The 113299-nt window shown below is 69.0% G+C and carries 104 protein-coding genes, 1 tRNA gene and 1 pseudogene (2 of these 106 cut by a window edge); 58 read left to right on the forward strand and 48 right to left on the reverse strand.

The annotated features are described in order from the left end of the window. Window positions 1–278, forward strand: partial view of an aldo/keto reductase gene (locus ACPYN9_RS04325; protein WP_424464221.1) — the 3' portion only. It extends 652 nt beyond the left edge of the window; only the last 278 of its 930 coding nucleotides appear in the window; its start codon lies off the left edge, out of view; its stop codon occupies window positions 276–278. Window positions 279–516: 238 nt separating this feature from the next. Here the strand turns inward: ACPYN9_RS04325 and ACPYN9_RS04330 are convergent, their stop codons facing one another. Both ACPYN9_RS04330 and ACPYN9_RS04335 read right to left on the reverse strand, forming a co-directional pair. Next, a complete protein-coding gene (locus tag ACPYN9_RS04330) occupies window positions 517–1971 on the reverse strand; it encodes an FtsX-like permease family protein (protein ID WP_424464223.1) in 1455 nt (484 codons plus the stop codon). Beyond that, a complete protein-coding gene (locus tag ACPYN9_RS04335) occupies window positions 1968–2717 on the reverse strand; it encodes an ABC transporter ATP-binding protein (protein ID WP_424464532.1) in 750 nt (249 codons plus the stop codon). Before ACPYN9_RS04335 ends, ACPYN9_RS04330 begins: the two co-directional genes overlap by 4 nt. Before the next feature lie 130 nt (window positions 2718–2847). Between ACPYN9_RS04335 and ACPYN9_RS04340 the strand changes: the two genes are divergently transcribed. The 15 genes from ACPYN9_RS04340 (at window position 2848) to ACPYN9_RS04410 (ending at window position 15627) form a co-directional block, all read left to right on the forward strand. Further along, a complete protein-coding gene (locus ACPYN9_RS04340; protein ID WP_424464225.1) occupies window positions 2848–4209 on the forward strand; it encodes a cryptochrome/photolyase family protein in 1362 nt (453 codons plus the stop codon). Between the two features lie 130 nt (window positions 4210–4339). Further along, the gene (locus tag ACPYN9_RS04345) at window positions 4340–4756 is read left to right on the forward strand and encodes a VOC family protein (protein ID WP_424464534.1); all 417 of its coding nucleotides are present in this window, start codon (window positions 4340–4342) and stop codon (window positions 4754–4756) included. An 87-nt stretch (window positions 4757–4843) separates the two neighbouring features. After that, on the forward strand, window positions 4844–5236 hold the full coding sequence (locus ACPYN9_RS04350) for a DUF4342 domain-containing protein (protein ID WP_424464227.1): 393 nt from the start codon (window positions 4844–4846) through the stop codon (window positions 5234–5236). A 132-nt stretch (window positions 5237–5368) separates the two neighbouring features. Next, entirely contained in the window at window positions 5369–6196 is an 828-nt protein-coding gene (locus ACPYN9_RS04355) for an NAD-dependent epimerase/dehydratase family protein (protein ID WP_424464229.1), read from the forward strand. 58 nt (window positions 6197–6254) lie between these two features. Further along, window positions 6255–7046 (forward strand): helix-turn-helix domain-containing protein, encoded by a 792-nt coding sequence (locus tag ACPYN9_RS04360; protein ID WP_424464230.1) that lies wholly within the window; start codon window positions 6255–6257, stop codon window positions 7044–7046. 220 nt (window positions 7047–7266) lie between these two features. Continuing rightward, entirely contained in the window at window positions 7267–8304 is a 1038-nt protein-coding gene (locus ACPYN9_RS04365) for an iron-siderophore ABC transporter substrate-binding protein (RefSeq protein ID WP_424464232.1), read from the forward strand. Beyond that, complete coding sequence (locus ACPYN9_RS04370) at window positions 8301–9347, forward strand: FecCD family ABC transporter permease (RefSeq protein ID WP_424464233.1); 1047 nt, start codon at window positions 8301–8303, stop codon at window positions 9345–9347. Before ACPYN9_RS04365 ends, ACPYN9_RS04370 begins: the two co-directional genes overlap by 4 nt. A 128-nt stretch (window positions 9348–9475) precedes the next feature. Further along, window positions 9476–10507 carry a FecCD family ABC transporter permease gene (locus tag ACPYN9_RS04375; protein ID WP_424464536.1) on the forward strand — a complete coding sequence of 344 codons (1032 nt, stop codon included), beginning with the start codon at window positions 9476–9478 and terminating at the stop codon, window positions 10505–10507. Beyond that, complete coding sequence (locus ACPYN9_RS04380) at window positions 10504–11364, forward strand: ABC transporter ATP-binding protein (RefSeq protein ID WP_424464235.1); 861 nt, start codon at window positions 10504–10506, stop codon at window positions 11362–11364. Before ACPYN9_RS04375 ends, ACPYN9_RS04380 begins: the two co-directional genes overlap by 4 nt. Window positions 11365–11420: 56 nt before the next feature. Further along, window positions 11421–11906, forward strand: coding sequence for a LexA family protein (locus ACPYN9_RS04385; protein WP_424464236.1), 486 nt, complete (start codon window positions 11421–11423; stop codon window positions 11904–11906). Then, complete coding sequence (locus tag ACPYN9_RS04390) at window positions 11899–13203, forward strand: Y-family DNA polymerase (protein WP_424464238.1); 1305 nt, start codon at window positions 11899–11901, stop codon at window positions 13201–13203. The genes ACPYN9_RS04385 and ACPYN9_RS04390 overlap by 8 nt, the downstream gene beginning before the upstream one ends. Window positions 13204–13304: 101 nt before the next feature. After that, the gene (locus ACPYN9_RS04395) at window positions 13305–13997 is read left to right on the forward strand and encodes a DsbA family oxidoreductase (RefSeq protein WP_424464538.1); all 693 of its coding nucleotides are present in this window, start codon (window positions 13305–13307) and stop codon (window positions 13995–13997) included. After that, entirely contained in the window at window positions 13994–14197 is a 204-nt protein-coding gene (locus ACPYN9_RS04400) for a hypothetical protein (RefSeq protein WP_424464239.1), read from the forward strand. Before ACPYN9_RS04395 ends, ACPYN9_RS04400 begins: the two co-directional genes overlap by 4 nt. A 57-nt stretch (window positions 14198–14254) precedes the next feature. Continuing rightward, window positions 14255–15004 (forward strand): SGNH/GDSL hydrolase family protein, encoded by a 750-nt coding sequence (locus tag ACPYN9_RS04405; protein ID WP_424464240.1) that lies wholly within the window; start codon window positions 14255–14257, stop codon window positions 15002–15004. A 260-nt stretch (window positions 15005–15264) separates the two neighbouring features. Then, a complete protein-coding gene (locus ACPYN9_RS04410; RefSeq protein WP_424464242.1) occupies window positions 15265–15627 on the forward strand; it encodes a hypothetical protein in 363 nt (120 codons plus the stop codon). Between the two features lie 249 nt (window positions 15628–15876). Here ACPYN9_RS04410 and ACPYN9_RS04415 read toward each other — a convergent pair whose 3' ends face one another. Both ACPYN9_RS04415 and ACPYN9_RS04420 read right to left on the reverse strand, forming a co-directional pair. After that, complete coding sequence (locus tag ACPYN9_RS04415; RefSeq protein WP_424464244.1) at window positions 15877–16302, reverse strand: hypothetical protein; 426 nt, start codon at window positions 16300–16302, stop codon at window positions 15877–15879. Then, window positions 16302–17594 (reverse strand): alpha/beta fold hydrolase, encoded by a 1293-nt coding sequence (locus ACPYN9_RS04420; RefSeq protein ID WP_424464246.1) that lies wholly within the window; start codon window positions 17592–17594, stop codon window positions 16302–16304. Before ACPYN9_RS04420 ends, ACPYN9_RS04415 begins: the two co-directional genes overlap by 1 nt. A gap of 177 nt (window positions 17595–17771) precedes the next feature. Here ACPYN9_RS04420 and ACPYN9_RS04425 point away from each other — a divergent pair, with 177 nt between their 5' ends. The 6 genes from ACPYN9_RS04425 (at window position 17772) to ACPYN9_RS04450 (ending at window position 22469) form a co-directional block, all read left to right on the forward strand. Beyond that, the gene (locus ACPYN9_RS04425) at window positions 17772–19421 is read left to right on the forward strand and encodes an ABC-F family ATP-binding cassette domain-containing protein (RefSeq protein ID WP_424464248.1); all 1650 of its coding nucleotides are present in this window, start codon (window positions 17772–17774) and stop codon (window positions 19419–19421) included. 42 nt (window positions 19422–19463) lie between these two features. Beyond that, on the forward strand, window positions 19464–20201 hold the full coding sequence (locus tag ACPYN9_RS04430) for an MSMEG_4193 family putative phosphomutase (protein ID WP_424464250.1): 738 nt from the start codon (window positions 19464–19466) through the stop codon (window positions 20199–20201). A gap of 16 nt (window positions 20202–20217) precedes the next feature. Next, entirely contained in the window at window positions 20218–20826 is a 609-nt protein-coding gene (locus tag ACPYN9_RS04435; RefSeq protein ID WP_424464252.1) for a DUF3090 domain-containing protein, read from the forward strand. Window positions 20827–20843: 17 nt separating this feature from the next. Further along, complete coding sequence (locus ACPYN9_RS04440; RefSeq protein ID WP_424464540.1) at window positions 20844–21668, forward strand: SCO1664 family protein; 825 nt, start codon at window positions 20844–20846, stop codon at window positions 21666–21668. 100 nt (window positions 21669–21768) lie between these two features. Then, window positions 21769–22254: a DUF2975 domain-containing protein gene (locus tag ACPYN9_RS04445; RefSeq protein WP_424464254.1), complete on the forward strand. Its 486-nt coding sequence runs from the start codon at window positions 21769–21771 to the stop codon at window positions 22252–22254. Further along, window positions 22254–22469, forward strand: a complete 216-nt coding sequence (locus tag ACPYN9_RS04450) for a helix-turn-helix domain-containing protein (RefSeq protein ID WP_424464256.1) — start codon at window positions 22254–22256, stop codon at window positions 22467–22469. The genes ACPYN9_RS04445 and ACPYN9_RS04450 overlap by 1 nt, the downstream gene beginning before the upstream one ends. A gap of 42 nt (window positions 22470–22511) precedes the next feature. On the opposite strand, the gene ACPYN9_RS04455 is transcribed toward ACPYN9_RS04450, so the two are convergent. Continuing rightward, entirely contained in the window at window positions 22512–23714 is a 1203-nt protein-coding gene (locus ACPYN9_RS04455; RefSeq protein WP_424464258.1) for an alcohol dehydrogenase catalytic domain-containing protein, read from the reverse strand. Window positions 23715–23877: 163 nt separating this feature from the next. On the opposite strand from ACPYN9_RS04455, the gene ACPYN9_RS04460 reads away from it, so the two are divergent. The 3 genes from ACPYN9_RS04460 (at window position 23878) to ACPYN9_RS04470 (ending at window position 26316) form a co-directional block, all read left to right on the forward strand. After that, window positions 23878–24495 carry a maleylpyruvate isomerase family mycothiol-dependent enzyme gene (locus ACPYN9_RS04460; RefSeq protein ID WP_424464260.1) on the forward strand — a complete coding sequence of 206 codons (618 nt, stop codon included), beginning with the start codon at window positions 23878–23880 and terminating at the stop codon, window positions 24493–24495. Beyond that, window positions 24492–25463: a carbohydrate kinase family protein gene (locus ACPYN9_RS04465; RefSeq protein WP_424464262.1), complete on the forward strand. Its 972-nt coding sequence runs from the start codon at window positions 24492–24494 to the stop codon at window positions 25461–25463. The genes ACPYN9_RS04460 and ACPYN9_RS04465 overlap by 4 nt, the downstream gene beginning before the upstream one ends. 100 nt (window positions 25464–25563) lie before the next feature. Next, a complete protein-coding gene (locus ACPYN9_RS04470) occupies window positions 25564–26316 on the forward strand; it encodes a sulfite exporter TauE/SafE family protein (RefSeq protein ID WP_424464264.1) in 753 nt (250 codons plus the stop codon). A gap of 72 nt (window positions 26317–26388) precedes the next feature. On the opposite strand, the gene ACPYN9_RS04475 is transcribed toward ACPYN9_RS04470, so the two are convergent. The 8 genes from ACPYN9_RS04475 to ACPYN9_RS04510 form a co-directional block, all read right to left on the reverse strand. Then, entirely contained in the window at window positions 26389–27420 is a 1032-nt protein-coding gene (locus ACPYN9_RS04475) for a heme-dependent oxidative N-demethylase family protein (RefSeq protein ID WP_424464266.1), read from the reverse strand. Beyond that, a complete protein-coding gene (locus ACPYN9_RS04480) occupies window positions 27417–28403 on the reverse strand; it encodes a PDR/VanB family oxidoreductase (RefSeq protein ID WP_424464268.1) in 987 nt (328 codons plus the stop codon). The genes ACPYN9_RS04475 and ACPYN9_RS04480 overlap by 4 nt, the downstream gene beginning before the upstream one ends. After that, window positions 28400–29020 carry a dimethylamine monooxygenase subunit DmmA family protein gene (locus ACPYN9_RS04485; protein ID WP_424464270.1) on the reverse strand — a complete coding sequence of 207 codons (621 nt, stop codon included), beginning with the start codon at window positions 29018–29020 and terminating at the stop codon, window positions 28400–28402. Before ACPYN9_RS04485 ends, ACPYN9_RS04480 begins: the two co-directional genes overlap by 4 nt. A 17-nt stretch (window positions 29021–29037) precedes the next feature. Then, window positions 29038–29229 (reverse strand): hypothetical protein, encoded by a 192-nt coding sequence (locus ACPYN9_RS04490; protein WP_424464272.1) that lies wholly within the window; start codon window positions 29227–29229, stop codon window positions 29038–29040. 101 nt (window positions 29230–29330) lie between these two features. After that, window positions 29331–29684, reverse strand: a complete 354-nt coding sequence (locus ACPYN9_RS04495; RefSeq protein WP_424464274.1) for a biopolymer transporter Tol — start codon at window positions 29682–29684, stop codon at window positions 29331–29333. A gap of 11 nt (window positions 29685–29695) precedes the next feature. Continuing rightward, window positions 29696–31498 carry a dipeptide ABC transporter ATP-binding protein gene (locus ACPYN9_RS04500; RefSeq protein WP_424464276.1) on the reverse strand — a complete coding sequence of 601 codons (1803 nt, stop codon included), beginning with the start codon at window positions 31496–31498 and terminating at the stop codon, window positions 29696–29698. Between the two features lie 69 nt (window positions 31499–31567). Continuing rightward, window positions 31568–32896 carry an enolase C-terminal domain-like protein gene (locus tag ACPYN9_RS04505; RefSeq protein ID WP_424464278.1) on the reverse strand — a complete coding sequence of 443 codons (1329 nt, stop codon included), beginning with the start codon at window positions 32894–32896 and terminating at the stop codon, window positions 31568–31570. Window positions 32897–33018: 122 nt separating this feature from the next. Then, window positions 33019–33918, reverse strand: a complete 900-nt coding sequence (locus ACPYN9_RS04510; protein ID WP_424464280.1) for a LysR family transcriptional regulator — start codon at window positions 33916–33918, stop codon at window positions 33019–33021. A gap of 147 nt (window positions 33919–34065) precedes the next feature. Here ACPYN9_RS04510 and ACPYN9_RS04515 point away from each other — a divergent pair, with 147 nt between their 5' ends. The 3 genes from ACPYN9_RS04515 to ACPYN9_RS04525 all read left to right on the forward strand — a co-directional run bounded on the left by ACPYN9_RS04515 (window position 34066) and on the right by ACPYN9_RS04525 (window position 37489). Further along, window positions 34066–35025 carry a 5-dehydro-4-deoxyglucarate dehydratase gene (locus ACPYN9_RS04515; protein ID WP_424464282.1) on the forward strand — a complete coding sequence of 320 codons (960 nt, stop codon included), beginning with the start codon at window positions 34066–34068 and terminating at the stop codon, window positions 35023–35025. 95 nt (window positions 35026–35120) lie between these two features. Further along, entirely contained in the window at window positions 35121–36461 is a 1341-nt protein-coding gene (locus tag ACPYN9_RS04520; protein WP_424464284.1) for an enolase C-terminal domain-like protein, read from the forward strand. Between the two features lie 53 nt (window positions 36462–36514). Next, window positions 36515–37489 (forward strand): 2-hydroxyacid dehydrogenase, encoded by a 975-nt coding sequence (locus tag ACPYN9_RS04525; protein WP_424464286.1) that lies wholly within the window; start codon window positions 36515–36517, stop codon window positions 37487–37489. Window positions 37490–37846: 357 nt separating this feature from the next. On the opposite strand, the gene ACPYN9_RS04530 is transcribed toward ACPYN9_RS04525, so the two are convergent. From ACPYN9_RS04530 to ACPYN9_RS04545, 4 genes are all read right to left on the reverse strand, one after another. Next, window positions 37847–38575 carry a TSUP family transporter gene (locus ACPYN9_RS04530; RefSeq protein WP_424464287.1) on the reverse strand — a complete coding sequence of 243 codons (729 nt, stop codon included), beginning with the start codon at window positions 38573–38575 and terminating at the stop codon, window positions 37847–37849. A gap of 70 nt (window positions 38576–38645) precedes the next feature. After that, window positions 38646–39683, reverse strand: a complete 1038-nt coding sequence (locus ACPYN9_RS04535; RefSeq protein ID WP_424464289.1) for an ABC transporter permease — start codon at window positions 39681–39683, stop codon at window positions 38646–38648. After that, window positions 39676–40719 carry an ABC transporter permease gene (locus ACPYN9_RS04540; RefSeq protein WP_424464291.1) on the reverse strand — a complete coding sequence of 348 codons (1044 nt, stop codon included), beginning with the start codon at window positions 40717–40719 and terminating at the stop codon, window positions 39676–39678. Before ACPYN9_RS04540 ends, ACPYN9_RS04535 begins: the two co-directional genes overlap by 8 nt. A 34-nt stretch (window positions 40720–40753) precedes the next feature. Continuing rightward, window positions 40754–42373, reverse strand: coding sequence for an ABC transporter substrate-binding protein (locus tag ACPYN9_RS04545; protein WP_424464293.1), 1620 nt, complete (start codon window positions 42371–42373; stop codon window positions 40754–40756). Between the two features lie 275 nt (window positions 42374–42648). Here ACPYN9_RS04545 and ACPYN9_RS04550 point away from each other — a divergent pair, with 275 nt between their 5' ends. Further along, window positions 42649–43674: a 2-hydroxyacid dehydrogenase gene (locus tag ACPYN9_RS04550; RefSeq protein ID WP_424464295.1), complete on the forward strand. Its 1026-nt coding sequence runs from the start codon at window positions 42649–42651 to the stop codon at window positions 43672–43674. A gap of 232 nt (window positions 43675–43906) precedes the next feature. On the opposite strand, the gene ACPYN9_RS04555 is transcribed toward ACPYN9_RS04550, so the two are convergent. Beyond that, window positions 43907–45487 (reverse strand): aldehyde dehydrogenase (NADP(+)), encoded by a 1581-nt coding sequence (locus tag ACPYN9_RS04555; protein WP_424464297.1) that lies wholly within the window; start codon window positions 45485–45487, stop codon window positions 43907–43909. A 373-nt stretch (window positions 45488–45860) separates the two neighbouring features. Here ACPYN9_RS04555 and aqpZ point away from each other — a divergent pair, with 373 nt between their 5' ends. Then, window positions 45861–46625, forward strand: a complete 765-nt coding sequence (gene aqpZ, locus ACPYN9_RS04560; RefSeq protein WP_424464299.1) for an aquaporin Z — start codon at window positions 45861–45863, stop codon at window positions 46623–46625. 134 nt (window positions 46626–46759) lie between these two features. On the opposite strand, the gene ACPYN9_RS04565 is transcribed toward aqpZ, so the two are convergent. The 3 genes from ACPYN9_RS04565 to ACPYN9_RS04575 form a co-directional block, all read right to left on the reverse strand. Then, window positions 46760–48091: a glucose-6-phosphate dehydrogenase gene (locus ACPYN9_RS04565; protein ID WP_424464301.1), complete on the reverse strand. Its 1332-nt coding sequence runs from the start codon at window positions 48089–48091 to the stop codon at window positions 46760–46762. A 109-nt stretch (window positions 48092–48200) separates the two neighbouring features. Beyond that, entirely contained in the window at window positions 48201–48989 is a 789-nt protein-coding gene (locus ACPYN9_RS04570; RefSeq protein WP_424464303.1) for a DUF4166 domain-containing protein, read from the reverse strand. Then, the gene (locus ACPYN9_RS04575; protein WP_424464305.1) at window positions 48989–49759 is read right to left on the reverse strand and encodes a TetR/AcrR family transcriptional regulator; all 771 of its coding nucleotides are present in this window, start codon (window positions 49757–49759) and stop codon (window positions 48989–48991) included. Before ACPYN9_RS04575 ends, ACPYN9_RS04570 begins: the two co-directional genes overlap by 1 nt. A 45-nt stretch (window positions 49760–49804) precedes the next feature. On the opposite strand from ACPYN9_RS04575, the gene ACPYN9_RS04580 reads away from it, so the two are divergent. Genes ACPYN9_RS04580 through ACPYN9_RS04595 form a run of 4 tightly spaced genes read left to right on the forward strand, consistent with a single transcriptional unit; the run spans window position 49805 to window position 54198 of the window. Beyond that, complete coding sequence (locus ACPYN9_RS04580; RefSeq protein WP_424464541.1) at window positions 49805–50839, forward strand: epimerase; 1035 nt, start codon at window positions 49805–49807, stop codon at window positions 50837–50839. Window positions 50840–50888: 49 nt separating this feature from the next. After that, window positions 50889–51806 (forward strand): WcbI family polysaccharide biosynthesis putative acetyltransferase, encoded by a 918-nt coding sequence (locus ACPYN9_RS04585; protein ID WP_424464307.1) that lies wholly within the window; start codon window positions 50889–50891, stop codon window positions 51804–51806. Next, the gene (locus tag ACPYN9_RS04590; RefSeq protein ID WP_424464309.1) at window positions 51803–52780 is read left to right on the forward strand and encodes a hypothetical protein; all 978 of its coding nucleotides are present in this window, start codon (window positions 51803–51805) and stop codon (window positions 52778–52780) included. Before ACPYN9_RS04585 ends, ACPYN9_RS04590 begins: the two co-directional genes overlap by 4 nt. A 38-nt stretch (window positions 52781–52818) precedes the next feature. Further along, on the forward strand, window positions 52819–54198 hold the full coding sequence (locus tag ACPYN9_RS04595; protein ID WP_424464311.1) for a glycosyltransferase family 2 protein: 1380 nt from the start codon (window positions 52819–52821) through the stop codon (window positions 54196–54198). A gap of 15 nt (window positions 54199–54213) precedes the next feature. Here ACPYN9_RS04595 and ACPYN9_RS04600 read toward each other — a convergent pair whose 3' ends face one another. Continuing rightward, window positions 54214–54531 (reverse strand): hypothetical protein, encoded by a 318-nt coding sequence (locus ACPYN9_RS04600; protein ID WP_424464313.1) that lies wholly within the window; start codon window positions 54529–54531, stop codon window positions 54214–54216. A 182-nt stretch (window positions 54532–54713) separates the two neighbouring features. Here ACPYN9_RS04600 and ACPYN9_RS04605 point away from each other — a divergent pair, with 182 nt between their 5' ends. The 6 genes from ACPYN9_RS04605 to ACPYN9_RS04630 all read left to right on the forward strand — a co-directional run bounded on the left by ACPYN9_RS04605 (window position 54714) and on the right by ACPYN9_RS04630 (window position 62937). After that, window positions 54714–56444 (forward strand): ABC transporter transmembrane domain-containing protein, encoded by a 1731-nt coding sequence (locus ACPYN9_RS04605; protein WP_424464315.1) that lies wholly within the window; start codon window positions 54714–54716, stop codon window positions 56442–56444. Continuing rightward, window positions 56441–58432 carry an ABC transporter ATP-binding protein gene (locus tag ACPYN9_RS04610; RefSeq protein ID WP_424464317.1) on the forward strand — a complete coding sequence of 664 codons (1992 nt, stop codon included), beginning with the start codon at window positions 56441–56443 and terminating at the stop codon, window positions 58430–58432. The genes ACPYN9_RS04605 and ACPYN9_RS04610 overlap by 4 nt, the downstream gene beginning before the upstream one ends. A 173-nt stretch (window positions 58433–58605) precedes the next feature. Next, on the forward strand, window positions 58606–59241 hold the full coding sequence (locus tag ACPYN9_RS04615) for a pentapeptide repeat-containing protein (protein ID WP_424464319.1): 636 nt from the start codon (window positions 58606–58608) through the stop codon (window positions 59239–59241). 266 nt (window positions 59242–59507) lie between these two features. Next, window positions 59508–59969 carry a DoxX family protein gene (locus ACPYN9_RS04620; RefSeq protein WP_424464321.1) on the forward strand — a complete coding sequence of 154 codons (462 nt, stop codon included), beginning with the start codon at window positions 59508–59510 and terminating at the stop codon, window positions 59967–59969. A 141-nt stretch (window positions 59970–60110) separates the two neighbouring features. Beyond that, window positions 60111–61976: an AMP-dependent synthetase/ligase gene (locus ACPYN9_RS04625; RefSeq protein WP_424464323.1), complete on the forward strand. Its 1866-nt coding sequence runs from the start codon at window positions 60111–60113 to the stop codon at window positions 61974–61976. A 43-nt stretch (window positions 61977–62019) separates the two neighbouring features. Then, a complete protein-coding gene (locus ACPYN9_RS04630) occupies window positions 62020–62937 on the forward strand; it encodes a DUF1295 domain-containing protein (RefSeq protein WP_424464324.1) in 918 nt (305 codons plus the stop codon). On the opposite strand, the gene ACPYN9_RS04635 is transcribed toward ACPYN9_RS04630, so the two are convergent. Then, window positions 62889–63731 (reverse strand): SRPBCC domain-containing protein, encoded by an 843-nt coding sequence (locus ACPYN9_RS04635; protein ID WP_424464326.1) that lies wholly within the window; start codon window positions 63729–63731, stop codon window positions 62889–62891. The genes ACPYN9_RS04630 and ACPYN9_RS04635 overlap by 49 nt on opposite strands. Window positions 63732–63855: 124 nt before the next feature. Then, on the reverse strand, window positions 63856–65595 hold the full coding sequence (locus tag ACPYN9_RS04640; RefSeq protein ID WP_424464328.1) for an FAD-binding protein: 1740 nt from the start codon (window positions 65593–65595) through the stop codon (window positions 63856–63858). A gap of 77 nt (window positions 65596–65672) precedes the next feature. Here ACPYN9_RS04640 and ACPYN9_RS04645 point away from each other — a divergent pair, with 77 nt between their 5' ends. After that, the gene (locus tag ACPYN9_RS04645) at window positions 65673–66602 is read left to right on the forward strand and encodes a LysR family transcriptional regulator (protein WP_424464330.1); all 930 of its coding nucleotides are present in this window, start codon (window positions 65673–65675) and stop codon (window positions 66600–66602) included. Between the two features lie 63 nt (window positions 66603–66665). Here the strand turns inward: ACPYN9_RS04645 and ACPYN9_RS04650 are convergent, their stop codons facing one another. The 6 genes from ACPYN9_RS04650 to ACPYN9_RS04675 form a co-directional block, all read right to left on the reverse strand. Continuing rightward, window positions 66666–68834 carry a cell wall-binding repeat-containing protein gene (locus ACPYN9_RS04650; RefSeq protein WP_424464332.1) on the reverse strand — a complete coding sequence of 723 codons (2169 nt, stop codon included), beginning with the start codon at window positions 68832–68834 and terminating at the stop codon, window positions 66666–66668. A 90-nt stretch (window positions 68835–68924) separates the two neighbouring features. After that, a complete protein-coding gene (locus ACPYN9_RS04655) occupies window positions 68925–70589 on the reverse strand; it encodes an ABC-F family ATP-binding cassette domain-containing protein (RefSeq protein WP_424464334.1) in 1665 nt (554 codons plus the stop codon). Window positions 70590–70785: 196 nt separating this feature from the next. After that, a complete protein-coding gene (locus tag ACPYN9_RS04660; protein ID WP_424464336.1) occupies window positions 70786–71223 on the reverse strand; it encodes a DUF2809 domain-containing protein in 438 nt (145 codons plus the stop codon). Continuing rightward, complete coding sequence (locus tag ACPYN9_RS04665; protein WP_424464338.1) at window positions 71220–72464, reverse strand: flavin monoamine oxidase family protein; 1245 nt, start codon at window positions 72462–72464, stop codon at window positions 71220–71222. The genes ACPYN9_RS04660 and ACPYN9_RS04665 overlap by 4 nt, the downstream gene beginning before the upstream one ends. A 113-nt stretch (window positions 72465–72577) precedes the next feature. Beyond that, window positions 72578–73264, reverse strand: a complete 687-nt coding sequence (locus ACPYN9_RS04670) for an ABC transporter ATP-binding protein (RefSeq protein ID WP_424464340.1) — start codon at window positions 73262–73264, stop codon at window positions 72578–72580. After that, window positions 73261–74328 carry an FtsX-like permease family protein gene (locus tag ACPYN9_RS04675; protein ID WP_424464342.1) on the reverse strand — a complete coding sequence of 356 codons (1068 nt, stop codon included), beginning with the start codon at window positions 74326–74328 and terminating at the stop codon, window positions 73261–73263. Before ACPYN9_RS04675 ends, ACPYN9_RS04670 begins: the two co-directional genes overlap by 4 nt. A gap of 165 nt (window positions 74329–74493) precedes the next feature. On the opposite strand from ACPYN9_RS04675, the gene ACPYN9_RS04680 reads away from it, so the two are divergent. From ACPYN9_RS04680 to ACPYN9_RS04690, 3 genes are read left to right on the forward strand one after another with little or no spacing between them, the layout of a single operon-like run. Then, a complete protein-coding gene (locus ACPYN9_RS04680) occupies window positions 74494–75684 on the forward strand; it encodes a sensor histidine kinase (protein WP_424464344.1) in 1191 nt (396 codons plus the stop codon). Continuing rightward, window positions 75681–76307 carry a response regulator gene (locus ACPYN9_RS04685; RefSeq protein WP_424464346.1) on the forward strand — a complete coding sequence of 209 codons (627 nt, stop codon included), beginning with the start codon at window positions 75681–75683 and terminating at the stop codon, window positions 76305–76307. The genes ACPYN9_RS04680 and ACPYN9_RS04685 overlap by 4 nt, the downstream gene beginning before the upstream one ends. A gap of 53 nt (window positions 76308–76360) precedes the next feature. Continuing rightward, window positions 76361–76957, forward strand: coding sequence for a hypothetical protein (locus tag ACPYN9_RS04690; RefSeq protein WP_424464348.1), 597 nt, complete (start codon window positions 76361–76363; stop codon window positions 76955–76957). Window positions 76958–77183: 226 nt separating this feature from the next. Here the strand turns inward: ACPYN9_RS04690 and ACPYN9_RS04695 are convergent, their stop codons facing one another. The 3 genes from ACPYN9_RS04695 to ACPYN9_RS04705 form a co-directional block, all read right to left on the reverse strand. Further along, complete coding sequence (locus ACPYN9_RS04695) at window positions 77184–78722, reverse strand: HNH endonuclease signature motif containing protein (protein WP_424464350.1); 1539 nt, start codon at window positions 78720–78722, stop codon at window positions 77184–77186. A 228-nt stretch (window positions 78723–78950) separates the two neighbouring features. Continuing rightward, a complete protein-coding gene (locus ACPYN9_RS04700) occupies window positions 78951–80420 on the reverse strand; it encodes an amino acid permease (RefSeq protein WP_424464352.1) in 1470 nt (489 codons plus the stop codon). Window positions 80421–80511: 91 nt separating this feature from the next. Beyond that, window positions 80512–81552, reverse strand: a complete 1041-nt coding sequence (locus tag ACPYN9_RS04705; protein WP_424464354.1) for a S41 family peptidase — start codon at window positions 81550–81552, stop codon at window positions 80512–80514. Between the two features lie 86 nt (window positions 81553–81638). Between ACPYN9_RS04705 and ACPYN9_RS04710 the strand changes: the two genes are divergently transcribed. Next, entirely contained in the window at window positions 81639–82061 is a 423-nt protein-coding gene (locus ACPYN9_RS04710; protein ID WP_424464356.1) for a hypothetical protein, read from the forward strand. A 157-nt stretch (window positions 82062–82218) separates the two neighbouring features. Further along, the gene (locus tag ACPYN9_RS04715) at window positions 82219–82710 is read left to right on the forward strand and encodes a VanZ family protein (protein WP_424464358.1); all 492 of its coding nucleotides are present in this window, start codon (window positions 82219–82221) and stop codon (window positions 82708–82710) included. 60 nt (window positions 82711–82770) lie between these two features. Here the strand turns inward: ACPYN9_RS04715 and ACPYN9_RS04720 are convergent, their stop codons facing one another. Continuing rightward, entirely contained in the window at window positions 82771–83865 is a 1095-nt protein-coding gene (locus tag ACPYN9_RS04720; RefSeq protein WP_424464360.1) for a sensor histidine kinase, read from the reverse strand. A gap of 203 nt (window positions 83866–84068) precedes the next feature. Beyond that, window positions 84069–84722 (reverse strand): annotated as a pseudogene (locus ACPYN9_RS04725) (response regulator transcription factor); the annotation flags it as partial. An 86-nt stretch (window positions 84723–84808) separates the two neighbouring features. Between ACPYN9_RS04725 and ACPYN9_RS04730 the strand changes: the two are divergent. Further along, the gene (locus tag ACPYN9_RS04730) at window positions 84809–85570 is read left to right on the forward strand and encodes a M15 family metallopeptidase (RefSeq protein WP_424464362.1); all 762 of its coding nucleotides are present in this window, start codon (window positions 84809–84811) and stop codon (window positions 85568–85570) included. Here the strand turns inward: ACPYN9_RS04730 and ACPYN9_RS04735 are convergent. From ACPYN9_RS04735 to arfB, 3 genes are all read right to left on the reverse strand, one after another. After that, window positions 85567–86988, reverse strand: a complete 1422-nt coding sequence (locus tag ACPYN9_RS04735) for a purine-cytosine permease family protein (RefSeq protein WP_424464364.1) — start codon at window positions 86986–86988, stop codon at window positions 85567–85569. The two genes, ACPYN9_RS04730 and ACPYN9_RS04735, sit on opposite strands and share 4 nt — an antisense overlap. Then, on the reverse strand, window positions 86985–87413 hold the full coding sequence (locus tag ACPYN9_RS04740; protein ID WP_424464366.1) for a YybH family protein: 429 nt from the start codon (window positions 87411–87413) through the stop codon (window positions 86985–86987). Before ACPYN9_RS04740 ends, ACPYN9_RS04735 begins: the two co-directional genes overlap by 4 nt. Window positions 87414–87622: 209 nt before the next feature. Then, window positions 87623–88045, reverse strand: coding sequence for an alternative ribosome rescue aminoacyl-tRNA hydrolase ArfB (gene arfB / locus ACPYN9_RS04745; RefSeq protein ID WP_424464368.1), 423 nt, complete (start codon window positions 88043–88045; stop codon window positions 87623–87625). A gap of 217 nt (window positions 88046–88262) precedes the next feature. Here arfB and ACPYN9_RS04750 point away from each other — a divergent pair, with 217 nt between their 5' ends. Then, window positions 88263–88940 (forward strand): cyclase family protein, encoded by a 678-nt coding sequence (locus ACPYN9_RS04750; protein ID WP_424464370.1) that lies wholly within the window; start codon window positions 88263–88265, stop codon window positions 88938–88940. A gap of 293 nt (window positions 88941–89233) precedes the next feature. Next, window positions 89234–89596 carry a DUF1801 domain-containing protein gene (locus ACPYN9_RS04755; protein WP_424464372.1) on the forward strand — a complete coding sequence of 121 codons (363 nt, stop codon included), beginning with the start codon at window positions 89234–89236 and terminating at the stop codon, window positions 89594–89596. Between the two features lie 64 nt (window positions 89597–89660). Here the strand turns inward: ACPYN9_RS04755 and ACPYN9_RS04760 are convergent, their stop codons facing one another. The 3 genes from ACPYN9_RS04760 to ACPYN9_RS04770 all read right to left on the reverse strand — a co-directional run bounded on the left by ACPYN9_RS04760 (window position 89661) and on the right by ACPYN9_RS04770 (window position 92204). Beyond that, window positions 89661–90263 carry a cysteine hydrolase gene (locus ACPYN9_RS04760; RefSeq protein WP_424464374.1) on the reverse strand — a complete coding sequence of 201 codons (603 nt, stop codon included), beginning with the start codon at window positions 90261–90263 and terminating at the stop codon, window positions 89661–89663. 9 nt (window positions 90264–90272) lie between these two features. Then, the gene (locus tag ACPYN9_RS04765) at window positions 90273–91289 is read right to left on the reverse strand and encodes a zinc-dependent alcohol dehydrogenase (protein WP_424464376.1); all 1017 of its coding nucleotides are present in this window, start codon (window positions 91287–91289) and stop codon (window positions 90273–90275) included. An 81-nt stretch (window positions 91290–91370) separates the two neighbouring features. Continuing rightward, on the reverse strand, window positions 91371–92204 hold the full coding sequence (locus tag ACPYN9_RS04770) for an SDR family oxidoreductase (protein WP_424464378.1): 834 nt from the start codon (window positions 92202–92204) through the stop codon (window positions 91371–91373). A 68-nt stretch (window positions 92205–92272) separates the two neighbouring features. On the opposite strand from ACPYN9_RS04770, the gene ACPYN9_RS04775 reads away from it, so the two are divergent. The 4 genes from ACPYN9_RS04775 to ACPYN9_RS04790 all read left to right on the forward strand — a co-directional run bounded on the left by ACPYN9_RS04775 (window position 92273) and on the right by ACPYN9_RS04790 (window position 99170). Continuing rightward, window positions 92273–92869 (forward strand): TetR/AcrR family transcriptional regulator, encoded by a 597-nt coding sequence (locus tag ACPYN9_RS04775; protein ID WP_424464380.1) that lies wholly within the window; start codon window positions 92273–92275, stop codon window positions 92867–92869. Window positions 92870–93007: 138 nt separating this feature from the next. Continuing rightward, the gene (locus tag ACPYN9_RS04780) at window positions 93008–94909 is read left to right on the forward strand and encodes an ABC transporter ATP-binding protein (protein WP_424464382.1); all 1902 of its coding nucleotides are present in this window, start codon (window positions 93008–93010) and stop codon (window positions 94907–94909) included. 62 nt (window positions 94910–94971) lie between these two features. After that, window positions 94972–95523, forward strand: a complete 552-nt coding sequence (locus tag ACPYN9_RS04785) for a HEAT repeat domain-containing protein (RefSeq protein ID WP_424464384.1) — start codon at window positions 94972–94974, stop codon at window positions 95521–95523. A 233-nt stretch (window positions 95524–95756) separates the two neighbouring features. Beyond that, window positions 95757–99170: a hypothetical protein gene (locus tag ACPYN9_RS04790; protein ID WP_424464385.1), complete on the forward strand. Its 3414-nt coding sequence runs from the start codon at window positions 95757–95759 to the stop codon at window positions 99168–99170. A 742-nt stretch (window positions 99171–99912) separates the two neighbouring features. Here ACPYN9_RS04790 and ACPYN9_RS04795 read toward each other — a convergent pair. Beyond that, window positions 99913–103644: a hypothetical protein gene (locus ACPYN9_RS04795; RefSeq protein ID WP_424464387.1), complete on the reverse strand. Its 3732-nt coding sequence runs from the start codon at window positions 103642–103644 to the stop codon at window positions 99913–99915. A 141-nt stretch (window positions 103645–103785) separates the two neighbouring features. Between ACPYN9_RS04795 and ACPYN9_RS04800 the strand changes: the two genes are divergently transcribed. Further along, on the forward strand, window positions 103786–103935 hold the full coding sequence (locus ACPYN9_RS04800) for a hypothetical protein (RefSeq protein ID WP_424464547.1): 150 nt from the start codon (window positions 103786–103788) through the stop codon (window positions 103933–103935). 800 nt (window positions 103936–104735) lie between these two features. Here ACPYN9_RS04800 and ACPYN9_RS04805 read toward each other — a convergent pair. Both ACPYN9_RS04805 and ACPYN9_RS04810 read right to left on the reverse strand, forming a co-directional pair. Continuing rightward, window positions 104736–105278 (reverse strand): hypothetical protein, encoded by a 543-nt coding sequence (locus ACPYN9_RS04805; protein WP_424464389.1) that lies wholly within the window; start codon window positions 105276–105278, stop codon window positions 104736–104738. 226 nt (window positions 105279–105504) lie between these two features. Beyond that, entirely contained in the window at window positions 105505–106200 is a 696-nt protein-coding gene (locus ACPYN9_RS04810) for a hypothetical protein (RefSeq protein ID WP_424464391.1), read from the reverse strand. 490 nt (window positions 106201–106690) lie between these two features. Here ACPYN9_RS04810 and ACPYN9_RS04815 point away from each other — a divergent pair, with 490 nt between their 5' ends. Together ACPYN9_RS04815 and ACPYN9_RS04820 are read left to right on the forward strand one after the other, a co-directional pair. Next, a complete protein-coding gene (locus ACPYN9_RS04815) occupies window positions 106691–106864 on the forward strand; it encodes a DNA cytosine methyltransferase (RefSeq protein WP_424464543.1) in 174 nt (57 codons plus the stop codon). Between the two features lie 329 nt (window positions 106865–107193). Beyond that, window positions 107194–107547, forward strand: coding sequence for a hypothetical protein (locus ACPYN9_RS04820; RefSeq protein ID WP_424464393.1), 354 nt, complete (start codon window positions 107194–107196; stop codon window positions 107545–107547). A 55-nt stretch (window positions 107548–107602) separates the two neighbouring features. On the opposite strand, the gene ACPYN9_RS04825 is transcribed toward ACPYN9_RS04820, so the two are convergent. Further along, window positions 107603–107676, reverse strand: a tRNA-Pro gene (locus ACPYN9_RS04825). Window positions 107677–108010: 334 nt separating this feature from the next. Between ACPYN9_RS04825 and ACPYN9_RS04830 the strand changes: the two genes are divergently transcribed. Further along, window positions 108011–109273 carry an MFS transporter gene (locus tag ACPYN9_RS04830; protein ID WP_424464395.1) on the forward strand — a complete coding sequence of 421 codons (1263 nt, stop codon included), beginning with the start codon at window positions 108011–108013 and terminating at the stop codon, window positions 109271–109273. A 161-nt stretch (window positions 109274–109434) separates the two neighbouring features. Continuing rightward, window positions 109435–109920 (forward strand): hypothetical protein, encoded by a 486-nt coding sequence (locus ACPYN9_RS04835; protein WP_424464396.1) that lies wholly within the window; start codon window positions 109435–109437, stop codon window positions 109918–109920. A 44-nt stretch (window positions 109921–109964) separates the two neighbouring features. Here ACPYN9_RS04835 and glsA (ACPYN9_RS04840) read toward each other — a convergent pair whose 3' ends face one another. The 3 genes in view from glsA (ACPYN9_RS04840) to ACPYN9_RS04850 are tightly spaced (at most 10 nt apart) and all read right to left on the reverse strand, a layout consistent with a single transcriptional unit that may run on beyond the window. Continuing rightward, complete coding sequence (gene glsA, locus ACPYN9_RS04840; RefSeq protein ID WP_424464398.1) at window positions 109965–111011, reverse strand: glutaminase A; 1047 nt, start codon at window positions 111009–111011, stop codon at window positions 109965–109967. Between the two features lie 10 nt (window positions 111012–111021). Next, window positions 111022–112065 (reverse strand): glutaminase A, encoded by a 1044-nt coding sequence (gene glsA, locus ACPYN9_RS04845; RefSeq protein WP_424464399.1) that lies wholly within the window; start codon window positions 112063–112065, stop codon window positions 111022–111024. A gap of 9 nt (window positions 112066–112074) precedes the next feature. After that, window positions 112075–113299: the 3' portion of a flavin monoamine oxidase family protein gene (locus tag ACPYN9_RS04850; protein WP_424464401.1), read on the reverse strand. Its footprint extends 488 nt past the window's final position; the window shows 1225 of its 1713 coding nt (coding positions 489–1713); the start codon falls outside the window, past its right edge; its stop codon occupies window positions 112075–112077.

Here is a 113299-nt window from a genome sequence, read left to right on the forward strand (position 1 = left end):
CGCCGTTCCAGAAGGCGTTCTTCGACGGCGTCTTCCTCGGCGACCGCGAGAACTTCGCCGAGCTGAACGACGTCCTCGACGAGCTCGCCGACGCGTACGGCGTCACCCCGACGGGCATCGCAACAGCTTGGATCACGCGCCACCCCGCGAACATCCAGGTCGTGCTCGGCACGACCACCCCGTCACGTGTCGCCGAGTCGGCGGCCGGCTCCGACGTGCACCTCACCCGCGAGGAGTACTACCGCATCTTCACGGCGGCCGGCCACACCCTGCCGTAAGCGCCGCCTCCGCCTCGCGCCCCGTCGCAGGCTCCTCCTCGCGAGCCGTGGCGCACCATCGTGGCGCCGCATCGCAGCACAGAAACGTGGCGCAAAGGTGTGGCGAAGTGCTGCTCCCGAGCTCGGGAGCGACACTTCGCCACAACTCTGATGAATGCGTGATAGCTGGGGATGCGCGTGAGTCCGATGCGCCGCGCGCCCCGGCCCTGCCCCGAGGACCGGCGCGCCCCGGCGCTGCTCAGTCGACCGCGAGTGCGGCGACGGGTGAGACGCGCGTCGCGCGTCGGGCGGGCAGCAGCGAGGCTGCGACGGTGATGAGCAGCGTCACGAGCAGCACAGCGGCGACGGTGACCCACGGGATGCTCGGCAGCACGAGGCGCCCGACCAGCGAACCGAAGGTGGCCTGCGCGCCGACCCAGCCGTAGAAGACGCCGAGGAGGAGCCCGAACAGGGCCGAGGAGGCGATCATGGCGACGGCCTCGGTGACGATCATCCGACGCACCTGGCCGACGGTGAAGCCCAGCGCCCTGAGCAGTCCGAGCTCGCGTCGGCGCTGCATGACGCTCAGCGAGAGCGTGTTGACCATCCCGACGGCGGCGAGGAGCACCGAGAAGCCGAGGAGCACGCTCATGATGGCGGTCGTGATGTCGATGACCTGCTCGAAGGCCGCGTACATCTCCGGTTCCATCTGCCCGAAGTCGAGCGTGATGGCGCGGAACGTCTCGGCGGCGACCGCGAACATGGTGACCAGCGTGATGCCGATGACGAGGCCGATGACAGCGCGGCTGCTGCGGGCGGGGTTGCGGACCGCGTTGGCGGCGGCGAGGCGGGTCACGGGCCCGCGGCCGAGGGCCCGCCCGCTGAGGCTCATGAGCGGAGGCAGGATGACCGGGGAGCCGACCACGACGCCCACGAAGGAGAGCATGCCGCCGCCGACGCTGACGAGCACACCGGTCGGGCTGGACAGGCCGACGTAGACGCCTCCGAGGAGCATGGCGACCCCGAGGGCAATGAGGACCACCGCGGTCACGCTGCGGCCTCGCCCGGCGCGCAGCTCCTGCATCGTGGGCTCGGCGGTCGAGGAGGTCGCGGCGATCGGCGACACGGTGAGCACACGGCGCGAGCCGACCCACGCGGCGACGATGGTGGCGGCGGTCACCGCGAGGATCGGCGCGATGACTGCGGGATGCACGATGGGGAACGGGAACGGGTCGAGCGCGCCGTTGGAGATGGCGAGCTGCGCGCCGAGCGCCGTGAGCCCGACGCCGAGCGAAGCGCCCGCCACGGCTCCGGATGCGCCCTGCACGAGCCCCTCGCGCACGGTGCGTGCTCGAAGCGAGCGACCGGATGCTCCGATGAGGCGGAGCAGCGCGATCTCTTTCGTCCGCCCGGCGATGACGGTGGCGACCGAGTTCGAGGTGACGACGGCGCCCACGAAGAGCGCGATCGTGAAGAAGAGTGCTGCGACCGTGCCGAGCACCGTCGCCAGCTGGCCGATCTCGCTGAGGCCCGACGCTTCGAAGTAGGCGGCAAGGTCTGCCACGATCATGATGAGGACCGTGCCGAAGGCGGCGGAGAGCGCGGAGACGAGCACGACCGCGGCGCCGCCGCTGCTCTGCTGCGATTCGGGCGCCCGAAGCGAGCTGCTCGCGCGGCGGGGCGCCGCGGCGGTCTTGGTCTGGGCTGCGCTCACGCTGCCGTCTCCATCGAGAGCATGAGGTTCGCGATCTCGGCCGCTGAGGTGCGGGGGCGGTCGGCGACGACCTTGCCGTCGGCGAGGAAGACAACGCGGTCTGCGTGGCTCGCGGCGATCGGGTCGTGCGTCACCATGGCGATGGACTGCCCGTACTGGCTGCTCGCGGTCGACAGCAGCGAGAGGACCTCGCGCCCGGTCCGGGAGTCGAGGTTTCCGGTCGGTTCGTCCGCGAAGATGAGCTGCGGCCGGGTGGCGAGCGCCCGGGCGATGGCCACTCGCTGCTGTTGGCCACCCGAGAGCTCGTAGGGCCGGTGCGCGAGGCGCTGCGAGAGCCCGAGGGTCTGGATGAGGTGCGAGATCCAGGCGTCCTCGTCGCGGGTCGCGGTGCGGCCGTCGAGGTCGAAGGGGAGCATGATGTTGCCGCGGACGTCGAGGGTCGGAACGAGGTTGAAGGCTTGGAAGATGAACCCGACGGCACGGCGACGAAGCACGGTCAGCTCGCTGTCGCTCATGCCCGTGATCTCGGTGTCGCCGAGAAACACGCGCCCGGAGGTAGCGCTGTCGAGCCCGGCCATGACGTGCATGAGCGTCGACTTGCCTGAGCCGCTTGGGCCCATGATGGCTGTGAACTCACCGCTTCTGATACCGAGGCTGACGCCGTCGAGGGCGGCGACGCTGCCGTGGGAGCCGTAGATCTTCCGAACGTCGACGACGCTCGCGACAAGTGGGGGTGTGGTGTTCATGTCCTCGACGCTACGGAGGCGCAGGCGGCCGCCGCGTCCGCCCGGAGTCGTGGCCGCGTGGTCCTCTGGGATGACACCGGCGGGTGCCGCGTCCAGCCAGCGACCGAGGTTCTGGCCATAGCCTTGCGGCATGGTCTCCCCTTCGCTCGTCTGGTTCCGCGACGACCTGCGGCTCCACGATCATCCAGCCCTGCACGTCGCCGTCGAACGCGGCGGTCCCGTCATCGCCCTGTTCGTGCTCGACGAGGAGTCGCCGGGCGTGCGACCGCTCGGCGGTGCCGCGAAGTGGTGGCTGCATCACAGCCTGCAGGCGCTCGCGGCGAGCCTCGACGAGATCGGCGGCGCGCTGGTGCTCCGGCGCGGGCGGGCGGAGGACATCGTGCCTCGCGTCGCCGAGGAGGCGGGCGCCGAGCTCGTCGTGTGGAACCGCCGCTACGGCGGGGCAGAGCGTGAGATCGACGCCCGCATCAAGCAGGGGCTTCTCGACGCCGGCCTCGAGGCCCACAGCCTGCCGGGCTCGCTGCTCACGGAGCCGTGGCAGATCCAGACTGGACAGGGCGAGGCGTACCGCGTCTACACGCCGTTCGCCAACGCCTGCCAGAGCCGCTTCCAGCAGGAGCCGCCCCGGGACCCGCTGCCTGCACCGGATGCGCTCGCTCGCGGCTCAAAGGCGAGCTCGCTCGAGCGCGACTCGCTCGCCTCCTGGGAGCTGCTGCCGACACGACCGGACTGGGCCGAGGGACTTCGCGAGGAGTGGACGCCGGGTGAAGAGGGTGCGCACGACCGGCTGGAGGCGTTCCTTGACGGGGTTGTCACCGACTACAAGGCGGACCGCGACCGCCCGGACCTGGTCGGCACGAGCAGGCTCAGCCCGCATCTCCGCTGGGGCGAGCTCTCCTCGGCGCAGGCGTGGCACGCCCTCGACGGCCGCACCGGTGAAGGCGCTGCGACGTTCCGACGGGAGTTGCTCTGGCGCGAGTTCGCCTGGCACACGCTCTACAGTTTCCCCGAGCTGCACACCCGTCCCTGGCGGGAGGCCTACGAGCAGTTCCCCTGGCCGGAGCTCGACCGGGACGCCCTCGAGGCGTGGCAGCGCGGCAACACGGGCATCCCGATCGTGGACGCGGGGATGCGGGAGCTCTGGCGCACAGGCAGCATGCACAACCGCATCCGCATGGTCACCGCGTCGTTCCTCACGAAGCACCTCCTCACCGACTGGCGGCGAGGCGAAGAGTGGTTCTGGGACACGTTGGTCGACGCCGACCAGGCGTCGAACCCGTTCAACTGGCAATGGGTCGCGGGTTCCGGGGTCGACGCGGCGCCGTACTTCCGCATCTTCAATCCCGAGCGCCAGGCGGAGCGGTTCGACCCGCACGGGGCGTACGTGCAGCGGTGGGTTCCCGAGGCGGGAAGCGACGACTACCCGGGCCCGATCGTCGGGCTCAAGGAGGGCAGGGAGGCCGCCCTGGCAGCCTGGCGCGAAGTCCGCTGAGCCGAACGCGTGCCGGCGCGCTCGCTCAGGCGAAAATGTCGGCGCCCGGTGCTAGATTGCCCGCACGTTCGAGTCGCAGGGGGGGGGGCACGAACGCGTTGCACTCAGGAACAGCAAGGGGAACATCATGGTGGACTACCGCATCGAACTCGTCGGCCTCCCGGTCGCCGATGTCGACCGCTCGCGGGCCTTCTACGGCGACACGCTCGGGTGGCCGGTCGACATGGACCAGGTGGTGAGCGATGAGATCCGATTCATTCAAGTCACGCCGCCCGGCTCGGCCTGCTCGATCGCGTTCGGACTCGGTATCAGCGACATGGAGGCGGGGTCACTGCGCGCCCTCCAGTGCGTCGTGACGTCGATCGAGGAGGCGCACGCCGACCTGCACGGCCGGGGCGTGGAGGTCAGCGACATCGACGACCAGCCGTGGGGCCGGTTCGTGTACTTCGCCGACCCAGACGGCAACACCTGGGCCATCCAAGAGCTGCCCGACTACTCGAAGATGGGCGACTGGCAAGCGGAACAGGGCGCCGAGTCAGGGGCCTGAGCACGCCAGCGAGCAGGAACTGAGCACGTCACACCGCACCACCCCAACGAAGCGAACCACCCCAACGAAGCGAAAGGGATGCACAACATGGCAGAGAAGAAGAACGGCTACGAGGAGTTCAAGGTCTCAGGAGAGAACCTGCTCGGCAAGGTCAAGGAACTCATCCATGAGGGCAATGTCCGGCGGGTGTTCATCAAGAACGACGACGGCACGACGCTCCTCGAGATCCCGCTCACGGCGGGCCTCGCGGTGACCGTCGTCGCCGCGGCGCTCGCGCCGGTGCTGGTCGCGGTCGGCGCGATCGCGGCGCTCGTGACGCAGGTCACGGTGGGCGTTGACCGCCGCGGTCCCGACTCGAGCGACGACGCCCCAGCTGCGGATGCCGCTGGTGCGGGCGACGGTGTGCCCAAGAGCGATGCTGTGGCGCCGGCCCCGACCGCGGAGAGCACAGACCCGGACCTCGGCCCGACGACCTCTTAGCCTCGGCGCACCTGGCTGACGGCAGCGGCCCGGAATGCGTCACGCATCCGGGTCGTTGCACGTCTCAGCAACTCCCAGGACGCGCGACCGCACTTCACGGGGCGCGCGTGCACCGACAGGAACGAGGCCCACATGAAGGTGTTTCTCACCGGAGCAACCGGCTACATCGGCTCAGCCGTGCTGCGCGCGCTCCTCGCCAACGGCCACGCCGTGACGGCGGCCGTCCGCAACGAGGAGAAGGCGGCGATCGTCCGAGAGACGGGCGCGAAGGCCGTCGTCGTCGACCTCACCGACCGCGCCGCGCTTGCGCCGCTGCTCCGCCAGTCTGAGGGCGTCATCCACACGGCCTCGGCTGCTGAGATCGACCCGAGCTTCGTCCCGGCGGCCCTCAATGAGCTCGTCCACTCCACAACGCAGTTCGTGCACACGAGCGGCATCTGGCTGTTCGGCGACAATCCGAACATCACCGAGGTGTCAGAGCCTATGCCGCCCGAGGTCGTCGCCTGGCGCGTGCCGATCGATCGACAGGTCATCAACAGCAACGTGAACACCGCGATCATCGCCCCCGCCGTCGTGTACGGCGGGCAGGGCGGGCTTACGCAGCTCCTTGCCGGCGACGGGTCGGCGCCGGTCTCGCTCGTGGGTGACGGCACCCAGCGCTGGACGCTCGTGCACGTCGACGACCTCGCCGACCTCTACGTGCGCGTGCTCGAGAAGGGTGCCGCGGTCGGGTACGTCGTCGCGGCCAGCGGCGAAAACCCGACGGTCCGCGAGATCGCCAAGTCTGCGGGAACCGACCTCCAGCTGCTCGAGGAGACGCCGGATGCGAGCCGCGAGCGACTCGGCACCGCGTTCGCCGACGCGCTGCTGCAGGACCAGGCGGCGACGGGCGAGTACGCCAAGCAGGCCTACGGCTGGGCGCCCTCGCGGGGTGGCTGGCTCGCGGTCGAGCAGGGCTGACCCCGCGTGGGACGGCCGACGCCGTCCGCGGCGGCGATCGACTCCGTAGGCTAAGCGGATGAGCGTGCTCGACTCGCCGGATGTCGACCGGCGCAGCCTCCCGGTCTACGAGGCGGGCTCCGTCGAGGTGCCCTACGTCATCGACGGCATGGACGAAGCGATCGAGCGCAACACGTTCTGGGAGGAGCACTCTCACCCGACACACGAGCTCATCTGGAACACGCGGGGCGCCTCCTCGCTGACCGTCGGATCGCGCACCTGGACGATCACGCCCGCCGTGGGCCTGTGGATCCCGGCCGGCGTCCGCCATACCGCGTGGACGCCGGCCGGTACTTGGTACCGGACGGCGATGTTCAGCGTGACGACGACCCGTCCGATCGCTGAGGAGCCCGTCGCCGTCGACGTGACGGACCTGCTGCGGCTCCTCTTGGAGCGGCTGGCGGAGCCGGAGCTCGACGCGTCGTCCCGGTCGAGGACGGAGGCGATGGTGCTGGACGTGCTGGCTCCGTCGTCGCACGAGCTGCTGCTCCGTGTCCCCCGATCGGACCTGCTGGCCCCGATCGTCGAGGCGCTCGCCAACGACGTGCGGGATCCCCGCACCCTCGAGGGGTGGTCGTCAGAGCTGGGCGTGAGCTCCCGAACCATCACGCGCCAGTTTCAGGCAGAGACGGGCCTCGGCTTCAGCCGGTGGGTCGCAGCCGCTCGCATCCAGCGCTCGATCGTGCTGCTCTCTGCCGAGGAGAGCATCGACGAGGTCGCGGCTGCGGTCGGCTTCCGTTCGGCCAGCGCCTTCGGGACGGCGTTCCGGCGCGTGACGGGGACCAGCCCGGGCCGGTTTCGGGCGCAATAGCCCGCTGAGCGCAGACCCCGGTGTCCGTTTCGCGCAGAAAAATGTCGTTTCGGCTCGATTGCAAACCGATCCCGCGTCGCCTAGCTTTGGTAAGGCACGCCTAACAGGGAACGATCCTGAACCCCGTTGGCGCCGTTGACTTCAGCCCCCGCGCTGCCCGTTCGCCGTACCCTCACGGCGATCTTCGGCGCGCCACGCTGCATCGCCTCGAAAGGACACCATGCCCCGCGCCCCCAAGCTTGTCGCCCTCGCCGCGACCGCGCTCCTCACGGTCGGCCTCGCCGCCTGCCAGGCCACGCCCGCTGCCGACACCGGCGCAGAGCCCGGCTCTGCGAGCGGCGACTTCACGCCGATCACGATCGAGCACGCACTCGGCACGACCGAGATCACCGAAAAGCCTGAGCGCGTCGCCACGGTCAACTGGGCGAACCAAGAAGTGCCCCTCGCCCTCGGCGTCGTGCCCGTCGGCATGGCCCGGGCAGACTTCGGTGACGACGATGGCGACGGCATCCTTCCCTGGGTGAGCGAGAAGCTCGAGGAACTCGGCGGCGAGACCCCCGTGCTCTTCGACGAGACTGATGGCGTCGACTTCGAGGCCGTCGCCGACACGAACCCCGATGTCATCCTGGCCGCCTACTCCGGGCTCACGCAGGACGACTACGACACCCTCTCCGAGATCGCGCCGGTCGTCGCCTACCCAGAGACCGCCTGGGCGACCTCGTGGCGCGACATGATCCGTCTCAACAGCCAGGGCATGGGCCTCGAGGCTGAGGGCGACGCGCTCATCACCGAACTCGAGGGTGAGATCGAGGCCACGGCGGCCAAGTACCCGTCGATCCAGGGCAAGAAGACGATGTTCCTCACCCACGTCGACGAGACCGACCTCAGCCAGGTCAGCTTCTACACGACGCACGACACCCGCAGCGCCTTCTTCGAAGACCTCGGCATGGCGTTCCCGAAGAGCCTCGTCGACGCCTCGGCAAGTACCGACCAGTTCTCGCAGACGATCAGCGCCGAGCAGACCGACACGCTCGCCGACGTCGAGATCATCGTCACCTACGGTGGCGAGGAGCTCGTGCAGACACTGCAGGGCGACCCGGTGCTCTCGCAGATTCCGGCCGTCGCGAACGGCTCCATCGTGAACCTGCCTGGCACCGAACCGCTCGGCACCGCCGCGAACCCCACACCGCTGTCCATCTCGTGGATCCTCGACGACTACGTCGCGCTGCTCTCGCAGGCAGCAGACAAGGTCCAGTGATCCAGACCGCTCCTCCCGAAGCCGCTGCGGGTGTCGCCATCGTGCGACGCCCCCGGCGGCTGCGGGCGTTGTGGTTCCTTCTGGCGGTTGCGACGCTCGGGGCGCTGATCGTCGTCTCGGTCATGATCGGCTCGCGGGACGTGAGCTGGGCGGATGCGGTGGCCGCGCTTGGCGGGTCGACGAACGGTTTCGACGAGGCCGCGGTCGCGAAGCGCATCCCCCGCACCTTCCTCGCCATCGCCGTCGGGGCCGCGCTCGGCGTCTCGGGCGCCGTCATGCAGGGGGTGACCCGCAACCCGCTGGCCGACCCCGGCATCCTCGGGGTCAACATGGGCGCATCCCTGGCCGTCGTCACGGGTATCGCCTACTTCGGTCTCACCTCGGCGTCGAGCTTTATCTGGGTCGCCATCTCCGGCGCCGCCGTCGCCGCGGTGTTCGTCTACGGGGTCGGCTCGCTCGGTCGAGGCGGGGCGACTCCGCTCAAGCTCGCGCTCGCTGGAGCCGCGACCTCTGCCGCCCTCGCGTCGTTTGTCACCGCGATCATCCTGCCCCGCGGTGACATCAGCCAGAGCGCGCGCTCGTGGCAGATCGGCGGCGTTGGCGGCGGCACGTGGGAGAGCATCTCGCACGTCCTGCCGTTCCTCATCGTGGGGTTCCTGATCAGTCTGGCCTCGGCGAAGGGCCTCAACTCGCTCGCCCTCGGCGACGACCTCGCGGCGGGTCTCGGCGAGCGCGTCGCCCTCACGCGCGGCACGGCGGCCCTCGGCGCGGTCGTGCTGTGCGGTGCCGCGACCGCCGTCACGGGCCCCATCGCCTTCGTCGGGCTGGTGGTCCCCCACAAGTGCCGGCTGATGTTCGGCGTCGACCACCGCTGGGTGCTGCCGTTCTCGGCCGTCGTCGGCGCGTCGCTGCTCACCGGGGCCGACGTGCTCGGGCGCATCCTGACGCGACCCTCCGAGATCGACGTTGGCATCATCACCGCCATCATCGGCGCCCCCATCTTCATCTGGATCGTGCGACGCTCGAAGGTGCGTGCGCTGTGACCGCGACCCGCCCGGCCAGTCCGGCCTCGAACCAGCCGGCCTCGAAGCAGCCCGCCTCGAGCCACGCCCCCTCGGCAGCGCCCGCCTCGTCGCCGAACTCGCTCGCGCCGTCCACGTCCAACTCTGCGATTGAGGCGACCGCGCGCGCCGTCGCCCGTAGCCGCAACCGCCGGGCCGCGCGGCGCCGCCTCACCATGCTCGTGCTCGTGTCGCTCATCGCCGCCGTCTTCGTGTTCTCGCTCATGTACGGGCAGACGTTCTACGGCCTCGACCAGGTGATTGCCGTGGTGCTCGGCCAGGACGTGCAGGGCGCGACGTTCACCATCGGCCGGCTGCGACTCCCCCGCGCCGTGCTGGCGATCCTCGCCGGCCTCGCGTTTGGCCTCGCCGGAGTCACCTTCCAGACGATGCTGCGCAACCCGCTCGCCAGCCCAGACATCATCGGCATCTCCTCGGGCGCGAGCGCGGCCGCCGCCTTCGGCATCGTCACGCTCTCGCTCGGCGCGAGCGAGGTCTCGTTCTTCGCCATCTTCGTCGGACTCGGCGTCGCGCTCCTCATCTACGTGCTGTCGTTCAAGGGCGGCGTCACCGGGACCCGGCTGATCCTGATCGGCATCGGCATCGCCGCGATGCTCGACAGCATCACCAACTACGTGCTGTCGCAGGCGGCGCAGTGGGACCTCCAGGAGGCGCTGCGCTGGCTCAACGGCAGTCTCAACGGCGCGTCCTGGAACGCGATCGCTCCCGTCGCGATTGCGATCGCCGTGCTGGTGCCGATCCTCCTCGCGCAGAGCCGGAACCTCGCCGCGACCCAGCTCGGCGACGACACAGCCGCGGCTCTCGGCGTGCGTGTGAACCGAACGAGGCTCGTCGTGATCGTCGCCGCCGTCGGGGTGCTGTCCTTCGCGACCGCCGCCGCCGGCCCCATCGCGTTCGTCGCGTTCCTCGCGGGCCCCATCGCCGCGCGGCTCTTCGGGGGCGGCGGATCGCTCCTCATCCCCGCGGGCCTCGTCGGCGCCCTGCTCGTGCTCGTCGCCGACCTCGTCGGACAGTTCCTGCTCGGCACCCGCTACCCCGTCGGCGTTGTCACCGGCGTGCTCGGCGCCCCGTTCCTCATCTTCCTGATCATCCGCACCAACCGCTCGGGAGGCTCGCTATGACCGCCGACCACACCCTCCTCGTCGAGCAGCTCACGCTCGGCTACGGCGACCGAGTCGTCATCGACGGGCTCGACCTCGGGATCCCGCCCGGCAAGGTCACGGCGATCGTCGGCGCCAACGCTTGCGGCAAGTCGACGCTGCTGCGTTCCATGTCGAGGCTCCTCACGCCGCGCGGCGGGCACGTGCTCCTCGACGGCAAGCAGGTCCACAAGACGCCGGCGAAGCAGCTGGCGCGGAGTCTCGGCCTGCTCCCCCAGTCGCCCATCGCCCCGGAGGGCATCACCGTCGCCGACCTCGTCGGCCGCGGCCGCCACCCTCACCAGAGCATCATGTCGAGGTGGAGCCACGACGACGATCTCGCGGTCGCCGCAGCCCTCGAGGCGACCGCGACGTCCGCCCTCGCGGACCGACACGTCGACGAGCTCTCCGGAGGGCAACGGCAGCGCGTGTGGATCGCGATGGCCCTGGCCCAGCAGACCGACCTGTTGCTCCTCGACGAGCCGACGACGTTCCTCGACGTCAGCCACCAAGTCGAGGTGCTCGACCTGCTCACCGACCTCAACCGGTCACGCGGCACGACGATCGTCATGGTGCTCCACGACCTCAACCTCGCCGCCCGCTACGCCGACCACCTCATCGCGCTGGCCGACGGGGCGTTGCACGCCTCCGGACACCCGAACAGCGTGCTCACGACCGACACCGTGCGCGCGGTCTTCGGGCTCGAGAGCCTCGTCGTCCAGGACCCGGTCTCCGGCCGCCCCCTCATGGTGCCCATCGGCCGCCACCACTCCGACGGCACTGCCGTCACGCGCCCCGAAGGTTCATCCGCGACAATTGGGGCTCGCACACCCGTGTGATGCGCGCGAGCCGGCACCCAGGCCCGCCACGGCAGCAGAGGACCAGGAGGCCACGCATGAGCGATGCGAGCGTCGAGGTTCTCGCGGGCTCGACGGGAGACGGCGGAGCTGCTGGCACCGGCGGAGCCGCTGGCGACGACCGCGCCCGCGCCCCCGAGGTCCGCGCCCAACGCGCCGACGAGTCCGTGCCCGCAGGGTTCCCGTCTCCGGCCCAGGGCTACTACTCGGGCCCGGTTGACCTCAACCGACACCTCATCAACGACCCGGCCGCGACCTTCATCGTCCGGGTCAGCGGCGACAGCATGATCGGCGCAGGCATCTTCGACGGCGACGAGATCATCGTCGACCGCTCCCTCGAACCGCACGATGGCAACGTCGTCATCGCGGTCGTCGACGGCGAGCTGACCGTCAAGCGGCTCCGCTTCGAGCACGGGCGCGTGCGTCTCTCGCCCGAGAACCCGGACTACGCCGACATCGTGCTGGAGGAACTCAGCGAGCTGACCGTCTGGGGCGTCGTCACGAGGTGCCTCCACCGTGTCTGAACCGACAGGCGGCACGCGCGCGTCGACGCCGGCGATCGCCATCGTCGACGCGAACAACTTCTACGCCTCCTGCGAGCGCATCTTCGACCCGAGCCTCGAAGGCAAGCCCATCGTGGTGCTCTCCAACAACGACGGATGCGTCATCGCGCGCTCCGAGGAGGCGAAGGCGGCGGGCATCCCCATGGGCGCGCCATGGCAGGCCATCGCACCGGAAGCCGCCATGAAGGGCGTCGTCGCGCGCTCCAGCAACTACGAGCTCTACGGCGACATCAACGCGAGGACCATCGAGCTCCTCGGCAGGTACACCCCGACCCAGGAGGTGTACTCGATCGACGAGAGCTTCATCCGCCTCCCGAGCGACCGCAGCGAGGCCATCGCCGTCGCACGCGAGATCAGGGTCGCCATGCGCAAGTTCATCGGCATCCCGGTGAGCATCGGCATTGCCCCGAGCAAGACCCTCGCCAAGCTCGCGAACCGCGGCTCAAAATCGGAGCCGTCGCTGGGCGGCGTCTGCCATCTCGGAGCGTACGGACGAGAGCAGCTGAGCGGCATCCTCGGCACCATCGACATCGGTGACGTCTGGGGTGTCGGCCGCAAGATGGCCGCCAAGTACGTGGGGCTCGGCATCCGTACCGCGCTCGACCTGCGGGAGTCGTCCCCGACCGCCATCCGTCGGCGCTACGGGGTCGTCCAGGAACGGGTGGTGCAGGAGCTGCGAGGTATCGACTGCCTCCCCGTCGACGACGTGCCGACGGAGCGCGAGCAGATCCAGTTCTCCAGGTCCTTCGCCGTGCCGATCTCGACCGTGCAGGAGCTCGAAGAAGTGCTCTCCGTGTACACGCAGCGGGCCTCGGCGCGGCTGCGGGCGCAGGGCTCGCTCACGCGGGCGATGAGCTGCTATGCCGCCACCTCACCCTTCCGGGAGGGCCACGAGACACACGCGGTGTCTGTCGCGTTCCCGGAGCCGACCGACGACCCCGTCGTCTTGTTCCGTGCCGCGGCGACGGCGCTGGGGCCGCAGCTGCGCAGCGACCTGAAGTACGTGCGTGTCGGCGTCTCGCTCTTCGAGTTCGTGGCCCGCGACTCCTACGCAGCGCTCGACGTCTTCGGCGAGCGGACCGAGGACCGGCGCGTCGGCGAGGCGCTGGACGCCGTCGCCGCGAAGTTCGGGCAGGAGTCGCTCGGGCTCGGCATCGCGGGCCTGCGCGGCGGGCGCACCTGGACGATGCGACGCGAGATGATCTCGCCGCGCGCCACCACGCACTGGGACGAACTCGCGGTCGTGAAGGCCGAGTAGAGCCCACACCAGACGGGAATAGCTCGGGAAGCGGCTCGGTTGCAGTGCGTGTGACGACAGCAGCACAGAACGCACCCCAGAACGCTCCGCAGGCCAGCCAGATCGCTCCGCAAGGCAGCTCGGGCCGGGCGCCGATCCGCATCGACATCTGGTCAGACATCGCCTGCCCCTGGTGCTACATCGGCAAGCGCAAGCTCGAGCGCGGCATCGAGCAGTTCTCCGCGAACCCCGAGGCACCGGCAGTCGAGATCGAGTACCACAGCTACGAACTCTCCCCCGATACGCCCATCGACTTCCACGGTTCAACGACCGAATACCTGGCCCAGCGCAAGGGGCTGCCGCTGGTGCAGGTCGAGCAGATGCTCGACCGCGTCACGGGCATCGCGAAAGAGGTCGGCCTCGACTACAACTTCGACGCCGTGCAGCACGTCAACACCGTGCGCGCCCACGAGCTCATCCACTTCGCGAAGGCCGCCGGTCGCCAGCTCGAGGCGAAGGAGCGCCTCCTGAAGGCGTACTTCGTCGAAGGGCGCGACCTCAGCGACATCGAAGTGCTCGCCGACCTCGCCGCAGAGCTCGGCCTCGACCGGGACGCCGCCGTGCACGCCCTCGAAGAGCGCGTGCACCACGACGACGTCCTCGCCGATCAGCAGCAGGCGCAGGCCTACGGCATCCAGGGAGTTCCCTTCTTCGTCATCGATGGCAAGTACGGCGTTTCCGGTGCTCAGGAAGCAGCGACCTTCGCCGACGTGCTCGCCAAGGTCACGAGCGACCGCGACGGGGCCACGGCATGAACACGCCGGCCGAGGGGCCCGCGAGCCTCGCAGGCGCGGTGGATGAGCACGCCGGCCCGGTGAGCAGGGTCGCGGCGGGCACAGACGCAGCGGGCAGCAACGCCGTGAGCACCAACGAGCCGGGCACAGCCGCGGCTGGTGGCTTCACGATGCTCGGCGAGGCCGGTACCGCGTGCGAGGGCGACGCCTGCCTGATCTGAACGGAGCGGACGCTGATCTGAGTGGGGCCCACGCCGGGATGTGATGAACTCTTGCCCATGGGATTCACGAGTTTCGCCGCCGTCGGGGACAGCTTCACCGAGGGTGTCGGCGACGAGTTGCCAGACGGGCGCGTGCGCGGCTGGGCCGACCTCGTCGCGCAGGGCCTCGCCGTCTCGTCGCCCGAACCCGTCACGTACGCGAACCTCGCTATCCGCGGCCGCCTCCTCGACGCGATCCTCGAGGAACAGCTCCCCGCCGCCATCGCCCTCAAACCACAGCTCCTGAGCCTCAACGGCGGTGGCAACGACATCCTGCGCCCCCGAGTGTCCATCGACGCGGTGGCGCAGCGGCTCGTCGACGGCGCCAAGCAGGCGCTCGACGCGGGCATCCACGTCATCCTGCTCTCGGGTGCCAACCCCTCGGACCACCTGCCCATGGGCCGGCGCATCGCCGCCCGCGGCGATGCCCTCGCCGCCGCGGTCCACGCGAAGATCCCGCCGCAGCCGGGGCTCACGTTCGTCGACAACTGGGCCGATCCCGAGCTGCGCCACCTCGACTACTGGTCGCGCGACCGCCTCCACATGGGCGTCAGCGGCCACCGCCGAGTCGCCGCGAACGTGCTCACCGCGCTCGACGTTCCGGCGCCCGACTTCGGGCCAGAGGCCCCGAGCATCCAGCGCCCGCGCAACTCCGAGTACTGGCGGGAGTATGTGCTCCCCTGGATCGGTCGTCGCCTCACCGGCAGGTCGTCCGGCGACAGCCGAACCCCGAAGTATCCGACGCTCGACGTGGTCGTCACAGATTGAGCGATCGAGCCTCCGCAGCGGGCAATTCCGCACGGAAGCTCCGCGTTCAGGCAATCTGACGTAGAGTGGTGCAGTCGACGCATGGTCACCCCGCTTCTCGCGGACATTCCAGATCATGCCTGTCGCCATCCGCGCCACCGGATCCGTGGCCACCAGGACCCAAGTCCGAGACGCCCCGCCGGCTCGCGAGCATCCGCTGCTCTCGAACACGAACGGGCTGACCAGCACGCGCCCACCCAAGCGCGCACATGCTTGAACGAATGCGCCCCGCCAACGCAGGCGGGCTGCGCCGCAACGAAACGAAGAATCGCATCACACTCGCAATCCCATTCACCCTGCCCGCACCACGTGTCTCCTGGCGACAAGCCGACGACGACGTGTACGCGGCGACCATCAGCGACGAGTTCGCTGGCTTCATCACGATCGCAGACACCGGTCTGCACACGCTCCAGGGCCCTCAGGGCCAGAGCATCGGCGACTACGGCACGCTCGACGAGGCCCAGGAGGCGCTCGCCGAGGCCCTCTTCCCCGTCGAGCACGACGAGTCCGACGTCGCCGCGGCACGTCCTCGCCGCCGCCGTGCGGGCCGACGCGGAGCCGTCAACGCCCTCATGCCGAGCTAGGGCTCCGGCCGCGGATTCCGGCCGTGGATTCCGGACCGCGGACTGCGGACTGCGGCGGACGCTGCACCTGAGCATCGTTGTGGCAAAGTGCTGCTCCCGAGCTCGGCAGCGGCACTTTGCCACAACGCTGACGTCGCGCACGCAGGCGTAGAGCACGCTGACGTCGCGCACGCAGACCCAAGCGCGCTGCTCTCGGATCGCTGGCGGTGAACAGGGGGTGAGCAGGCGGCGGCCCCTCGCAACCAGCGGCTACCCGTCGTACGGCTCGATCGCGATGACCTTCGCCGACCACGGGCAGTAGTCGTCACTCGTGAGGGTGCCATCCTCGACGTACTCCGGCAGGCCGTCGCACACCTCGATCGTGAAGTCTGCGAACTCGAGTGTCGCCGGGTCGATGTGCCAGGTCCAGGGCTCGTTCACTGAGGGGTCGTCGCGCACGATCGCGCCGACGGGAATCGCGGCCACGTCCTCGCCGTCGAGGAGCTGCTGCGCGTGAGCCACCAGCTCTGGCGTTGCGAGCTCGACATTGTAGGTCTGGTCGCTGACCTGGAACGTGGCCACCGCCCGCGAGAGGGGTGCGTCGGTCTGGGGCGCGCAGCCGCTCAACGCGGCGACAGCGCCTGCCGCAAGCAGGAGCGCGAGCGCCGGGGACGTGACGCGACGGGTCTTGGACATCAGGAACCTCCGTTGACGGGGACGTGCTGCTCGAGCCAGCGCTCGAGCTCGGGAAGGGACTCGTAAGCGATCGTGCCGTGGCTCGCACCCTGCACGGTTACGGCGTGCACGTCGACGCCGATCGACTCCTCGTGGTCGACGAACGCCGCCGTGTCGGTCGGCACCACCAGCTCGTCGGCGCTCCCCTGCGCGATGAAGAGCGGCGCCTCGAACGCCTTCGCGCCCGCGGAGTTCTGCTCGAGGAGCGTCGCCCACGGCTCGACCGTGGTCGGGTCGTGCAACGTGAAGGCGCCGACCAGCGGCTGCCCGATGTCGTGCAGCTCGGTGAGGCTGCTCATGAGGCACAGCGAGTTCATCTCGGGCGCCTTCTCGACGGCCGCGGGCGTCAGAATGCTCGATAGCTCCGAGCCGGGCACGCTCGAGTAGACCTCGGCGAAGGCGGGGAAGGCGTAGGAGCCGATCGTCACGCCGGAGATGTCGTCGAGGTGCGAGCCCATGAGCTTCGTCAGGTCGGCGGCAGGCGCGGCGGCGGCCACGGCTGCGATCTCCAGCTCGGGCGCGTAGCTCGGCGCCTCTTGCGCCGCGAAGAGCACAGCCTGCCCGCCCTGCGAATGCCCCCACAGGACGACGTTGTTCCCGGCCTGCGCGGCCTCGAGCTGCTGTGCCGCGCGGACCGCGTCGAGCACGCTTCTGGCGGTCGTGTCGCCCACCAGGTAGGAGTTCTGCTCGGCCTGCTTCCCGTCGGCGGTTTCGATGCCCATGCCGAGGTAGTCGGTGGCGACGACCGTGTAGCCGCGGTCGAGCATGAGCCGCAGCCCCTCGATGCCGATGAACGGGTCGAAGGCGCGCGACGGCGCGCACGACGGGTCGGTGCCGGTCGTCGGATGCCCCCAGGCGAGCACGGTGCGCCCGCCGGCCGGCGCCTCCCCGTCCGGGACCACGACCACCCCGGTTACCAGCACCGGCGTGCCGTTCAGGTCCGTCGACGAGTACATGATGCGCCATGCCTGCGACCCGATCGGGGTGCCGAGGAGCTGCTCGCTCCGCACGAGCGTGCCGGGTTCGGCTGGGACATCTCCCGCAGGCTCTTCGTAGAACGCGGCGAGGTCGCCCTGCTCGATCGTGTCGCCGCTCACGCGCAGCACCTCGGCGCCCAGGAAGATCGCGACGACCGCGAGCGCTCCGGTCAGCGCGAACGCGGTAATCCGCTTCCGGGACGAGGCGCGGTCGCGACGGGCGTTGGGATTGCTGCGCGGGGAGCCCTCGGGCGGGGGCTCTGACGACTCGTGCACGTGCGGTCCTGTTCTGAACTGCCAGAGCAGCGGATGCGTCCGGGCTCGAGCGGTGACGCAGCCAGCGGGGGTTCGAGGGCTGCGAGTTCAGTGTCGGCCCGCCGACGAGCCTGGTCAAGCGGGGCACACCGTGGCTGCGTGTCCCCCACCTCCGCGAGAGTACGCGACCATAGTGCAATGACCGCAACCCTCGTCGCCAAGGACCTCGCCGGTGGCCACGACCACCGCACCCTCTTCTCGTCGCTCAACCTGGTGGTCGCACCTGGCGACGTGGTCGGGGTCGTCGGGGCGAACGGCGCGGGGAAGTCGACCTTGCTGCGTCTGCTCGCCGGTATCGACGAGCCTCTGGAAGGCAGTGTCTCGCTTGCACCGTCCGATGCCTTCATCGGCTGGCTCCCTCAGGAGCACGAGCGGGTTGTGGGCGAGACCGTGGCCCAGTACGTGGGCCGCCGAACGGGCACCGCCGAGGCGACGAGGGAGATGGATGCGGCCGCCGAGGCGCTCGCGAGCGAGGCGGCGCCCGGAGCGCCAGACCCCGGCGAGGTCTACGCGGTCGCGCTCGAGCGCTGGCTCGCGAGCGGCGCGGCCGACCTCGAAGAGCGCCTCCCCGCCGTGCTCGCCGAACTCGGCCTCGAGCTCAGCGCCGACGCGCTCATGACCTCGCTCTCCGGCGGACAGGCCGCGCGCGTGGGCCTCGCCGCCCTCCTGCTCTCGCGCTTCGACATCGTGCTGCTCGACGAGCCCACGAACGACCTCGACCTCGACGGGCTCGAACGACTCGAGGCCTTCATCCAGGGGCTCCGTGGCGGCGTCGTGCTGGTCAGCCACGACCGCGAGTTCCTCGCACGAAGCGTCACGCGCGTGCTCGAACTCGACCTCGCCCAGCACAGTAACCGCGTCTACGGCGGCGGCTACGACTCGTTCCTCGAAGAGCGCGCCACGGCGAAGCGGCACGCGCGCGAGGAGTACGAAGAGTTCGCCGAGAAGAAGGCCGACCTCGTGGGCCGCGCACGCACGCAGCGCGAGTGGTCGAGTCAGGGCGTCCGCAACGCCATGCGCAAGGCACCGGACAACGACAAGATCCGCCGCAAGGCCTCCACCGAGTCCAGCGAGAAGCAGGCGCAGAAGGTGCGGCAGATGGAGAGCAGGATCGCCCGCCTCGAGGAGGTCGAGGAGCCCAGGAAGGAGTGGCAGCTGCAGTTCACGATCGGGGCGGCCCCGCGCTCCAGCTCGGTGGTCTCCACGCTGTCGCGCGCCGAGCTGCACCTGGGCGACTTCACGTTCGGTCCGGTCTCGGTACAGGTCGACGCCGGCGACCGTATCGGCATCACCGGGCCGAATGGCGCAGGCAAGTCGACGCTGCTCCGCCTGCTGCTCGGGCGCATCCGGCCGGATGCGGGCACCGCGAGCCTCGGCTCGAGCGTCGCGATCGGTGAGATCGACCAGGCCCGCGCCGCCCTCTCAGGTGACGCGCCCCTCGCCGAGCAGTTCGAGGCGCAGGTGCCCGACTGGCCGACCGCCGAGGTGCGGACCCTGCTCGCCAAGTTCGGCCTCAAGGCCGACCACGTCGGGCGACGGACCGATGAGCTCTCTCCCGGAGAGCGCACCCGGGCGGGGCTCGCGCTCCTCCAGGCCCGCGGCGTGAACTTGCTCGTGCTGGACGAGCCCACGAACCACCTCGACCTCGTCGCGATCGAGCAGCTCGAGCAGGCGCTCGAGAGCTACGAGGGCACGCTGCTGCTGGTCACGCACGACCGGCGGATGCTCGAGACCGTGCAGCTGAACCGCGCCTGGCACGTCGAGGGTGGGCAGCTGAGCGAGCGCTGACGCGCAGGGATCTCCCGTGCGGCACGAATTAGGGTGACTCGCATGGCCACCGTCATCCTCGTCCGTCACGGACGCACCACCGCCAACGCGAGCGGACTGCTCGCCGGCCGCACGCCAGGGGTTCTCCTCGACGAAACCGGCAGATCTCAGGCCTCGGCCGCGGGATCGCGGCTCGCCGCCGTGCCCCTGGCGCGGCTCGTGACGAGCCCGCTGGAGCGCTGCGTCGAGACGGCTGCCGCGATCCGCGCCCAACAGCCCGCCGGGCCCTACGGCGAGACCGGCCTCGACCCTGCCCTCGAGGTGGTCGACGACGCGCTCACCGAGTGCGGCTACGGGGCCTGGCAGAACCGGAAGCTCGCCGACCTCGCAACGGAGGACCTCTGGGCGACCGTCCAGACGCAGCCGTCCGCCGTCACCTTCCCCGACGGCGAGTCGATGGCCGCCATGCAGTCGCGGGCCGTCGCAGCCATCCGCCGTCACGACGCTGAGGTCGAGCGCGAGTTCGGGCCCGGAGCCGTCTGGGTCGCCGTGAGCCACGGAGACATCATCAAGTCGATCCTCGCCGACGCGCTCGGGATGCACCTCGACCTGTTCCAGCGTCTCGCCGTCGGCCCCGCATCCACCTCTATCGTCAGCTACGGCAAGGCACGCCCGAGTGTCCCCGTCATCAACGCCGACGCCGGAGACCTGTCGTGGCTCGCCCCGACCCACCCTTCCGCGGCAGGCGAGCCCCGCACCGGCGACGCGACGGTCGGCGGCGGCGCGGGCCGAGCCGCCTAAGCATAGGCTTGAGCACATGACGACCCTCGTGCACGAATTCGACTGGCCGGACCGATTTGTCGTCGGCACGCTCGGCAAGCCCGGCGAGCGCACCTTCTACCTGCAAGCCCGCGACGGTGCTCGTGTCGTGAGCGTCATCCTCGAGAAGGAGCAGTCGGCGCTGCTCGCCGAGAAGGTCGACGAGATCCTCGACCAGCTCATGCTCGAAGACGGGAACCGCTACAGCGTGCCGAGCTCGACGCCCGTCGAGCTCATCGACGAGGAGCCGCTGGACACCCCCGTCGATGGCCGCTTCCGGGTCGGTACCATCGGCCTCGGCTGGGAACCCGCGACCGCGCAGGTCGTGCTCGAGGTCATTCCGGTGGTAGAGGTCGAGATCGAGGTCGACGCCGACACCGACACCGACGCGCTCGAGGCTGAGCTCGCCCGCATGGCCGGCCTCGAAGAGCTCGTCGAGGCTGCGGAGCCCGCTGAGTTGCTCCGCGTCCGCATTCCCGTCGGCTCCGCGCGAGCCTTCGCGAAGCGCACCCTCGAGATCGTCGGCGCCGGCCGTTCGCTCTGCCCGCGCTGCGGCCTGCCAATGGATCCGGAAGGCCACGACTGCCCGGCTGACGACGGCCTGTGACCCAGGCCGACCCGCCCGTGCCTGGCCGTGACTTATCCTCGCACGCAGCCGACGGCGAGGCGCATCCCGAACCGACCCTCGAGCTCACCGCGAGACTCATGAGCGCGTCGAACGCGACGTTCGTTGGCACCTATTCGGCGCCGGGAGCCGACCCCGTCGAGGTCGTGTACAAACCCAGCCGCGGCGAGAAGCCGCTCTGGGACTTCCCGAACAACGACCTCGCCAGCCGCGAGTTCGCCGCCTACCTTGTCTCCGAGGCTCTCGGGTGGAACATCGTGCCGCGCACCTGGCTCGGCGAAGGCCAGTTCGGTTCCGGGATGCTCCAGCTGTGGCAGGACGTCGACGACAGCCAGGACCCGGTTGACCTCGTCGCCGCGTCTGAGGTTCCCGAAGCTGGGTGGCGCTCCGTGCTCACGGGCGAGGACGAGACGGGTCGCGAGGTCGTCCTCGTGCACGAAGACTCCCCCGCGCTGCGCCGGATGGCCATCTTCGACGCCATCGTCAACAACGCCGACCGCAAGGGCGGCCACGTGCTCGCGATGCCCGACGGGCACCGGTACGGCGTCGACCACGGGCTGTCGTTCCATGTCGAGCCCAAGCTGCGCACGGTGCTCTGGGGGTGGCTGGGCGAGCCGTTCACCGACGAGGAGCGTGCAGGTCTCCGGATGCTCGCGGATGCGCTGGATGACGCCAACGCGGACGCGCTCGGGGCCCAGCTCGGGCGCCTCCTCGAGCGAGCCGAGGTCGAGCGGCTCCGCGAGCGCATTCAGCACCTCCTCGACGAGGGCGAGTTCCCGGCCCCGCAGGGCGATATGCCAGCCGCGCCCTGGCCGCTCTTCTGAGCCCCGCTGCCGGAGAACCCGACCGGCTAGTGCGGACCGGCGTGCAATAATCTATCGACAATCGATAGATTTACATCGTTGCACAGCAGGGAGTTCCGCCGTGGGTACCGTCACCATCACCATCCTCAAGACCGTCATTGCGGTCTCGCTTGCGGGGTCGGTTCTCGTGCAAGGCGTGCTGCTGCCCCTTCTCTGGGTCGATCTCGAGGCCGCACCCCCGGGGTCTCGGTCCGCGCTGGTCGCGCTCGTCGCCATCTTTGTGCTCACCCTGCAGGTCAGCGCCGTGTGCATCTGGCGCCTGCTCACGATGGTGCGGCGGGGCTCCGTGTTCTCGAACGGTGCGTTCCGCTACGTCAACACGATCATCGGGGCCATCGCTGTCGCCGCGCTCACGATCCTGCTGTTCGCCGTCCTGCTCGTCCCTGGCGACGCCGCCCCCGGACTCGTTGGCCTCCTCTGCGGCGCTTCGCTCGTGACCGCGGGCGGAGCACTCCTCATGGTGGTCATGCGTACCCTGTTGCGTCTCGCCACCCAGCGCGAGGCCGAGGCCGCGACGCTTCGCGGCGAGCTCGACGAGGTGATCTGATGCCGATCGTCATCGACATCGACGTCATGCTCGCGCGCCGGAAGATGTCGGTCGGGGAGCTCGCCGAGCGGATCGGCATCACGCCGGCGAACCTGGCCGTCCTGAAGAACGGCAGAGCGAAGGCGGTGCGCTTCACCACCCTCGAGGCCCTCTGCGCAGCGCTCGACTGCCAACCCGGCGAGCTGCTCCGTTGGGAGCCCGCCCCGCGGGAGTGACGCGTTTGCGCTTGGAGTTGGAGCGCGCCCTCGCCCCTTCGGCTAGCCTCGCGGCTTCAGCACCACCTTGATGCAGCCGTCCGCCTTCTTCTGGAAGACGTCGTACATGCGCGGCGCATCCTCGAGCGACACGCGATGCGTCACGAGGTCCTCGGTACCGAGGGGGTCGGCGAGGTCTTCGACGAGCGGCAGCAGTTCGGGAATCCACCGCTGGACGTTGCACTGACCCATGCGCAAGGTCAGCTGCTTGTCGAACATCGTCATGAGCGGCATAGGGTCGGCTGTGCCGGCGTACACGCCGCTCAACGACACAGTTCCGCCCCGGCGAACGACGTCGATCGCAAGCATGACCGCCGACAGGCGGTCGACGCCGACGGTCTCGATGACCTTCTTCGCGAGCGTGTCCGGCAGCAGGCCGGCCCCCTTCTGCGCCAGCCCGGCGAACCCCGCAAGCCCTGCCCCGTCCCCGACGCCATGCGCCTCGAGACCCACCGCATCCACGACCGAATCCGGCCCACGGCCGCCGGTCGCCTCGCGCAACACCTCGGCCGTCGTCTCGTCGTAGTCAAAGACCTCGACCCCGAAGCGCTCGGCGAGGGCGCGACGCTCGGCGACCGGGTCGACCCCGAGCACGCGGTAGCCGAGATGCCTCCCTATGCGCGCAGCGAACTGGCCGACGGGCCCAAGCCCAAGCACGGCGAGAGTGCCTCCCTCCGGCACGTTGGCGTACTGCACGCCCTGCCACGCCGTCGGGAGGATGTCGCTGAGGAACAGGTACCGCTCGTCGGAGAGGCCGTGCCCGACCTTGACGGCGTTGTTGTCGGCGCGATGCACCCGCAGGAATTCGGCCTGGCCGCCAGGCACGGAGCCGTAGAGCTCGGTGTAGCCGTACAGCGAGGCACCCGTGCCCTGCTCACGATTCTGTGTCACGTCGCACTGCGTCGACAGGCCCGAATGGCACATCTCGCACTCGCCGCAGGCGATCACGAACGGCACGACGACTCGATCGCCCACGGCGAGCTTGGTGACGCCGGAACCAACCTCTTCGACGATGCCCATGGTCTCGTGGCCGAGGATGTCGCCCCTCTGGAGGAACGGCCCGAACACGGTGTACAGGTGCAGGTCCGAGCCGCAGATCGCCGCCGAGGTGACCCTGATGATCGCGTCGCCCACATCTTCGATGAGCGGCTTCGGTACCGTCACGACCTCGACCTTGCCGTTGGACTGCCACGTGAGTGCGCGCACGAGTGCTCCTCTTGTCGGGGACTGCTTGTCGGGGGATGATCCTTCGACGCTACGGAACCGGCCGTCCTGTGCTCGCGGGGTTGACTTCTCAGCACGAGCGGCACGATCGACGAACCCGGGCGGATGCTCGCCACCACGCCCGCGAGGCGGTAGCGTCGGTCGGGTGAGCCGAGACACAGCACTCTGGAGCGTCGTGCATGCGGAGCGGCAAGCCCTCATTGTCGACCTCGAACCGCTGGGTGACGCAGACTGGGCCACTCCCTCGCTCTGCACGGGATGGTCCGTGCACGACGTGCTCGCCCATCTCGTGGACGACGCGGCGACGACCCGGCTCGGCTTCGTCACGCAGCTGGCGGCCGCACGGTTCGACTTCGACGCCTTGAACCAGCGCGGCGTGGAGCGCGAGCGTCGCTCGCATCCGCGCGACACGCTCGCACGTTTCCGCGAGGTGGCCGGCCGGACCACGAGCGCTCCAACGCCGGCCGCGACGCGCTTCGTGGAGGCGTTCGTGCACGGCGAGGACATCCGCCGCCCGCTCGGCATCACCCGCACCTACCCCGTCGACGCGGTCCTCACCGCCATCGCGCACCAACGCCGAACGCCCGTCGCCATGGGTGGCGGACGCGAGCTCGCCGCGGGCCGCAAGCTCGTCGCGACCGACGCGGGGCCGGGTGGGAAGAGCTCCTTCTCTTTGGGGCAGGGGCCCGCCGTGCGGGGAACGGCCATCGACCTGCTGCTCTGGCTGAGCGGTCGCGACATCGCACCGGAGGCGATCACATGAAGGAACACGAAGCATCCACCGACGCGGTCGCACGGCCGACCACGCCGGCCACGCCGGCCACGGCCCTCGTGCTTGGCGAGGCGCTCGTCGACCTGCTCCCCGGCGACGACGCGTCGCCGGGAGGCCGCGCCCTGCCCGGCGGCTCGCCCATGAACGTCGCCGTAGGGCTCGCGCGTCTCGGCCACCGATCGCTGCTGGCGGCTCGCCTCGCCGACGACGAGCTCGGCCGCCTCGTGCTCGCGCACCTCGACGAGTCCGGGGTCTCGCTCGTTGAGGGCGCATTGGACGGGCAGCGCACCTCGACCGCGAAGGCCACCCTCGACGAGCACGGCAGCGCGAGCTACGAGTTCGACCTCGACTTCTCTCTCCCGACGCCGAGCCTCGACGGCGTCGACGTGGTGCACACTGGGTCGATCGGCGCGGTCGTCGAGCCGGGCGCTGCGGTCGTGCGAGCCGCGTTCGCCGAGGCGCGGGATCGCGGCGGGGTGCTGACGAGCTACGACCCGAACGTGCGGGCGGCGATCATGGGTGAGCGCGATGTCGTGCGCGGCCGCGTCGAAGAGCTTGTGGCGCTCAGCGATGTCGTGAAGCTCAGCGACGAGGACGCGGAGTGGCTCTACCCGAACACGACGCCCTCGGAGGTGCTGTCGCGTTTCGTCGATCTCGGGGCGCGCCTCGCGGTCATGACCCGCGGCGGGCACGGCGCCATGGCGCGGACGGCGACCCGCGAGGTGAGCGTGCAGGCCCCGGCCGTGCGGGTCGTCGACACGGTCGGCGCTGGTGACGCCTTCATGTCCGGGCTGCTGCACGCCGTGTCGTCGCCGAGCACCCGAGCGACGATCCTCTCGGGCGAGGCCGACGACCGCTGGGTGGATGCGGCGCTCGCGACCGCGGCTCGCAGTGCGGCCGTGACCGTGGCGCGCGCGGGGGCGAACCCACCGTGGCCCGGGGAGCTCGCCGGCGAGTGAGTCGGGGGATGGTGGCCGTGGCGGTGTGCGTCCGGCCCTGCGGTCGGAGGTAGCTTTGTCGAAACGACAGGACAAACTCGGGCCGCACTAGACTTCTGTGGTGCTCGAGCTGCTCCCCCAACTCCCCACCTACGCCTGGGTACTGCTCGCGGCAGCCGCCTTCGCGGTCGGTATCTCGAAGACCGCGCTGCCGGGGGTCACGACACTCTCGGTCGCGACCTTCGCCGCCGTGCTCCCCGCGAAGCAGTCGACCGGCGCGCTCCTCGTGCTGCTCATCGTCGGCGACATGTTCGCGCTCTGGACGTACCGACGGCATGCGGATTGGCCCACGCTCGTCAAGCTCATCCCTGCCGTGGCCGTGGGGCTGCTGGCCGGCGCGGCGTTCTTGGCCTTCGCCGACGACGGGTGGGTGCGCCGCGTCATCGGCGTCATCCTGCTGATCCTCGTCATCATCACCGTCTGGCGCCGCTACCGCACGCCGGAGACGCCGAGCGACCGAGCGGCGAAGGTCGCCCGCGCGAGCTACGGCACCCTCGGCGGGTTCACGACCATGGTCGCCAACGCCGGCGGACCCGTCATGTCGATGTACTTCCTCGCGGCCAAGTTCCCCGTCAAGGCCTTCCTCGGCACCGCGGCGTGGTTCCTCACGATCGTCAACCTCGCGAAGGTGCCGTTCTCGGTCGGGCTGGGGCTCATCACGCCCGGCACGCTGGTGCTCGACCTCGTCTTGGTGCCGCTGCTCATCGGTGGCGCCTTCCTCGGGCGCTGGCTCGCGCCGCGCCTCAGCCAGCAGCTGTTCGACCGCATCGTGCTGGTCCTCACGATCGCCGGCGCCGTCTACCTCCTGGTCTAGCTCCACCTAGTCGTGAGCCCCGGCCGGCCGCGGCAGGCACGGGCGCATCCGGCCGGCGCGGCACGGCGCAGCTCAGGCGGCACCCGCCGCGCCACCCTCGCAGGCGCCGCCGAACTCGCGCAGCCAGCGAACCCCGACCTCGCGGGTCCGGAGCACGCCCTTGTACTCGGCCATGTCATCCGGCAGCTCCTCGAGCACATCGGCCGTGCGCGATGCCCACTCCGGCACCGTCGCGAGGGCGGCGAACGGCAGCAGGTAGCTGCGGATGAGGAACATGATCGCGTTCGACTCGGGCAGGCGGATGAGGTGCTGCACCTCGGTTCGGAGGTGCAGGCGTTCCCCGACCTGGGCGAGCGGGCCCTCGACGAGCGAGGTGCGGTCGGGACCCCACTGCGGGTAGGTCTCGGTCGAGGTGTCCAGCTTGCCGTCGACCGTGAGCGTCCAGTTCGTGCGCCGGTAGCTCTGCCCTGGCTCGAGCCGCATGAGGAAGGCCTGCGCCCGCGGGATCACCCCCTCGTCGTGCACCCGTGGGACTGGGCCGTGGATCTCGAGAAACGACATGCCGACGTCGAAGCCGAACGACCAGTCGGCGGCGAAGGTCACGAGGCCCGCATCGGCCCACAGCTGGCCGTCGCGCTGGTCGAGGAGCACGATGTCTTCTTGCAGCTGCTGGCCGATGAAGCCGAGCGGGCCTTCCGGCATCGATGACGCCTCGCCGATCGCGAAGCCGCGGTCGATGCCGAGGAGGCGGTTACGCCACCGCCAGCCGCCGCCTTCGCGGGTGAGGCTCATGTGCTCCGGGTACGAGTCGGCGAGCAACTCCATGAGCACAAACATCGCGTCCCATGCGGCCGGGACCATGTGCGGCAAACACTGCAGCCGCGTAGGGTCCGAGCTGAGGATGCGGGCCCGTTCGGCGAGCTCGTCCTGGTAGGCGTGGTCGATGTCGACGGGATGCTCGCCCCACGACCCCGCCGTCGTGGTGCGTGGGGTGGACGCGGGCTCCACATTGGTGCTGTAGCGGTACGTCTCTTTCGGGAAGGGGAATGGGAAGTTGGCGACGGCGACCGAGCGGTCGACGCGGCTGGTGGTGGATGCGGTCACAGTTCGAGCTCCAGGATCTCGCCTCTCGGGCGTGAGACGCACGGCATGAGGCAGGTGCCGCTGTCTTTCTCCTCGTCGGTGAGGAACGTGTCACGATGCTCGATGCCCTCGAAGGTGGCGCCATCACCCGAAGGCACTCGGACGCTGACGCGGCACTCGCCGCACACGCCCTGTCTGCACAGGTTTGGCACCGGAACGTTCTCGGCGAGCAGGGCGTCCAGGAGGGTCGTGCCCGACTCGACGCGGATCGTGCGGTCGAGCCCGAGCAGTCGAGCCTCGAATGGTTCGCCGGGGTCGAGGGCGGGGGCCGCGAAGGCCTCGGCGTGGATGCGCGACTCGGGCCAACCCGCAGATCGCGCCGCGAGCGTCACGGCCTCGATCATGGCGACCGGGCCGCACACGTAGAGGTGAGCGCCGAGCGGCTGCGTGAGCAGGGCTTCCTCGAGGTGCTCGCGCAGCGCGGTGCGGTCTCCGCACGTCGTGAGTCGCCCTCCGCTGAGCCGCTCGAGCTCATCGCGATGGGCTCCCCCACCCGCGCCGTAGGCGTAGACCACCTCGAAAGAGCGGCCCCACTCTGCCGCGGCCCTCGCGTGGGAGAGGATGGGGGTGACGCCGATGCCGCCCGCGACGAGCAGGTGGTGGCGTGCGGAGAGCACGGGCGGGAACGCGCTTGACGGCACGCTGACGGTGACCGAGTCGCCCGGCTGCAGGCCATGCATCCACCGCGAGCCCCCTCGCCCCGCCTCCTCGAGGCGCACCGAAATCGAGTAGGACTCGGGGCGCCGCCCCGGGCCCGTGAGCGAGTAGGAGTTGCGGGCTGGCGCCACGCCGGTGCCCTGGCTCCCGATCTGCACGGCGATGCTGCTGCCTGGCGCGAACGATGGCAGTGTGCGCCCGCTCGGGTCGCGCAGCTCCAGGCTGCGGATGCTCCCGCCAAGGTCGGACACGCCGGCCACGACGAGCGCGAGCGTCTCCGCGCTCATGCCGGGCCCAGCTCAGCGTCGGCGAAGTACCCGAGGTACGCGCCCTGGCGACGCGAGTGGTGGTAAGCGACGGTGAGCACGCGCCCGCATCCCGAGCAGACGACAGTCCCGGCTCCGGCGCCCGCCCTCGCTCCCACGCCGGGGCCGAGCGTCTTCGCTTGGCAGTGCCCGCAGAAGACCGGCACGCGCGCGGCGGCCGCAGTCGGTTCCGCGAGCACCAGCGTGATTTCCTCGTCGAGCACGCCGGCATCATGCAGTTGCGCGCGCAGCGCGCCGAGTGCCGACTCGTCGCCGATGACCCGGAAGCGCCACCCCGTGCGTGCCACTGCCAGCGCTGCCTGGACTCGCTCCAGCGAGGCCGGCGCGTGCACACCGGCCAGCTCGACTATGAGGCCGTCGGTGCGGTCGGCGGCCGGCCCAGAATTGAGGTTCGCTGTCACGCCGTCTGCTCCCGGCGACGCCTCGGGGCCGACGATGAAGGTGGTCGTCCTCGCGCCGGATTTCAGCTGTCGCTCGACAGCACGGGCGTCGCGCGAGCTCGGTTCCAGCATCCGTTGCCAGCGCGCCGAGCTGGTCGCCGCGGCGCTCACGCCGGGGGCGACGCCTGTGTCCACCATGCTCGATCCCACGGCGATCAGGGGGCGACGAAACGGTGGCCGACGTAGAAGGCGAGCGCCGAGTCCTCCGTGCTGAAGAGGATGAGGGAGCCCTTCGGGAAGAAGCTCGCGTCCCTGGGACCCGCGAACGAACCCTGGTCGGTAGCTGCCTTCTCGAGGCGAAAGGTGCCCGAGCTCGGGATCTCGGTGCTCATGAATTCGGCGCTCATGCACCCAGTATCGAGTGAACACCGTTTCCCTCCTGTAAACGGTGTTGGTCGATCTGGTTCCCGTTCACGCACAACGGCGAGCCCGGATGCGCGCAGAGAGCTCAGCCGTCGCGGGACGCCGAGCGCTCGGGGGCGTCGAGCTCATCGAGCTCAGCCAGCGCCGCCTGGGCACGCGCGAGGCGCGCGTCGAGGGGCTCCTCCCACCAGCGAGGCCCCCGCTCCCCCAGCCCGTGCTTGGCGAGGCCAACCCGGGTGCGCGCCGCCGCGACCGCCGCATCGTCGCCGCGGCGCTTCGCCGCGCCAACTCCGGAGCGTCCACGCCCGAGGTGCGACGTGAGCCGCTCGACCAGGTCGGCCGGCAGCGACGGGTCGGTGCGACGCCAGCGCCGCCCCTTCACGACGAGCCAGCGCTCGTCGTCGGGGACCTCACCGCCAGCGCCCTCGTCTCCGCCCATGGGCGCTGAGCCTACGCGGCGTGCGAGCTCCCGTGCCCGGGGATGGCGTCGATGAGCTTGCGGGTGTAGGGCTCCTGCGGCCTCATGAGAATGTCGCCCGTCTTGCCCAGCTCGACCAGCACGCCGTTCTTCATCACGGCGACCCGGTCGGAGATCTGCGCGACGACGGCGAGGTCGTGGGTGATGAACAGATAGGTGAGGTCGTTCTCCTGCTGCAGCTCTGTGAGCAGGTCGAGGATCTGCGCCTGCACCGACACGTCGAGCGCCGAGACGGCCTCGTCGAGCACGATGAATTCAGGCTCGAGCGCAAGCGCCCTGGCGATCGCGACGCGCTGGCGCTGGCCGCCGGAGAGCTCGTCTGGGCCACGATTCAGGAAGAGTTGCGGCAGCGCGACCTGGTCGAGCAGCTCACGAACGCGCTTGGCGCGGGACTTCGCGTCGCCGAGTTTGAACGAGACGAGGGGTTCAGCGATGAGCTGCTCGATGGAGAACCGCGGGTTGAGCGACGCGTACGGGCTCTGGTAAACCATCTGGAACCTGCGACGCATCGCCCGCAGCTGCTCACCCTCGAGGTTGGTGATGTCCTGGTCATCGAAGACGATGCGGCCAGAGGTGGGCTTCTCGAGGCGGAGCACGAGCCGCGCAGTGGTGCTCTTACCCGACCCCGACTCGCCCACGACGGCCAGCGTCTCGCCTCGGTGGAGGTCGAAGCTCATGTCGTCGACCGCGGTGAGCGTCTTCTTGCCGCCGCGACCTCCCGGCAGCGCGAACTCCTTCGTGAGGTGCTCGACCCGCAGTAGCGGCGAGGTGATATCGGGCGCCCCGGCGCGCGCATCCGCCGGCCGTTCCCCAACACTCACCGATGACGCCCCGCGGGCGGCCTTATCGGTCACGAGCACCGTGCGAGCCTCGTGGCTGTGCAGGCTGGGGGCGGCGCGGAGCAGCTTCTTTGTGTAGTCGTGCTGGGGTCGGAGCATGACATCGTCAGCGGTGCCCGTCTCGACGATCTCGCCCTTGCGCATGACGATGATGCGGTCTGCCCGGTCGGCGGCGACCCCGAGGTCGTGCGTGATCATGAGCACCGCGGTGCCGAGCTCCTGCACGAGACCGTCGATGTGGTCGAGGATCTGCTTCTGCACGGTCACATCGAGTGCGCTCGTGGGTTCGTCGGCGATGACCATCTCGGGCTGCCCCGCGAGGGCCGTCGCAATCAGCGCGCGCTGCTTCATGCCGCCGGAGAACTCGTGGGGGAACTGCTGCGCACGCGCAGCAGGCTCGGTGAGTCCGGCCATGTCGAGCAGCCGCACGGCCTCAGCGTGCGCATCCTTGCGGCTCGCGAGGCCGTGGATGAGCAGCGGCTCGGCCACCTGGGCCCCGACCTTTGTGGTCGGGTTGAGCGACAGCGCCGGGTCCTGAGGCACCAGACCGATGCGGCGTCCGCGGATGCCTCGCCACTGCGCGTCGCTGAAGCCCTGGATCGGCTCCCCGTCGAACTTGATCTCACCCGAGGTGACGGTCGCATTCGGCGCGAGGAGGTTGATGAGCGCGTGGGCGACGGTGCTCTTGCCCGAGCCGGACTCGCCGACGACGGCGAGCACCTCCCCGGCGTACAGCTCGAACGAGACGTTGCGGACCGCGTCCACGGCTCGACCGCCGATGCCGTAGGAGATGCAGAGGTCACGGACCGAGAGGAGCATCGACCGACCCGCCTCTCGCTCTGTCCTGGCCGCCTGTGCCTGTGCTTCTGCCTGCGTCTGCTCTGCTCGCTCGGCCGTGGCGGCCAGATCGTCGGCCTGGAGCTGCTGCTGTGTCATGCGCTGGTCCATTCTCACACCTCGTCGTGTTGGATTGGTTGCTCGGGAATGCTGGTCGGGGTCGCTTCGCTAGGCGCGAATGAGCGCCGGCCGCTTCGGGTGGAACGCCCATTCGGGCATGAACGTCTTCATCGCGAACGCGTCGTCGCGTGCCGAGTTCTCGAGGCTCAGGTACAGCTCGTGGGCGCGGCGCACCGCGTCGTCGTCGAGCTCGACGCCGAGCCCCGGCGCCGTCGGAACCTGAATGACGCCGCCCTCGATCTTGGGCGCGGCCGTCGTGAGTTCTTCGCCGTCCTGCCAGATCCAATGCGTGTCGATCGCGGTCGGGGTGCCCGGGGCGGCAGCCGCGACGTGGGTGAACATCGCGAGGCTCACGTCGAAGTGGTTGTTGGAATGCGAACCCCACGTGAGGCCGAGCTCGTCGCACAGCTGAGCGACGCGCACGGAGCCGCTCATGGTCCAGAAGTGCGGGTCGGCGAGCGGAATGTCGACGGCCTGGGAGCGGATGGCGTGGCCGAGTTCTCGCCAGTCGGTCGCGATCATGTTTGTGGCCGTCCGCAGGCCAGTCGCCCGGCGGAACTCCGCCATGACCTCGCGCCCCGAGTAGCCGTTCTCCGCGCCGACCGGGTCCTCGGCGTACGCGAGCACCCGCTTCAGGTCCGGCCCGAGGCGAAGCGCCTCCTCGAGCGGCCAGGACCCGTTGGGGTCGAGCGTGATGCGCGCATCCGGGAACTCGGCCGCGAGGTCGGTGACGACCGCAGCCTCGACCGCGGGCTCGAGCACGCCCCCCTTCAGCTTGAAGTCGCGGAAGCCGTAGCGTTCCTGGGCCGCTTTCGCGAGCCGTACGACACCCTCGCTGTCGAGGGCGCGCTCGCGGCGCACGCCGCCCCACGCGTCGGAGTCGTCGTCGCCGCGCAGGTAGTCGAGGCCGGTCGCGTCGGGGTCGCCGACGAAGAAGAGATAGCCGAGCACGTCAACAGCCTCGCGCTGCCTGCCGTCACCGAGGAGCGACGAGATCGGGAGGCCCAGCTGCTGGCCGAGGAGGTCGAGCAGCGCGCACTCCCAGGCGGTGATCACGTGCACGGTGGTGCGGAGGTCGAAGGTCTGCGCCCCGCGGCCGGCGCTGTCCTGCCACGCGAACTCGTCGTTGATGCTGCGGAGTATGGCGCGGTAGTCAGCGACAGGTCGGCCCACGATGAGCTCGGCGGAGGCGACGAGCGTCGAGCGGATGCTCTCGCCCCCTGGCACCTCACCGATGCCAACCCGACCCTCGCTGTCGGTGAGCTTGACCAGGTTGCGCGTGAACAGCGGTGCGTGCGCGCCACTGAGGTTGAGCAACATGCTGTCGTGGCCCGCCACTGGGATCACGTCCCACGTCTCGACCGTCACCTGATTCATACGCTTTCGCCTCCATCGCCGATGAGCTGTACCGCCACTCTAAGGAGCCGCATCCATTCGATCGAGAGCATATTCGGCATGACCGGATGCGCGTTCAGCATCGATCTTGACGGCGGCGCGCGTCAGGCGTTCCGCTGCATCAGGTCGACGACAGCCTTGACCAGCGGGTTCTCCGAGTCCTCCCGCCATGCGATGTCCAGGTGGACCCGGTTGTAGGGCTCCGATCGGTCGCCGTCAGCGACCGGCCGACAGACGACCCCGTCTGGCGCGAGCTGCGTCGCCGACTCAGGGATGAGGGCGACGCCGATCCCGGCATTCACAAGCGCCAGGAGGGCTGGCACTTGCCCCGCGTACTGCACGATGCGCGGATGGCTCGAGGAGGCAACGAACATGCTCAGCAGCAGGTCGTGGAAGTAGCGGGCGCCGCCGGGCGAGTACATGAGCAGCGGTTCGTCATTGAGGTCGCTCAGGAAGATGGGCCCGGTGAACTCGGCGAGGCGTGACCCCCTGGGTAGCGCAAGCACGAGTCGCTCCGTAAGGACGGTGGTCGACAGCACTCCGGGACGGTCCCGCATCGGCCGCAGCAGGCCGATGTCGACGGTGCCGCGCTCGAGCTCATCCATCTGGTCGACGGTGACCGACTCCTGCAGGATGAGTTGCAGGCCCGGCAGCTCCTCGGCGGCGGCACGCAGGAGTTTGGGCAGCACACTGTGTGCGGCGACCGCCGTGTACCCGACCGTCAGCGTGCCGGTGGCCCCCTCGCCAACCGCGCGGACGTCAGCCGCAGCCTTCGCCGAGAGGTCAATGAGCTTGCGCGCGCTCGGGAGCAGCGTGCGGCCAGCCTCAGTGAGCGCCACGCGGCGACTCGTCCGCACGAACAGCTGGGTATCGAGCTCGCGCTCGAGCTGCTGGATCTGCCGACTGATAGGCGGCTGCGTCATGCGCAGTCGCTCCGCGGCAGCGCCGAAGTGGAGCTCCTCGGCGACGGCGACGAAGCACTCGAGCTGGACGAGGGTAAACATCAATTCACTCCCAACATTGATTCATCCACACTTTAGTTTGTTTGCGCATCCATAAGACCATAGCGTCGCTGGTACCCGGGCAAACACACTCGGAACCCCGCACCGTGCAACGAGGCACCGCGGAGACACGCAACTAAGGAGATCGACGTGCTCGACAGAATCCTCTTCTTCCCGGTCACCCCCTTCACGGCCGATGATGCCGTCGATGTCGCAGCCCTCGCGCAGCACCTCGAGCAGGGACTCGCCCACCAGCCCGGCGGCATCTTCATCGCCTGCGGCACCGGAGAGTTCCACGCCCTGAGCCTCGACGAGTACACCACCGTCGTCGACACTGCGGTGCAAACCACGAAGAAGGCCACCCCGGTCTTCGCCGGAGCAGGTGGCACCCTCGCCGACGCCAAGGCGCAGGTGCGCAGCGCAGAGGCAGTCGGCGCCGACGGTATCCTCCTCCTCCCGCCGTACCTCGTCGCGGGACCGAGCGAGGGACTCGTCGCCTACGTCGAACAGGTCGCCGCGGCCACGACGCTCCCCGTGATCGTGTACCACCGCAGCACGGCCCGCTTTGACGAGCACACCGCCGTCACCGTCTCGCGCATCCCGAACGTCATCGGCCTCAAGGACGGCGTGGGCGACATCGACCTCATGTCACGCATCGTTCGCTCGGTCACCGACGACACCCAGTCGCGCGGCGAGGACTTCCTCTTCTTCAACGGCCTCCCGACGGCCGAGATCGCGCAGGAGGCCTACAAGGCGATCGGCGTGCCCCTGTACTCGTCGGCCTCGTTTGCGTTCGCGCCCGACATCGCCCTCGCGTTCTTCGACGCCGTCGAGTCGGGCGACAAGGAGCGCCTCGCCGAGCTCAACCGCAGTTTCTACCACCCGCTCGTGCGCCTCCGGAACTCCGTGCCCGGCTACGCCGTCTCGCTCGTGAAGGAGGCCACGAAGCTCGCCGGCATCAACGCCGGCCACGTGCGCGCACCGCTCATCGACGCCAAGCCGGAGCACGTCGCCGAGCTCACGAAGCTCATCGACGACACGAGGGACCTGCTCGCGAAGCGCGCCGACGCCGCCCTCGAGCAGGACCGCATCGCGGCCCCCGTCGCCTGAACCCGACCGCCCCCGATCGCGCCGACCGGCCCGATCGGGGGCCTCGAGCCCACACGTCCAGCCGACACGTTCAACGACGAACCCAGGGAGACGACATGACCGCGCCGAGCACCACCGCCGCATCCACTTCAACCGAACACCCGGCCGCGGTCGAGCCCTTCGACCGCGAACCGCAGCACGAGATCGCCGCCGTGACGATCACTCCGGTCGCGTTCAAAGACCCGCCGCTGCTCAACACGGTCGGTGTCCACGAGCCGTACGCGCTGCGCGCCATCGTGCAGGTCACGACCCGCTCGGGGCGCACCGGCCTCGGTGAGACGTACGGGGATGCGCCACATCTGCACCGCCTGTCCCTCGCCGCCGACGCCGTCGTTGGCATCAACGTGTTCGACACCAACCGGCTGCGCTTCGCGGTCGCCTCAGCGCTCGTCACCGACACCTCCACCGGCGGACACGGAATGAGTGGCATGGTCACCGGCTCAAGCACCGCCGACCGGGTGCTGTCACCCTTCGACGTTGCGGCACTCGACCTGCAGGGCAAGATCCTCGGCGTCCCCGTCAGCACGCTTCTCGGCGGCGCGATCCGCCCCGAGGTCGTCTTCAGCGGCTACCTCTTCTACAAGTGGGCAGGGCACCCCGGCGCTGGCGAGGACGAGTTCGGCGAGGCCCTCACCCCAGAAGGCATCGTGGCGCAGGCACGGCAGCTGATCGACGGCTACGGGTTCTCCGCGCTGAAGCTCAAGGGCGGCGTCTTCGAACCCGACCAGGAGATCGCCGCGATCCTCGCCCTCGCCGAGGCGTTCCCCGAACTCGGCCTCCGCCTCGACCCGAACGCGGCCTGGAGCGTCGAGACCTCGCTGCGCGTGGCGAAGGCGCTGGAGTCGTCCCTCGAGTACCTCGAGGACCCAACCCCCGGGCTCGCCGGCATGGCCGAGGTGCGACGCGGCACGAGCCTGCCCCTCGCGACCAACATGTGCGTCGTGAGCTTCGCGGACGTGAAGCCCGCCGTCGAGCAAGGCTCCATCGACATCGTGCTCTCCGACCACCACTTCTGGGGCGGCCTTACCCGTTCGCGGACGCTCGGCGGCCTCGCCGAGTCGCTCGAATGGGGGCTGTCCATGCACTCCAACTCGCACCTCGGCATCAGTCTCGCCGCTATGGTGCACCTCGCTTCCGCGACGCCGTCGCTCAGCTACGCGTGCGACACCCACTGGCCATGGAAGCAAGCGGACGAGGATGTCGTGACGCACGACCTCCGCTTCGAGCGCGGGGCCGTCCGTGTGCCCACCGGCCCTGGCCTCGGCGTCGAGCTCGACGAGGACGGCCTCGCGAAGCTCCACGAGCAGTTCCTCGCGAGCGGCATCACCCAGCGAGACGACACCGGCTACATGCAGCGCTTCCAGCCCGACTACACGGCCGTCAGCCCCCGCTGGTAGCGACCGCAAGCACCCGACCGACCCGCGACCACCCGCAGAGAGTCAGACCCGGCATGCGCATCCTCGTCACCGACCCCATCATCGCCCGCTTCGCGGAGCACCTCGCGCAGACCGAGTCCGCGCACGACTGGAGCTTCGCCGCTGAACTCGGCCCCGCGGAGCTGGAGGATGCGCTCCGCGGGGCCGACATCGTCATCGCCTCCGTGCTCTCTCCCGAGCAGGCGGCGTCGCTCCGCCCGGACGCGCTCCTGCACGTCACCGGTGCGGGCGCAGACCGGGTTAGCGCCGACTCCCTTCCCTCCGGGGTCACGATCTGCAACACGGGCCACCACGGGGCCGCGATCGCCGAGCACGTCGTCATGACCGCGCTCATGCTGCGCAGGCGAGCGCTCGACGCGGATGCGCAGATGCGGGCCGGGACGTGGCGCACGATCGGCAACGACCCGAGCATCCCCTTCCACCCCATGCTGCGCGGAACGACCATGGGCCTCCTCGGCCTCGGAGAGATCGGCACGGAAGTCGGGCGGCTCGCGCAGGCGCTCGGCATGCGCCTCACGGCGCTGCGGCAACGACCGGATGCACAGAACCCGGCCGGCCTCGACGTCGCGCAGGTGTACGGTCCAGACCGAATGCTCGACTTCGTCGCGGGCGCCGACGTGCTCGTCGTCTCCATCCCCCTCTCCGAGCGCACGCGCGGCACGATCGGCGCCGCGGAGCTCGCGGCCGCGAAGCCGGACCTGGTGCTCATCAACGTGGCCCGCGGCGGCGTCGTCGATGAGGACGCACTCTTCGACGCCCTCTCGGAGGGGCGCATCGGCGGCGCCGGCATCGACGTGTGGTGGGGCGCCGCAGACGCCGAGGGCAACGCCCCCGCCTCGGTAGCCCGCTTCGCCCCGCTCGCAAACACGGTGCTCACGCCCCACTACTCCGGACACGCGCGCCAGGTCTTCGAGCTGCGTGCCGCCGACATCGCGCGCAACATCGACCTGCGCGCGGCCGGCCTCCCCCTGGAGCGCGTGCTCCGCTAGCGTCGACCTCGCCGCGGTGGCGTACCGAGCGCCATCCACACGGGATATGCAGGCTCGTTCGCTAACGAGCCTGCATATCTCGTGTGTCTGCGCCCGTCAGGCGAGCGCCGCATCGAGCGAACAGCTGCATCGAAGGCAGCGCATCGAGCGAACAGCTGCATGAGCCGCGTCCGAGCGAGTTCGTCGTACTCCTCCGCCTTCGCAGTGATGCCATCCACGCGAGGAATGCAGGTTCGTTTCGAAACAAACCTGTGTTCCCCGTGTGCCTGCGCCGCGGGCTCGGTGAAGCCGGGGCCGGGGCGGGGGTCGCTACGAGTGCGCGAGTGCGGAGTGCGAGCGGGGGCTGAGTGCGAGTACTCAGCCGAGCAGCTGCACGAGCTGCGTCACGACGAGCAGCCCGCAGCCGACGAGGGATGCACCCAGGGCGATCCGCTTGGTGCGCGCCTTGTCGAGGTGCGGGGTGATGAGGCGGCTCACCGCGAAGCCCAGCAACGCGACCGGGGTCATCCAGAGCACAACAACCCACGTGCGTGGCTCGACGGCGCCGAAGGCGAGCAGCAGCCCCAGCGAGATGATCGACCCCACCAGGAGGAACGCGGAAAGCGTGCCGCGCAGCCGTGCCGAGTCGGAACCCTGCCAGAGGATCGCCATGGGGGCACCCCCGATGGAGGTCGTGGTGCCCATGATGCCGGACGCGGCGCCGGCCAAGATCTGCGACCAGCGTGTGACCTTCGGCGCCCACCCGCGCAGCGAGAACACGACGCCGGCGACCACGGTCGCGACGACAACCCAGGAGAGCACTGCGGGCGCCATGACCGTCACCAGAAGGGCCCCGGCGACACTGCCCGGCACTCGGCCGAGCAACGCCCAGCCAGCCCCGCGGAGGTCGAGCGAGTCGCGCTCGGCGAGCGTCACGACGGAAGTGAGGAGGATCGACATGCTGATTACCGAGGCCGGCAAGAGGCCAGGGTCGATGAGTGCGATGAATGGCGCGGCGAGCATGCCCATGCCGAAGCCGACGCCCGCCTGCAGGCACGAGGCGAAAAAGAAGATGGCGGCGAGCGCAGCCCAATCGGCCGGGGTCATCTCGTGACCCCGGCCGATCGGGTTGCCCCGGACGTCTCGCTCGGAAGGCGGTACTCGTGGTGGATGGCGATCACACCTCGCCGGCGGGCTCGCGCGTCGGCAGTGCCGGGCGAAGCTTCACCTTGGACGACTTCTGCATGAGACGCCACTTCTGGTTCGGGTCGGTCGCGATGCGCAGCCAGGAGGCGAGCACGTTCGCGGCGACGGCCGTGATGACGATGGCGAGGCCGGGGAGCACCGACAGCCACCACGCCTGCTGCAGGTACTGGCGCCCCTGGGCGACCATGAGGCCCCAGCTGACGTCGGGCGACTGCACGCCGATGCCGAGGAAGCTCAGCGACGACTCGGCGAGCATGACGTAGCAGAACTCGAGCGTGGCGAGTGTGACCAGGGTGGGCACGACGTTCGGAACGATGTGGCGGAAGATGATGCTTCGGGGCTTGGTGCCGAAGTTTGTCGCCGCGTCCACGAACATCCGCGATCGCAGCTCGGCGGCCTCGGCCCGAGCCGTACGCAGGTAGATCGGGATGCGGGTGAGGGCAAGCACCGCGACGATGTTCGCGAGGCTCGGGTTGAAGACGTACAGGATGACGACCGCGAGCAGCAGCGACGGGAAGCTCATGATGATGTCGGCGATGCGCATGGAGACCGACTCGCGCCAGCCGCGGAAGTAGCCGGCCCACACGCCCCAGATGGACCCGACGATGAGGGCGATCAGCACGGCCGGAACGGCGACCCCGAGGGTCGTGCCGGTCGCGATCACGAGGCGGGCGAGCATGCTCCGACCGAGGGAGTCACTGCCGAGGATGAACGCCCAGCCGTTGTCGAGGCTGAACGGCGGCAGGTTGATCGCGGAGAGGTCCTGCTTCGAGGCGTACTCCCCGACGAGGAGCGGCCCGAACACGGCCACGAGGGCGACGATGGCGAGCACACCGGCGGCGACGGTCGCCACCTTGTCCTTGAGCAGCAGCGTGAACATCGAGGGGCGCTCGGCCTCGTGACGTTGGCGCTTCTCCTTCTGCAGCAGCACGTTCGTCGTGGCTGGCGGCTGCTGCACCGGGGAGGTCGCGGAGCCTCGTGGGTCTTGCGGGTTCTGCGGGTCAGACATGGGCCTTGCCCTTCTCTGCGTCGGCGCTCGCGGCGCCCTTCTCGGACTTCTTGGCGGCCGCGCCGGCGGCCTCGCGCTTCGCGTCCTTGGTGGTGGGGCGGATGCGCGACTGCTTCGCCGCGGGGCGCACCCGCGGGTCGAGCAGGGCGTAGCCGAGGTCGATGAGGATGTTGAGGATGAAGATCGACAGTGCGGTGATGAGCACTGCGGCCTGCAGCACCGCGAAGTCTCGCTGCAGGATCGAGTCGATCATGAGCTTCCCGATGCCTGGCCACCCGAAGATGGTCTCGACGACGACGGCGCCGTTGATGAGGCCGACCGTCAGGTCACCCGCGACCGTGAGGGCGGGGGCTGCCGCGTTGCGCAGCGCGTGCTTGAAGACGACCCGGAGCTGGCCGGCGCCCTTGCTGCGCGCCACCTTGATGAACGGCTGGCCGAGCACGCTGACCATCGATCCGCGCACAATCTGGGTGAGCACGCCGACCGGCCTCAGCATGAGGGTCGCGATGGGGAGGATCCAGGAGAGCCCGCCGCTGTCGACGCCGGAGGTCGGCAGCCAGCCGAGCGTGATCGCGAAGATCCAGATGCCCATGATGGCGAGCCAGAAGTCCGGGACGCTGGCGGCCGCCATCGAGAAGAAGCTCGCGATGCGGTCGGCGACGCCGTTCGGTTTGAGGGCGGCCCAGCTGCCGATGATGATCGCGAGGACCACCGTGAGCAGCATGGTGACGCCGGCGAGCTGCAGCGTGGCCGGGAAGGCCCGCAGCACCATGGTGGCTGCGGACTCCCCCGTGCGGAGCGACTCGCCGAAGTCGAAGCGGAGCACCCCGGAGAAGTAGTTGACGATCTGCATCCACAGGGGCTGGTCGAGCCCGTTGCGGACTGCGAAGTCCTCCTTCATCTGCTCCGTCGCGTTGAGCGGCAGGTATAGGCTCGCCGGGTTTCCGGTGAGGCGGGCCAGGACGAACACGCCGAGCACGACGGCTACTAGCGGCAGCAGGCTGGAGACGATTCTTGTTCTGAGATAGGTCCACATGAGCGGCTGCTTTCTCCGGGGTTGCTCGCGGCCGTCAGGCCGCTGGCTTCACTTCGGCGATGCGCAGCTCGTCGCCGCTCGCCGAGTTCGGTTCGTAGGAAATGTCTGACGCGATACCCATGAGGCCGGTCTGGTGGGCGATGTGCGCGAACTGCACGATCTCCTCGTTCTGGTCAGCGAAGATTTGCTCGTACGCCGCCTGACGCTCGTCGCCGGACGTCTTGGCCGCGTCGGCCAGCTTCTGGTCGAACTCGGGGGTGCCGAAGGTTGACTGGGCGCCGGTGGAGCTCATGTACTGGTCGACCGTGAACTGCGCGTCACCGGCCTGGTTGCCGTGCTGGACGATCAGCGCGATGGGGCCTTCGTTGGTGACGAATGGGCGGATCTGGTACTGCAGGTGCTGGGTCGTGTCGACCAAGCGGAGCTCGACGTTGAGGCCGGCCTGGCTCAGCTGCTCCTGCAGGATCTGCGAGAGCTCGTTAAGCTTCGGGAACTGGGCGGTGCGACCCACGAGCGTGATCTTGGTGTCGACGGGTACGCCGTCGGCCTTGGCTTCGGCGACGAGCGCCTTCGCCTTCTCGAGGTCGAACTCCCACGGCTCGAGGGAGGCGTTGTGTCCGACGACGCCCTCGGGTACGAGCTGCGAGGCAACGCCGTCGCCGTTCGGGTAGAGGGAGTCGATGATGCCCTGCTTGTCGATCGCGTAGTTGATGGCCTGGCGGACGCGGATGTCGTCGAGCGGCGCGATGTCTCCGGAGAAGCGGAGCGCGACGGTCTCGTTGTTCGGGTAGCTGACGCCGAGGTCGCCGATACCGTCGTCGGGGCTGAGGCCGGTCGCGATGTCTGCTTCGCCGCCGGTGACCATGGCCGCGCGGACGGTGCCCTCACCGCGCCACTGGTACTCGACCGACGGGTAGGAGGGCGCTTCGCCCCAGTAGCCGTCGTAGACGCCGAGGGTCAGCTTGGTTCCCACGTCCCACTGGTCGACCTGGTATGGGCCGGTGCCGATGGGCTCGCGCACCTTTTCGGTGCTGCTTGTCGAGGTGGGGACGACCTCGATGAACGAGAGCTTGAGTGGGAGGATGGGGTCGGGTTCCGGGGTGGTGACCGTGAGGGTTGTGGCGTCGACGGCGTTGACCTCGAGGTCGGAGTCACCGAAGACGTAGCCTTCGACATTGCAGCCGAGGTCGCTGTTGACGGCTCGGTCGATGGAGTAGGCCGCGGCTTCGGCGTCGAACGGCGTGCCGTCCTGGAAGGTGACGTCGTCGCGGAGCGTGAAAGTCCACTCGTTGTCGCTCGTCTGCTCCCACTCGGTGGCGAGCAGCGGCTCGAGGTCGCCGGTCGTGGGGTTGCGCTCGATGAGCGGCTCCGTGATGTTCGAACGCACGACGACGCCGACCGCCGTCAGGTTTGCCTCGCATGGCTCGAGCGTCGGCGGCTCCTGCTGGAGCACGACGCGGAGGGCGCCGGCGGCGCCTCCGCCCTCGCCGCCCGCGGCACTGTCGGAGTTCGCGACGGAGCAGCTGGTGAGCAGCAGAGCCGCGGCGCCGACGGCGACGGCCTTCGTGATGGATGCGAGTGGACGGCGTGCGGGGGTCGGCCGGTCGGACTGGGATCGACCGTGCGTCACGGACGGTTCGTGTGAAGAAGACATCGTTGTTCCTCCGGTGTTCGGACTCGTGGGCTCTGCCCTGAGTCTGTGGTTCTCCTCGTTGAGACGCCTTCAGCTTGTGTCCGCCGATTCGGCGGCGTCAACAGCGCTGAGCGAGGGAGCCGTGGGGGACGGTGGGCTGCGCGGGGGCGGACCCAAGACTAGCGACCCGAGTGCCCTTGCGATTACTGGGGAAACCCGCATCCATGCTGCGGGTGAATCAATCTATGCAAAGTGCATCTTGGACCAGCATCGGTCGCGCGCCCTACCATCCAGACATGGAAACCCCTCTCGCAACGACGCCAGACTCCACCGATTCCAGCCCCTCCGCCGCCGCCGCGGCCGCTTCTCCCCCCGCGGGCGCGGCCACCGTGGTTCGGGTCGGGCCACTCATGCCGCAGCTCGAGCGCGGACTCATCGACGAGTTCGACGCCCCGGTCATCTCCGCGGATGCGAGCGAGCTCACCGAGGCGACCCAGCGCGAACTCGCGCAGGTGCGCGTCGCCGTGACGAGCGGTCGCTACGGCGTCTCCGAGGCCCTCATGGAGAAGCTGCCCGCACTCGAGGCGATCGTGCACTTCGGCGTCGGCTACGACACGACCGACACCGCCGCGGCCCGAGCACGCGGCATCGCCGTGAGCAACACGCCCGATGTCCTCAACGACTGCGTGGCGGATACCGCGGTCGCACTCCTCCTCGACACGTACCGCCGGTTCAGCGCATCGGACCGCTTCGTGCGCGCCGGCGAGTGGCCCTCCGGCAACTACCCGCTGACGACGCGCTTCACGGGCACGAGGGTCGGGGTCGTCGGCCTCGGCCGGATCGGCTCGGCGATCGCGAAGCGCCTCACCGGCTTCGACTGCCCCATCAGCTACCACAACCGCCGCGAGGTGCCAGGCTCCCCGTTCCGCCACGTCGACTCGCTCCTCGAACTCGCACGGAGCAGCGATGCTCTGGTCGTTGCGGCGGCCGGAGGTCCCGACTCGCAGCAGCTCATCTCGGCGGAGGTGCTGGAGGCGCTGGGCCCCGATGGCGTGCTGGTGAATATCTCGCGCGGCTCGGTCGTGGATGAGGCGGCGCTCATCGCGGCGCTCGACGGCGGCGTGATTAAGGCCGCCGGTCTCGATGTGTTCGCCGACGAGCCGAACGTGCCGGAGGCGCTCATCGCACTCGACAACGTCGTGCTGTTCCCGCATCTCGCCAGTGGTACGCGAGAGACCCGCGACGATATGCGGCAGCTCGTCGTCGACAACGTGCGTTCGTGGCTGGCCGATGGCGCCCTCGTGACGCCCGTGCGCTTCTGACCCGCGCGCACAAGCCAACGCCGGAACCAAGAGCTGCCCCGGGGTCTGCACCGGGGCTAGATGAAAAGCCAGCGCCGAAAACCGCGAGAAATGCAGGTTCCCCCGATGGGAACCTGCATTTCTCGCGTGCTCTTTGCGCGGTCTGGTCGTCCTGTGACCTGGGTGGGGTGAACCGAAGCTCAGGCGGTCGGAGAACCGGCGGTCGGGTGATCCGGCGGCAGCGGCGTGCCGGTCAGTACCCTGCTGGCAGCTGGATGCGGCCCTCGACGAGTCGAGGCACGCCCCACTCGTTGGCGTCGCGCAGCGCCTCCGGCAGCAGCTCGTCCGGAACGTCCTGGTACGCGACCGGGCGAAGGAAGCGCTCGATGGCGAGGGCACCGACCGAGGTGGAGCGTGCGTCGGAGGTCGCCGGGTACGGGCCGCCGTGCACCATCGAGTAGCCGACTTCGACTCCCGTCGGCCATCCGTTGAAGAGGATGCGTCCGACCTTGCGCTCGAGCACCGGGAGCAGCGCGCGTGCGTCGTCGGCGTCGTCGGCGGTCGCGAGGACGGTCGCGGTGAGCTGCCCCTCGAGCTGTTCAGCGAACTCGCGCAGCTGCTCCGTGCCGTCGTAGCGCAGCACGAGGCCGGCCGAGCCGAAGATCTCGGTCTCGAGGGCCTCGCCGAACGCCTCGACGGCTTCGCTGAAGACGATGGGGGCTGGCGCGTTCGCGGCCGCGTTCTCCTGGCCTCGCGCAACGACGGTCGCACCGGTCGCCTCGCGCTCCGCGACGCCTTCCCGGTAGGCGTCGCCGATGCCAGCGGTCAGCATCGTCTGCCCGTTGGCCTCGGCGATCCGAGCACCCACCTCGCGGAGGAACTCATCGCCCACCTCGCCGCTCGGGATTAGCACGATGCCCGGGTTGGTGCAGAACTGTCCGGAGCCGAGCGTGAGCGACCCCACGTAGTCGGCCGCGACCTTGCTCGGGTCCGCGGCGATCGCCGCCGGGAGCACGAAGACCGGGTTGACGCTGCTCATCTCCGCGTACACGGGGATGGGCTCCGCGCGCTGCTGGGCGATGCGCACGAGGGCGAGCCCACCGGAGCGCGAGCCCGTGAAGCCGACGGCCTTGATGCGCGGGTCGGCCACAAGCCCTTGTCCGATGACGCGGCCCGAACCGAACAGTTGCGAGAAGACGCCGCGGGGCAGACCCGATGCCTCCACCGCTCGCGCGATCGCGTGGCCAACCAGTGATGCGGTGCCCAGGTGGCCGCTGTGCGCTTTGACGATGACGGGGCTCCCGGATGCGAGGGCTGAGGCGGTGTCTCCCCCTGCGGTCGAGAAGGCCAGTGGGAAGTTGCTCGCGCCGAACACGGCGACCGGCCCGAGTGGGATCTTGCGCTGGCGGATGTCGGCCCGCGGCAGCGGCGTGCGCTCCGGCAAACCCTGATCGATGCGCGCACCTTGCCAGCCGCCCTCGACGACGACCTTGGCGAACAGACGGAGCTGCCCGGTCGTTCGAGCCACCTCCCCGGTGAGGCGCGCGACCGGCAGCCCGGTCTCTTCGTGTGCGCGCGCGATGATCTCGGCGCTGTCCGCCTCGATCTCGGCGGCGATGCGCTCGAGGAACGCGGCTCGTTGCGCGGGCGATGTGGCTCGGTAGGTGTCGAAGGCGTCGTGTGCGGCCTGCACCGCGATCTCGAGCTCCTCCGACGTGTTGCTGCGGAAGCTTGGGGCCAGCACGGAACCGTCGGCCGCGCGGCGTGCCACGAGTTCGTCACCACCTCCGAGCTCGCTGGTTCCTGCGATGAGCGAATGTGGTGCCAGCGTCATTGCGTGCCTTTCGTCGTGCATCGGCGGCGCCTCGCATGGAGGCTCCGCCGCCTGCAGTGCGGAGTCGTTCTTCGAGGCTATGGCCGACCGCCGACAGCGGCGCTTCAGAATCAGCATGGCGCGATGCAGATTCGACATACAGCCCGACGAGACCCGGGGCGGCGTGACGCTCCACAAGTGATTCGCGCGACACACGGTTCGAATACCCACCGATAACAACCAACTGGTCGGTCTTGTCGTACACTGCAATGTCGATTCAGGGGGAACCATCCCCCAGACGATCCCTGAGTCGTGGGACGAGCACCCTCGTTCCCGAAGCCCTTGCGCGATGAGAACTCCGATTCCTCATCCGCCTGCACTCTGAGGAGCACCCATGACCACCGATGTTGCCATCGCCGACGTCGCCATCGAACGCGACCCGTCGACGACCAGCCGCCTCGCCGCCGAGTTCTTCGGCACCTTCCTGCTCGTCTTCGGCGTGATCAGCGCCGCCATCTTCGCCGCCGCGAACGGCGTCGCCGAGACCGGCATCGGCTGGGTCGGCGTTTCGCTCGCGGTCGGCATCACCGTGATCGCCGGCGCCTACGCCGTCGGCCACCTCTCCGGGGGCCACTTCAACCCCGCAGTCACGATCGGCGCAGCCGCGGCTGGACGCTTTGCGTGGAAGGACGTGCCGATGTACGTCATCGCGCAGATCCTCGGCGGCATCCTCGCCACGACGTTCGTCTTCCTCATCGCCTCGAACGGCCCCGACGGGTTCCTCGCGGCAGCCCAGGACGGCGGCTTCGCCTCGAACGGGTACGGCGAGGCATCGCCGGGCGGCTTCGGCCTCGTCGCCGTCATCGTGACCGAGATCGTCGCGACCGCGCTCTTCCTCTACGTCATCCTCGGCGTCACCGACCGCCGCGCGCCGAGCGGCTTCGCACCGCTGGCAATCGGCCTCGCCCTCACCCTGTTCCACCTCATGACGATTCCCGTGTCGAACGCGTCGCTCAACCCGGCCCGCTCGATCGCGACGGCTGTCTTCGGCGGCGCGGTGCCGCTCTCGCAGGTGTGGGTCTTTATCCTCGCCCCGATCGTGGGCGCGCTCATCGCGGGCTTCACCTACAAGCCGCTCTTCGAGGGCCTGCGCAAGTAGCCCCAGCCAGCACAGCGACCTCATCCGCGCGGGCGGCGACAGCAGCAGCTGTCGCCGCCCGTTTGTTCCCGTGGCCCCGCGAGTTCCCGCCGTCCCGCCAGTTCGCTCCGCCCCGACGCCGCTCGACTGACGCCCTAAGCGCGGTTGGCCTCCGCGGATGAGCGAGTTCCCGTGGCCGCTTCCTCGCCCGTCGACCCCGCCGTGTACTCGCCGAGCCCCCCCGTACCTTGCTGCCAGGCGTCCAGCACGGGCGTCACGATGCGCCAGAGTTCTTCGGCCACGTCGCCGCGCACCGAGAGCAGCGTGTTGCCGGTGAGCATGCTGGCGATGACCCGCGCGTAGGGGTCGGCGCTGTTGTCACCTTCGGGGGCGCGCAACGGGATGCTCGTGGGCGCGGCCTTGGCGTCGCCCGGGGTCAGGACGATCTCCTGCCGAGCCTCGCCAAGCGCCTTCCCCGAGCGCAGCACGAAGGGCACGTCGCGCCACGGTGGCGTGTCGATGCGCAGGGTGACCTCGGCGAGGGTCTCGGTGCCCCGCTCGGGGTCCACGTCCTCCTCGTCGACGTAGGCGGGCAGCCGCTTCCCGTCGAACTCGCCCGCCGTGTACCTCGCCTTGCGGGCCGAGACGGGATGCTCGCTCTCGAGGCGAACGGCGCGGAGCACTTCGGCGATTTCGTCGTCGACCGCGTCGTCTCCCTCGCCTGGCTGCTCCATCGCCGTGAGCGCGAGCATCAGCATGAGGTGGCTCTGCAGCATGTCCCGGAGCGCACCCGTCTGGTCGTAGAAGGCCCCGCGCCCCTCGATGCCGATCTTCTCGTCGAAGACGATCTCGACGCGGCCCGTCCCCGACTCACCACCGTCGCGATTGCGCACACCGCTCTGCTCGATCTGCGCTCTCGACCGGATGAGCTCGACGGCGGCTGGCGTGCCCAGAAAGTGGTCGATGCGCCAGAGACGACTTTCCGGCACGACCTTGGCGAGGGCCTGATTGAGTTCCCGCGCATCCGCTTCGCTCTCGCCGAACGGCTTCTCGATGGCGATCCTGAGATCGTCTGGAAGCTCGAGCTCGGCGAGCGCGTCAGCAACCTTCTTGCCCATGGCAGGCGGGAGCGCGATGTAGAGCAGCGGTGCGCTCGGGCAGGCGTCGAGCAGCTGCCGAAGCTCATCCGCCGAGGAGGCGTCGGTCGGCACGAACTCGGACCTCGACACGAGCCCGTCGATCGTCGACTGGGACACGCCGGCGCCCTCGAGGCTCGCCCTGACGACCCCCTGCCACTCCTCGCGCGTCTGCGGGGTCCTCGCTGCGCCGATGAGGTGCAGCTGCACGCCGGGGCTCGCGTCGGCCACCTTCGCGATGCCCGGCAGCAGGAGGCGCTCCGTCAGATCACCACCGGCGCCGAGGATGGCGATCGTGCGCGCGACGCTGCCCTCGATGGCGACCTCTGGGATGTTCGTGCTCGACCGCATGGATGCTCCAGGTTCTGGTTCGGTGGTGCCTGTTCCGGCGCGAGACTACGCGCCCGAGCCCGGGAAACCGCTCCATCGCGGGCCGGCGATCAGTTCCAGAGACCTGGCCTCAGCCCGCGTCGTCGGCACCCCCAACGGGCACCAGCGCGTAGCGGAACTCGCCGACGTACCGGAAGACGTCGCCGAGGAGCGGTGCCCGCAAGCGCACGTCCACGCATTGGCGGCCGTCGCCGTGCGGATGCGCGCGCTCGTCGAGCGTCATCGTCACGAGTCGCGGCAGCGGCACCCGCACGACGCGCAACGGAGCAGCAACGCGCACCGGAGCAACGCGCGCCGGAGCAAGGCGCACCGGAGCAACGCGCACCGGAGCAGCAACGCGGGCGCGCGGCGCTGGCAGGCGCATCCGCAGCCACAGCCGAGTGGACCGCATCCGCAAGCCGCCGTCGTGCACCCGGAGCGCGAGCTCGACCTCGAGTCCGCGCCGCCGGCCGAGACGGTCGACGAGGCGCATCGTTCCGTCCGAGTCGGGCTCGGCACTCATGGTGTCGACCACGACGCGGGTCACCCGCGGGAACGCGAACTCGCGCCGCCCGGCGAGCCCGCCGCCGCCGGCTGGCGTGTTGAGCACCGTGAACGGCACCTCGCGCCCGCGTTCCGGGAAGAGCACCTGCCGCCAGGCGAGCCAGGCGAATGCAGGCCACAGTGCGCGGTGGCGGGGCCCGGCCCAGGCGTAGACACCTTCGCCTCGCCCCACGAACCCGGCCGGGATGCGCCCGAAGTAGCGACGCAGTTGCGGGTGCAGGCTCGCGACCTCTGCGCCGAGCACCTGCTCGTACACCGACCTCGCCGAGTCGGCGCCGCGCTCGGACACCGGCGACACGCTGCCCGGCCCGCCCATCAGGCGCGCACCTCGCCGGCGAGGGCGAGGAGCTCTCGAAGCGGCGCGCGAACCCCGGGGATGCGCGTGAGCGGCAGCGTCATGCGCAGCAGGTTGAGGGCTCGGTCCAGGATGCGCCGCGTCCGCGCGCGGTCGGGCGACGAGTCGTAGACCCAGAGCAGCGCGAGCAACAGATGGCTCAGTACGAGGGCCTGCGGCAGGCCAGCCTTGAACTCGTCGGGCAGCGACGACTTGGCCCCATCGACGGCCCGCTCGAAGAGTGAGCGGATGACGGCGAGTGCCGGCGCCGACTCCTCGGACAGCGGGTTGATGGGCGAGCGCGGCGACACCGATGCGGCCAAGAACTCGGGGGCGTACGGGTGGTAGGGCTCGAGCTGGTCGAGGCCGGCACGGTAGACGATCGCGAGGCGATCAACGAGGTCTCGCTCTCCCTCGAGCTGCGGGATGGCGGCGGCTGCATGCGCCTCCTGCACGTCCAGGTACAGCTCCTGCACGAGATGGTTCTTCGTCGCGAAGTGGTAGTTCGTGGTGCCAACCGAGACGCCCGCCTCTTCGGCGATGCGCCGAACCGTCGTCGCGTCGTAACCGCGCTCGCGGAAGGAGCGGAGGGCGACCTCGCGGAGGAGTGCGCGCGTGCGCTCGCGCTTCGAGAGCTGGGCGGGTCGCTCGGCGACGGCCGCACCTGACTCATCCTGAACCGCCGAGTTGGCCGCAGCCGTGTTGTCCCCAGCCGAGTTGTCCTCGGTGGCGGCATCCCCAAAACTGAACATGTTCAGAAACGTACTACACTCGGCCTCATGGACCAGCACAGCCATATGGACCAGCACAGCCACACGGAGCAGCAGACGAACGCCGAGCAATCCGACCGGCACGGTACGGCGCGGCGGGTGGTCATCGCCGGGGCGAGCGGCTTCGTGGGTCGCGCCCTCGCCGCAGACTTCGAGCGCGACGGTTGGGACGTCGTGCGGATCGGCAGGCGCGAGGCCGTTCGCTGGGGCGAACGGGCAGACATCGAGCGCGCCGTCGACGGCGCGGAGGTGCTCATCAACCTGGCGGGCAAGTCCGTGAACTGCCGCTACACCGACGCGAACAGGAACGAGATCCTGCGCTCGCGTGTCGAGACCACCACCGCGCTCAGGGAGGCCGTGTCGGCGGCCGCCGCCCCACCGCGGGTCTGGTTCAACGCATCCACGGCCACCATCTACCGGCACGCCACCGACCGGCCGAACACCGAGGCTGACGGCGAGCTCGGACAGGGATTCTCGGTCGACGTGGCCCGCAACTGGGAGCGCGCCTTCTTCGAGGGCGAGCTGCCTGGCACCCGCCGCGTCGCCCTGCGTATGGCGATCGTGCTGGGTGACGGGCCGGCCGCGGGCAAGCTCTTCACGCTGGCCAGGATCGGGCTGGGTGGGCCAAACATCGACGGTTGGGCGCCGAACCACCGCCGCTACCGGGGCATCGGCCCCGACCCGAGTGGGGATGGTCGGGCCCCGCAGTACCGCACGCGGGGACGGCAGAAGTTCAGCTGGGTGCACCTCGACGACGTGGTCGGTGCCGTGCGCTTCCTGCTCGAGCGTGACGACCTCGACGGGGTGGTGAACGTCAGCAGCCCGAACCCGAGCGACAACCGCACGCTCATGGCGGGCATCCGTCGGGCTGTGCGCGCCCCGTTCGGCGTCCCGTCGTGGCGGTGGATGCTCGAGCCCGCCATGGCGTTGCTGCGCACCGAGCCGGAGCTGATCTTGAAGAGCAGGTGGGTGACGCCGGGTCGCCTCACCGAGGCCGGTTACCACTTCGGGCACCCCGAACTCAACCCCGCACTGCGGCAGGTCAGAAGGGAGCTAGGCTGAGCCGCCCCCACCCCACCCGATTCGGCAGGTTCGGAGACCACTTCCCTCGATGACGCACGCCACCGCACGCCTCGCGCACTTCGCAGAATTCTTCGCGCCCGGCGGCGACCGCACCGCCGAGGGCGACGATCGCCCCATCGGCCTCGCCATCGGCAATTGCCAGGCCGAATCCCTCCGCCTCGCGCTCGGCGACGACGTCCGCTTCGTGCGCACGCCGCCAGTGCATGAGTTGGAACCGGGCGACCTCCCGTCCCTTGAGGCCTGGCTCGATCGCGCGAGCGTGCTCGTCGCGCAGCCCGTGCGCGACGACTACCGGGGGCTCCCGGTTGGCACGCGGCAGCTCACCGCGCGGCTGCGCGCGGGTGCCCGCACCGCCTTGTTCCCGGTGATCCGCTTCGCTGGCCTGTACCCCTTCCAGGCGATCATCCGCCCGCCCTCCGACACCTCGCTGGTGCCACCGCTCGTGCCGTACCACGACCTCCGCACGCTCGCCGAGGCCGCGGGGGTGGATGCGCTGCCGGGCGGCGCCTCCCCCGCCGCGATCTCGGCGGTGGCCGCCGAGTCGATCCGTCAGCTGCGGGTCCGCGAGGAGCGACACGGCACCGTGCCCGTCGCTGAGCTTTTCGAACGGCCGTCGTTCGCGCAGGCGCGCACCATCAACCACCCGGGGAACCCCGTCTGGCTCGAGACCGCGCGCCGGGTGCGCGAGCGGCTCGGCCTCCCCGAGATCGAGCTGCGCCTCGACCGCGAGATCCTGAACTCGATCCACGCGCCGCGTGAGCCGGAGGTCATCGAGGCGTGGGGGCTCGACGCCGACCCGACCGACTCCTGGACGGTGGACGGCGCGCAGGTCGAGACCGAGCGCATCCGCGAGGCGCACCTGGGCTGGTACCGCGCGCATCCGGACGCGGTCGCCGAGGGGCTCTCTCGGCACGGCGCAACCATGGAAGCGCTGAGGGCCGCGTGACCGCGCCGCCCCTGCTGCTCCACCGTGATGACGAGACGCACGGCGTCGACCAGTACGCTCGCGCCGTCGCGACCGCCGTGGCGAAGCTCGACGCGGCCGTCACCTACCGCAGTGCCCACGGGCTCGACTCCGGGGAGCTCGCGCACGTGCACTTCACCGACCGCCTCTGGGGCAGCACGCCGGAGCGAGCGGCGGAACGCTTCGAGCGTCTGGCCGCGCGCGGGCCTGTCACGGTCACCCTGCACGACGTGCCGCAGGCCTCGGACGGCGCCCGTGGCTTCCCGCGGCGCACCGACTGCTACCGGCGCGTGGTCGAGGCAGCGGCAGGGACCGTCTGCAACAGCGCGCACGAGCAGCGCCTCCTCGAGCTCGCGCTCGGGCGGCGCGTGCAGGTGCATGTCGTGCCGCTGCCCGCGCAGCCCCCGAAGCCGCGGCCCGCGAGCTGGCGACCGACCGAGGAGGTGGCCGTGCTCGGTTTCTACTATCCAGGCAAGGGGCACCTCGAGGTTGTCGAGGCCGTCGCGACACTGCCGGCGTCGCACCGGCCGCGCGTCGTCGCGCTCGGATGTGCGTCTGCCGGCCACGAAGGCGAGCTCGAGGCCCTCGGTCGGCACGCGTCGACCCTCGGCGTCGAGTTCACGAGCACCGGCTTCCTCTCGACGGAGGACCGGCTCGCCCGCAGCCGCGAGGTGGCCGTGCCGATCATCGCGCACCAGCACGTCTCCGCCTCCGGCTCCCTCACCGATTGGCTCTCGGCCGGACGCAGGCCGCTCACCGTCGACTCCGCGTACTTCCGTGAGATGGATGCCATTCGGCCGCGCACCATGCAGCTCGTGCACCGCGGACAGCTCGCGGACGCGCTGGTGACGGCGCTCGCGCATCCGGAATCAACCTGGCTCGACGAGACGATCTCGACCTCCCCGAGCATCGAGGAGATCGCCCGCGCCTACCTCAGCTGGTGGGCTGCCCTGTGATGGGCAGCGACGGGCGGCGACCGCCATTTGGGCGCGCCGTGCCGGGCAACCGCTGGGACCTCGTCGAGGCGCGTGAGGCGGCGGAGGCGGCAGCCGCCACGAGGGTCTCGGTGATCGTCGCGCACTTCGAGCAGCAGGCGGAGCTGGACCGCACGCTCGCCGCCCTCGCCAGGCAGACGCATCCGACGCATCTGCTCGAGGTCATCGTTGTCGACGACGGGTCGCGCGAGCCTCCTCTGGTCCCCGGAGGGGTCCGTCTGCTGACGCAGGACAACCTGGGCTTCCGTGCGGGCGCGGCACGCAACCTCGGCGCGCGTGCCGCCCAGGGCGAGATCCTCTGCTTCCTCGACGCCGACACGGCTCCCGAGCCCGACTACGTGGCGCGGATGGCGGCGCTGCCCTCCGTGCTGCCCGAGGCGGTCGTCGCGGGCCGTCGCAGGCACGCCGACTTCACCGGGGTGGGGGCGGATGCTCCCGTCGAGCGGGCGGGGCCGGCGCGGGAGCTGCCGGAACCGGCCTGGCTGATCGACGCCTACCGTGCCTCGCGGAACCTGCTCGAGGCCGACGACCGCTCGTATCGGTTCGTGATCGGCGCGGTGTTCTCGTGCACGCGCTGGTTCTTCGACGAGATGGGCGGCTTCGACGAGGACTTCCGCGGCTACGGCGGCGAGGACTGGGAGTGGGCTCACCGCGCCTGGCTGGCGGGTGCGGTGTTCGCGCACGACCCCGAAGCGGTGGCCTGGCACGACGGCCCCGACTGGGCGGGCCGGAGCGCGGACGACGCGCGGCGCCAGGAGCACAAGAATCGGGAAACGCTGCTGCTCGCACAGAAGATCGGCGTCGAAGGCTCCCGGCCGCACGCCCTCGCGACGGCGGCGCCTGACGTCGTCGCCGTGCTCCGGGCGGCGCCGAGCGAGGCTGCCGCGTTCGTCTGCGTCGACAGCCTGCTGCAGCAGCTCCCCCAGGCACGGGTCGTCGTGCCCGCCGAGCTGCATCCGCTGTTCTCCGCCGACCCCCGAGTGGTCGCCTCACCCGGTGGCGCCGACCGCGGGCGGGTCCGCATCGAGCTGGCCACGGCCGTACACTTCGCCGGGCCTGAGCGCGAGGTGCCCGAGGTGCTTGAAAGGCCCGAAAGGCCCGGAGAGCCCGGGAGCCCCGCAGCGCCCGGAGCCCCCCAGAAACTGCAGGCACTGCAGAGACTTCAGGGTGCGGTCGCCCGCGTCGGCATCGGTACGCTCGGGGCTGTCCGGATCGGGCCGCACGTTGTGGTCCGTTCCGAGCGAGCGCTGCGCCGCGAGGAGCGCTGGGGCGACGCGGCGGGCTGGCGGACCGAAGAAGTCGACGGCGGCACCGTGCGGGCCGTTCCCGGCGACGTGAGCGTCGCGGCTCACCTCGGCGGCTGGCTTACGCTCGATTGACCGCGGGCTCCCGCCTCAGCCGGTCGGCGTTCCGCCAGGGAGGCCGGTGCGCCACGTCGGGTCGAAGTCGGGATGCGCCTCCCAGGTCGCGGCGAGCGTCGCGACGAGCTGGCGGGCGAGCCGTTCGCCCTCGCTGGCGGGATCCGCGCCGAACAGGTACTCGAGGGCCTTCTCCTCCTCGTCGGCGCCAAGCAGCCAATCGATGACATCGTCGTCGTCACCATCGGAGAGGGCATCTTCCGCGATGGCGAGGATGCGTCGGTAGGTGTGCTCGACCGGCGGCGCGAGCCCACCCTCGGCGAGCCGGGCCGTGACGAACTCGATGGGGTTCATGCGCCCATTCTGGCCGCGATGGGGCGCGCCGAACCCCTTCGGCGGGCGAAATTCTCGATTGTGAGGAAAAATGGGAAGGTCGCCCTCACTTCCCGGGGCAGCATCATCGAGCTCCCGCGTGTGCCGAGCATCCGAACGCCCGTGCACCGAGCCCCACAACGCACTCCCCAGGAGGCCACCGCGTGACAGCAGCCCAGACGACCGGGCCGCGGCGCCTCATCGTGCAGACGGCGATGGGGGTCAAGCGCTGGCTGGCACCGGCGACCGCCCTCTTCGTCTCGCACCAGCTCTGCGAGGTCGCGGTTCCCGTGGTCGTCGGCATCGTCATCGACCGGGGCATCGTCGACCGAGACGTGCCGCAGCTCGCCGCCTGGCTCGCCGCGCTCGTGGCTGTGTTCGTGCTGCTCGCCTGGTCGTATCGGACGGGCGTGTACTTCCTGGTCAACGGCATCCAGCGCGCCCACCACGAGCTGCGGATGCGCGTGAGCGAACGCACCCTCGACCCGCGCGGGTTCGGGGACCGACAGCGGCCAACCGGTGAGCTCCTCGGCATCGGCGGCTCCGACGTGCAGCGCGTCGCGTTCGGCGGACTGCTCTTCGTGCATCCGGTCGCCGAGCTCGCGGCCGTCGTCGCTGCAGGGGCGGTGCTGATCAGCATCGCCTGGCCGCTCGGGCTCGCCGTCATCCTCGGCGGGCCGATCTTCCTGCTCCTGCTCGACCGCTTCGGCAGGCACCTGCGCACACGGGCCGAGCACCAGCAGCGCCTCACGGCCGACTCGGCGTCGCTCGCTGCGAACGCCATCGCCGGGTTCCGTACCCTCACCGCCCTCGGCGCGACGGGGCGCGCCTCGCGCAGCTACGCGCAGTCCAGCGAGCGGGCCCGCGTCGCCGCGATCGCCACGCGCCGCGCCGAGGCCTGGTTCGTCGCTGTCTCGAGCACGGCGACGGGCATCTTCGTGGTCGCGATCGGCGTCATCGCGGCCGCACTCGCATTCCAGGGCACCATCACCGTTGGCCAACTCATCACCGTCGTCGGGGTCGTGCAGGTCGTCATGGGCCCCATGGAGGCGTTGGCGGTCAACGTCGGCGCCGTGTGGGCCCGGGCGGGCGCCTCAGCGACGCGCGTGCTATCGCTGCTGCAGGCGCCCTACGCCCGCGAGCCTCGGTCACCCGAGGGCGGTGCAGGGCCCAACGCCGACGCCGACGCCGACCGCACCCCGAACGCGACGCGCACCCTCGAGGTGAGCGGGCTCGGCGGCGCGCACCTCACCGACCTCAGCTTCAGCGCCGACCGAGGCGAGATCGTCGGCGTGGTCGCCGAGGCGCACGAGGCCGCCGAGCTGGTCGAACTGCTCGGAGGGCGCATCCACCCGCCCAAGGGCACGGTCACGATCGATGGCCTGCCGCTGGCCGAGGTCGACGCAGCTCGCCTCCACGAGCTCGTCACCGCAGCCCCGCACGCGGCCCACACCGTGCCCGGAACGGTTGCGACGAACGTCCTCGGCGTCGCTGCCACAGCGGCCGCCCCCGACGACGCGCTGACCGCGGCCGCGTTCGACGACGTGCTCGAGCAGCTCCCGCAGGGCATCCGCACCCCGCTCGGCGGCGCCGGGCGCACCCTCTCCGGCGGGCAGCGGCAGCGGCTCGCGCTCGCGAGGGCCCTCGCCGCCCCCGCCCCCGTCCTCGTGCTCCACGAACCGACCGGAGCCATCGACGCCGTCACCGAGCAGCACATCGGCGAGCGGATGCGTGCGGCGACCGCTCGCCGAGCCGTCGTCGTGGTCTGCTCCAACCCGCAGCTGCTCGTGCGCGCCGACCGGGTCCTCGTGCTGCGCGACGGCACGATCGCCGCCTCCGGCACGCACGACGAGCTGCTCGCCACCAGCCCCGAATACGCGGAGACCGTCTCATGAGCGCCGACTCCACCGCGCCGAGCACACCCAGCGCCCCGACGACGCCGGGCCTGCGGGGCGCGCAGAGCCTGCCGAGCACGCCGGGCGCGCAGACCGCGCCCGGGACGCCGGGCGCCCCGCTCACGCCGACCTCGCCGACCACCCCGACCCTGCAGGGCCTGCCCATCGCGAGCGGCCGACGCGCCGCGCGTCTGGCCTGGCACCTCCTCACCCTTCGCCCCTGGATGCTCGTGCTCGCGATCGTGCTGCTGGGCGCGGCCGCCGCGGCGGCGCTGCTCGTGCCCGCGGGTCTCGGGCGCCTGGTCGACGCGGTGACGGGGGTCGACCACGGCCTGCTGGAGGTGGCGCTGTTGCTGCTGGGCGGAGTGGCCGGGAGCGCCGGCCTTGGCGCGCTCGGCTCGATGGCGCTCGCCGCCGTGCTCGAGACGGCCCTGGCCCGCCTGCGTGAGGACTTCGTCTCGGCCACCCTCGCCCTGCCCCCGGTCCTGGTTGACGAGATCGCCGATGGCGAGCTCGTCTCCAGAGCGACCGACGATGTCGACACCGTCGGTCAGGTCACGACGGGTGCGGTGCCCGCCGTGGTCTCCGCCGGGCTCGCGGTTGTCGCGACCGGGGTCGGCCTGGCCGTCCTGAACCCGCTGTTCCTGCTGGCCATGCTCACGGTGGTTCCCGTGCACGCCTTCGCCCTGTGGCGCTACCTTCGCAAGGCACCGCGCCTGTATGCCGCCGAGCGCGTCGCCATCGCGTCGCGCTCGAGGGAGATGGTGTCGGCCATCCAGGCCCTGCCGACGCTGCACGCGTACGGCTGGGCTGGCGGTATCGCCGAGCGCATCCGCACCCGCTCCTGGAACGTGTTGCGCTGGGCGCTCCGGACCCGCATCGTGCAGAGCCGCTTCGGGTTCCGCATGAACATGGCGGAAGCGGTCGGGCTGACGTCGGTGCTGATCGTCGGCGCCGTGCTCGCATTCAACGACGCGGCGACGATCGGCGAGGTGACGACGGCAGCGCTCCTCTTCCAGGCGCTCTTCGGCCCCTTCATCGCGCTGCTGATGCTGGTCGACGATCTCCAGTCCGCCGGCGCGTCGCTCGCTCGCGTGGCCGGGGTCATCGAGCTCGGGCCCGTCCCGCCCGATGAGCAGCCGCGCGTGGCCGTGGCGCTCGGCGAGAGCCTCGCCAGCGCGGGCGAGGTCCTCGCGGACGCAGCTGCGGGCGGGCCTCCTGAGCCCGACATCTCCCTTGAGGCCGTGGTTGCCGCCTACCCGGGGCGGCCGGCCGTGCTCTGGATCGACGAGCTGCGCATCCCGGCCCGGCAGCGGGTCGCGGTCGTCGGCTCGTCCGGGGCGGGGAAGAGCACGCTCGCGAGGGTCCTCATGGGGCTCCTTGAGGTGCGCGCCGGCCGCGTCGACATCGGCGGCCACGACCCCGCCGAGATGGGCGAGCTCGAACGCGCCGGCCGCGTCGTCATGGTGAGCCAGGACGTGCATGTTTTCTCTGGAACCCTGCGACACAATTTGCTCATCGCGAGGGAGTCGGCGAGCGACGCAGAGCTGGAGTCGGCGCTCGAGGCCGTCGCCGGCGCCCGCTGGCGTCATGTCTTCGCCGATGGGCTGGAGACCCTGATCGGCGAGGGCAACGCCGAGCTCAGCGCGACGGATGCGCACCGCCTCGCGCTCGCGCGGGCCCTGGTGACCCGCGCGCCGATCGTGATCCTCGACGAGGCCACGGCAGACGCCGACACGGCGGATGCACGCGCCCTCGAGGCGGCGGCCCGACGGGCCCTCGAGGGCCGCACGGTGGTGACGATCGCGCATCACCTCACGCAGGCGAGCACCGCAGAGCGCGTGCTGGTGATGGAGCACGGGCGCATCGTCGGCGACGGGCCCCACGAGCAGCTGGTCGCCGTCGAGGGCCCCTACCGTGAGCTCTGGTCGGCGTGGACTGCGCACCGCTCCGGCGACGAGCGGCGACGGGACACGACGCCGAGCTGAGCGTCAGACCGGCTCGACGAGCAGCGTCGAGGGCCAGTGTCTCGAAGACCTCGAGGAGGTGCCCGATCATCGAGTGATCCTGCTGCAGGCGCGCGAGCGTGTCCCGCAGCTCGAGATGCGCGGCCGCGATGGCGGGGAAAGAGAGCCACGAGCCGCGAAGTACGCTCGAGGATATGCACGCAGCCGACAGCAAGCGCCTCAGCGAACGATGGACCTCCCAGGAGCTCTCGGCGCTGCGCACGCAGCTCGCGCGCCTCGCCGACGTGGTCGCCGGTCCGCACCGGCTCACGCCGAGCTGGCACGACCCGGCGTCGGCATCGACCGACCTCCGCGGCCTCCCGGCGGGCAGCCTGGGCGTCAGCATCCGACACCTCGAGCTCTCCGACGTGCAGGCGACCGGCATGTCCGGCGCACTCACGATCGTCGACAGCGCCCTCACCCACTGCCACTTCGAGCAGGCGAAGCTCACCGCGCACACCCGCCTCGAGGGGTTTCTCCGCGCGTGCTCGTTCGCCGAAGCGAGCATCCCGCAGGCCGCCATTGGGCCGGAAGTCTTCGACTGCGACTTCCGCGACGCGAAGCTGCGTCGCCTCCGCGCCGTGCCCGGCACGGCCTTCTCGAACTGCACCTTCGACGGCGCCGAGCTCTCGGGCGCAGAGTTCACCAACACGACGTTCCTCGACTGCAGCTTCACCGGGGCGAAGTTCAACGCGGCCACCACGTTCCGCGGATGTACCTTCGTCGGCGCCGTTCCGAAGTTCGGGAAGGCGAGCGAGACGGCAACGAAGGTCAGGCCCCTCGAGGGGTGACCGGCGGCCCGGGACGTCGCGGCCACGCCCGAAGCGCCCCGCTGCGCGGGAGTCATAGCAAAGTCATACGGTTCAAAGCGCCATGATGGGCGTTTCACTGATGCCACCGAAGCTCTTCGCCTTCCGCCGCGCCGTTCGCAAGGCCCCGCGGTGACGCTCGCCTCTCATGCCGAACTCATGCCACAGAGGCCTCCCCGCGGGTCCGTCGAGGCGCGCATCCCTCACCGTCCAGCTTGCAGCTGGGCACCGTTCCTACGGTCGAGCACATGTCAACCTCAGCGAATGCCGCCCTGCTCATCCTCCGCCTCGCCCTCGGCGTCACCATGCTGCTCCACGGCATCCAGAAGCTCACGACCACGGGAATCGCCGGTGTCCAGGAGATGCTCGCGGGCCTCGGCGTGCCGCTCGCCGACATCGCAGGCATCGCGCTCCCGTTCGTGGAGATCGGCGCCGGTGCGCTCCTCATCGTCGGCCTCTTCACGAGGGTCGCGGCCGGGCTGCTCGCCATCGTCTCCCTCGGCGCCATGTTCACCGTGCACTTCACGGCCGGGTTCTTCGCGCAGGACGGCGGCTACGAATTCGTGCTTGTCCTCGCCCTCCTCGGCGTCGCCCTCGCACTGACCGGCGGCGGACGCTGGGCGGCGGATGCGCTCATCCGTCGGCCGCGGCCCGCGCACGCCGAGCGCGCGGCGCACGTCGAGCGTCAGGACGCGCCGCAGCCCGCCTAGGTAGCGGGTCCGCCGAACGTCATTGGCGGGTCTACGTGGTCGCCGGCCGCAAGTCACGATACGGTCCAATCCACCGGCTTCCCCTGCTCCGAATTTCCTCGTACACGGGCGAGATAGCCCGGCGCGCGAAAGGCGGCTGCAGTGCTGGAATCCTCGACTCCCCTCCTGGTCGGTTCCGACGTCATCGGTGGCCCCGACGGGTACCGGAACGTCACCGACCTGCTCGTCCGCCGAGCCGAGGCCGCACCCGACCATGCCGCGTTCGAGGTTCCCAGCGAGTCGACGGATCCCGAGGCACCGTGGCGTCAGATCTCGACGCGTGAGTTCACCGAGACGGTGCGCGCCGTCGCCAAGGGCCTCGTCGCGCTCGGCATCCGGCCTGGCGACGCGATCGCGATCATGGCGCCGACCAGGTACGAGTGGGCGGTCGCCGACCTCGCCACCTGGTTCGCCGGCGCGGTCGTCGTGCCCATCTACGAGACCTCGGCGCCGACACAGGTCGCCGCGATCGTCGAGGATGCGCGCGTGGTGCTCGCCTTCGGCGGCAGCGCGCGGCACGTGGGACTGCTGGAGGGCCCGATCGCCGCCCGCGGGGCAGACACCCTCGGCGTCTGGTCGATGGACCCAACCTTCGGGCTCAACGATGGGCGCGACCTCGACCGGCTCGCGGTCCTCGGCACCGGGGTCGCCGACGAGGCGCTCGAGGAGCGGCGGCTGTTCGCGACGCCGAGCTCCCCCGCCACGATCGTGTACACGTCGGGCACCACGGGCGAACCCAAAGGCGCCGTGCTGACGCACGAGAATTTCCTCGGCCAGGTCCTCAACATCGCCGCCGCGTACGGCGAGGTCGTGCATCCCGGCGGCAACACCATCATCTTCCTCCCCCTCGCCCACGTGCTCGCCCGGGGCCTGCAGCTGATCTGCCTGGCCAGCGGCATGCGCATCGCGCACCTCGCCGACCCGACCGCCGTCGTCGGAGCGCTCGGACAGCTGCAGCCCACCTTCCTCGTTGTCGTGCCCCGCGTGCTGCAGAAAATCCAGGCGGCCGCCGGCGCGAAGGCGGCGGCCAAGGGCCTCGGCAAGGTCTGGGCGTCCGCGCAGCGCACGGCCGTCGACTGGGGCAACCTCCGCGAGACGGCGAAGCCCTCAGCGCGGGCGCCCCTCGGTCTCCGCCTGCGACACGGGCTGTTCGACCGGCTCTTCTTCAGCCGCCTCCGACAGGTCATGGGCGGCCGGGTCACCCACATCCTCTCCGGCGGGGCGACACTCGACGCCGACCTCTCACTCTTCTTCGGCGGCATCGGCGTGCCCGTCATCGAGGGCTACGGGCTCACCGAGACCACGGCGCCGCTCACCGGCAACCTGCCCGGCGACATCCGCTCCGGCACCGTCGGCCGACCACTGCCGGGCTCGACGGTTCGCATCAGCGACGACGGCGAGATCCTCGCGCGCGGCATCGGCGTGTTCAGCGGCTACCGGAACCCCGAGCACGACGCGGACGCGTTCGTCGACGGCTTCTTCCGAACGGGCGACCTCGGCCGACTCGACGACCAAGGACGCGTCATCCTCGAGGGCCGCCTCAAGGACGTCATCGTCACCTCAAACGGCAAGACGATCGTGCCCACCAGGTGGGAGTCGTCCGTAGAATCCGACCCGCTGGTCTCACACGCCGTCATGATCGGCGAGGGCCGCAACTACCTGTCGGCGCTCATCATCCTCGACCCGGAGGCGCTGACCGCGTTCTCCGCCGAAGCCGCCGCATCCGCGCATCCGCACACCGGCGCCCACGAGCTGCTCACCATCGCGGATGCGCGCGCCCGCGAGCATGTGCAGCACGCCGTCGACCGCGCCAACGAACTCGTCGCGCGCAGCGAACAAGTCCGACGCTTCACGCTCATCACCACCGACCTCGACGACCCGACGCTTGTCACGCCGACGCTCAAACTGAAGCGAGCCGCCGTCCTGCAACGCAGCACCGACGTCGTCGACAAGCTCTACTCCTCCTGACCCACCCTTCCCCCAGGCGATCCCCGCCCCGAGAGGCACCAGCATGACCAACGAGACCACCGCGAACGACACCGAACCCGCGGGCAGCAAGAACCGTGCGACAGCCATCACGATCGTGATCGCGCTCCTCATCGGAGGGGTCGTCGCCCTCGCAGGAAGCCAGGGAGGCGCGGAACTCGCAGGCTTCCCGCTCTACGCCTGGGCCGTCGCCGCGGCGTTCCTCATCCAGGTGCTCGTCTACCTGCCCTCGGCGGCGGCCAAAACCGAACGATTCTTCGACCTCACCGGCAGCGCGACCTTCATCGCCGTCACCATCGGACTACTCATCGCGACTCCAGCGATCGACGCACGAAGCTGGATCCTCGGAGCCATGGTCATCCTGTGGGCCGTGCGGCTCGGGTCGTTCCTCTTCGCGCGCATCCACCGCTCAGGGGCCGACGACCGGTTCGACGACATCAAGGGCAACAAGCTGCGCTTCCTGCGCGTCTGGGTGATGCAGGGGCTCTGGGTGAGCCTCACGGCCGCCGCGGCCTGGATCGCGATCGCCGGCGGCACCGACGACCGTGAGCCCATCGGCTGGCTCGCGATCGTCGGCATCGTCATCTGGGTGGCCGGGTTCCTCATCGAGGTCACCGCCGACCTCCAGAAGAACGCGTTCAAAGCCGACCCCGCCAACAAGGGGCGTTTCATCCGCACCGGACTCTGGTCCCGCTCACGCCACCCCAACTACTTCGGCGAGATCCTGCTCTGGATCGGCGTCGCCATCGTCGCCGCCCCCGTGCTCGTCGGGTGGCAGTGGATCGCCCTCATCTCGCCGATCTTCGTCACCCTGCTGCTCACTCGAGTCAGCGGCGTGCCCCTCCTCGAAGCCAAAGCCGACAAAAAGTGGGGCGGGCAAGCCGACTACGAGGACTACAAGCGGCGGACGCCCGTGCTGCTCCCGAAGCTCACGCGCCCCTGAGCGGGGCGACCGCGCGACGCGCGATGCTCGGGGCGGCGACCGCGGCGGCGGGGTTCGTCGAGGCGGCGGGGCGCCCGGTTCGAGGCGGCGGGGCGCCCGGTTCGAGGCGGCGGGGCGCCCGGTTCGAGGCGGCGGGGCGCCCGGAAAGTTGTGGAAAAACGCTCCCGGGAGCGACCGCAACAGCATTTCGTCACAACTCTCCGGGCGGGCGCGGGCACGTGGAACCAGGGCAGGTCCGGGCGGGCCAGGCGGGCCAGCCCGGCCAGCCCGGCCAGGCACTGCCGGGCGCGCACCGCCGGGTCGCTACTCCGACGCGAGCTTCTCGGAGAGCTCGGCGAGCGCCTCGGTGACCGCGCCCCAGCCTTCGAAGAACCCGAGCTCGGCGTGCAGGGCTCGGCTTCCGCATCCGCGTGGCGCACGAGGGCGACGTATTCGGTTCCCTCGGGGTGCTCGTTGAACGAGATCTCGGCGGCGATGGAGATCGGGGCTGGGGCGGCCGGGCGAAGCACTGACGTCACCGCGTTGGTGAAGACGAGCCGCTCGGTCTCCTCAACGACGAGGAAGATGCCGTCGGTGTGCGGCACGAAGGACGCACCGTCGTCGCTCATCTGCGTCACGAAGGCACCGCCGGGTCGAACCTCGAGCTGCTGGATGCGCGACTGGGTCGGGGCGGGCGTCCACCACTGGGCGAGCAGCTCTGGCGTGGTCCAGGCGCGCCACACGACGTCCCTCGGCGCGCGGATGACGCGGCTCAGCGTGAGGTCGAGTTCGGGGTTGAAGGCTTCGGCGTTCATGGTTGCTCCAGTTCTGCGATGACGAACAGCCCGATCCTGGCAGACCGCGGACTCGCGGTCGACCGGAATCGGGCTGTGGCGTCACTTCTTCGTTCGGGAGGGCGAGCCGACGTCCTTGCGGCGGCTACTCGACGAGCTTCCCCTCGACGGAGACCTCGCCGATGAGCTCGGCGATCTCGGCGGGCACCGGCGGGATCTCCTCGCGCGTGATGCCGCCCTTCGGCGACCACACGAGGTTCACCTGCATGGCGGGGTCGAGTTCGGGGAAGTCGCTGCGGTTGTGGCAGCCGCGCGTCTCGCGGCGCTCGAGGGCCGCCTCGAGCGTGGCGCGTGCCGCGAGGGCCGACGACTTGAGGTCGAAGGCGTGCGCGAGGTCCTGGAAGCCGGCGATGTCGGGGTGGATGCCCACACGCTCCATGCGCGCCTCGATCTCGTCGAGGGCGGCGATGCCGGCCTTGAGTCCCTCCTCGTCGCGGACGACTCCCGCGTACTCGGTCATCGTGTCTCGAATCGCGCGCTGTAGGGCGCGCACGTTCTCGTGCCCGTCGGCCTCGAGGAGGTCGTTGATCTCGCCGCGGGCCTGCGCGACGGCCTCGGGCGACCGGAACTGCGCATCCAGTCCCGCCGAGTGGACGACGGCGGCCTGGCCGACGATTCGGCCGAACACGAGGAGTTCGATGAGCGAGTTGCCGCCGAGGCGGTTCGCGCCGTGGAGGCCGCTCGATGCCTCGCCGATCGCGTACAACCCGTTCACGTCGGTGCTGTGGTCGTCGGGGCGCACCCACACGCCGCCCATCGAGTAGTGCGCGGTGGGCGCGATCTCGATCGGCTTAGCCGTGATGTCGAGCATCTGCAGCTCGAGCATCTGCTGGTAGATGCGCGGGAGGCGGTTCATGATCGTCTCGCGGGGCAGGTGGGAGACGTCGAGCCACACGCCGCCGTTTGCGGTGCCGCGGCCCTCCTTGATCTCCGTGTACGCGGCGAGCGCGACCCGGTCGCGGGTCGAGAGCTCCATGCGCTCCGGGTCGTAGCGCTCCATGAAGCGCTCGCCGAGGCCGTTCGTGAGAATGCCGCCCTCGCCACGGGCCGCCTCGGAGACGAGGGTGCCAGCCGCGTTCTCTGGCTCGATGATGCCGGACGGGTGGAACTGGACGAGCTCGGGGTCGCGGAGGCGGCCGCCTGCTTCGACGGCGAGGCGGAACGAGTCGCCCGTGTTCTCGTCGCGGCGCGACGAGGTCCGTCGCCAGATGCGGTTGTGGCCGCCGGCGGCGAGGATGACCGAGTCGGCGTGGATGAGGTAGCGCGTGCCGTCGTTGATGTCGAAGCCGTAGGCGCCGAAGACGACGTTGTCGCGCACGAGGATGCGGGTGATGTACACGGTGTCGAGGATGGGGATGTCGAGCTGCTCGCTGCGGGCGACGAGCGAGCGCTGGATCTCGAGGCCCGTGTAGTCGCCGGCGAACGCGGTGCGGCGGAACTTGTGGGCGCCGAAGAATCGCTGCGAGATGCGGCCGTCGCCTTCGCGCTGGAAGCCCATGCCGTAGCGCTCGAGGTCGCGGATGCCCTGCTCGGCGCCGCGGGTGACGATCTCGACGGTGTGCGGGTTGGCGAGCCAGTAGCTCTCCTTGATGGTGTCGGCGGCATGCTGCTGCCAGCTGTCGTCCGCGTCCATGGTGCCGAGGGCGGCGTTGATGCCGCCGGCGGCGAGGGAGGTGTGCGCGTCGTGCTTGGGGCGCTTGCCGACGGCGAGCACGTCGACGCCCTGCTCGGCGACTTCGATGGCGGCGCGCAGGCCGGAACCGCCGGTTCCGATGACGAGCACGGTGGTGGAGATCTGGCGTTCGATGGAGCTGGTCGCGGTCATGTCAGCAACGTTAGGGAGACGGAGCCGATTACTCCAATGCATAGTTCGGGTCACTGCAATGCACGTAGGCTATGGCCATGAATCTGGACCAGTTGCGCAGCTTCGTCGAGGTGGCCGAGCAGGGCCACTTCACTCGGGCGGCCGAGACCCTGCACCTCGCTCAGCCCTCGCTGAGCCGCCAAATCTCGACCCTCGAGCACGACCTTGGTGCACCGCTCTTCGCCCGCACCCCGGGGCGCGTCGCACTGACGGACGCTGGCGAGTCGCTCCTCCCCCTGGCACGCCGGATGCTCGCCGATGCCGACGCGGTGCGTCGCGAGATGGCCGAGCTCGCCGACCTGCAACGTGGTTCGGTGCGGCTCGGGGCGACTCCGTCGCTGTGTGTGAGCCTCGTGGCGGATGCGCTGCAGTCGTTCCACTCGTCGCATCCGGGCATCGAGCTGCACGTGTCGGAGAGCGGCTCGCAGGGCCTCATCGAGCGGCTCGCCGAGGGCGCGCTCGACCTGGCCCTCATCACGACCCCGGAATCCCGCCAGTCACCTCGGGCGACACTGCACCGCATCCCGCTGCTCAACGAGGAACTTCTAGTCGTTTCGTCGTCGCGCGGCGAGGCCGCGCTCGACTCCCCCACGCTGACACTCGAGCAGCTCGCGGCGCGGCCGCAGGTTGTCTTCCACCGTGGCTACGATCTGCGCGCAACCACCGAGGCAGCCTACGAGGAGGCTGGTCTGCGGCCGAACGTCGTGGTCGAGGGGCCTGAGATGGATGCGGTGCTTCGCTTCGTCGAGCTCGGGATGGGCGTGGCCGTGGTTCCGGCCATGGTCGTCGGCGGGCGGCGCGGCTTCCGCTCGGCGCGGCTCACCGACTCGAGCCTGCAGCGCACGGTGAGCCTCGCCCATCGCAGCGACGTGCCGCTCTCCCGCGCCGCGCGCGCCATGGCGGCGACGATCGAGAGGATCGCCGCCGCCATGGTCGGGCAGACGCCGGGCACGAGCAGCGTCGAGTGACGCGGGGCCGCCCGCAGGTGCTGTCGTGCGTGTCGCCGTCGCCGGAGCACGGTCCGGCGGCGTTCAGGCGCAGCGTTTCGTGTGAATGGCCGAGACCAGGTCGGTGGTGGTGCCGATGATGCTGTAGTTCGCGCTCGGGTACTTGGCGGTGACCGCAGCGGCCGCCGATGGGATGCACGCCTGCTTCGCGAGGACAAGCGGGTAGCCGGTTCGGGCCGTCACGAGGAGCGCGACGAAGGTGTCCTCGGCGCTGGTGGAGTTGGCGATCGTGAAGCCCTTCGGGCGGATGCTCCCCGCATCGAAGTCTTTGAGGAGTGCCGCGTTGAGCGCGAAGGCCTCCGAGGCGTTGATGCGGGTCGTGTTGGCGACCTTGGCCTTCACCTCGCTCAGGACGCCGGCCGAGAGCGACGCTTCCGTCCCGACCACGCGCACCGACGTCACCTTGCCGGACGCGATGAAGGCCTTGAAGGTGCTGCTGGTCTGCGTCTGGCCCGTGAGCAGGAGGGGCGCTTTGGCGAGTGCAGCTCGACTCGCGGCGTTCGCGACGTCCGTCTGGTTGGCGCTGTTCGCGACGTAGGCGAGCGGGTCGTTGGGGAAGAACCGCTTGGCGACGAGCACGGACGTTTCGGCGCGATCGGCCGAACCCACGACCTCGAGCCTCGGCGTGAGCTTGCCGAGCGCCGTCTTCTGCGCTTCGGAGATCTGCCCGATGACGAAGATGGCCGAGGGTTTCAGCCGGCTGACCTCGGCCGACACGTTCGAGGGGAGAGCATCGGGCTTCGTGAGCAGCATGCTCCCGCCGATCTCGGCGGCGACCGGGGCCGCGAGCAGCGCATCCACCCCGCCCTGCCCGCTTGCGATGACCAGCTTGCTGCCGACGGTGTTGAACTTGGTCGAGGCCGTCACGGCGTTGGCGTAGGTGTCGGTCGAGCCAATGCGCTCCGCGACGCCCGGCTGGGTGCCCGGACTTGTTGTTGGGCTGGGCGAGGGCGTGGGGCTCGGCGTCGCGCTCGGCGTCGGGGCCGCGGTCGCCGTCGGTGCCCCGAACTGCGGCAGTTTGGTGCTCGAGGTGATCTCGCCCCACTTCGTGAGCGTCCACGGGATCTTGTTGATCAGGTCGACGCTGCCGTGCTTGTTGTGCACGATGCCGCCAGGCAGGTAGGGGTTGGGCTTGCCTTGGGCGGTGAAGGTGACCGGATGCTGCAGGTTGAGCGCCATGGTCCAGTAGTTCTGGTCGGTGACGATGCCCCCGTACTCCTGCAGGTTCTTCACGACGACCTTCTCGAAGCTGGAGAGCCCGAGGGCTGCGATCTTCGCGTTGGTCGCGGCGTCGTTCGGAATCCAGAAGCGCTGCCCCATCTTCGGTGCGTGCGCTTCGCTCAGCTTGCCGTCGGTCTGGTAGGCGGGCCACATGGCCGTCCCCGAGCGCGTGGAGGGGAAGGTCCAGCTGGTGATGTGGTTGATGGAGCCGGCCGCGATCTCCTCAGCGCCGGCCATGAGGAACTCGTTCATGACCCCGCCGACGGAGCTCGTGCCACGCTCGGTCTTGAGCCACGCGTTCTGGTCGAACCAGTTCGTCGATTTCGGGGAGTTCAGGGTCGTCAGGTAGCCGCCTCCCATGAGCCACGAGCCGTCCGCCTGCTTGTCGGCGACGTAGTAGCCGCGCACGATGCCGGTGGCGATGTCGACCACGGTCATCGACTTGTCGCCGCCGGGGATCGGACCGCCCGGTACGGCGTGGGCGGGGATGGCAACCTTGCCGTAGTTTTTCGCGGTGGTCGCGAAGGGCGTGATCTGGAATCCGTAGGTGCCGCCGGTCGCCGAGGCGGTGGCCTTGCCCTCCATGACCGGATGGATGTCCGGGTAGAGGGCGTAGCTCTGCATCTTCACCGTCACCCAGTTCGCGTCTGCCCTGGAACTGTCGACCGTGTAGATCGGGATGGTGAAGTTCTCGCGATTCGTGGAGGTCTTGAGGCGGCCCTTCCAGAAGTCGTTGAGGTAGCGGTCGGGCAGCGTGTCGACCATGGCCGCCGTCTGCGCAGAGAGCGCCGAGACCGGCGCCCCCTGCGGCGTGGTGGTCGCGTAGCTGCCCTTCGCCACGTAGTTCGTCGGCGACATGACGTCTTGGTTCACGACGCCGAAGCTCGCGGCCTGCGCGGGAGCCGTGCCGAGAAATGTCAGGGCGGATGCGGAGAGCAGGACGGCGACGAGCAGGGAGAGCGGCTTCTTCATGGGTCACATCCGAGTTGTGTGATCGAGCGGTGGTCCCCCTGGGGTGAATCGTAGGGTGAAATCCGGGGTGAAATCCGGTTGCTTGCAAAGTCACGCAGATTGGTGCGTTGCGCCCGGTAGGACCCGACCGCGCAGCGTGAGCTGCGGCCAGTCCACGACGTCGCGAAGTAGCTGGCGGTCGTGGGTCGAGAGCACGACGGCCGCCTGCGTGGCGCCCAGCGCGTGCGTCAGCTCATCAACGAGCGCGATCGACAGGTGGTTCGTGGGCTCGTCGAGCAGGAGCACGTGCGGCCTCGCCGCGAGCACGAAGGCGAGGTCGAGGCGCCGCTGCTGCCCCATCGACAGTTCCCCGATGCGCTTGCTGGCCTCCCGGGGTCGCAGCAGTCCGAATTGCGAGAGGCCGAGCGCGTCCGCGCCGTCGAGCGCTCCGGATGCCTCGAGCCGACCCAGGTGGGACTCGAACGCCTCAGCGGCGCGCCGTTCTGCCGGCAGCGACGACTCCTGCGCGAGCACCCCAAGCCTGGTGCCCGGCTGCAGCCGAACCGCACCGGCGTCGGGGGTCAGCGACCCCGCGAGCACCCGCAGCAGCGTGGACTTGCCGGAGCCGTTCGGCCCGGTGACGGCGAGCCGGCCCCGGTGAGTGAGGACGAGCGACACGGGCTCGCTGAGCCGCCCGACTACTGCGACGTCGTCGGCGGTGAGCAGTTCCACACCGGAACGTGTGCGGAGGTCGGGAAACCGGAACTGCTGGGGCGGCTCTGGCACCGTCACGGCGTGTGCCTCCAACGCCTCCTGCCTGCGGTGCACGCTCTGCGTGAGCCCCGCCGCTCGGGTCGCGCGCCCGTGCTTGTTCGATCCCTTCTCGGGCCGCCACCCGGAGACGAGCCGGTTCTGTGCGGCGCTCAAGCTGTCGTGCAGGCGCGCACGCTCGATCTCCTGGCGTTCGTGCGCCTGCTCCCACCGCTCCCGTTCGGCGGCGCGTCCCTCGCGGTAGCCGGAGTAGCCGTTCCCGTAGACGCGGGGCAGCCCGTCGAGGGTCGGGTCGAGGTCGACGATCGTCTCGGCGACGTCGGCGAGCAGCGCCCGGTCGTGGCTCACGAGCACCACCCCTCCTCGCCGCTCCCGGATCTGCTCGCTGAGGAAGTCGAGGCCGGCGCGGTCGAGGTGGTTGGTGGGCTCATCGAGGAGGAGGAAGTCGTGGTCGGCGCCCAGCAGGCAGGCGAGGCGAACACGGTACCGCTGACCCACCGAGAGCTCCGCGAGGAGCCGACGCTGATCGGTCTCAGCGTCCAGCGCCTGCAGCGCGATCAGCACACGGCGCTCCGCATCCCAAGCATCGAGGGCCTCGGCGGCCTCGAGCGCCGCAGCGTACCGGTCGTCGGCCGCCGGGTCGCCATCGGCCAGCCGTGCCCCGGCCTCGTCGAGGGCGGCGAGGGCGGCTCGTGGCTCGGCGATGGCCGCCGCGACGGCCTCGCCGACGGTTCGGCCGTCGTCGGCGCTCATCTCCTGCTCGGCGACGCCGAGGGTGCCGATGCGTCGGACCGTGCCGCTGTCGGGCGCGAGTGCCCCCGACAGAACGTGCAGAAGGGAAGATTTGCCCCGCCCGTTCTCGCCGACGATCGCGATGCGGGAGGTGGGGGTGACGACCAGGTCAACCGAGGTGAGGACTCGGGTTGGGCCCCGCAGCAGCGAGACATCGGTGAGCGTGAGCTGCGCGCGGTGGCGCGCGGGAAGAGAGAGTGAAGTGGCGTGCATGCTGGTCTTTCAAGGAAAACGCACCGGTTCTCGCGGCGACGGCATCGTCGGACGGAGACGCGGATACGCGAAACGGCGACCCGAGTGGGTCAGAGCAATCGGCCGCCGCGGGCTCGGAGGGTCTCTGCGCGAGACCGGCTCGACGAGCGCGGTGGGCCTGCTCGGCCGTTAGGAGAAGATCAGAGGAAGCACGCGGTCACTGTAGCAGGGTCGCGCGAGCTGGTCGAGCGCGCGCGTCCCGTTGGTTCCGGATGCGCGTGAGCGTCACGTCGACGGCGAACGCGAACGCGCCGGCGAGCGTGTACACGAGCAGGTCTCGGGGGTCGAAGCCGCTGCCGAGGACAAGCCTGGCGGGCGGGAAGATCGCGGCGGCGCTGGCGGGCAGGTCGGTGAGCTGCAGGACCTCGACGGCGAAGGACCACCCGATGGCGACGCCAGCGCACATCGCGGGGCGGACTCGGGGCGCGAGCAGGGCGACGGCCAGGTAGATCGCGATCGTGTAGAGCGCGTCACCTCCGATGTCGGAGACCGCGGTGTCTGGCAGGGCGAAGTGCGTTGCGAGGCCGAGCGCGATCGTCGCGACGAGCAGGGCAACGGCCGCCGCGCGACGGCGCGCGACGGGCCCCGCGCTCATGCCGCACCTCGCGACGCTGGCGCAGGTCTGGTCAGCGCGCCAACGGCGCGGAGCCCGGAGACGACGGCCCCGTTGAGGGTTTGCTCGAGCCCGGTGTGCTCGCCGGCGATGGCGATCCGCCCGGCTGGGGCGTCGAACGCGTCGAGGTCGGCGGGGGTCCAGTCGAGTGACGCGGCCGAGTACGAGCCCCGCGTCCACGGATCCTCGCTCCAGTCGGTGAGGAGGACGTCGCCGTCGATGACGAGCTCCGGCCGCAGTTCGCGAAGCCGCGCGACCCAGGTTTCTGGCCCCTCGGCGGTGCGGAGCGCGTCGAGGGTGGCGCGGCTTCCCGCGAAGCACGAGAGCGCAGGGATGCGGTGCTCGCCGTCGGCGGACATGGATCGCCACGACCACCAGGTGAGGTCGGAGCTCTGCAGGGCGACGTCGCCGTCGACGGCGCTGAGCGGTACGCCGAGCTTCGCCGCGGTGCCCATGATGCGATGGTCGAGGGCCGTGCGGTGCGAGGCGGGGAGGGTGAACCCGAGGCCGAGTTCGCGCAGGATCGGCAGCGGCACGGCTACGACGGCGGCGTCACCGTGCATCCGGGACCCGTCGACGAGCGTCACTTCGACCCCGGCGTTCGACTGGTCGAGAGCGGCGACCGGGTGCCCCAGCCGCACGCTCGAGCCGAGCCGGCGAGCGAGTTCGATGGACAGCGACTGGTTGCCGCCGAGGAAGCGTCCGCCGTCGTCGACGAACGGCTGACCTGCATCGGGGTCGTGGAGGAAGGCGGATGCGGCGCTCACGAGCGTCGGGTCGCTCGCGAGCGACGTGACCATGCGGCGGTAGACGGGGTCGTGCCGGTAGTTGGGGCCGAGCGCTTCCCGGTGGGCGTCCTCGACCGATACGCGCGTGCATCCGTCGGCCAGCATCCGTCTCAGCGTCTCGGTGATGCGGGCCGTTGTCGCCTCGAGTTCGGCGGAGGTCACGTGCCTGCCGTCGACGGTTCGCCGCGCGTACCGCACGTTGTGGGTCAGGATGGGCACGCCGACCTCAGCCGACAGGCGACGGATGGCGAACTCGGTCGGGAAGACGTACTCGCCGCCGCGCTCCGTGAGCTGTCCGTTGCTGAGGCGCTGCGACCACGTTCGGCCGCCGACTCGCTCTCGAGCTTCGAGCACCGTGACCTCGTGGCCGAGTTTCCGCAGCTCCCAAGCGCTGGTGAGGCCGGCGAGCCCCGCTCCGATCACGATGGTGCGCATGGTCGGTGCCGCCTCTCCTGAAGGCCGGCCGAGTGTGGGCCGACACCCGATTGTCCCGCACCTGCGCGCACTCGCCGGTGTTCGCCGCCGACCGTCTGCTCCCGCGCGGCGCCTCAGTGTTGCAGTTGCGCGAGACTCCCGTCGATCAGCTCAACCGTCGCGTGCAGGCTGGGGAGGTGCGTCAGGTCGTGGGTGACGAGCAGGGTCGCCGTCGAGAGCTGTTCCGTGAGGCGCAGCACGAGGTCGATGATGGCGGCACCGCGTTCGCGGTCGAGCGCGCTCGTCGGCTCGTCGACGAGCAGCACGCTCGGGTCGTTCATGAGGGCCCTCGCGATATTCACGCGTTGGCGCTGACCACCAGAGAGCTGGTGGGGGCGCTTGGAGCGGTGCTCGGCGAGGCCGACGGCGTCGAGCAGCTCATCGGCGCGTGTGGAGGCGGCTCGACGGCGAGCGCGGTGCCCCGGCTCCCCCAGCTCGTTCATCACAAGCAGCTGCTCGCGTGCCGTCAGTGAGGGCAGCAGGTTGGCTTGCTGGAAGACGATGCCGATGCTGGCTCGCCGCAGCGCGGCCGCGTCCGAGCGGTTCAGCTGGCCGGCGTCGGTGTCGCCGATCAGGACGCTGCCGGAGTCGGGGCGGATGAGCGTTGCGGCGACGGCGAGGAGGCTCGACTTGCCTGAGCCGCTCGGCCCGGTGATGCCGGTGACGGTGCCGGCTCTGGCCGAGAGGCTGACGTGGTCGAGCGCCGTGAGGCGTCCGGCGCCGTCGGGGAAGGTCAGGGTGACGTCGTCGAGGGTGATCATCGGTTGCCTCCAAGGGCGGTGAGCGGGTCGGCGGTGGTAACGGATCGGAGCGCGAAGGCCGCGCCCGCCAGGCCGAGGGCGACCATGATGGCGCCTGGCACGAGCGTCGTGAGGGGGCTCAGCAGGAACGGAAGCGCCTGCCCGGCGAAGGTGCCCAGCAGCACGACGATGGCCACGCCGGTTCCGATGCCTGCGAGCAGGAGCAGGAGCGCCTGTCCGAGCGCGTCTCGGGCCAGCGACGCCGTGCTCGCGCCGAGCGCCTTGAGGACGGCGACGTCGTTCTGTCGCTGCATGGTCCACACCGTGAAGAAGGCGCCGATGACCAGGCCGGAGATACCGAACAGCATGACGACCATGAGGAGCAGCGATCCGATTTCCGATCGGAAGGCGGCCAGCGCGGTGAGGGACCCGGCGAGGGTCTCGGTGACGACTCCCGTGTCCGCATCCACCGCTTCCCAGTCGGGTTCGCCCGTCACAGCCAGCACGGTCGCGAACGCGTCGGGTGTGCCCGTGGATGCTGCGAGCTCGCGCCAGTCGTCGATCGAGACCTCGACGACCGGCGTGTGGCTATACCAGGCGTCGGGCCCGATGGACTCGACGCGGAGGCTCGTGCCGCCGATCGTGAGCTCGTCGCCGATGGCTGCGCCGAGCTCGTCGGCGGCCGAGGCGGACAGGGTGACCGAGCCGGCCCCGGAGGGCGAGGTGGGTGTGAACCCGGCCGGCACGCCGAAGACGGCGACTGCGGCCCCGGTCTCGGTGGTCTCGGCGCGCAGCTGGCTGATGCCGAGCGGGTCGACGCGGGTGACGCCGGGCGTCACGGAGATCGCATCCGCCTGGTCGCGGGTCGGCGCCGAGGTCGCGAACGCCGCCGCGTCGTCACCGGCGGGCACGGTGAACGCGAGGCGGTCGGCCGGCAGCGTCAGGACGGCCGAGACGTTCTGGACGGCGAGGCCGCCGGTGAGCCCGCTGAGGAAGCCGACGAGCACGGTGATGAGGGCGACGACGGAGCCGATGAGCACGAATCGGCCCTTCGCGAAGCGCAGGTCGCGGAGCGCGACGAACATGGTGGGTCCTTTCCGGTCGCACGGTGCGGCCTGCAGACAACCCTCCGCTCGGGCACCCTCGGCGAGCATCCGCCGTCGGCATGCTCCTGGAGCGCGCAAGGGTGGAGGCGCCCCTCCAACTTTCGAAGGATGCTCGGCTCGGGCCGCGTGTCTAGGCTGAGCAGCATGCCCTCAACTGCGCTCACCCCGGTGTTCGTGGGGTTGCGGACGGGGCTGCACGCGCTGCTCTTCGGCCTGCTGGCGCTCGTGGTCGTGCGCGCCTTGCTCGTCCGGGACGACAGCGCGCCGGCCGTTGTGGCCGTCGCCGCCGTGTTTGGCGCCACGTACGGGGTCGGGGTCTTCGCGAGTTCCCGCACCGCCCGCCTCGCAGGCCCGTCGTCTCGGCGCCTCGTCTGGTTGGGTGTGCTGCTGGCCGAGTGGATGCTGCTGCTGTGGCTGTCGAGGGAGGCCGCCTATCTGGTGTTCCCGCTCTTCTTCGTCGAGCTGCATCTGCTCGGGCGTCGCGCAGGAACGTTTGCGGTCGCTGCGACGACCGCCGTCGCAGTGATCGGCTTGGGGCTGCACGAGGGCTGGTCGGTCGCCGGCGTCATCGGTCCTTGCATCGGTGCCGGTGTGGCCGTCCTCATCGGACTCGGCTACCAGGCGCTCGCGACCGAGGCGAAGGAACGCGAGCAGCTCGTTCGGGAGCTGCTCGAGACGCAGAGCCACCTGGTCGCCACCGAGCGCGAAGCCGGGACGCTCGCCGAACGCGCGCGGCTGGCTCGGGAGATCCACGACACCGTTGCCCAGGGGCTCGCGAGCATCCAGTTGCTCCTGCACGCCGCCGAACGCTCCGCGCCGGATGGGCCCGGCGTTGGCCATGTGCGGCTCGCGCGCGAGACGGCGGCAGACAACCTCGCGGAGACGCGGCGCTTCATCCGCGAGCTGTCGCCGCCCGACCTCGACGGCGCGGACCTCGAGCACGCGCTTCGCCGCCTCGCCGACGCGACGTCGGCGGCCCACGGGGTGCGAGTGGATGTGCGTGCCAGCTCGACCTCCCTGCCGATGCCGGTGCAGACGGCTCTGCTGCGGATCGCGCAGGGCGGGCTCGCGAATGTCGCGCAGCACTCGGGTGCCACCCGGGCCACGATCGCCCTGGAAGAGACGGCCGAGGGGCTGGCGTTCACGATCGCTGATGACGGCCACGGCTTCGACACCAGCGCCACGGCCCATGGTGGTCGCCGAACCGGTGACTCGTTCGGGCTCGTCGCCGTGCGTGAGCGCGTGCACCAGCTGGGCGGATCGCTTGAGGTCGTCTCCGCCCCAGGCCAGGGAACCGTGCTCACCGTCTCCCTCCCGAAGGAAGCCATCTCATGATCAGAGTCGTCATCGCCGATGACCACCCGGTCCTCCGGGCGGGACTTCGTGCGCTCCTCGGTGCCGAAGCCGACATCGACGTCGTGGCGGAGGCGTCAACCGCCGACGAGGCGGTCCGCGCCGCCGCTGAAGAACGGCCCGACCTCGTGCTCATGGACTTGCAGTTCGGCACGCGCGAGAACGAGAGCGGAGCGTCGGCGACCCGGCGCATCCGGGCCCTCCCCAGTCCCCCGCACGTGCTGGTGGTGACGAACTACGACTCCGACGGCGACATTCTGGGGGCCGTCGAAGCAGGCGCAAGCGGGTATCTGCTGAAGGACGCCCCTCCGCACGAACTGCTCGCGGCGGTGCGCGCGGCGGCGAGCGGGGCGAGCGCCCTCGCACCTCCGATCGCGTCGCGGCTCATGGACCGCCTTCGCGCGCCGCAGCAGAGCCTGTCGCCACGCGAGATCGAGGTGCTGGAGCTGGTGGCCGCCGGTCGCTCGAACACCGAGGTCGCGGCCGAACTGTTCGTGACCGAAACGACCGTGAAATCGCACCTCGCACACGTGTTCACGAAGCTGGGCGTGACATCGCGCACGGCTGCGGTCTCGGAGGCGCGAGCGCGCGGCGTCCTGCGCTAGCTGCGTGGCGGGTGACGATGACGCCTTCCTCGCACCGCGCCTACGCTGGGACGGTGCTCAGTGACCGCTTCTCGAAGCCAGCCGCCGCGATCGTCGCCGTGGTGTCGCTGCTGGCGTTGGTCGCCTGCTCGGGGCCGGCCGCTCCAGCCTCTCCCGCCGCCTCCACCGCATCCGCCGCCGGTGGGCAGACACGCGCCGAGCTGGTTGACACGCTCGATGGCATCGACGGGCTCACCTTCTCCGATGCCGGAGGGTCAGAGCCCAACGTGAAGGGCAACACTGGGTTCGTTTTCCAGGTTCGCCTTGAGCCGGGCTACGAGCTCGCCAACCCGGAGGGCCTCGTGGAGTTCCTTGCGGAGTCGGCGTGGTCTGTCAACGACGATCCGATGCCGAACACGACGATCGAGATCAACTACACAGGAGATCCGCGCGACGGGTTGGACCTCGCTGGCACCGCGAAGAGCGAGGGGTGGCTCGCGCCGCATGGCGGATCGGTCGGGGTCGCTCCGAATGGCTTCTCGCGGGTCGTGATTCCCGTCTCGGACTATGCAGCCGAGAAAGGCGTTCCCGAGAACAACGACCGCCTTGGCCCCTGGCCCGGGCCCGTCCCCGAGACCCCTTCGGATCTCACGGCGCCCCGCACGGACTAGCCTCCTCGCTCTGGGCCTCGCTCGGGGTCGGAATTGCCGTTCTGCGGAGTTCAGCGCAGTGCAGTGCGCCGCATCCCGGTGAACCCAGCCCAGCGACACGGAGCCCAGGTCGCCGCAGCCCAGCGAAACGCAAGTCCGCGCCGCACCACGGATCGCCGCGCTGCGCATCGCGACTAAGCGCTTCGCATCGCGACTGACTGGAGCTCCACGTACGCGGGAAGCCCAGTTAGAACGGCGGGGGTGCGGGGGTGTCCGGCGGTGTTGGCGGCGCACTGCTGCCCTCGAGCTCTGCTCGTCTCGTCACAGTCTCGGCATTCTTCGCCTGGTCGAGCGGCGCGGGTTCACCGGGACGGGGCAGCTCAGCAGTCGGTTTGAAGATGACGCCGTGGGGTTCGGGTTGGTCGATGTAGGTTTTGCCGCTGGGGGTGGTCCATTGGAGGACGCCGCCGTCGAGTTGTTGGACGTTCCAGGCGGTGTGGTGTTTGACGATGTGGTGGTTTTTGCAGAAGTCGCTGAGGTTCCAGATCGCGGTTTTGCCGCCGTATTGGTAGTCCGTGGTGTGGTCGAGCTCGCACGCGGTGGCGGGTTGTCTGCAGCCCACGAAGCGGCAGTGGAGGTCGCGGGCGCGGAGGAAGGCGCGCATCGCGGCGGTGGGTGTGTAGGAGTCGACGGCTTGCACGGCGCCGGTGATGGGGTGTGTGAGCACGCGGATGAACGCGGGCGCGGTCGCGGCGAGGTGTTTCGCGTCTTCGATGGGCATGGGGGTCATGCCCTCGAGCATCGCTGGTGCTCGGCCGGGTTGATCGCTCTTGGTGAGTGCGGTCGTGATGGGGATCGAGAGCTGCACGGTGGCTTGGATACCGGCGGCCGCGGAGTTGCCTCGGGGGTCGCTGGTGAGGAGCATGTCGGCGATGACATCGGACATGACCTCGTTCAGGCCCCGCTCGTCTGGCTCCACCGCGCCCGCAGCCCCGGCTGCTCCGCCCGCCCCGGCAACCCCGGCAACCCCGGCCGCCTCGCGTGACTGGGCTGGTTCGGCGTGGTCGTGGCCGGTGGTGGTGGGGCGGGCTTTGATGATCGCGGTGGCTTGTTTGCGTACCCGGTCCCGGATTGCGTGGGCCACGAACGTGGCGGTCGTGACGCGCAGGATGCTCATCCCGTCTCCCAGGTCTTCCACGCTGGCTCGCCGCTGCCGCCGCGCTCGCGCGTGTCGCTGGTCGATGGATTCCCCGGTCAACTCTTCCGCGACCCGCTCGGCCGCGTGCTGCAGTGCTCGGGGCGGGAGCGGCTCGCGGCGCATGCGCTCCAGCATCACTTCCACGAACACCGCCCGCCGTTCGGCCTGCACGGCGGGATCGTCTTGGTGGACCTTGAACCCCACCTCGACCAGCTTCTCGACCTGCGCGGGCGTCGCGACGCTTTCGTCCAACGCGTCCAGCAGCGCCGGGAAGTCCTCCCGCGTTTTCGACGCGAGCGCCAGCTGCCCATGCGCGACCCCGCACGAGACCTTCGCGATCAACGCGACCTCGTTCGCGATCGATCGCACGTGCATGGCCGACTCCGCGCATCCCTCAGCGACATCCAACGCATGCGCGAAGTCATACGCGGCCGCGTGCGCCCGCAACTGCATCGCCGCTCCCGCCGCGATCACCGCCGCCGCCTGCTCCTCCAACGCCAGAATCTCCGCTCGCCGCGCCGCGACCGACGCCGGGTCTGAGGGATCAAACCCCAGACCCGAAACGCCGGAATCACGGTGCTGCTGCATACCCCACAGTCTACCGAACCGGTCCGACAAACGAGAGGATCACGCCTCACTTCCCAACCAGAAAACCCGACCAAAACGGTCGACGCAAGACTTATCCCCAGAACCTGCGGGAACGCGGGTCAGTTATTTTCGTATATACATTCGATACACCTGCAGAGAGTCGAGTGATCCAGAATTCACATAAGTTTTCACCAGTGTGTTTCACCGACCCCGAGGCAGGCGCCTCGCTCAGCTCGTCTCCCCGCGCAGCAGCTGCACGGGGTCGACACCCTGCCGACGTAGGCGACGGTTCGTGACCGCGCACGCGACCGCGATCACGGCGGTCATCGCGAGCGTCGCCAGCAGCTGCTCCCTCGACCCCTCGTTCAGCATCGTCAACACGACGATGACCGCGAGCAGCACGGCCGCCAGGCCGCTGAGCCACGGGAAGCCCGGCATCCTCGCCGTGAGCGTCTCGCCGCGCGCATCCGCTCGCCTGCGCAGCACGAGCTGCGAGGCCGTGACCGTCGCCCAGAGCACGATGAGCGTCGAGCCGACGACGTTGAGGAGTGTCGGCAGCACGGCGTCTGGCGCCAGGAAGTTGAAGATGACCGTGAGGAAGCCGACGCCGACCGAGACGAGCACGGCGACCGTTGGCGTGCCGTTGCCGGCGAGGCGTTGGATGCCACGGGGCGCGAAGCGGCGCTCCGACAGCGAGTAGACCATGCGCGAGGCGCCGTAGAGGTTGGCGTTGAGGGCGGAGAGGAGGGCGATGACGATGATGGCCGACATGATGAGGTCGACGCCGGGGATACTCGTGAGTGCCAGTACTGCGGCGAAGGGTCCCGCGACGACGGCCGGGTCGGTCCACGGCAGCGCAGCGACGATCACGAACACGGAGCCGATGTAGAAGAGCAGGATGCGCCACAGCACGCTGCGCACGGCGCGGCGGATGCTCGTGGCCGGGTCGCGTGTCTCGGCGGCGGCAATCGCGGTGAGCTCGGTGCCGCCGAAGCTGAACATGACGATGAGGAGGGCCGCGGAGATGCCGAGGATGCCGGTCGGCGCGAAGCCGTCGTGCGCGACGAGGTTCGAGAGGCCCGGAGATGGCACGTCAGGGATCAGTCCGAACAGGAGCGCGGCACCGAGGACGAGGAAGCCGATGATGGCGGCGACCTTCAGCACCGCGAACCAGAACTCGAAGGAGCCGTAGCGCCGCACCCCGAGCAGGTTGATGAGGGTGAACGTCACCATAAAGGCGAGCGCCCACACGCCTTGCGGGATGCCCGGGGTCCAGGTCGCGACGATGGCGGCAGCACCGGTCGCTTCGGCCGCGATGACGATGACAAGCTGCATCCAGTAGAACCAGCCAAGCGTGGCACCGGCCGTCGCGCCGAACGCCTTCGCCGCGTAGACCGAGAACGCGCCGCTCTGCGGGTCGGCGGCGGCCATCTCGGCGAGCATGAAGAGCACGAGGATGACGAGCAGACCCGCGACCGCGTACGAGACGATGACCGCGGGCCCGGCGACCGCGATCGCCTGTCCGGAGCCGACGAAGAGGCCCGCCCCGATTGCGCCGCCGAGTCCCATCATGGCGAGCTGACGCGGTGAGAGGGAACGCTGCAGGTGGTGCGCGGACGTCGCCTGACCAGCGACGGCTTGCGGTTCTCGCGCAGCCTCGTGCGGATTGGTGTTGTCGGATGCGCTGGCGGAAGTCACAAGCCGGAAGTCTCTCACGAGCGCCGGGTGCGGGTGGGCGCGGGTCAGCGCCAGGGCCCTATTGACGATCGCTCTTCCGAGCATGCGCGCGTTACGTGCGACATGCCGTACCGATCCACTCGTGCGCAGACTGCTCGGCGTCAAGGCTGATGGCGGGGACATCCGCCGGAATGGGGAGCGGCATGACCGCTCCAGACCGATCCGCGTAGTTGACGATCGTGAGCACAAGCTCGGATCCGTCGCTGAGCACCCATGCATCGTTGCCGGTCGCGCGACCGGCCGTGGGCATACCGAACGTGCGCACGTTTTCCTGCCCGCGGAACGCGGTGATCACCATCTCCGCCGCCGACCCCGTCTCACCATCCTGCAAGATGGCGATCGGGGTGTCTGCACGCGCGGAACCCCGCGCGGGCTCGGGCGCGGCATACGTCAGCGGGGGATTGTTCCCTTCGGACACCTGGGTCTTGGTCACCGAGATCGCCGAAGTCACCCCGTTCCGGTCAACGAAGTTCGCGACCTCCGCCGTATCGAACAGAGGCGAGACTGCGCCGAGCATCGGGTACATGTTCCCGCCCGAGTTACCTCGCAGATCAATGATGAACCCGCAGGTGGCTGCCCCAGCGAGGTTCGCGAGTCCACTCGAACCGACCTCCGCGTACGTGATCGCGGCGTCACCTTCCTGCCCGATCGGCGGCAACGAGATCGTGACGGTCTTGCCCTGCGTTGCCTCGACCTCGGGCGGCGAACCGGGGGCGCTCGCGTACGCCTGCTCTCGCTCCGAGGGCGACATGTACCAGGTATGCACGCCTCCGGCGCTGCTGGCGGCGATGGCGATAGCGTCGCGCGCCTCGTCTAGATCGGCTGCAGTCCGCCCGGCTTCGAGGAGCTCCGCTTTCTGCGCCGACCAGTCACCACCTGCGTAAAGGCCGTGTGCTTCGAGGATCTCTGCCGCCTCCGCCGTGAGCGCTTCCGGAGTCACGCTCGCCGCGGTCGATGTGGGAGTCGCTGTCAGCGAGAGGCCTGCGTCGTCGCGCACTGAGCAGGCAGAAGACAGCAGCAGGGCTGTGCCGGCGAGCCCTGCGAGGGTGGCGCGAGTTCTCTGGCCGACTTTCGTCGCCCTTAATGTCGACATGAGTCCAGGGTACGCAGGCGTCAAAGACCCGGCCTGTCGTCCACCTGGCACTTCCATTCCTTTCGGGAGGCTGATAGGAACACCGTGTGCGCAAGGTCATCCCGCTTCTGCTCGGAGCCACTCTGCTCGGCCTGACCAGCGCGTGCTCATCGGGAGCAGATGGTGAAGCACCCGACGCCGTGGCGGGTCTCTGGGCCGCGCCTGAGGAGGAAGAGTTCAGCGCCTCGGCAAACCCGAAGGGAACGCTCGCCAGGGACGACTCTGGCTGCTGGGGCTTGGCGGTCGAGAGCGGCACGACAGTAGATTTCTACGTCGCCCGATTCCCTTTTGGGACCCATCTCACATCCGACCAGACCGGCATACAACTCGCCGACGGGCGAGGCTTCTCGGAAGGTGATCTCATCGACGGCACTGGAGGATTCGCCTTTGATCGCACCCGCGAGGAGTTAGCTGGCTTGCCAGACAACTGCGCTCCCGATCGGCTTGTCTTCGTCAGCCAGGTGGACTGATCCCACACATCGGTTGCTCGTGCACAGAACCCGAAGCGTGCGGGGAGCCGGAGCAATGCACCGCATGACTGATGATGGGTCAACGCCCCCGAACCTATCGTCCGCGTATCGAATCTGGCATACGCCCTCGCAACACGGGTCTCGGGAGGCTGTAGCCATGAGCTACAGCCGACCGCACCAGACCCTGGAACTCCCGACGCACCCGTCGTCCGTCCACGCGCACCGCGAGCGCGCGCCCCGCGCATCCCGAGTTCTGGTGGCCGCGATCTTCCTCGCGTACCTCGCCGTGCTCACCTGGCTCATCGTATGGAAGCTGGAGGTGCCGTTTGTCGGGTGGGGCGAAACCAGGCACTTCAAGCTCGTCCCGTTCGTGGCGAGCGAGGGGTATGCGGCGAGCAAGCCGCTCGAGGTGCTCGCGAACGTCGCCGTTTTCGTGCCGTTCGGGCTCTGCACGGGCTACCTGTGGCGGGTGGCACCCGGGCCGAAGACGTTCTTCGCGGCTGGCTTCGCGAGCCTCGCCATGGAGACCACGCAGCTCGCGCTCGCCGTCGGCAGCTTCGACACCACCGACATCATCGCGAACACGGTGGGCGCGTTGCTCGGCGCCGCCATCGTCTCGCCGAGTGTGCGCCGTTCGGCGATGAGCTGAACCGAAGAGCGCAGAGCTGAACCGAGCTGAGCGTGCGCCGTTGAGCCGAGCCGCCCCGAACTATATGCCAGCGCCCGCCCCCGCCGCCGGAAGTCGCACGGTCACGCGCAGGCCTCCCCCGTCGCGCGCATCCAGCCGCATCGACCCGCCGTGCGCCTTTACGACGCTCTTCACGATCGCCAGGCCGAGGCCAACGCCCGCGTGGTCGCTCCTGGCCCGCTGCTCTCCGCGCTGGAATGGCTCCGTGAGCGTCGCGAGCAGCGCTTCGCTGACCACGCCGCCGGTGTTCTCTACGACGAGTGTCGCCGCATCCGCCGACGAGCCCGTGACCAGCCGAACCGTGCCGCCGGCCGCGAGGTTGTGCACGATCGCGTTGTGCAGCAGGTTCGTGGTGAGCAGCGAGATGAGCGCGGGCGACCCAACCGTGGTCGCGGCCTCCCCCGCCGTCTCGATGGCGACGCCCCGTTGCTCAGCAAGCGGAAGCAGCGTCTCGGCCGCTTCCTCCGCGACGAGCGACAGGTCGACCGACTCGGTCGCGAACGTGCCATGCTCGGTGCGGCTCAGCACGAGCAGCGCTTCGGTCAGTTCGATGGCGCGCGCATTCACGGAGTGGAGGCGGCCGAGCACCTCGTTGTGGTCGTGGTTCGGGTCTTTCCGGGCGACGTCGAGCAGCGTCTGCGAGATCGCCAGCGGTGTGCGCAGCTCGTGCGAGGCGTTCGCCGCGAACCGCTGCTGCTGGGCGACGTGCGACTCCAGTTGGGCGAGCATCGCGTCGAAGCTGTCAGCGAGGTCCGTGAACTCGTCGCGCTTCCCGTCGAGGCGGATGCGGTGCGACAGCGACCCTGCGGCAGCGGCCCGCGTGGCGTGCGTGATGCGGGTGAGCGGGGCGAGCATCCGTCCCGCCAGGAACCAGCCGCCGCCGAGCGCGAAGACGAGCAGGAAGAGGAGCGCCCACGCCGCTGCGGGCAGGAACGCCCGCACCAGGTCGGTGCGGCCTGGGAAGAACGTCCACTCGCTGGCCATGGCGTCGGTCGGTACGTAGCGGAGGAGGAACGCGTAGACGACCGCGAGCAGTAGCGCCCCGGCGATCATGAGGAAGCCGGCGTAGCTGAGGGCGAGCTTCAGTCGGACACTGAGGCCCCGCTCGCGAGTCACCGGCGGTTGCCCGCGTTTGCGGCGGATGCGCTCGGGCCCGCCTTGCGCGGAGGCGCTTCCGCTGAGACCGACTCGATCGACCCCGACTCGATCGGCCCCGATTCGGTCGGCCCCGGTTCGGTCGACGTCCATTCGGTTGACGCCGTTTCGGGCGAGACCGGTTCACTCGACGCGGGACGTTCCTCGACCGACCCGGCCTCGGCGTCAATGCGGTAGCCGACTCCCGGCACGGTGATGATGAGCCACGGCTCACCGAGGCGCTTGCGCAGCGCGGACACGGTGATGCGCACGGCGTTCGTGAACGGGTCGGCGTTCTCGTCCCACGCCTTCTCGAGGAGCTCTTCCGCGCTGATCACTCCCCCGCCAGCGCCCATCAGCACCTCAAGCACGGCGAACTGCTTGCGGGTGAGTGCAACGTAGCGCCCGTCGCGGTACACCTCGCGGCGGAACGGGTCGAGCTTGAGGCCCGCGATCTCGTGGATGGGCGGGCGGCTGTGCGCGCGGCGGCGGTTGAGGGCGCGCAGGCGCAGCACCAGCTCTTGCAGCTCGAAGGGCTTCGTCAGGTAGTCGTCGGCGCCGAGCTCGAAGCCTGAGGCCTTGTCGTCGAGGCGGTCTGCGGCCGTGAGCATGAGGATGAGCACCCCGCTCTGCGAGGCCACGATGCGCTTCGCGACCTCGTCACCGGACGGGCCGGGGATGTCGCGGTCGAGCACGGCGACGTCGTAGTCGTTGACGCTGAGCAGTTCGAGCGCCGTGTGCCCGTCGCCGGCGATGTCGGCCGCGATCGCCTCGAGGCGGAGCCCGTCGCGGATCGCCTCCGCCATGTAGGGCTCGTCTTCCACCAGCAGCACACGCATGAGCCGATGATACGAGCCGTCGCATATCGCCGGCATATGCGAAAACCGCGACGCCCTGGCAACGTCGCCTCCGGTGAGCTTGCCGCATGACCCTCACCAGCTCGCCCCGCAGCCAGCGCCCGTCGGACGACGCGCCTCCGCTCGACCCGGCTCGACGCCGACGAAGCGTGCGACTGTTTGCGGGCGGCGCATCCCTCGTCGCCCTCGCCGGGCTCGGCGTCGCGTTCTTCGCGGCGCAGCTCGGGCAGAGCACCGTGTCTGCGGTCGAGACGCAGCACCCCGCGACGGTGCTGGCGGCCCCCTCAGACACCGCGCCCACCGATTCAGGTCACGTGGACGGAGCAGCCGACACCGTCGACGGCGGCGCAGAGAGCGGCGACGGCAGCGATAGCTTCGAGAACCCCGACGGGCGCCTCCCGTTCGGCACGAGCGCCTCCGACACCGGATACGCGGGCATCGGCAGGCTCTCGCCGGAGCTGCGCGATGCGCTGCAGGACGCGACCCGCGCTGCCGAGGCCGAGGGCGTGTACCTCCTCGTCAACAGCGGTTGGCGGTCGCCCGAGCTCCAGGCGCAGCTGCTGCAGGATGCGGTCGCCGAGTACGGCTCGGAAGCGGAGGCAGCGAGGTGGGTCGCCACCCCGGAGACCTCCCTCCACGTTTCCGGCGACGCGGTCGACGTGGAGGGCGGCGGCGCATCCGATTGGCTCGCCACGAACGGCGCCGCCTACGGCCTCTGCCAGACCTACCTCAACGAGCCGTGGCACTTCGAGTTTCGAGCGAACGCTGGGGCGAACGGATGCGCGCAGCCGTACCGCGACCCGACCGAGGACCCGAGGCTGAACGGCTAGCGGCGGGGCGGTGCGGCGACTTCGTCGTCGCCGTCGAGCAGGTGGCCGACCTTCGCCGCGTCACGCGGGTCGTCGAGCCCCAGTGGCTTCACGCCGCGGAGCGCCCACGTGAGGGTGAGGTAGAGCACGAAGCTCACGACGAACGCGGGGATGTTCGCGCCGATGGGGCTTGGCGCCACGTAGGCGAGCACGTACGACAGCACCGCGCCGAACACCCACACGAACACGGCGACCCAGTTGACGCCGCGGAAGTACCAGTAGCGGCTATCGGGGCGCTCGAGCAGGATCTGCTGCGTGTAGCCGCGCCGCTTCAGCAGGTAGTAGTCGGCGATCATGATTGCGAACACGGGCACAAAGAAGGCGCTGATGATGAAGAGGAAGTCAGTGAACTGGTTCAGCAGGCCGAGGAACGTCGAGCCGATGACGGAGACGATGCCGAGCACGATTGCGGTCGGCAGGAACCGCAGGTGCCACTTCGACTGCGCATTGACCACCGAGGTCACCATGCCGAACACGACCATCGTGTTCGTCGCCATCACCGAGAGGAAGATGGCGATGCCGAGCGGCCAACCGAACTCGGCCACGATGACGGTGGGGTCGAAGGGAATCGCCTCCCCGCCGCGGAGGATGACGGCGCTGAACGCCACGAGGCCGAGGAACATGGCGATCGACGTCGACAGCGTGTACCCGATGCCGGAGCCGACGACCCCGGCGACGCTGTTCTTGGCGTGCCGGTTCATGTCGGCCGACAGTACGGTCCACGAGATGGCGGTGGCGATGACCATGTCGAGCGTGATGAACGGGGTGCCGCCGAGGGCCGAGTCGACGGGGATGGCGTCGAAGTCGCTGGCACTGAAGGCGCCGAAGGCGGCGGCGAAGACGAAGCCCATGACGGCGAGAATCGCGAGCGCCAGCCACGGCTCGATGCGCGAGATGCCGGTGTGCCCGAAGATCGCGAGCACCACGACGATGCCCTGGCAGAGCGCCGAGAAGAGCATGGGGTTAGAGAAGCCGGTGGCCTCGTACACGAGGTAGTTCACGGTGACGCCGGCGAGCATCGCCTGCACCCAGCTCCACCCCATCAGGATGATGAGGTTCGACGCCGCGGGCACGAGGCTGCCCCTGATGCCGAACGCACCGCGCGTGAGCGCCATCGTGGGCAGGCCGGTGCGGGTTCCCATGTTGCCGACGAGCACGAGCACGATGACGCCGAGCAGCGTGCCGACGACGATCATCGCGGTCGCGGTTCCGAACGAAACGCCGGGTACGAAGAGGGTGCCCGTGAGCAGCGTGGTCACGACGAGGTTGGCCGCGAGCCAGATGAGGGCGATGTGCAGCAGCGACTGCGTGCCGCGCACGGGGCCGGCGGAGTCATCGTGGCCGTCGAGGTTCACGGCCATCGTCTTGGGGCTGGTCATGCTGACGTTCCTTCGAGGGTGGGGGCCGAGTCGCCGGTGGGGGCCGAGAGGTGCTCGTGGATGGCGAGGAGCCGGTCGTCGTCGACGCGGAAGACGATGGTCTCCCGCTCTCGGTACGTCTCGGGCCCGTCGGGCGTCTCGACGCTGGTCTCGACGCTGTGGCTGAATACGGCCCCGCCGGGGAACGCCTGCACGAGCCGGTCGGTCGAGGCGCAGGAGGTGACTCTCCAGCCGTCGGCGAGCCAGCTTGCCCAGAGCGCCTCGTAGGTGGCGCGGGTGTCGAGTCGGGCGGGTTCCGGATGGAACACGAACGACGCGTCTGCGGCGAAGCCAGCGAAATAGGCGTCGGTGTCGGTCGCGGCGAATGCCTCGATGATGGCGTCTGCTGCGGCGAGCACGGCGTCTTCGGATGGGGTGGTGGGCATGCAAGTGCTCCTTTGGACTTGGTGGGTGACGGATGCGCCGCGCGTCGCGAGGCGACAGCCCGCTCCACGTTGACCAGCACACACCTGAATCCCGTGATCGTCCAGGGAGTAATCGAACAAAATTCGGAAAGTTCTGGGCGAAATGTCCGGCCGTGAGCGGATGCGCGGCGATCGGCCCGCTGCGGCCGGCCGGCGGTGAGCGAGTCGCGTCAGTCGTCGGTCGGGCGTCGCCGCTGTCGCTTCGTCGCCGAGCGCTGCCCTTTCGACTCGAGGCGTCGCCGCTGCGAGCCCTTCGTCGGCTTGGTGGGGCGACGCTTCGGCCCAGGCGGGGCGAGCGCGGCTCGGACGAGGTCTGTGAGCTTCGCGAGCGCGGACTCGCGGTTGCGCAGCTGCGAGCGTTGCTCCGAGGCGGCCACCGTGAGCACGCCGTCGACGAGACGCTTCTCGAGCCGGCTCAGGAGCATCCGCCGCCGATCCTCGGTGAGCACCGACGACTCGCTGATATTCCAGGAGAGCTCGACGCGGCTGTCGGTGGTGTTCACGTGCTGGCCGCCGGGGCCGGAGGATCGCGAGAAGCGCCAGCCGAGCTCACCGGCCGGAATCGTGAGCGAGCGCGACACCTCCAAGTCCATGGGTCAAGCCTCGCACGGGCACCGCGGCACGCGCTGCCGCCCGCATCCACCCGCCCTCGCCGCAGCCCGCATTCACACCCTCGCCGCGGCCCGCATCCACACGGGATAACCAGCTTCGTTGTGCGACGAAGGTGCATCTTTCGTGTGGATGCTGCGCGCGGGGCGGGCAGGGGCTGCGCGAGCCCGCAGGACGACCGTCGAAGCCTAGGGTGGCAGCATGGGCCAACCTGTTCGGAAGATCGTCGACCTCACGCATCCGTTGACCACCGGCATGCAGATTTACCCTGGCGACCCCGAGGTGCAGCTCGCGCCGGCCGCGTCGCTCGCCGAGGAGGGCGTCGTCGTTCACTCGCTGCACCTCGGGTCGCACAGTGGCACGCACCTGGATGCGCCCTCGCACTCGATCGCGGGTGGCGCGACCGTCGAGACCATCGACCTCGGGCGACTATTTGCTCCCCTCCACGTCGTCGACGTGTCGGGGCTCGCGCTCCCCGGTCGGCGCATCCACCTCGCCGACGTCGACGGGCAGCTGTCGAACGTCGAGCCCGGGGCGGTCGTCGTGTTCCGAACCGGCTGGTCGGAGCAGTTCGGCGAGCCGGGGTACCTCGAGCACCCGTTCCTTGATGCGCGCATCGCCTCGCACCTGCTCGAGGCCGGCGTGGATGTGGTCGGCGTCGACACCCTGAGCCCCGATCGCACCGACGTGAGCGCGGCATCCGCGGACCTGCCGTTCCATGATGTGTTCCTCGGCGCCGGCGGTGTGATCATCGAGAACCTGACGGGCCTCGACGCAGTTGGCGCCCTCGTGCAACCCTGGATCTCGGCGCTCCCGCTCCCCTTCACCGGCCTCGACGGCTCGCCCGTGCGCGCGGTCGCGTTCTCCCGCGACTCCTGACCACGCCGGCAACGTGAGCGTCGCGGTTGCGACCGCGGCATACCCCCGAACCGCGACCGCGACCTGGCCCTGCGTCGCACCCTCCACACCTCGAGCGACCCGCTTGCTATCGTGGTGCCCGGCACATTCCGTGCCCTCGCGCAGTCGATGACGAAGTGCTCGTCTGACACATCCGCGGAGAGAACTGGCCCCGGCCAGGACACGTCCGCGGTGGAGATTGCGCAACCCGCCCCGCCCGGGGTGGGTTGTGTTCACCATGCCGCGGATGCGGCGCGAGCGAAGGGTGGAACCCCATGTCCACAACCAAGACAGACAAGGCGACGAAGGACCTCCAGGAGGTCGTCGACAAGATCGCCTCCTGGCCAGCACCGTACGCCGAGATCGGCGAGAAGCTGCACGCCACGATCCTGAGCGCCGGCCCGAAGGTGAAGCCGCGCATCTGGTACGGCATGCCGGGCTACGCGACGGGACGCAGCACGCCCGTGCTCGTCTTTTTCCGCCTCGACGACGGCGTGATGTCGTTCGGCATCTCCGAGAAGGCGCGAGTCGAGCGCGAGGCGGGCAGCACGCTGCGCCCCTCCGCCTGGTTCCTCGACGAGATCGACAACGCGACCCTCGAGAAGATTGGTGGGCTCGTGCGCGTCGCGTTCTCCTGACCGCGGGCGCGGCCAGCCGCTCCGCACCTGAGCGGAACGGCTGGCCTCCCTGCAACGGGCCTGATTACGACTGACCCCGCTCCGGCTGGCCAGCTGGGCCGGTGTTCTCGATGTCGGCGCCCGCTTCCAGCGCTTGCAGCACCTCTGCGGTGGTACCGACCTCAGCGAGCGCCGGAAACACGTTCGCGAGCGAATGCTCGTGCGCCGCTGGCCGCGGGTCGGAGATCGCGTCGCGGACGACGACCACGTTGTACCCGAGGTCGTAGGCGGCTCGGGCCGTCGACTCGATGCCGAACGTTGTCGCGAGGCCGACGAGCACGAGCTGCGTCACTCCCCTGGCTCGCAGCTGCGCGTCCAGGTCGGTGCCCGAGAAGGCGCTCAGCGCGGACCGCGAGACGAGAAGCTCTTCGGTGCCGACGACCAGGCCGTCATCGAGTGCGAGGAGGGCATCCGGCCAGACCCGGCCGCCGGCACCCGCCGCAGTGCGACCGAGTGGGGTGCCGGTCGAGATCGCGAACGCGACGGAACTTCCGGCGGCGCGGAACCGCGCGAGCAGCGCGGCTACACGCTCCCGCACCTGCGCGAGCGGAACCGCGGCCGCGTTGCCGACCGTGAGCGCCTGGAGGTCGACGACGACGAGCGCCGCCTTGGGGTCGAGGGTGAGCATCCGCCGCCCCTACTCGAAGACCACGACGACTTTGTCGGTTGCGCCGGGGGTCGCGGCCAACGCGAGTGCCCGGTCGACCTCAGCGAACGGCACGACGTCGCTGATGATGTGCTGGTACTGCTCCCACTGCGCGATGATCGAGTCGGTGACCTCGAAGATCTCGGTCGGGTAGCCCATGGACAAGCGAATATCGACTTCGCTCGTGAGGATCTCCTGCAGGTCGATCTCGACGGGCGTCTTGTGCACGGCGACGATCGTCAGCACGGCCCGGTTCTTGGCGGCGTCGAGCGCAGTCTTGATGACCACGGGAACGCCTGCCGCGTCGTAGTAGACGTCGGTGGCGGGCTTGGTGCCGCGGCCCATGAAGCCGGGCACCTCGCCGTGCAACTCCTTGAGGCGCTCGGCGACGTTCTCCTCGGCCGAGTTGATGACCGCATCCGCACCCACGAGCAGCGCCTTCTCGAGGCGGTTCGGCACGACGTCGACGACGACCACGTGCTCGACGCCCTTCGACTTGAAGCCGATCGCGGCCCCGAGCCCCACGGGACCCGCCCCGAAGACGACGACCTTCGAGCCGGCGCCCGCGCCCGAGCGGTTCACGCCGTGATAAGCGACGGCCATGGGTTCGTTGAGGGCCGCGACTTCCCAGGGGACGTGTGACGGAATGACGCGGAAGTGCACGCCCGGCTTGGCGTCGAACAGCACAATCTCCTCGGCGAGCGCGCCCTGCGCGCCGCCGTTGCCGATGATGCCGTCACGGTTGGCCATGGGGTTGATGACGACGTGGTCCCCGACGGCGACGCCCTCGACGTTCGCGCCGACCTGCACGACTTCACCCGCTGGCTCGTGGCCGAGCGGTGTCTTCCCGATGCGGGGTGGGATACCGCCGTTGTGTACGTAGAACACGTCCGAGCCGCAGATGCCGCACGCTCTGACGCGCACCACGACGTCCGCCTCCCCCGCATCCGGTCGCTCGGCCTGCAGGAGTTCGGCTTTGTCGGGGCCGATGACGATGAATGAGTCCACTGGGTTGCTCTTTTCTTGCGTGTGCGTGCGTGTGTCTTGCGATCTGGGTGCGGATGCCGCTGGTGCGCGGATGCGCGTGCTTCAGCGCCCGGGGAGGGGAACGCGACCTGAGGTCACGGCCGCGACATTGCCGCCGTCAACGAGCAGGTCGATGCCGGTGATGTAGGTGGCCTGTGGGCCGACGAGGAAGGTGACGGCGTCGGCGATGTCGCTCGGTGTGCCGATGCGGCCGGTTCCGGAGTGCTCGACCATGGCGCGCATGAACGCGCCGGAGGGGCTGTCGAGTTCGAGGCGCCCCATGGCGGTCGAGATGACGCCGGGGCTGACGCTGTTGATGCGGGCGCCGCGCTTGCCCCAGGTGCCGCTGGCGTGCTGCACCTGGATGCGGTTCGCCTGCTTCGAGAGGCCGTAGGCGATGCCGGCGTTGCCGAGCGCGTCCGGGGCGAAAAAAGGCAGTTCGAGGAGGCCCTCTGGAGTGGATTCGCGGATCGCCTGAGCCTGCTCGGGTGAGAACGGCGGGGTGAGGTAGCTCGAGGAGCTCGAGATGACGACGCCCGCTCCCCCTGGCGCGACGACGTTGCCGAACGCTTCGAGCACGAGCGCCGCGCCGAGGAGGTCGATACGCAGCACCGCTTCGAGCGGCGCCTGGGTGGGCGAGACCCCGGCCGTGTGCACCACCTGCGCGACCGACCCGAGCTCAGCGGCGGCCGCGGCGAGCGCCTCGACCGACTCGCGCGAGGAGACGTCGACCTTCGCGGTACGTACATCGAAGCCGTCGGTCTCCATGGATGCGGAGAGGCGGTCGAGCAGGTCTGTGTTGGAGTCCGCGAGGAGCGTCGTGCGGCCGACGGCGAGTCGCCTCGCGATGGTCTCGCCCATTCCTCCGGCGCCGATGATGACCAGGACATCCGACATGGTGCCTCCTTTGGCAACAGGTTATTTACGAGACATTATGCACCGTAAATCGCGGATAGCCTGTGAGCATGAAACCTGCCACGGCACAGCGAGGGCGTCCGAGGAGCGAAGCGTCGCGCCAGGCGATCCTCGCCGCCACGCGAGATCTGCTGCTCGAGGGCGACTACGACTCGTTGACGATGCTCGAGATCGCGAAGCAGGCGGGCGTGGGCAGGCAGACCGTGTACCGCTGGTGGGGTTCGAAGGCGGCCGTGGTGGCCGACTGCGTCGTTGAGGGGCTGGTCGCGTTTCCCCTCAAGACGCCTGCGGCGACGGGAGACCCGGACGAGGACCTGCGCGTCTGGCTCGAGCTGTCGCACGAGCGCCTCGCGTCGCCGTCCACGGCGCCGCTCGTGCGCGCGTTGACGGCCGCGGCGACAACGGATGCGGACGCGACGGAGAAGATGGCCGAACTGTTCACCCCCGTCCGCGAGTCGATGCGGTCGTCACTTGCCGCCGCCATCGACACGGGCGCGATACGCGCGGGCACGGACCCCGATGCCGTCGTTGACCTCCTTGTCGGAAGCCTCATCTACGCGGTCGTCAGCCGCGACGCATCCGCCCGCGATCGCCTGCAGGCAGCGCTCGACGTGGTGCTCACCGGGATACGGGCGGAGCGGGCGTAGCGCTCGATCACGGCAGAGCGACGCCGACGGTCGCCGCCATGCCCTCTCGCCTGGAACGTTCTGCGCCCCTAGCGGACAACCCCGAACTTGGGCGGCTCGAAGCCTAAGCTGAGCCGTCTGCTGACGGAGGGAACCGCTATGAGCATGGAAGGCGCGGCCTGGAGTTCGCTGTACAAGATCTCGGACGCCAAGGGCGGCAAGAACGGCATTTCCCGTGAGTCCGTGCGGCGGATCCTGAAGTTCGCGGTGCCCTACAGGTCCAAGCTGGTCATCTTCATCGCCCTGTCGATCGTGGGAGCGTTCCTCGCGGTCGCGACGCCCGTGCTCGCCGGGCGGGTGGTCGACGTCATCGTCGCCAAGGGCGCGCTCTCGACGATCGTCTGGCTCGCCGTCCTCATCGCCCTCGTGGCCATCGCCGACGCCGCCGTGTCACTTCTGACGCGCTGGTTTTCGGCAAGGATCGGCGAAGGCGTGATTCTCGACCTCCGTACCGCCGTCTTCAACCACGTGCAGAAGATGCCGATCGCGTTCTTCACCCGCACGCGCACGGGTGCCCTCGTGAGCCGCCTCAACAACGATGTGATCGGCGCGCAGCAGGCGTTCAGTGGCACCTTGTCGGGCGTGGTCACGAACCTCGTGGCGCTCATCCTGACCCTCATCGTCATGCTCAGCACGTCTTGGCTCGTGACAGTGCTGGCCGTGGTCATGCTGCCGATCTTCCTCATTCCCGCGCGCCGCATGGGCAGCCGGCTCGCTGCCCTGCGCCGCGAGGCCGCAGACCACAACTCGGCCATGAGCACGCAGATGACCGAGCGGTTCTCGGCGCCCGGCGCCACCCTCGTGAAGCTGTTCGGCCGGCCGGATGAGGAGGCTGAGGAGTTCCGAGTGCGCGCGGCTCGGGTGCGCGACATCGGGGTGCGCACCGCGATGCTGCAGTTCGTCTTCTTCACCGCGCTGATGCTCGTCTCGGCGCTTGCCCTCGCCCTCGTCTACGGGCTCGGCGGCGCTCTCGCGCTGGGCGGTCAGCTCGAGACCGGCGACGTGGTCACCCTCGCGCTGCTCCTCACCCGCCTGTACGCGCCGCTGACGAGCCTCGCGAACGCGCGGGTCGAGATCATGAGCGCCGTGGTCAGCTTCGAGCGAGTCTTTGAGGTGCTGGATCTCGAGCCGCTCATTCAGGAGAAGCCCGGCGCCGCGACCGTGCCCGAGGGGCCAGTGTCGGTCGAGTTCGACGACGTGCACTTCGGTTACCCGTCGGCCGACAAGGTGTCGCTCGCCTCACTCGAGGAGGTTGCGACGCTGGATACGCGCGGCGGCGAGGAGGTACTGCACGGCGTCTCGTTCCGGATCGAGCCGGGGCAGACCGTCGCCCTCGTCGGCACGTCTGGTGCCGGCAAGTCCACGATCGCGCAGCTCCTCTCGCGCCTGTACGACGTCGACAGCGGCGCCGTGCGTCTCGCCGGGGCGGATGTCCGCGACGTCACCTTCGCCTCCATGCGGCACACGCTTGGCATGGTGACGCAGGATGGCCACCTCTTCCACGAGACGATCATGTCCAACTTGCGCCTCGCGCGCCCCGATGCGACCGACGGTGAGGTGTGGGATGCGGTGCGCCGCGCGCGACTTGAGCCGCTCATCCGCTCGCTGCCCGACCAGCTGGACACGATGGTGGGCGAACGCGGCTACCGGCTCTCGGGCGGTGAGCGCCAGCGGATGACCATCGCGAGGCTGCTGCTCGCCCAGCCTCGCGTCGTAATCCTCGACGAGGCGACGGCGGCGCTCGACTCGACGTCGGAGGCCGCCGTGCAGGCGGCGCTGAGCGAGGCACTCGAGGGGCGTACGGCGATGGTGATCGCGCACCGGCTGTCCACCATCCGCAGCGCTGACCAGATTCTTGTGATCGAGGACGGCTCGATTGTGGAGCGCGGTACGCACGAGGAGTTGCTCGCTGCGGCCGGGCGCTACGAGGAACTGCACCGCACACAGTTCGCGGTGCAGAAGAATGTGGCGGCGGATGAGGATGCGGCGGGCGGTTCCTGAGTTCGCAGCGGGAAGGTGCTTGGGGGCATGTGTCCACGGCTCGGTCCGCGTAGGGTGAGCTGATGGCTGAAACCTCCGCTTCAAACCCTGCGCCCGTTCCCGTCGAACTCCCGCTCGAGCAGCGGCTGGCGGCTGCCGTCGAGCGATACGGCCAGTCCGAGTTCGTTCGGCGAGTGCTCCACCTCATCAAGGGGTATGACGAAGGCGACGACCTTCTTCTCTTCGTTGGCGGCGATCACGCGCAAGGAATCCTCGATGGTGCGCCCGTGCTCTATTGGCCCGAGCTCTGGGGCACCCGAGCGTTGCTGTATGTCTGGGATGTGTCGGCGGCACCTGCCGTGATCGGCACGCTCGGCAACCCGGCTTGGCGCGTCCGTGAAATGGGAGCCAGGGTTGTCGCGGCGCGTGAGATCCCAGCAGTGGCCGAGCTTGCCGGGCTGCTCGGCGACAGCGTGGCTCGAGTGCGCTCGGCGGCCGCGAGGGCGCTGGGCGCCGTCGGCGCGCTTGAAGACGTGGACCGCTTGCGCCCACTGCTCAAGGACCCCGAAATCGACGTGCGGCGCAGTGCGCAGCAGAGCATCGACGCGCTGCGCGCGAGGTTCCCGAGAGGCTAAGGGGCGTCGCGCTTGAGTTCGATCCGCCGACTTCTCACCGGAATATGAGGCGCGACCGCAGCAGACCGCGTTCGTTCCGCACAGAGCAACACAGCTGGGTCAACAGGCAGAAAAGGTCTACTTCCTCCTAGGTGTAGGCAAAACCTTAGACGATCCGCGTAATTTTCGCCGTGCTACGGAAACCTTGACAAGAGGAGCTAAGGCTGGGCGCAACGTGCCCATAGGCTAGGCGCATGATTACCGGTGGGGTCGCGGCCGCTTTCGGCTTCGTCTATCAGAACCTCGTCACGGTCGAACTGCTGCTCAACTTATATGAGTCCCCCTCCACCGACTGGCTCGTCGCGGTCGATCTGAACGGGCAGGACTCCGCGGACATCCTCGTCTACCCGCACCCTGGAGCCCCTCCCGACAGTGCCACACAGGTCAAGGCGTCGTTTCCGTCATCCGCGACCACGCTGACGAGGCCGGAAGCTGAGCAGCTGTTTGCGGCAATAGCCGCAGAACATCCCGCTGCCACGGAGAGAGTGGTGCGGACCAACCGCCCCCTCACCAAGCCGGCGGCCAAGTTACGGGACAGCCTGCGGCCTCAACCGCCAAGAGCCGGTGCGATCCGCGAGAGGATCGACGCGCGGGACGAGGACGTGCGGTCTATCAGCGATCAGCTGATCGACCGCATCTCACGGCTACGTCGGCGCGGCGGGATCGGGGTTCAGGTTCATAGTATCCTGCTGACCCTGATGCTGGACATGGTCCAGAAATGTGGATCCCAGGTCTCCGCTCAGTTGATTAGCCGGCCCATGGTGGAAGCCATCCTCGACGAGTCCACCGCCACCCTCGCCGATGCCGCGGGGCGGCGCGGCTGGGGTCTCACCTATGGTGCACCCACCCCCGACGCCGTCGAGCGTCCCGAGATCTTCAGCTTCCTCTCCCAGGCCCTCTGTGACGGGGCGCTGCACAGCGGGGTGCCCCGCGCTGCCGTCCTCGCGGGATCGCAGGGGACCGGCAAGTCCGTGGCCACAGGCCTGTGGGCGGCCGAGCGGCGAGAGCGCTACGCGCTCACGATTTGGCTAGATGCGACCTCATCCGCGCGGCTCGCTGAGCAGGCGCCGTCGCTGATCCGCTGGCTCGGTGGAGACGCGACCCCGACCGTCGGCTCTGGCACCGATCCAACCGGGGCGAGCGACGCTGCACCCACCCCGGAGGATCTCGCACAGTCCTTCCAGGACGCGCTCGCCGCACTCCCGGTCCCCTGGCTGCTCGTGCTCGACGGAGCTGTCGATCCCGCCGACCTTCGGCCCTGGATCCCGGCATCCGGCTACGGCCACACAGCCATCACGACGCACCGCGGCGACTGGCCGCGCGATCTCGCACCGCAGCTCGTCATCGACGCGATGCCGGATACCGCTGCGACGGCGCTTATCCGACACCGACTGGCCGGTCCCGGATCCAGCTGGGAGGAACCGCTCGATCCGATCGCGATCGACTTCGCGTGCCGTCTCGGCCGGTGGCCTCTCGCGATCGATCTGGCGTGCGCCTGGGTGCGCCGGCTCGGCGGTGACCTTTCACAGCTGCCCGACTTCACAGCCCGGCTGGAACGCTTCGACTTAACCGAAGAGGAGGGCGCGGGCCTCGGGGGATATCCCCGCGCCGTCGGCATCCTGGTGCGTGAGCTGTGGGATTCGCTGTCCGCGCCAGCGCAGTGGGTACTCGCGATGGTCGTGGTCAGCGGAGGGTCTTCCGTTCCCGCCGGCCTCGTCGAGGACTGGGAGCGGAGGGTGCGCGCGCAGTCTGCACTCACCATCGACACGCGTGCGGCAGTGCGCGAACTCGTCAGTGTCTCGCTGCTGACCACTCGACTGCGAAGAGACGCCGACTCGATCTCCCGATACGACGAGATCTTCAGCGCCCATGACGGCATCCGAATCACACTCGACAAGGCAGGGATCGGCGTGCCCGACGCTCTCGCTTTCGTCTGGCTAGAAGTGTGCGCGGAGGCATTGCTCGGTGCGATCGGGCCAGGGCGGATAACAGATGCCGAGGCGCTCGCAACACCGATCAGCTCGTTCCTCAAGGGCATGCTCGTCGCCACGACAGAGGAAGCCAGTCATCAGGACCCTGGTGGTATCGCGCCCCGAGTCCCAGGCCGCGCGGATCAGACTGAGGATGCCGAGGGTGTGGCGGCCGACGAAACCTACGTCCGGGCGTTGCGCCGAGCGCTGCGCATGATGGCGACCACGGTGATGCACAACCTCGGCTCCCTCGACCTGTTGTCAGGGAGATTCGAGCGCGCGGCATTCTGGCTCTCATCTGCCGTGGAAGTGCGGGAACGCCTCGGCACCGCTGTTGACGGAAAGCACAGACCGAACTTCGCCGCTACGCAGATCCAGACCCTCGGGCAGCTGATCCAGGCCGAGGCGCGCAGGCGAACTTTCGACAATATCCGTGCCCTCGCACTGCGCGCTCTTATGTACGCAGAGGATCCGCAGGTGTTCGACGTCTCCGGAATCGACCCGCCCATCGCCGCGGTGCTCCACGGCATCGCAGAGAACACCCACATAGCCTCCGAGGACTGCGCAGATCTGCGCGCGCGGATCGAGCAGTCGCTAAACGGTCGCGACACCGCACCCCGCGCCTCGACCGCACTCGCCGCACGGGTGCAAGAGTTCGGCGTCGCAACGCGGCAGGCATCCGCACTCGCCGAGGAGGAGCAGTGGTCGCGCGCAGTGGAGGCGGTGCTCGCCGCGGTCACTCCCTCTGCGCTCGACGGCGCCTTACTCAGCGAGAGCGTCGAGGCGGTGCTGGATGTCGCGCTTCTCCTGATCCGCTCGATGCTCCTGCGATCCCCTGACACGCTCCCGGCCTCCTGGCTGCCCGCGTTTCGCAGTCTGTCCGAATGGTGCGGATCCGTCGAGATCGCCGATCAGCGGCAGCGAGTGAAGGCATCGTTCCTAGCTCCGATCGCGGAGGCAGACCGGAAGGGACTTGACCGAGCAATCGGGGGCACGGCGACGGTGGTAGCGGGTGACCAGCAACTGGAAGCATGGAGGCAGTTCGCCATCTTCACGTGGGAGTGGCTCGACCGTCCCCCCAACGACGTCCTCTCCGCGTTGGGCCCTATGGTGCCGGGAATATTCGCCTTCCGCCGGGTCGGAATTTCGGAGGATACTCTGTTTCGGCCGGTGCTGCACGAGGGAAGGGTCGGACTTATCGTGCACACGCCGGGATTGTTGGTGCGGACTGCGGACGGCGAGACCGACCATGCCCGACACACCTTGCGCGAGCACGGATTCCCCGACGGATCGAATGGGTCCCGGGCCATACCCCGGGTCGCCGAAGGGTGGAGCCTGCAGATATCCGAAGAACGCGGGTATGAGCTGGCCAATCCCCGGGGCGAGGTGCTCTTCGTGTTCAAGCCCGCGGCGAACACGCCGGGGTACGCACAAATAGATGCCTGGCGCGAAGCCATGGGTCGGGCCGGGATAGTGACCATCATCTGCCGGGATCCCGCCGATTCCGAGCCTGCCGAAGTCTTCGCAACGCCGGAACAGGCTCTGGTGATGGTGGTCCGTACGGAACAGAGCCGCTCGCAGGGCACAGGCCTGAGGGGGCTGATCGCGCAGCTTCGCGGGGGCTTTCGACGTAGCTAATACGCATAGTTCGAGGCCGAACGGATCAAGCGTCTGCCGACGTGGATCCCGGTCCGCGCACGAGGTCGGCGCGCCCGGCGGGTGCCAGAGCAACCGCCGGGAAGCGCGGTGGACGGTCGCAACCGTCTCTCCCAGCGTCTCGACACGTTGGCCGGTCGCGCCACGGCCGGCAGCGGCGGGCGGTAGCGCGCAGAACGCAATAGGCTGTCGCGACGCTGATGCCCTGCCCTGTCAGGGCCACGACGACCGGAAACCGCCTGTTGGGCGAATCTCTTCGACCCTCAATACTGACGCGGCCCGATGAGTCGCGGAGAGCTCGTCCTCGGGCTCTCGAATACCTCGGCGCTCATCGGCCAACTCAGCAGCAGGTTTGCTGTCGATACGGGGAATTTCCCCAGCTTCGACGCGCTCATGACGCCGCAACTGAAAGATCGTTGCTGGCAGACCCCCAAGTCTCTGGGGTCGCAGCCGTCATGGATAGGTGCAGGCGCGCTCGCGAAACTGAGACGAATGCTGACGAGGCATGGAGGCCATGGCCCTCTCCGAGTAGACAAGCCCACACAACCGAGGCCCGAACCTCAGCACGCAGGTCATGTCAGGAACTAAGGTCCGGCCGGTCCAGTAGACAACCGAGCTCAAGGCCTGACACAGATCACCCCGAAGCTCACAACGTCGTCTCCACGCGCTGTGAAGACTGCGTGAGACGGCGCACCACTCGCCTGCTGGCGGTCATTCGCCGCTATCATTCGAGCCTGACAATCAGCGCGGCCCCACCCCAACGCTTGAGCTCCGTCGATTTCACCGAGCGCACTGTATGTCCGACGAGGCGACCGAACACGTATTCGTGCGCCGCGTCCTTGCGGAAGGACGGCCGGCCGACGCCTCCCTCTGCGACCTTTGCGTAGTTATCACCGAGTTGCCGGAGCAAGTCCTGGATATCGGCTGTCGTGCATCTATCTTTGGCATTGTGAAGTAGTCGCATGACCGCGTTCGCGCCGACGCCAGCCTGGAGAAGTAACTCAATGTTGCGAGTCCGGAGTTTCCACCCGAAGTCTGCCAACGCGATAGCGAGTGCGCGCGCTTGGACCCGAGATGCACCGCGAAGGAAACCACCAAGGTCCGCCAGCATCGCGACCACAATCTTGTTAGAGATCTTCCGGTCGCGCACAATACGGGCGAAATCGGCGATGGTCACTAGAGCCGAGTCCACGAATGAGTCGAATTGCTTCGATGCGAGAATTGCAGATTGGAGTGTGTCCCAGTCGACCATGAGTCGACGTTCGAAGGCTGTCGCGTCGTCACTAAGTAGTTTTGCTTGCAGTAGGTAGGCGATCAGCTTTCCAGGTTCGGGGGTGAGCTCTCCAGGTGGAAGCTTGCCGGGCATGACGCTCTTGGCTAGGCGCACTCGGATGTACGCAGAGTCGATCACACTGCGGGCCCCTACGAGCTCCAGAGCTACCGCCTTCCTCCTGTCTAAGGTGACAGTCATGGGGGTCACAATCGTCTGTGCCTTCCGAAGGAAACTACCCAGTGTGACATCCATGCTGTGCTCGGTGAGATACGCGTCGACATTGCCGAACGTTGCCGTCGTGCGACGAAGCTCGACGAGTGCAGGCCAGGCGGCCAGATTGACTGCGTGCAGGTCCGGCACCTTGCAGTTATCAGGGGTGAGGGCAATCACGCGGGTCAGCAGATTCATCGCGGAGTGGTCTACGAGGGCGTCAACAGTCTGAGCAAAGCATCCAGGCTCGGACATCACCTTGATTCGGGCATCGTCGACCAGCGGCAGGTACTGATCGATGTGTCGCAACACATACTTATAAGCCGTGTCATTCGGTTCAATGGTGTCGAGCGCGATGACGGTGTCGGAGACGATGATGCCAAGATTCTCGATGGTGATGGGGTAAAGCGATTGCGCAACGATCGCTGTGCACGCTGCGTCGTTGAGATCAGCCAGCGTGGGGATCTGTCCGCCCGCTGATCGAAGGACACCTGCGACGTTGTCGGCTGCTTCCTTGGATTCTGGAGCGCTGACAGCCGGGAGCTCCCGGTAGTGGGATTCGATGAGGGTCTTGAGTTGTTCGTCCGTGTCGTAGTTCGAATCGGGAAGCGCGAGCAATGCGGCGTTCAACAGGGTGAGCTGTGCGGCTGCGTCGCCGGTAGTCATGTCCGCGATGTGCGTGAGTGCTGATCGCCAGTGAGGTACGAGGTAGGCAATCAATCGGTCGGGCGACGCGCCATGAACGAGGTAGAACTCAAGGAACTCGAGCTCCGTGCTTCCCATAGAGGAAATTCTGCGCGCGACCTTGGCTGCAGCTACTGGGCGCCTGTTGAGGAGGTAGTCCAGGATGCTGACGTTGAATATGCTTGCGTCGTCGAAGATGTCTGCGGCGTCGCCGTGGCCCTGTTCGTCGGCTCCCTGTTCGCGAAGCAGTTGCTCGACTTGATCGTGGCTGATCTCGAACGACGCGTCCGGGCTGCCGGGTTCAATGCATCGCCAGATGTATTCACGCGCGGCGGGACCGAGGTGGGTGCCGTAGTAGCTTGCCGAGTAGACAGCGAAGTCGGAGGTGATGTAGCCGTGTCGGACGAGGTCTCGTGCGAGGTCTGATTCGAGCAGCAACTCAATTGCATCGTCAAAGGTCAGTGGCGCCTTGGCAACGACACCGCGCGGTAGAGGCTTCGAGAGTGCATTGAGGTCGGCGGTGAACTCCGTGCGTTTTGCAAGTTCTTCCCACGAATGGTGGCGTAGGAATTCCACCCCACCCATACCTGCGTCGAACGTCTGCTGGAGAGCGTCGCGGTCAGCCAATGTCCAGCCGTCGCCGTCAGCAGGCACGCCGATGAAGGATCCAAGTTGCGGCGCGGAGAGCGAGAGCGTCACTTCGTATCGGGATCCAGGGGCGAATGCGATCACTTGGGCCTCGCCGCCTGCTATCGCCTCCCAGGTCGAGGGCTCCATGAGTGTGTCTTCAGTGGCCGGACTCACGAGTTCTACCTCGGTGGAGCTGGCATTGCGCAAGGTGGCGAGGTAGTCGGCGAGGTGGGTTCCAAGCCTTTGCGCTTTGGCTGTCTCAGTTGATTCCCGGAGCTGAAGACGGCGGCGTTCTGCAAGGGCTTTCGTTCGACTGGCAAGCTCTTCGCTGACCAGGCGGCGCCAGAACATGAAGAGGTAGTCGAGGCGGCTCTCGCGGTGGCGGATGTCTTCGAAGTCAGCGAGGTGGGTGTTCTTGTACAGCACTAAGGCGAAGACTAGGTCATCGGTGATTCCAGGAACGCTGTTCGGTGAGGTGATCAGGCGTTCGCGATAGACCTCAAATTCGTTCCGAATGTTGCGAATCAGGCGCATGTCTGCGACGTGACGCGCAGCGAGGCGGATCAGTGCGGGATTCACTGCAAACTGATCGCTCTTCATCACGTCTGACATGAGATCCCGGGCGTTGTCTGCGCTCACAAACGGGACGACAGGGATGATGATGTCGAAGAATTTTGTGCGGCTGGCCCGCTTTAGACCGTCGAGCGCGTGGTCAGTTGCGCCGGTCTCGTCGGTCGAGGTTGAGCCCCCGGTTTCCGACGATCCGTTTCCGATCTGTTCGAAAACGCTGTCACGGATTGCATATATGAACACAACTCTTCCTCCGACTTGCCGAGAACCGTTGAGAATGCTGTTCAGAGCTCGAAGGGTGTCGAAAACAAGCACATCTTCGAATCGATCGATGTCCTCGATAATGACAATCCGTACTCGGCTTGCCTGGAAGAAGTAGACAATCTCATCCAGGTAAGCGTCGAAGTAGCTATCTTCTCCCTTCGCTAGTGTGACCGTAGCTCCGACCGACTGAACGGATGCGGTGAATTTGGGCCTCGCTCGAACGAGTTTCACAATGATCCACATCATGAAGCAGAGCAGGACGAGCGCGACTCCATAGGCAAGCCACTGCCGCCACACTTCAGGGAACCACTCGTTGGCGCGTTCCTGGATAAGATCGGAAGCAAGAATCCATGTCAACGCCCCAATCGCGAGGGCGGAGAGACCTGCGATCACGACCGCTGAAACTCGCCTGGGCAGGTCGGGACGCCGGAAACGAGATTGCGGCACAGCCGATGGCTTCAGCCGATACAGAAGCTGCTTGACGATCTCCTTCTGAATTTCTCGAGTTCGAGGGCTGCCTTCAGCATCATGCCCGGTGAGGTCGTCGCCATCATGAGCGTCCGGCGCGATCGTTGACAGCGAAAGAACGATGGCTTGACGACGCTTCTTCTTCACCAGCTGCTGCAAAATGCTGCTCTTACCGGCGCCGTACGCACCGGTTAAGGCGATATTGCGGTGTCGGTTGTCTCTCAGCGCCCGCGCGAGTAGGTTGTAGTATCCGCCATGTCGTTCTTCATCGAATTGTGGCGCAAGGCTTGACAGATCCAGCTCACCCAAGCGATTGGGTCCACTCTGAGGCGACGCTGCTCCGAGTTCATTCGACATGAAGCCATGCTATTGGGACGATGCGAGGATGAGGCCTATAGCGTGGTGTCACTTCCCTCGGGTTCTCGTCGTCGTAGACGGTGAGGGGCCACCCTGGGGTGACCAGTTGTTTCTGGTAAGAAGCAAAGCAGAGATCCCACGATGGCCCAGCACCGCACTGCCCTGACGACCCTGATCGACGAAGTCCTCGCCGTTCCTGACATGGCCCACTCCGATGAGTTCCGGCGGATGCTGCAGGCCCGCTACCTCGCCGCGGAACCCGCAGATCGCAAGCAGCTGAACAATGCGTAGTTGGAGTGTGTGCTCACCGGACCGAACCCGAGGACATCTGCGTCGAGCTTCGACCGGAGATCGCCATGCTCGGCCTGCGCGGCGACTCGGCGACGCGGCGACGCGGCGACGCGGCGACGCGGCGACGCGGACGAGGATTTCGTGTAGGGCTATTTCGGCAGACCTAACGCGAGTCGTACCCGCGACGTCACGATCACCGGCCGTTTCGCACAACGCACGCCAGGTGGACCTAACGGTATTCAGTCCTTGACCTTCTGCAAGTGCCGCAGCGCTTCGCGCAGAGCACCCCGGGGTTGACCAAAGGTGAGTCGAAACCCCGACCTACTGGTCTGATCGGCCCTTCGCTCCAGCCCCGCCCAACTACTCGTCAATGACGACGGGCTCCATGGGTGGAAGCGAAGCGCACTATCGAGTACGCCGCAGATCCGCAGCGAGCATGGCTCGCTTAGCGCCGCAAGGAACAGACAAGAGGAAGGTAGGAACGAGATGTCCGAGTCAACCCTCAACGAATCATCCGATGTCGCCGAGGTTCGCCCGCCTCAGTGCGCTCCACTCTTGAAGAAGGACATACCGGCGTTCCTCAACTACGCCGCTTAGCGCTACCCGCTTTTGATCGAGATCAAAAATCGGGTCGAACGAGAGCCCATCAATGAGGGCGTCGACCTGAGGAGACTGGCGGACGGCGACCTCGCCGTCTTTGAGACACAGAGCGCCAAGCCCAGCTCCCGCGCATAGAGGGGCGCCCCTACAGCCGACGGGATCGTCACCGACCTGCGACGATCCCGTCGCTCGGTCAACGATCACTGGTCCTTCGCGAACGCCCGCTCCAGCATCTCGGCGGTCAGCGGTTTCACCATCTCATTGCGACGGATGTAGAGCTGGATCGCAATCTTCGAATCCATGTGCGCGAGCAGTTCGGCGGCGAGCTCGACGCCGGCCATCTCGTTGATAACGGCCGCTACCACGCAGCGGAACATGTGCGGGGTGACTCCGGTGATCCCGGCAAGGTCGAGGCCGTGCCGGAGCTGGCGGCATACGATATTCGTCGTCAGCGCTGTTCCCTCTCGGCTGCAGAACGGCAAGGCGTCGAGATCGCGGTCCTCCAGGCGCGTCAAGCGCCGCCGCACGGCTTCCGCTGTGAAGGACAGGATCGCCACGGTTCTCCGGGACTTCGGTGTCTTCGGGTGGTCTTGCAGTGTGGTCGGTTCGCCGAGGTGGCTAACGATCATGCCGGTAATCCGGATGGATGGGGGCGGGCTGGTGACGTCGATGTCGCGGCGGCGGATGGCGAGTACTTCGCCGTTGCGGGCGGAGTCGCCGTCGCCTGCGGCGACAGGTCCCAAGAGATACTTGTAGCCGACATCACCCGCATCGAGACCGTCATCTGGCTCCTCCTTCTGAGAAGGAGGTGGGCAGCTGACAGATATACCCTGGCCCGACTCGGCTTCTAGGCCCACGCTGATATGGCGCAGCTGGCACTGACCGATGAGGTGTGACCTCAACCGAAGACAGACCGATGCGACTGGAAGAAACGACCGCATCCAATGGCGCTAGTGAGGCCTCATCGGCTCAGCGGGTCCTGTTCCGGTCCTTCGATTGTCGCCAGTGTTTCGGAACTCGATCCTCGGCGATGCACGGGTTGGGTGATGGAAGTTGTTGCTCCTCGATGCTGACCTTGTAGTGATGCCAGCCGGATGAGGCTTGGAACCGAGCCAGCCAAAGATCGGTAGAGCCTTGTAACAGACTGTTCGGGTCCCGTCGAGCACGGCCGCGGAACCAAACATCGGAGATTCCCTCTGATAGGACTAGGTTTTCGACGTGCTCGGTTCTGCCGTCCTCGTATGAATCGGAGAGCCGAAAGAAATAGTGCTCCCTCGCGTAAGACCTACCGAACAATAAGAGATGCCGCTCGTCGGCTGGTTCGCCTAGGAGCTTGTCGAGGTTGTCCTTAGCCCAGCCCTCAGCGAGCAATTCGTTGCATACCTTTGCGAGCGCACCCAAGCGCGGCGGGATCGAGCCGCTTTCGCTCTGGGGCCGCTCTTCCCTCTTCGCAGCTGCCCATGCGCTCATCAGGTTTGTGGCTGGTGGCGCGGTGATTTCGACGATGCCAAGACGTTCATTGTCGAGGTAGATCCAGAATCCGTCGGGCTTCTTGTTGCCCGCACCGGCGTCAGCTAGCCTGATGTCGACTGCAAGCACTTGTTCCATGGCGAGGAACGCGATCTCCTCCTCGCGGCTGGCTTTCGTGCCGGGCTTGTTGCTCATAGTTTGACATTAGCGACGTGAACGCGCACGGCCCAGCCGATGCAGTCCGCGGCGCCAGACGAACTCGCCAAGGGATCATCAGTTCGCGACGCTGGCGCCTCTTCTGAAGACGTGTGGCAGCTCAAAAGGCGGATCGGAGCACGCGGTCGTCGGCGGACTCACCGTGGATCGCGGCGGCTCTGTGACGGGGCGGCGTACCTGGCAAGTGACCAGCTCGGAGGAGATCGCAGACGCGATCTTCAACCGGGGTTACTCAACTCTCGGAGTCCTCATGCCAGACAGCCGAACACGAACAGGCGGCACCGCTGCGCGTCGCTTCCCAGTTCTCGGGGTACGGCGGCCTCGATCTCGCCGTCGAGCATGTCTTCAACGCCGAGACCGTCTGGTTCTCCGAGATCCACGAACCCGTCGCCCGCGTCTTCTCCCACCACTGGCCCACGCCCCCAACCTCAGCGACATCGCCACCGTCAACTGACACGACGTGCCCGCAGTGGACATCCTCTGCGGAGGCTTGCCATGTCAGGACGTCTCGACCGTCGGGAGACGCACCGGCCTCGCACCCGGCACCCGCTCGGAGATGTGGGCTCAGATGGCGACAGCGATCGAGATCCTGCAACCCAAATTCGTCGTGATCGAGAACGTCCGCGGAATGCTCTCCACCTAGCGATCCGCCCCGCCTCGGAGGGAGAAACCTCCGATGCACGCGACCCCGGTGATGCAACCGCACTCATTCGCGACCCGGAACCCGACCCTGGGATGCTGGGAGACGACTCAGCCCGCTCTTTCCGCGCTTGGCGCCGTTATGCCGGCCTCGTGGTTGTATTGGCCGGCCGCTGCTTGCCCGCTCAGGTCGGTGCTCTTGGTGCCGACCAGTCAACATAACGGTGTTGGCGTATGGGTTCGGTTCGCTTGATCTGACTGGGCGGTCGTGGTGATCGCCTGGCGTAGGACAGGGGGATCAGATGACGGAATATCGTGCGCGTCGCCGGGCGGATGCGCAGAAGCACCTCTCGGCACCACAAATCAGGTGTCACCCGTCCGTACAGCAGACCCACCGGCATCATAGCCGTCCCAAGCCGCGCGAAACAGGACAGCACGCACGACCGAGTCCGCACCGACCGCATCGACGACTCCGGCGTCGTCACACTCCGCGTCGACAGCAAACTCCGCCGCATCGGCATCGGACGAACCCACGCCCGAACCCACGTCAAGCTCCTGATCAAAGACCTCGACGTGACCGTCATCAACGCCACCACCGGAGAAGTCCTCCGCGAGCTCACCATCGACCTCAGCCGCGACTACCAACCCACCGGCAACCCCAAAGGACCCACCCCAAAAACGAAATAGCCCGAACCTGCAACTGCAGGTTCGAGCTATTCCGATGTCTTGCGACATCACACCGTCGGGCTGACAGGATTTGAACCTGCGACCCCTTGACCCCCAGTCAAGTGCGCTACCAAGCTGCGCCACAGCCCGTGGCTTTTGTTCTCCGCGAGGACAACTCGACCATCCTAGCGGAACCTGAGGGCACCGCGCACCACCGTGTCGAACGTGTCGCGCCAGGCTGACTCAGCGCATCCGCCACGGCGCCCCGTGCCACCGCACCCCGCGTCCCCGCGGAGTTGTGGCTCTCTGCACTTGCAGATGATGACAACAGCAACTTGCCACAACTCTGCGCCAGCCAGCCAGCCTGCCGCATCCGCTCGCCCGATTGTTCGCACAATCGGCTCGCTGGGAATAGCCTGGTAGGCGCGCAGCGTTGCGAACCCAGTCCCCTATCTCAGAAGCAGAGGTCCGCAACATGCAGGTCATGCCCGAACTCACCCCCTTCCGGCGCGGAATCGCCCTCTTCGCGCTCGCGCTCGGAGGGTTCGGCATCGGTGTCACCGAGTTCGCCACGATGGGTCTCCTGCCCGACATCGCACGTGAGCTGCTCCCCGGCTTCGAGCAGAACCCGGATGCGGTGATCGCGCAGGCGGGCATCCTCATCTCCGCCTACGCCCTGGGCGTCGTCGTCGGCGCCCCCGTCTTCGCGGTGCTCGCGGCCCGCATGTCGCAGACGAAGCTCGCCTTCTGGCTCCTCGGCATCTTCATCGTCGCCTCCGCCGCATCCGCCCTCATGCCCGACTTCGGCACGACCGCCGTGATGCGCTTCATCGCGGCGCTCCCCCACGGCGCCTACTTCGGCGTCGCCTCGCTGCTCGCGGCCCGCATCATGGGACCCGGGAAGCAGGGCCAGGGCGTCGCCCTCGCGCTCTCCGGCCTCACGATCGCCAACATCTTCGGCGTGCCCCTCGCGACCTGGCTCGGCCAGGCCAGCGGCTGGCGCTACGCGTACATCCTCGTCGCCGCGATCTTCTTCGTCACGTTCCTGCTCGTCTTCTTCTTCGTGCCCCGCTACCCCGGCAACCCGGAGCGCAGCGCCATGAAGGAGCTCATCGCCTTCAAGAACCCGCGCCTCTGGATCATGGTCGCCGTCGGCGCGATCGGCTTCGGCGGCTTCTTCGCCGTCTACTCCTACATCGCAGAGGTCACGACCCGCGAGACGGGCCTTGGCCCCGGCATCGTGCCCTGGGTGCTCGCCACCCTCGGCGTCGGCATGACCCTCGGCAACCTCATCGGCGGCTGGGCCGCAGACCGCAACCTCACGCGCACCATGTTCGTCGGGTTCGGCTCGTTCATCGCCGCGCTGATCTTCTACAGCCTCATCGCCTCGAACCCCGTCGGCCTCTTCGTCGCCGTGTTCTTCCTCGGCCTCACCTCGTCGTCGCTCCTCCCCGCCATCCAGTCGCGCCTCGTGCGCATCGCCGACGAGGCAGCCCTCCTGGGTGCGGCCATAAACCACGCCGCCTTCAACGTCGGCAACAGCCTCGGCGCGTGGCTCGGCGGGCTCGTCATCGCGGGCGGCCTCGGCTACCTCGCACCCGGCTGGGTCGGCGTCGTCCTCGCCGTGCTCGGCGCTGGCCTCACCGCACTCGGCGTCGCCGTCGAGCGCCGCGACAAGCGCCACTCGCTCGACACGACCGGCCTGCGGACGATCCCGGCGGCCGAGCGCGTCGACATCGGAGCCTGACGCCCGATCACGCCAGCTCCGATGCGCGACCGACATCTTGCGCAATCGGGGCCCCACAAGAGTTCGCTTGGGGCTAGGCTTCGCTCACCCCACCACGGCAGGCGCAGTGTGCGCCTGCCGTTCCCCTCCCCAGCGAAAGACTGTCCGTGCACACATCCCCCGTGTCTCCAACTGTCACCCCCACCCTCGCAGAGCGCAACGGCGCGAGTCGGCGAGGAGTCCTCGCCGCCGCCGCCTGGAGCGCACCACTCATCCTCATCACCGCCGCGGCGCCCGCCCAAGCTTCGTCGACGACACTCGACATCACGCTCGAGAGCGGCTGCTTCGAAAACGTCGGTGCCCCCTCGCTGCGGGCCAACGGCGTGCTCCCCGCGGGCACCGTCATCGAGCTGACCGCAACGCCAGGTTTTGGCATCTACGCGGTCCGATTCGACTCGCCCATCGAGCGCTTCCTCGGCACCTCAACCGCCACCTACACGCTGGAGGCTGCTCTCGACCTGGGGCAGCACGTCACGTTCTTCGGCATCAACGAGAACTTCGAGCTCGCACCGCAGCTGACGGGCACGATCGCTCTGCCGGACAGCTCCCCGGGCAGCGCCGTCAGCGTCACGGACGACATCAGCCTTTGCCAGAACGTCCCGCTCTGACCCTCTAACGCGATTCCGATCGGCTGAACCTCCTCGCGAAGGCGCTACTGCACCGTCGACGCGAAGAGGTTCAGCCCGAGCTTGTTCGACAGGTGCCTCGTGGCGCGGATGCCGCGCACGCTATTACCGGCCGTGTCCAGTGGCGGCGAGAACGTCGCGAGCGACCCCTTACCCGGCGCGATCGTGACGATGCCGCCCGAGACGCCGCTCTTGCCCGGCATCCCGACCTCGAACAGCCAGTCACCACTCGCCTCGTACATGCCGTTCGTGGCCATGACGGAGAGCACGTCGCGACTCACCGCCGGATCCACCACGTCCACTCCGGAGATCGGGCAGTCGCCGCCATCGGCGAGCGTCGCCCCCATCGTCGCGAGGTCCTCGGCCGTGACGAGCAGCGAGCACTGCCGCGTGTACAGCTCGGTGACCTGCATCGGGTCGAGCGAGATGTGCCCGTAGCTCTCCAGCAGCCTCGCAATGCCGCGGTTGCGGGTGTTGGTCTGCATCTCAGACTCGTACACCCGCTCGTCGACCACCAGCTCGTGGCCCGCGAACTTCGAGAGCCCAGCGTGAATGAAGTCCCACTTCTCATCCCAGGTCTTCCCCGGCACCAGCGACGTCGTCGCCAGGGCACCCGCGTTGACGAGCGGGTTCATGGTGCGCCCGCCGTTGAGCTCGATCGCCATGACCGAGTTGAACGGCAGGCCCGTGTTGTTGACGCCGATGCGCTCCCGCACCTCCACGTGGCCCAGCTCCTGCACGACCAGTGCGTAGACGAACGCCTTCGAGATCGACTGAATCGAGAACTCCAGCTGCGCGTCGCCGAACGAGAAGCGGTGGCCGGTCGCCGACGTGAGGCTCAGCCCGAACCACGAGGAGTCGGCCTCAGCGAGCGCCGGAATGTAGTCGGCAACGTGGCCGTCCTGCACGTCGCGGTAGCGCTCGTACGTCTCCGACAGCATCTCGCGCACGTGCGCCGGGTCCGGCAGGTTGCCGGTCGAGACCACGCGGGTGTCGGGATGCACGAGGTCAGGTTCGTGCGGAAACTCCGTCGGGTGGTCGGGAAGCGTCATCGATTCAGGGAGAGCCGTCACGACCCCAAATCTAGTCTTGAACAGTGCCCGCCGCGAAGAGGTTCATGCCGAGCTCGTTGGAGAGGTGCCTGGCCGCCTTGATGCCGCGCACGCTGTTCCCGGCATCATCGAGGCGCGGCGAGTAGCTCGCGAACCCGCCCTTGCCAGGCGCGATCGTCACGAGGCCACCGGAGACGCCGCTCTTGGCGGGCATCCCGATCTCGTACAGCCACTCGCCGCTCGCCTCGTACAGGCCGTTCGCGGCCATCACGGCGAGCGCATCCCTGGATGCGCCCTGCCCGATGACCTGCTCGCCCGTCTTGGGGTTCCTCCCGCCGTCGGCGAGCGTCGCACCCATGACGGCGAGGTCTTCGGCGGTGACGAGCAGCGCGCACTGCCGCGTGTAGAGCTCAGTGACCTGAAGCGGGTCGAGGGTGATGTGCCCGTAGCTCTGCAACAGGCGCGCGATGCCCTGGTTGCGGATGTTGTTCTCGCGCTCCGACTCGAAGACCTCCTCGTCGAGCTCGAGGTCGCGGCCCGCGAAGCCAGAGAGGCCGCGACGGATGAAGTCCCACTTCTCCTCCCAAGACTCCCCCGGCGCAAGCGCCGACGTGGCGAGCGCCCCGGCGTTGACGAGCGGGTTCATGGTGCGGCCGCCGTTGAGCTCGATCGCCATGACCGAGTCGAACGGCAGCCCCGTGTTGTTGACGCCGACCAACTCGCGCGCCTTCGTGTGACCGACCTCCTCGCGCACGAGCGCGAACACGAACGCCTTCGAGATCGACTGAATCGTGAAGAGCAGCTCCGCGTCACCGCGGCTGTACGCCTCGCCCTCGGTCGAGACGATGCAGATCCCGAACAGGTCGGGATCCGCATCCGCCAACGCCGGAATGTAGTCGGGCACCTCGCCATCGTCGACCGACGAGAACTGCTCGTAGGTCTCGTCGACCGCCGTCTTCACGTCGCCGGAGTCAGGCAGCTTGCCGGTCGAGATCGCCGAACGGCTCGAGTGCACCATCTCCGGGTCGTCGCCGAACATGTGCGTCGCGTCTAAAGATTTTCCGGAGTCAGTCACGGCGCCAGGCTAGTCGAGGCGCACGGGAGCAAGCTCCGCCCAGACGTCACCCGGCCCAGGGTTGTCGGTAGCGGATGCGCCACCCAGGTGTTTCGCGACGCCCCAGACCGCGTTGAGCGCGGTCGTGACCGCACCTTCCGCCCAGCCTGCCGTGAACGAGATGTCGTCACCCGCGAGGAAGATGCCCCGCTGGTGTGACTCGAGCTCGTCCTGCACGAAGTGCCCGAAGAGACGCTCCTGGTAGCGGTAGTGGCCGGGCAAGTTGTTCTTGAAGGCGCCCATGTAGTTGGGGTCGGCCTCCCACGACACGGTGATCGGCTCGCCCACGATGTGCGCGCCGATGTCGAGGCCCGGGTAGATCTTGTCGAGCGAGTGCAGCATGAGCCGCGTGCGCTCCGACGCGTCGAGGGCGAGCCACTTGAGGGCGTCGTCGTTCCACGTGTACGAGAGCAGGATGACGGCGGGCTTATCCGGGCCTTCGTCGATGAGGTACGTGGCGCGCGGCAGTCGATCGGTGAGCGTCATGCTCATGACGGGCTTTCCCGTCTCGGGGTCAAGGTCGCGCCAGAAGGGGCGGTCGACCATGACAAACGTCTTCGACGAGAGCATGTAGTGGCTCTTCTCGATGGCCGTCCACATCTCGGGCGAGAAGAGCTCCTCGTCGGTGTCGATGCGCGCCGAAAGCAGCCACGACTGGCAGGTCACGATCGCGGAGGCGAACTCCTGCGTGCGCCCCCACTTCTCGGTGATGCTGACGCCGCCGTTCGGGCCGCGCTTGATCGCCGCGACCGCGCCGCGGGGCACGCCACCGTGGAGGCTCGCGAGGCTCGTGCCCTCCGGCCAGTGCTCGAGCTCGGACGGCTCGTGGTGCCACAGGTCAACGGGCAGCTTCTGCGCGCCACCCACAATGCGGCGGTGCGCGTCGTCGGCGTTCGTGAACACGACGCGCAGGATTTCCAGAATGGAGTTGCCGAAGTCGGTGTCCCACCCGCCGGTGCCGAAGCCCACCTGCCCGAACGCCTCGATGTGCTCGAAGCTGAGATCCCTGAAGGCCGCGCTCTCTGCCACGAAGCCGTAGAACGAGCGGTTGTCGAACTTCCCCACCAGCTCGTTCCACGCGGCCTTCAGGGTCTCGGTGTCGCGCGCCCGGATGGCGTCCTGGATGCGAACCAGGTCGGCCTCCTCGGTGAGCGCACGCTTCCACGCCTCAGCCACCTCCGTGAAGAACGGGGGC

It is taken from the genome of Pseudoclavibacter helvolus (assembly GCF_049707175.1).
Taxonomy (GTDB): domain Bacteria; phylum Actinomycetota; class Actinomycetes; order Actinomycetales; family Microbacteriaceae; genus Pseudoclavibacter; species Pseudoclavibacter helvolus_A.

Excerpts from the sequence above, each read along its gene's own strand:
- ACPYN9_RS04335 (WP_424464532.1), bottom strand. The coding sequence starts at position 2,717 with ATGAACACCACACCCCCACTTGTCGCGAGCGTCGTCGACGTTCGGAAG.
- ACPYN9_RS04340 (WP_424464225.1), top strand. The coding sequence starts at position 2,848 with ATGGTCTCCCCTTCGCTCGTCTGGTTCCGCGACGACCTGCGGCTCCAC.
- ACPYN9_RS04350 (WP_424464227.1), top strand. The coding sequence starts at position 4,844 with ATGGCAGAGAAGAAGAACGGCTACGAGGAGTTCAAGGTCTCAGGAGAG.
- ACPYN9_RS04355 (WP_424464229.1), top strand. The coding sequence starts at position 5,369 with ATGAAGGTGTTTCTCACCGGAGCAACCGGCTACATCGGCTCAGCCGTG.
- ACPYN9_RS04360 (WP_424464230.1), top strand. The coding sequence starts at position 6,255 with ATGAGCGTGCTCGACTCGCCGGATGTCGACCGGCGCAGCCTCCCGGTC.
- ACPYN9_RS04365 (WP_424464232.1), top strand. The coding sequence starts at position 7,267 with ATGCCCCGCGCCCCCAAGCTTGTCGCCCTCGCCGCGACCGCGCTCCTC.
- ACPYN9_RS04380 (WP_424464235.1), top strand. The coding sequence starts at position 10,504 with ATGACCGCCGACCACACCCTCCTCGTCGAGCAGCTCACGCTCGGCTAC.
- ACPYN9_RS04385 (WP_424464236.1), top strand. The coding sequence starts at position 11,421 with ATGAGCGATGCGAGCGTCGAGGTTCTCGCGGGCTCGACGGGAGACGGC.
- ACPYN9_RS04400 (WP_424464239.1), top strand. The coding sequence starts at position 13,994 with ATGAACACGCCGGCCGAGGGGCCCGCGAGCCTCGCAGGCGCGGTGGAT.
- ACPYN9_RS04405 (WP_424464240.1), top strand. The coding sequence starts at position 14,255 with ATGGGATTCACGAGTTTCGCCGCCGTCGGGGACAGCTTCACCGAGGGT.
- ACPYN9_RS04410 (WP_424464242.1), top strand. The coding sequence starts at position 15,265 with ATGCGCCCCGCCAACGCAGGCGGGCTGCGCCGCAACGAAACGAAGAAT.
- ACPYN9_RS04415 (WP_424464244.1), bottom strand. The coding sequence starts at position 16,302 with ATGTCCAAGACCCGTCGCGTCACGTCCCCGGCGCTCGCGCTCCTGCTT.
- ACPYN9_RS04425 (WP_424464248.1), top strand. The coding sequence starts at position 17,772 with ATGACCGCAACCCTCGTCGCCAAGGACCTCGCCGGTGGCCACGACCAC.
- ACPYN9_RS04430 (WP_424464250.1), top strand. The coding sequence starts at position 19,464 with ATGGCCACCGTCATCCTCGTCCGTCACGGACGCACCACCGCCAACGCG.
- ACPYN9_RS04435 (WP_424464252.1), top strand. The coding sequence starts at position 20,218 with ATGACGACCCTCGTGCACGAATTCGACTGGCCGGACCGATTTGTCGTC.
- ACPYN9_RS04450 (WP_424464256.1), top strand. The coding sequence starts at position 22,254 with ATGCCGATCGTCATCGACATCGACGTCATGCTCGCGCGCCGGAAGATG.
- ACPYN9_RS04465 (WP_424464262.1), top strand. The coding sequence starts at position 24,492 with ATGAAGGAACACGAAGCATCCACCGACGCGGTCGCACGGCCGACCACG.
- ACPYN9_RS04480 (WP_424464268.1), bottom strand. The coding sequence starts at position 28,403 with ATGAGCGCGGAGACGCTCGCGCTCGTCGTGGCCGGCGTGTCCGACCTT.
- ACPYN9_RS04485 (WP_424464270.1), bottom strand. The coding sequence starts at position 29,020 with ATGGTGGACACAGGCGTCGCCCCCGGCGTGAGCGCCGCGGCGACCAGC.
- ACPYN9_RS04490 (WP_424464272.1), bottom strand. The coding sequence starts at position 29,229 with ATGAGCGCCGAATTCATGAGCACCGAGATCCCGAGCTCGGGCACCTTT.
- ACPYN9_RS04495 (WP_424464274.1), bottom strand. The coding sequence starts at position 29,684 with ATGGGCGGAGACGAGGGCGCTGGCGGTGAGGTCCCCGACGACGAGCGC.
- ACPYN9_RS04500 (WP_424464276.1), bottom strand. The coding sequence starts at position 31,498 with ATGACACAGCAGCAGCTCCAGGCCGACGATCTGGCCGCCACGGCCGAG.
- ACPYN9_RS04505 (WP_424464278.1), bottom strand. The coding sequence starts at position 32,896 with ATGAATCAGGTGACGGTCGAGACGTGGGACGTGATCCCAGTGGCGGGC.
- ACPYN9_RS04510 (WP_424464280.1), bottom strand. The coding sequence starts at position 33,918 with ATGTTTACCCTCGTCCAGCTCGAGTGCTTCGTCGCCGTCGCCGAGGAG.
- ACPYN9_RS04520 (WP_424464284.1), top strand. The coding sequence starts at position 35,121 with ATGACCGCGCCGAGCACCACCGCCGCATCCACTTCAACCGAACACCCG.
- ACPYN9_RS04525 (WP_424464286.1), top strand. The coding sequence starts at position 36,515 with ATGCGCATCCTCGTCACCGACCCCATCATCGCCCGCTTCGCGGAGCAC.
- ACPYN9_RS04530 (WP_424464287.1), bottom strand. The coding sequence starts at position 38,575 with ATGACCCCGGCCGATTGGGCTGCGCTCGCCGCCATCTTCTTTTTCGCC.
- ACPYN9_RS04535 (WP_424464289.1), bottom strand. The coding sequence starts at position 39,683 with ATGTCTGACCCGCAGAACCCGCAAGACCCACGAGGCTCCGCGACCTCC.
- ACPYN9_RS04540 (WP_424464291.1), bottom strand. The coding sequence starts at position 40,719 with ATGTGGACCTATCTCAGAACAAGAATCGTCTCCAGCCTGCTGCCGCTA.
- ACPYN9_RS04545 (WP_424464293.1), bottom strand. The coding sequence starts at position 42,373 with ATGTCTTCTTCACACGAACCGTCCGTGACGCACGGTCGATCCCAGTCC.
- ACPYN9_RS04550 (WP_424464295.1), top strand. The coding sequence starts at position 42,649 with ATGGAAACCCCTCTCGCAACGACGCCAGACTCCACCGATTCCAGCCCC.
- ACPYN9_RS04555 (WP_424464297.1), bottom strand. The coding sequence starts at position 45,487 with ATGACGCTGGCACCACATTCGCTCATCGCAGGAACCAGCGAGCTCGGA.
- aqpZ (WP_424464299.1), top strand. The coding sequence starts at position 45,861 with ATGACCACCGATGTTGCCATCGCCGACGTCGCCATCGAACGCGACCCG.
- ACPYN9_RS04565 (WP_424464301.1), bottom strand. The coding sequence starts at position 48,091 with ATGCGGTCGAGCACGAACATCCCAGAGGTCGCCATCGAGGGCAGCGTC.
- ACPYN9_RS04570 (WP_424464303.1), bottom strand. The coding sequence starts at position 48,989 with ATGGGCGGGCCGGGCAGCGTGTCGCCGGTGTCCGAGCGCGGCGCCGAC.
- ACPYN9_RS04575 (WP_424464305.1), bottom strand. The coding sequence starts at position 49,759 with ATGTTCAGTTTTGGGGATGCCGCCACCGAGGACAACTCGGCTGGGGAC.
- ACPYN9_RS04580 (WP_424464541.1), top strand. The coding sequence starts at position 49,805 with ATGGACCAGCACAGCCACACGGAGCAGCAGACGAACGCCGAGCAATCC.
- ACPYN9_RS04585 (WP_424464307.1), top strand. The coding sequence starts at position 50,889 with ATGACGCACGCCACCGCACGCCTCGCGCACTTCGCAGAATTCTTCGCG.
- ACPYN9_RS04600 (WP_424464313.1), bottom strand. The coding sequence starts at position 54,531 with ATGAACCCCATCGAGTTCGTCACGGCCCGGCTCGCCGAGGGTGGGCTC.
- ACPYN9_RS04610 (WP_424464317.1), top strand. The coding sequence starts at position 56,441 with ATGAGCGCCGACTCCACCGCGCCGAGCACACCCAGCGCCCCGACGACG.
- ACPYN9_RS04615 (WP_424464319.1), top strand. The coding sequence starts at position 58,606 with ATGCACGCAGCCGACAGCAAGCGCCTCAGCGAACGATGGACCTCCCAG.
- ACPYN9_RS04620 (WP_424464321.1), top strand. The coding sequence starts at position 59,508 with ATGTCAACCTCAGCGAATGCCGCCCTGCTCATCCTCCGCCTCGCCCTC.
- ACPYN9_RS04630 (WP_424464324.1), top strand. The coding sequence starts at position 62,020 with ATGACCAACGAGACCACCGCGAACGACACCGAACCCGCGGGCAGCAAG.
- ACPYN9_RS04635 (WP_424464326.1), bottom strand. The coding sequence starts at position 63,731 with ATGAACGCCGAAGCCTTCAACCCCGAACTCGACCTCACGCTGAGCCGC.
- ACPYN9_RS04640 (WP_424464328.1), bottom strand. The coding sequence starts at position 65,595 with ATGACCGCGACCAGCTCCATCGAACGCCAGATCTCCACCACCGTGCTC.
- ACPYN9_RS04645 (WP_424464330.1), top strand. The coding sequence starts at position 65,673 with ATGAATCTGGACCAGTTGCGCAGCTTCGTCGAGGTGGCCGAGCAGGGC.
- ACPYN9_RS04650 (WP_424464332.1), bottom strand. The coding sequence starts at position 68,834 with ATGAAGAAGCCGCTCTCCCTGCTCGTCGCCGTCCTGCTCTCCGCATCC.
- ACPYN9_RS04655 (WP_424464334.1), bottom strand. The coding sequence starts at position 70,589 with ATGCACGCCACTTCACTCTCTCTTCCCGCGCGCCACCGCGCGCAGCTC.
- ACPYN9_RS04660 (WP_424464336.1), bottom strand. The coding sequence starts at position 71,223 with ATGAGCGCGGGGCCCGTCGCGCGCCGTCGCGCGGCGGCCGTTGCCCTG.
- ACPYN9_RS04665 (WP_424464338.1), bottom strand. The coding sequence starts at position 72,464 with ATGCGCACCATCGTGATCGGAGCGGGGCTCGCCGGCCTCACCAGCGCT.
- ACPYN9_RS04670 (WP_424464340.1), bottom strand. The coding sequence starts at position 73,264 with ATGATCACCCTCGACGACGTCACCCTGACCTTCCCCGACGGCGCCGGA.
- ACPYN9_RS04675 (WP_424464342.1), bottom strand. The coding sequence starts at position 74,328 with ATGTTCGTCGCGCTCCGCGACCTGCGCTTCGCGAAGGGCCGATTCGTG.
- ACPYN9_RS04680 (WP_424464344.1), top strand. The coding sequence starts at position 74,494 with ATGCCCTCAACTGCGCTCACCCCGGTGTTCGTGGGGTTGCGGACGGGG.
- ACPYN9_RS04685 (WP_424464346.1), top strand. The coding sequence starts at position 75,681 with ATGATCAGAGTCGTCATCGCCGATGACCACCCGGTCCTCCGGGCGGGA.
- ACPYN9_RS04695 (WP_424464350.1), bottom strand. The coding sequence starts at position 78,722 with ATGCAGCAGCACCGTGATTCCGGCGTTTCGGGTCTGGGGTTTGATCCC.
- ACPYN9_RS04705 (WP_424464354.1), bottom strand. The coding sequence starts at position 81,552 with ATGTCGACATTAAGGGCGACGAAAGTCGGCCAGAGAACTCGCGCCACC.
- ACPYN9_RS04715 (WP_424464358.1), top strand. The coding sequence starts at position 82,219 with ATGAGCTACAGCCGACCGCACCAGACCCTGGAACTCCCGACGCACCCG.
- ACPYN9_RS04730 (WP_424464362.1), top strand. The coding sequence starts at position 84,809 with ATGACCCTCACCAGCTCGCCCCGCAGCCAGCGCCCGTCGGACGACGCG.
- ACPYN9_RS04735 (WP_424464364.1), bottom strand. The coding sequence starts at position 86,988 with ATGACCAGCCCCAAGACGATGGCCGTGAACCTCGACGGCCACGATGAC.
- ACPYN9_RS04740 (WP_424464366.1), bottom strand. The coding sequence starts at position 87,413 with ATGCCCACCACCCCATCCGAAGACGCCGTGCTCGCCGCAGCAGACGCC.
- arfB (WP_424464368.1), bottom strand. The coding sequence starts at position 88,045 with ATGGACTTGGAGGTGTCGCGCTCGCTCACGATTCCGGCCGGTGAGCTC.
- ACPYN9_RS04750 (WP_424464370.1), top strand. The coding sequence starts at position 88,263 with ATGGGCCAACCTGTTCGGAAGATCGTCGACCTCACGCATCCGTTGACC.
- ACPYN9_RS04755 (WP_424464372.1), top strand. The coding sequence starts at position 89,234 with ATGTCCACAACCAAGACAGACAAGGCGACGAAGGACCTCCAGGAGGTC.
- ACPYN9_RS04760 (WP_424464374.1), bottom strand. The coding sequence starts at position 90,263 with ATGCTCACCCTCGACCCCAAGGCGGCGCTCGTCGTCGTCGACCTCCAG.
- ACPYN9_RS04770 (WP_424464378.1), bottom strand. The coding sequence starts at position 92,204 with ATGTCGGATGTCCTGGTCATCATCGGCGCCGGAGGAATGGGCGAGACC.
- ACPYN9_RS04775 (WP_424464380.1), top strand. The coding sequence starts at position 92,273 with ATGAAACCTGCCACGGCACAGCGAGGGCGTCCGAGGAGCGAAGCGTCG.
- ACPYN9_RS04780 (WP_424464382.1), top strand. The coding sequence starts at position 93,008 with ATGAGCATGGAAGGCGCGGCCTGGAGTTCGCTGTACAAGATCTCGGAC.
- ACPYN9_RS04785 (WP_424464384.1), top strand. The coding sequence starts at position 94,972 with ATGGCTGAAACCTCCGCTTCAAACCCTGCGCCCGTTCCCGTCGAACTC.
- ACPYN9_RS04790 (WP_424464385.1), top strand. The coding sequence starts at position 95,757 with ATGATTACCGGTGGGGTCGCGGCCGCTTTCGGCTTCGTCTATCAGAAC.
- ACPYN9_RS04795 (WP_424464387.1), bottom strand. The coding sequence starts at position 103,644 with ATGTCGAATGAACTCGGAGCAGCGTCGCCTCAGAGTGGACCCAATCGC.
- ACPYN9_RS04800 (WP_424464547.1), top strand. The coding sequence starts at position 103,786 with ATGGCCCAGCACCGCACTGCCCTGACGACCCTGATCGACGAAGTCCTC.
- ACPYN9_RS04810 (WP_424464391.1), bottom strand. The coding sequence starts at position 106,200 with ATGAGCAACAAGCCCGGCACGAAAGCCAGCCGCGAGGAGGAGATCGCG.
- ACPYN9_RS04820 (WP_424464393.1), top strand. The coding sequence starts at position 107,194 with ATGCGCAGAAGCACCTCTCGGCACCACAAATCAGGTGTCACCCGTCCG.
- ACPYN9_RS04830 (WP_424464395.1), top strand. The coding sequence starts at position 108,011 with ATGCCCGAACTCACCCCCTTCCGGCGCGGAATCGCCCTCTTCGCGCTC.